Raw genomic sequence first — 115,343 nt, forward strand, 5'->3', positions numbered from 1 at the left:
CGGTCATTGAGTATCCTCCTGCACCAACAGGACTTCGATCCGGCGGTTGGTGGCACGGCCTTCACGGGTGGAATTGTCGGCAATCGGGTCACTGTCGGCGCGGCCCTCAGCGCTGAGGCGATCGGGGTCGTTCAATTCGGGCGACATCTTATTCATCACCGATTTTGCGCGCGCCAGCGACAAGGCGAGGTTGGATGGAAAGCGCGCTGACCGGATTGGTACATTGTCCGAATGCCCGGTCACGATCACCGTGCCCGGCTCGGCGTTGAGCGCCACGGCAACCCGGCGCACCGGCTCTTGGAATTTGTCTTGCAGACTGTCCGAGCCTGACCCGAACATGCCCGACCCCTTGATGCGGATGACCAGCGTATTGCCTTTCTCAAAAACCTCGACCAGCCCCTCGTCAATCTCGGGCTGAAGGAATTCGACGACCTTCGCGATCTGAGGTTGCTGTTGCGGAGGTGGCGGCGGTGGCGGAGGCGCGCGGCGCTGCAATTCGGTCACGGGGCCCGCGTCAATCACCGACATCTGGCCCACAAGATTTTCCGTCTTGTTCGACAAAACGTAAGACAGGCCACTGAATTCAATCACCAGCAAAAGCGCCGTAACGCCAAGCGCGATCCAGACCGGTTTCCACATGCTGAGCGCACGGTAAGGCTTGTCCACGCCTTCCCAATGCGGGGCCAGATCATGCTCAACGGGACCACGTTGCGCCCGGATGACCCGCGCCAGACCCTGCCGGATTTGCAAATGCTTGTCCGGTCCGCCTTGTTCGACCCGCAAGCGGCCTTCAAAGCCCAGCGACAGGCACATGTAGACGAATTCCAGCAGCTCGATATTGTTCGCAGGCTCCTGTTCCAGCCGCGCCAGAAGGTCGTAGAACCGATCCCCGCCCACCGTCTCGCGGTGGAATGTCCCGACCAGAGATTGCGTGGCCCAACTGGACTGGCCGCCCCACGGCGTGTTCAGCACCACATCATCCAGCGTCGCACATAGCGCATAGCGAGCCACCTTGACCGACTGCGCCGGAATGCCCGCTTGTAGAGCTGCATTTTCAAAGCTGCGCACCTCGGCCACCACGCTTTGGCGCAGCTTGTCCGGGTCCATGTGCTGGGCGCGGTTGCGAATGCGGCTGATCAGCGAAAACAAAGGCGCGGCGCAGGCGTTCAGCCGGTTCATTCCGGTTGCGGCCACCTGTTCCCCACCGCCTTGTGGTGGGCGCGACTGTGGGGCCTGCGCCGGAGGCACGCCATATCCGTCCGCTCCCGCACCGGGCTGCGGCTGAGGCGCTTCCATCGGCTCGGGGTAGCCCGCCGGTTGCTGAGGCGCGGCGGGTTGTTGCGGCATGGTCCCGGCCTGACGTCGTCCACCCGGATTGGGGCGGATGACCGTCTTGTCTGTATCGTCCGGTTCGGCAAAAGGATCGTTGTCGGACATGATCTACCTGCTTCCTCACAGCGCCCGCATGGTCCAGTGGTCCACGCAGGCAGCCCCATCAATTTGTTTCGTACCAACCAGCTGCCCGGACGGCTACTGATTGCGGATCGCCCACAATTCCATCTGCAAGCCGGGATATTGCCCCGACACATGCACCGCGATCCCGCCAGAAGTGGTCATCTTGCTCCAATACGGGCTGGCGGCGTCCAGTTCGAAATAGACCACGCCCGAATGGTACGGAATCTGGCGCGGCGCAACCGGCAGCGGGCGCAGGGTGATGCCCGGCAGGGCCGAGTTCACCAATTGGCGGATTTCCTCAACCGGGCCGGTTTTGGCCTGACCCGCAAAGTGCCTCCGAACGTCTTCGGCGGGGATATCGGCATTAACCGCCAGCACAAATCCGGCCGAGCCGATCAACTTGCGATCAGCAATCACACCGACGCTAATGCCGTATTTGCGCGGCTCCAGCGGGATCGAGATCGCCGTTTGCTCCAGCACCGAGCTGAGATACTGCCGCAGCACCCGGATCACCGGAGCGAAACTTTCGGTCAGGTTGTCGTGCTGGTAGGCGGGGAATTGCACGGCCTCTTTCTCGGCACTCATGAAAGTGGCCAACTCGCCAGCCAGTGCAGCGCAAACGCGGTAGGCGTGTTCGGGGTGCACGTTTTCGATATTGGCGAAATGGCGCACCAGCGGCAGGTTGCGGTTGATCACCATCAACAGCAGGAAATCCGAAATCTCGGCAGCACCCTTGGCGGGTCCGCCCTCAGACAGCCGCCCGGCCAATGCCTGCATCCGGTGCGACAGCATCCCCTCAAGCTCGTTCATGAACCCCGCCAATGCCGGGGCTGCGCGCACATCCAGAACCGAAGGGACAAAGCCGCGATCCAGAACAATCTCTTTGTCGGGGCGCACTTCGATGATGCGGGCAATCGGAATGGCCAGCTTGTCGGCCAGATCGTCCACCGCCAGCGCAAATTGCAGGCGCAGCTTGCCAACGCCCAGCGTCACCGGCTTTTTCTGCTGGCTCATCACGTCGGTGATTTCCTGTTCGGCGGGACGCAGGCGGCTGACGGATTGTTCCGCGCCGCTCAGATCTACCTCAGACGCGCCTTGTCGCCGCTGCGGCACGGTCAGGTAAACAACGCAATCCTTGATCGTTTCGGGCACTTCCAAAGCGGGCGGATGGTCTTCGGCTTGCGGTACGCGAAACACCTGCCCGTCCGGCGTCAGCCCCGAGCAGGATTTCAGCGCTATCTGCCCGACCTTGAGCACCTCGTCATCCAGCTCAAGCGCACTCAGCCCCCAGGCATAGGGTGTCACCCGGCGCGCAAGCCCGGCCACCAGCGCCTCGGTATACCGGTCGGCCTGCTGGAAATGGTGGGGCTGCAAAAACAACCCTTCGGTCCAAAGCACCTTGCTGTCCCAGGACAATGGCTGCCCTCCCTTTTTATTGCGCCCGATGGGGCGTTACTTCAGCTTTTCCAGCTGTTCCTTATACGCACGCGCGAATTCCCGGCTGAAGAGATCGTGAAAATCATTCTCGGCCTGATCCGAAATTTCCGCATACATCTTTTCATACACTTCCCAATATTGGGCCTTCTTACCCTTGAAAAGTGACCCAAGTTTTCCGGAACCTTCGATTTTCCCGGCCAGCACCTCGGGGTCGAGCCGCGACAACACGCCTTTGAGCGCGGCCTCCATCCCTGTGACCATGGCGACCTCATGGGCCTTGATGTCGTTCAACGCCTCGGCGGTCGCCTCCTCGGAGGCGAGGTAGCCTTTGACCCGCGGTTTCACCAACGCCTCGATCGCCTGTTCGGCGCTGATCGAGAATTTCAGTGGGTTGTTTCCGCCTGCGCTGATCATCGTCTGATCAATGCGGAATTCAGACTTGATCGAGGTACGCGTCATCAGAATTTCGCGCAGCCCTGTGATCATTGCCCGTAACACGCGCCCCATCCGACCCATCGTGGCGGGCAGATCAGCGTCATCGATGCGCAGATCGTCCACCTCAAGCGCCTCAAGCAGCGCGCGGGCGGCGGATTGATCGCCACTTGCCGCAGCAGGCGCAGGGGTTTCGACCACAGTGGGCTCATTCGCAGGTTCTGGCGCAGGTGCCACAGGTTCCGGCGGCGGAGGCGGGGCAGCCTGCCCGCCCGGTGTTGGCTTGGCAGGCGGCGCAGCCGGTTCCGGCGGTGGCGCAGCAAACGGGTCCGAAGAAGACGGCTCTTGCGGCGACAGGAAATCGTCATCCCAATCGTCGGGGATCAGGTTCGCGCCGCCGCCACTGGTGGGTGCAGAAAACGCATCCGTGGCCGAGGGGTTGTGCATCGGGTCGCTCGCCCCCATGCCCTGATGCGCATCGGCAGGTTTGGCAAAGAACGGGTCGTCATCGCCGAGCGGTGGCAGCAGCTCGTCCATGGGATCAGGCGTTGCGATCTGGCCCGGTCCTTTAGGGGCTTCGCCACCCAGCAGGTCGTCCAGAAAATCCCCTCCCGGCGAGGACGTGTCCAGCAAATCCAGCGGGTCCGGCGCGTTTTGCGACTGTCCGGGCGAGACGTTGCCCTGCTGCATCGGCTGCGGGATCATCTCTTCGAACGAGGGTAAATCGGCGCCGATCTCGACCACCATCTCGTAACCGCCCGCCGTCAGAACGTCGCCATTGTTCAGCGGTGTCGGCGTCCGGCCCAATGCAATCTTGGAATAGTTCAGAAAGGTCCCGTTGGTCGACAGGTCCACGATCACCACGTTGCCATTGTGATCCTCGATCACGAAATGGTTCTTGCTGAGCGTTCGCTCGGGGTCGGGCAAAACAAGATCATTGGCCGGACCGCGCCCTACGGTTAGCGACCCCCCCTGCATCGACACAGGACGCCCGTCGCCCGGCACGATGCCGGTGGATTGGAATTTGAGCGTGACCGTCATACTTCTGTCTTCATCCTCCGACCAACACGGTAAATTCACCTTTGACGATGGGCCCACCACAGGCGCATGTGTCCATCACCCGCGCTGCTGGCATCTTGCCAATCAGCACCGTGGCTGAGCCTTTGATGATCGGATGCGGAAAGGCGGGTGTGGCCATGTCGAATATTCGCGCGGCAGGCATTTTGCCGACCAACACTGTCGGGCAACATGGCGGCAGGATCGGCATCGGCGCGGGCACCGGTGCGGGCGGCGCAGGCGGTGGGGCAAGAAAGGTGCAGGTGTGGAGATCCGCAACGCGGGCCTGAGGAAATCCCATATCTACTCCTTCGTCTCCAGCTTGCCGTTCCCGCCACGGGCGATATCAAGACCACGGTCGATCAGCAATTGCACGTAGGCGTCGAAGTCGCCCTCATGATACCCCATCGCGGTAACATTCATCGCAAAGGCCAGCGCCTCGGCCGCGCCAAGCGGAGCGGGCATCCCGGCAAGATCACCTGTACCCAGTGTCCCATCGGCATAAAGCGCGCACATGGCGCAATTTATCGTCTCATCATCCGGTTCGGCCAAGTCTATCGTCTGTTCGGCCTTTTCGCGGTTTTCCGGCGTCGGGCGAAACACCCAAGCCTCGGACGCCGCCAGAGACGGCGTGTTGTGATCCGGCGCCTCGCCTATATAGTCGCGCGCCGCCAGACAGGACCACCAAACCCGTTCACGCGGCGGCAGAGCCACGCCCAGCAGTCGTAACATGTCAATCGGCGCGCCTTTTTCTTCAAGCTCGGCCAGAACAACCTCCAGAGGCGCACTGGCCGGTGCATCCAGCTTGGTGCCCAGCCGCGCATTGGCATCCGCCAGCATCCGGGCGGCAGGCATCTGGGGTGTCTTGGTCAAATTGGCAAATCGTTCGCTCATCCGTTCGCCCCTTAGTTAATCATCGTCACGCCACCCTTAAGGGTCAGCATAGCATCGCCGCTGACCGTCGTCAGTGGGCTTTTTGCGTCAAGCTTGGCGTTCGCCTGAACGTTGATCATCGTGCTTTTGACAGTGATGCTGGTCGGGTCCAACTTGATCGAAGAGGTCCCGACCTTAAGCTCGATCGACTGCATTGCGGTTATAGTGATTTTCCCCATCTTTGCGTCGACCTGAATGTTCCCCATTTTCACGGTCGTTGTCTTGTTGCCTTGTTTGATCGTCTCGGTGTTGTTGCCTGTGACAGTTCGGGTGGATTTCCCTTCAACCGTTTCCGTCTGGTTGGTCTTGATGAAAACGTCCTGATTACCCTTTTCGATCGTGAACGTGTGATCACCTTCCTTGATCGTCTCATCCACGTCTTTCTTAACCACCTGGCTTAGGCAGCCGTCGCCGCCATTGCCGCCCTTGTCCAGCTTGTCATAACCGATGGTGATGGTGGATTTATTCTTTACCAGCTTTTCGTGATCCTTCTGCGCCTGAAGACGCACCAGTTCCGCATCCTTCTTGTCCTCGAACATCAGCTCGTTGAACGTGTCGGGCTTGCCCTGTTCAGACGACCGGGTCTTGATCCCGGACTGCGTCTGGTTTGCCGGCAGATCATAGGGCGGCATGGTTTCGGCGTTGTACAACATACCAGTGCAGATGGGTCTGTCGGGGTTGCCCTCTTCGAACTGGATGACGACCTCCTGCCCAATACGCGGGATGTGGATCATGCCCCAGTTCTTACCGGACCACGGGGTGACAACACGTACCCAGCACGAGGTTTTTTCGTCCTTTTTACCTTCACGATCCCAGTGGAACTGCACTTTGATCCGGCCATATTTATCGGTGTGGATTTCCTTGCCAGACGGGCCTGTGACGATGGCCGTGTGAAGCCCTGCAATCTCGGGCCACGGCGTAGTGCGGGCGTTACGGTATTGAACCTTTTTGGGCTGAACGTCGAATTCAACCATATACATTTCGCTATTGTCTTCGGGGAATTCCAACGCGCCTGTATCCAGGTCTTTGGAGTTCTTTACAAAGCCGTAGCCTTCGGTCGTCTGTAGATAAAAGGTAGCCGCCGTGACCAGATATTCCTGGTTCTGATCTTTGTCGGGATGTTCCTTCAGGGTGAAGGTCTTGCCCACCTCCATCGCCCGGACCGAGGCACGGCCCCGGCGGCGGTCATATTCGGTTTCTTCAGCCTCCATCCGAACCTGCGCGCGGGGCTTGCCCTTGTTGGCGTCAATATAATGACCGGGCGTGTCATACAGCTCGTACTTGTTGTGCTTGTGATCGGGCGAAAGAATGGTTTTCGACACCGAGGCCATTTTGGCACTGGGTGTCTCAAAATTGAAATCGCCTAAAGCAACGACACCGGGAACGATTTGCTGCGCGCTGGCCCATTCGGTCACGCTGTCGGGCAGGCGCTGTTCATAATCGTCGCCCGCCCGATAAAACAGGTCCGACTTTCCGGTCAGCGGCGTGTGCCCCGACAGCCCGTCACACAGGACCAACGTTTCATATTTGTTGTCCGCCTTCGCATAGTCGAAGAAGTAATATATGCCCTCTTCCTGCATCAGGCGTGACACAAAGTCGAAATCGGTTTCCCGGTACTGTACGCAATATTCCCTCTGTTCATAGGTTCCGCTCAGCTTCTTCTGGAAATCCGAGAACCCGTGCGCTTTGAAAACGTCCTCGATGATCTTGTCGACCGTCATGTTCTGGAAGATGCGGCTGTTGGTGGTCTGTTGCAGCATCCAGAACCACGGGCGCAGCTCGGCCAGCAGATGTACGAACCCGTCCCGCAGCGCCAGCCGTTCAACGCGCACAATCGTACCCGTGAACTTGCGTTCTTTCCCCTCGCCCGAGGCCATGTGAATCGTCAGAATTTTACCCAGCAGCTCTTCCAGCTTGATGGTCTTGTCGGGCGACAGCATCTCGACCTGGATCTCAGTCAGCTCACCCATCTTCTCGCTGATGATCGCGCGACGAATGACAAGCTCGTCTTCCTTATATTTGTAACTGCCCGTGATCCGAAGCGGCCATTCCTTGCTTTGCAGACTGTCAGACATTTCCTAATCCTTCCAAATCGCGTTGGATACGCCGTTACAGATCAGCCAATAGTGCGGCCAGTTCCGGGTCCATTTCGTCATCATCCTCGTCTTCATCCGTTTCATCATCGAATGAAGCAAGGAAATCATCCAAATCGTCCGAGTCATCGGAACCTGCGTCCTCATCCAGGTCCAGATCATCCAGATCAAAATCGTCCTCGTCGGGCGTTTCTGCGGCCTCAGTCTCGTCGGCCGCAGGTTCGTCAGGGATATCGGGCGACGGTGCTGGGGCCGGAACGCCAGACCACGGCCCCAGAATCTCGTGCCCTGCGACCGAGTTGAAGGACCCCAGACGGATCTCATCCCGTCCCTTGACGGACAGCACCGGCATATAGCCCCGCTGAACCGAATGTTCGTGCTTTTCCATTGTCAGGTTGCGTTCGGTACAGGGCAGCGCCACCTGGTCACCGTATCGGTCGTTGACGAAATGATAGGGCACCCCACCAAGGCTCATGACGGACCCCAGATTCATCGCCTTGCCATTTTGCTTAAAGGACCGCGCCAACAGGATTGTCACCAACACCGCCGGATTGGCCCATAGCATCCCGCGCAGACCTTCGGTTTCGGTGAATTCCTCAAAGTCGAACTCATATATTGGCTCGGATTTGGCCCCATAGGGCCGTCTTAGCATAAAGCGGGGTGAGGCAAGCCCGACATGCCCGGCCTCGGGCATGGCGCGGAACGTTTCCCAGGCTTTGACCACCAGCGGATGGCGATCCTCTTTCTGGATGTCCAGATAGGCGGGGGTGATCGCGCTGATGAAAGGTGCATCCACATGGGCGGCGACCCGGCCAATACGTCCCAGCAACTCGGCATGGGGCGGGGTTTCCTCGAACGTATAAAGCCCGATCAGGGCGGAATAGCCGCCGCGCCCGTTTTCCTCGTCCAAGGGTTCCTCGGTCAAAAGACGGACCAAACCGGTCTGGGCCAGGTCCTCTTCCGACGCCAGATCAGCCGCAATCTCCTCGGCGGATACATCATAAAGGATCACGTCCAGCGTATCGTCATCCTCAACGCTGCGCGCGATCAGGTCCAGACTGCGCCACTGCGCCTCGACCGACTGGAATTCGGGATGGTGCAGAACCATGCGCATCGCCGTACTCAGCGCCTCATCCACCGCTGTTTTCATCGCGGCAACGTCCGGGCTGGGCAGTTTGCGAATATGCGGCCCGACCACCCGTTTCAGTAGATCATCCACCGGAGAAGGCTGCGCCAGCTCTCCGCTCGCATCTCCGATCAGCTTCTGAAAATCGCTGAGTTTCAGGTCGGCCCGCACGGTATTGCCACCGGACGTTTTGCGCGGCGGCACCACGGCCTGCCCGAATTCCTCGCCCCAGGCGGTCAATTGTTTCGCCGCGTGATCAGCGGTGGCCCCGGCGCCAAGCTGACCTTTCAGGCCCGACAGCCCTTCAAACAGCGCGACCTTTTCATACAGCTCGTCGGGGTGCAGATCGTCCAGTTCGGTCAGCTTGACCTCGATCCCCGCGCCGTCCTTGCCGATCGGCAGAACCAGCGTGGTGGCAAAGCCTGAGATCACATCTTCGACCGTATCGGCGTCCAGCAGGATAGGCGCACGCGCAGCCAGCGCATCGCCAGTTTCCATCTGCCCCCGTGCCGCACGGCCCGAGAAATCACCGAAGATGGCAATGCGGAACCGGCTGCGTTTCAACTGCTCACGTTCGGGCCGGTCGGCGCTCATGCGGCCAAAGGCCAGCACCGGTTCGCCATCCGTCTTGACCTCTTGGGAAACGGATGCGTCATCCAAATCGGCATCGCCCTGTTCTTCGGCGTCGGATACGTCTTCCAAATCCCCCAACAGGTCGTCCAGATCTAGATCATCCAGGTCAACTTCGCTGCTTTCCTCGGTTTCAGTCTCGTCTTCTGCCAACAAGCTGTCCAAATCGAGGTCATCCAAGTCGGGCTCTTTCGCATCGCCGTCGCTTTCCGTGTCCTCATCCGCCAAATCGCCCAGAAGATCATCCAGGTCTTTGTCGTCCGAGCTGTCCGGCTCAGTAGCGGTTTCAGCCAAATCGTTCAGCAGCGCGTCAAGATCATCGTCATCCTCGGCGTCCTCATCCGGGGCAGCGTCGGCAAGATCGCCGAGAACGTCATCTAAACTGTCTGCGTCCTCATCCTCGTCAATGTCAGGAAGGGACGCCAAGACGTCATCGGTGTCATCACTTGCGTCAACCTGCTCAGAGGGAGTCTCGGCAAGATCGGCCAAAAGGTCATCAAGATCAGAGTCCGCATCGTCAAACTCAGCCACATCGGGCAATGACGCCAGAGCCTCTGCCGCAGAGCTTTCGTCGGACGTGTCCTCGTCAGGAGCCATGTCGGCCAGATCGCCCAGCAAATCATCTAGGCTAGTGTCTTCCGGATCGTCATCTGGAACTGCATCGGCCAACTCCGACAGAATATCGTCACTGTCATCGGCATCAGCGACTTCGACCTCAGGCAACGACGCCAAAGCCTCTGCCGCAGAGCTTTCGTCAGACGCATCCTCATCAGGAGCCATGTCGGCCAGATCGCCCAGCAAATCATCTAGGCTGGTGTCTTCCGGATCGTCATCTGGAACTGCATCGGCCAACTCCGACAGAATATCGTCACTGTCATCGGCATCCGCGACTTCGACCTCAGGCAACGACGATAATGCGTCCTCGAGAGCATCACGTTCTGTAACTTCTTCCGGTGCGCGATCCGCCAGATCAGACAAAACACCTGTGGTATCATCCTCGGCGTCTTCATGTGTCACCTCAGGAACCGAAGACAAGGCGTCTTCGACTGACCGGTCCTGTTGCGCGTCGTCAGGAGCGGATTCCGCCAAATCTGAAAGCATATCCGCAAACTCATCCTGCGGATCGTCAGTTCCGACAGCGTCGGGCAAAGAAGCTAGGGCGTCATCCAAAGACCTGTCTTCCGGTGCGCCTTTGGGCGCAGCTGCGGAAAGATTTGACAAGACATCTGACGTGTCATCTGTGGACTCTTCAATTTCAGCGTCGGGCAGAGAGGCCAAAGCATCGGCGACCTTGCGATCATCAGGAGCTTCCTCTGGCGCCATTTCGCGCAGGGTATCGAGTGTTGTCTGTGTATCTTGCTGATCAACCTGACTGCTGGCCAACGTTGCCAACAACGCAGGATCTGCCAAGATCTTCTCGATCAGCGCCTCTGCACCTGCCTTGCCATCCATATACGCCATAAGAGTAGCCAACTGCGTTCGTGCATCCAGCAGCTTCTGCAATGGTTCGATCTTGGCGGCGATCTGGGCCGGGTTGAAATCGTCCATTTTCTCGAATGTCAGATCAACCGAAAGACTGCCTTCGCCGGTCAGCGTGTTCGGCACCGCGAATTCTACGCGCGGGGCCATCGCCTTCATGCGGTCATCGAAATTGTCGACGTCAATCTCAAGAAACTTGCGGTCGGAAATCGACGGGGTCTCGGCCTTGGATTTGCCGGACAGGTCGCTGAGCACGCCCATCACAAACGGAAGTTGGACCTTTTTTTCGGCCCCGTACAATTCCACGTCATATTCGATCTGAACGCGCGGCGCCCGGTTACGCGCAATGAACTTCTGCGAGTTGTCAGCCATTGCCTTGTCCTTTCAATTCCGCGACCTCGCGGCGTAGGGCTTTGACCTCGACCATAAGCTCCATCACGTGTTCGTCCACGATATCCGTTTCACTGCGAACAAGGTCCCGAAGGTGCGAAAACTCTTCCACTGACTCGTCTTCAACCGCCGACTGCATCGTGTTGACCAGAAGACCAATGAACAAGTTCAATACCGAAAAAGCCGTTATGACGATGAAGGGGACAAAGAATATCCAGGCCGTCGGATGTACGTCCATCACCGGACGTACGATGCCCATCGACCAGCTTTCCAGCGTCATGACCTGGAACAGCGTGTAAAGCGACCGGCCCAGCGTACCGAACCAATCGGGGAAATCTGGGCCGTACATCAGCGTGGCCATGACGGCAAAGACATAGAACACGATCGAGATCATGATGATCACCGCGCCCATCCCCGGCAGCGCGTCCAGCAACGCCTGCACCACCGACCGCATCTGCGGAATGACTGACAGCAATCGCATCGCGCGAATAACACGCAACCCCCGAAGCGCCGACAACCCATCACGGTTGGGCAGCAGGCCAAGTGTTACAACCACAAGATCGAAAATATTCCAGGCGTTATTAAAGAAGCTCAGACGGTACGCGTAGAATTTGAGCAGCAATTCCGCCACGAAAATTCCCAGCACAACAGTGTCGATAACCCGAAGGACATGGCCAATATTGTCTTGAACCGAAGGTGAGGTGGACAGCCCCAACGTGATTGCGTTGAAAATAATCACACCCAGAATAGTATTGGTTACCGCCTTGCGTTCGACGAACGCGCGCACGGTTTCGCGGAGCGTTTCGCTCTTCTCGATACCGTTTTCCACCCTTGCCTCCTGTCGTCTTGCTGGTGCCGAGCGCTCGTGTGATGCGCTCGGCCTTTTTAGATGTCGATCATCCTACAGCATCAATGATATTGTCGATCATGCCCTTCACCGTCTTGATGTTCGTGAACATGGCTTTGGCTTCTGTGGCTATGGTCTTCTTGTCCAAGGCCTTGATCTTGTCGATGATCGCCGTGTCATCCACTTTCAAACCATTGCCTTCCATCAGCGCATTCATTTCATTCAGGAAGTTCTCGCGATCTTCCAATTTTTTGGACAACTCGCTCGCGGATCGTTTGACGGTCATACATTCGGCGCCCAGCTTGATCCCCTCTTTGAGGGTTTTCGAGCTTCTGGCCGATTTCATCAGCTTGTCAGCCGCAGCGCCCAGATCATCCACCTTATGGCGCGTCTTGGTGGTGTGTTCACGGTACTTCTCGCGCGCCGTCTTGGCAGCCTCGGCTTTGCCCTTGACCGCCTTGGCCGCAAAATCAAGCATGTTCTTAGCGATGGTTTTGGGGTCTTTCCCTTTGGTGACCTCTTCGCCCATCGCAACGGCCTTGGCGGTGAATTTCTTGATCGCCTCCAACGGCTTTTTCACCGAGATCCCCGAGGTATCCGTGATCCCCTGACGCTGTGCAGCCTGCATGATGACGCTTTCGCGCAGTTTCATGTAGTTCTGGATCGCTTTGTACAGATCCTTACGCAGCTTCTCTTCGCCTTTAAGCTGTTGCTGAAGCTCTTTGCCCAACGAATAGACCTGTTTCGCAATGGTCTTGTAAGCCATGGCATCCGCGCCCGACGACGCGACCAGACGTGCGACCGCACCGCTGATCTTGACGACGCCCATACTGACTTTGACGGTCGTCTTGATGCGCGCCTCTTTCAGCAGCTTGTCTTTGTTGGCTTCGTCCTTCAGCTTTTTTTCGATGGCGACCTTGGCGGCCCCTTCGGCTGACGCCATGGCGTTCTTGATTGACTGGTTGACACCCTGGATCAACTTTTCAGCTTCGGCCTGGGACTTTTTCCCAGGGGTCTTCATCAATTCCCCGACCTTCTTGTCGAGCTTGATGGCCTCTTGCGTGATTGTCTTTTCGTAGTCGTCCAGCACCGCGCGGCCGGCATCCTCAAGGCGTTTCAACGCCGTCGAAGGCACAGGCGCCGGTTTCTTGAGCTTGCCCGATTTCGAGATTTCAAACTCGACATCAACCCGGTATTTCGGGATTTCGATGTATTCCAGCTTTGGCTTCGATCGGATCAGATCGACGACGTAAAACTTATGTTTGGTGACTGTTGTCTTTGCCATCTAGGGGGTCCTCCACTGGCGAAATTCTATTGGTTGTGATCCGTCAAAAGCGCGGTCTCGCTCAGTCAAATCCATAAGTGAAGTCGCCGTCTGTGACATTGATCACGACCTTGCTAACTTCTTGGCCTTCCATCATTCTTTTCAGGAACTCAGCCGAGATATCAGGCAGCATCGTGTTGGTCACAATCGCGTCGATCATACGCCCGCCGCTGTCCAGCTCCTGACAGCGGTTGACGATCTCTTCGACCACCGCATCCGTGTACTCGAACGGCACACCGTGCGCCTCTTGCACGCGTTTCTTAATGCGGCCCAGTTGCAGCTTGGTGATCTCGCCCAGCATATCGGGGCTGAGCGGGTAATAGGGGATCGTCACCAGACGCCCCAGCAGCGCGGGCGGGAACACTTTGAGCAGCGGATCGCGCAGCGCCTTGGCCATGCCTTCGGGTTCGGGCATCAGGTCGGGATCGGCGCACATATCCATGATCATTTCGGTGCCAACGTTCGAGGTCAGCAGGATCAGCGTGTTCTTGAAGTCGATCACGCGGCCTTCGCCATCCTCCATCACGCCCTTATCGAAGACCTGAAAGAAGATCTCGTGCACATCTGGATGGGCCTTTTCGACCTCGTCCAACAGCACAACGGAATAGGGCTTGCGCCGCACCGCTTCAGTCAGAACGCCACCCTCGCCATAGCCGACATAGCCAGGAGGCGCGCCTTTCAGGCTGCTGACCGTATGGGCCTCTTGATACTCGGACATGTTGATGGTGATGACGTTCTGTTCACCGCCGTAAAGCACCTCGGCCAGTGCCAGCGCGGTTTCGGTTTTACCGACGCCCGAGGTACCTGCGAGCATAAAGACACCGATGGGCTTGTTGGGGTTGTCGAGCCCCGCGCGGCTGGTCTGCACCCGCTTAGCGATCATCTTCATCGCGTGGTCCTGACCGATGACACGCTGGGCCAGACGGGTTTCAAGGTTCAGGATCGTTTCAATCTCATCCTTGACCATGCGACCCACGGGGATGCCGGTCCAATCGCCAACAACACTCGCCACTGCCTGGTGATCAACGATGGGCAGGATCAGGGGGCTGTCGCCCTGCAGGTCTTCCAACTCGGTGTTCTTAGACTTGAGTTCCGCCAGCAGCGCATCGCGGTCGATGGGTTGTGCATCCGGCGCTTCTTCGGTCGCGGCTTCGCCCTCGGCGGTGCCGGTGCCTTCGACCTCCTGCCCGCCTGCACGCAGCTTGGCCCGCAGGTCGAGGATTTCCTCGACCACTTTCTTCTCAGCCTCCCAACGCCCGTTGAGTTCGGCCAGTCGCGTCTCTTCCGCCTCTTTCGCGGCATTCACCGCCTCACGCCGGTCGGCCACGTCATATCCAGCGGTTTCATCCCGTTCGATGATCTCCAACTCGGTGGTCAGGGCCTCAATCCGCCGTTGGCTGTCATCCACCTCGGCCGGCACCGCGTGCTGAGACACCGCGACCCGCGCGCAAGCCGTGTCCAGTAGGCTGACCGACTTGTCAGGCAATTGCCGCGCGGGGATATAGCGGGCGGACAGAGTGACCGCCGCTTCGATCCCCTCATCCAAAACCTGCACGCGGTGGTGTTTTTCCAGCATTGAGGCAATGCCGCGCATCATCAGAACCGCCTTGGGGATATCGGGCTCTTCGACGTGCACAACTTGGAATCGCCGGGTCAGAGCCGGGTCTTTTTCGATGTATTTTTTGTACTCGGCCCATGTGGTCGCACCGATGGTGCGCAACGTGCCCCGTGCAAGCGCCGGTTTCAGCAGGTTGGCCGCGTCACCGGTTCCGGCAGCGCCACCTGCGCCCACAAGAGTGTGGGTTTCATCGACAAACATCACGATCGGCGTCGGGCTGGCCTGAACCTCGTCAATCACCTGACGCAGTCGGTTTTCAAACTCGCCTTTCATGGAGGCCCCGGCCTGCAACAGGCCCACATCCAGCACCAGCAGGCGCACATCTTTCAAAGCAGGCGGCACGTCGCCACGCGCAATCCGCAGAGCGAACCCTTCGACCACGGCGGTCTTGCCCACCCCGGCCTCACCCGTCAGGATCGGGTTGTTCTGACGACGGCGCATCAGCACATCGACGATCTGACGAATTTCTTCGTCACGCCCTACGATGGGATCAATCTCACCGTTGCGGGCCTGTTCGGTCAGGTCGGTGCAGAACTGCTCCAGCGCTTCACCCTTGCCCATGGCACCGGGGGCCATCGCGCCGCTGGCCTCGCCGGGCTCGGCCCCGCCACCCACATTCGAGCCATCCTGCGCGCCCAGCGTGTCTTCGGGCGAGCCATCGGTGGCCTCACCAAAGCTGTCCGCCAGATCATCAGCGCCGATTTTCGCCAGTTCCGGCGACATGCTGGCCAGAATGTTGCGCAACGCAGGCGTCTTCAGCATCCCAAGGATAAGATAGCCGGTGCGCACCTTGCTGTCGGAATACAGAAGCGAGCCCCAGACCCAGCCGCGCTCCATCGCGTCCATCAGATGGTCGGACAGGTCCGAGATCGAGGACGCCCCACGCGGCAGCATGTCCAGTGAACGGGTCAGTTCGGACGCGATCTTGCCGGGGTCCAGATCGTAATGCTGGATGATGCGGTGAATATCGCTGTCCTGACCGTTCAGGATCTGGTGCAGCCAGTGCTGGATTTCGACATAAGGGTTACCCCGCATCTTGCAGAACACAGTGGCCCCTTCGATCGCTTGATACCCCAGCTTGTTCAGCTTGCCGAACAGCGACACGCGGCTGATTTCCGTCATCTTCATTACCTCTCGTTGTGGACCGGTTCAGCGGCCTCAAATTCTTGGTTCATGTATCCGGGGTAGAGGATCAGATCGTCGACATCCGGACACATTTCATCCGGGTCGTCGCGGGTTCTGATCCAGCTTGTGTGGCCCAGCTGCGTCGTACCGCCTAGCGAGGCACGTGGGACTTCGTCACCGGCCAACACCAGATTGACCTCCCAATCCAGTGTATCACCGACATAGGTGCGAAGAATGGACTCGAGCCGTTTTTGCGACAAACCTCCGGGCAGAAGGCGCTTGTAATCCTCGAAAGAGACCGGCCCCAGTCGGATGCGAAACTTGGCAGAGCGCGACCAGACCCGGTTGCCAATACTTGTGGACTGCCCCAAACGCGCGGGTCCACCCAACTGCCATGTATCGTCGGGTTCAAGTTCAAGCCAGCTGCCGACGAATTGCTGCACATGAGCCTCGACGCCGAAGTAATCAGACAGAATCGCAATAAGCCCTTCGACGGTCTTGGTTCCTGATCCCAGATGTCCGGCGAAAAACCGGCGCAACATGTCAGGCATTTCGTCCCGGTCATCGAACCCGTCTCCCTTGAACCCGGCCAAAGCGGCAACGCGTTGTTCGAAGGGATCATCCCCACGGTCAAAACTGGGGGCTGGTTCAGCTGCCGACCATGCCCGATAAAGCAAACTCATCATTCGATGCGTCAGCATGTCGGCAAAGGCGACAAAGGTCGGATCTCGGTGGTTGCGCAACCGGTCGCGAGCGAATTCCGTCAGATGCAGCGGTAAAGGCCCTTGCGGGCCGAAATAGCCAAAAAACAGATTGCTCAGCTTACCGGGTGCGCCGTCCGTTGCCGGTTCGAACCGGGTCAGCGTGGTGGGCGGAAAGGCCAGCGACACGTCCTGACCCAGTCGTACCTTGTCTTCGTGCGGACGGCGGGATTCACCCAGACGCGGCGCGTCGGCGTAATGCGCCTCGATCACGCGAAGCGCCTGAAAGACGTGATGCCTTTCAGGATGTGCCGCCAGAGCGGCAAGCAGGTTCAAATGACCCTGCCCAGGCCCGCCGCTGGTCGCCATCTGGCAATCTCTCCTCGTCTTTCGGTCTTAAGAACAGTTTCCGTAAAGCTGTTGATGGTTGTGTACTTTCGAAAAAACCGTTCCAGCACTGCACCCAGAACATAAACACTGGTGCCCTCATAAAAGCTCTCGTCAAAGCCCAATGTGATCTCAAGGCCGCGAACGGCGGTGCTAAGAACTTCGTCGCTCATGCGCCGTACAATCGGACGGCTGCTAACGGACACAACACCTTCTAGTTGCTTTTCCGTCACGCGGTTGCCCAGAGGGGCGTAAATTCCCAACAATTCGCGCAGCGCCCCAGCGCCGCCTTCCTTGCCATCGCCGGCGATGGACAGGTAGTTCAGGCTCAGATGGCTGATCAGTTTCCAGGCCGCATCGCCTTGTGCCAGCGTTGCATGAGGGCGTGTGGGCGTCACCGGAGTGCGCACGGATTTGACTGGGCCCCCTTCGGGCAAGTGGAAAACATCTGCGCCTCCTGCTGCCAGAAGCATGGGAAGATCGCGGTTCGAACACAAAGCCTCGACCGCCAACTGGTCCAGCGTTCCCGGATAAGGTGCCTCGGCCCGGTCGACCAGAGACAGATACACCTCGGATCCAAGATACGAGGTGCGCACGCCGCGCAGACGCTCTTTTTCATTGCGCTGACGCATACGGCGTTTGATCGTGTAGTAGGCCGAATGATTATCGCCCGCAGCCGTCAGATCAGTTTCGCTGTAGAAGGCACGAAACGGGATGTCCCCTTCCTCGTCAGACTGAATTCCAATTACCCGGTCTATCGCGAAAATCTCAAAGTCCAGCCCTGCTGTTCGGTTAGGAACGACGTGATGTTCGATATCCATTTGGGTAATGTGCACCCGGTCGCATCTGCGACGGAACAAGTTGACGGCAGGAACAGCATTCAACGCGAACGCCGCAGGTGCGACCGCCGGAGCAACATCACGCATCCCGTCGCGCAACAGAATGTAGATGTCGACATCGGTACCCGTTGATTGCCGCAACGCTGGCTGCAACCCTGTCAGCTCTACGAACAGAAACCGTTCAGGCATTGAAAAATATTCTTGAAGCAACCGGTAGCCATCAAAGGATTGGCGCGGCGTCGGCAAAAGGGCCTCTTCCCGTTCAAACCCTTTGGGAACCGCATCCGCTCCGGTCAAGCGGACGGTCCAGTCAGCACGTCGATCCGTCGACCGTCCAGTCAAACCGACACATTGTGTCGCCAGAAGTTCGTGCAGCGCCCAAGCTTTGCCGCTTTGAGTGTCCAGATGCAGTACAAGCCTGTCCAAGGCCAGCTCTGACATGGGCTCGCCATCGGTCCGATTGAGACGAAGCCTTATACCAGCCCGTGCGTCAGTTTCTTTTGCAACCCCTGCCGCGACCAGTTCACCTCGACCGTCGATATACTCGGCCTCGGTAATCTCTATGGGCCACAGCGTCATATCAGCCGATGTCGTGAAATCACATGCCGTTTGCTCACCCTCAGCCAGATGCGAGCGCAGCGTGGTTCCACGCGGAATGTCATACCCTTCCTTAAGCGCAGCATTGCCAATGTCGGGCTCGAATTGGGCTATCATCATCGAAGGCGTAGGGGCCAGATAATGGGGATAGACAATTTCAAGAAGGTTCGAGGTAAAGGCCGGGAACTGCATGTCCAGTTCCAACTGAACCCGAGCCGCCAGAAAGGCACTGCCTTCCAGCAACCGTTCGACATAGGGGTCGACGACCTCAATCCCCTCCATGCCCAGACGCGACGCAATCTTGGGGTAAGCGGCCGCAAACTCGGCCCCCATTTCGCGCAGAAAGGCCAGTTCGGTTTCGTAGTGCTTAAGCAACCGGGTGTCCATTACGTCAACTCCGCTCGATTGCGACTTCGCCGGTCGTTATATCTACACGGCTGCGCAAATAGAGTTCCAAGGGCATCGGTTGCGCCCACATGACGGCACGGATGTCATATTCAACATGCATTTCACCCGAGCCCTTTTCAGAACGCAAATCCACTGCGACCGAACCCTTAACGATCCGTGGCTCAAAAACCTCGATGGAATCGGAAATCGAACGCTGAATACGTTGCGCTTGCCGCAATGTGGAAAAGGCACCCGACGTCTCGCGAATGCCATAGTTGAGGACAGATTTCGCCGCATGCGGGTAAACGTCTTCATCGATCAGATCGGACTGATCAGTGGTGTTAAGAAGCAAAGACAAATCGCGCTGGATGATTTCCCTAAGCCTTCCGACGTCGATCACACGCGCGTCGCGACCCTCTTTTTGCTGGTCCGGCGCGTCGTCCGTCAGCCGATCAAGAAGCGAAGGCTGCAGGCGTTCGGCAAGGGTCTTCTCAGCCATCTCCTGCCGTTTCCCCGGCCTCGGTGGCCACGTTCAGTACCAGTTCGCGCACATCCAACAAGGCGACATCGGATTGATCTGTTGTCAGCAGACGCTGGCCCACGCCCACAAATGTATCAGAGCCCGCATCCATCCAACTTGTCGCCCGCGCCAAACGTGCTGCATCATCACCCTGCTGGGTTGTACCGGGATACCGTGTCGGGATCAGCGCAGCGACTTCTCCGCCGCTGGCGACAGTCAATGTGCACGCCGTCCAGACGGCATCGCGCAGATCACTGGGGGCTTCGATCTCTAACCGGGCAATCTGAGAAAACGGGAGCCAGAAATAACGACCGTTTACAATAACTTCCAGAACCGGACCCAGACGCATATCTGCATCAGCGATCCATTCAAATGCCTCACCGTTGACAGTTCCCGAGGTTGCCGGGGCTGCATCAAAGGCTTTCGCCCGCATTTCGGCAGCTTGCTCGAAATTACCTCCGGCCGTCAGTTTCTGCGCTTCGATCAGGTGGGCCAGCCACTCTTCGGGCTCGCCGAAAACCATAGGTGTCTTTTCGGCTGCAAAAACCTTTTCGCGGTACACTTCGCAGATGATCGCCTCGCGGTAGGTCTTGGCCATCATCGTGGCCGCCTCATCCATTTCGGCGCTCAGTTTCAACTGCGTGATTGCGCGTTTCCAGTCGCCCATAACGCACAAAAGCTGAAATAGGAAAATCCGCAGTTTGGCATCTGCGGGATTGGCGCGGATTTTGTCTTGCAGCGCAGTGAGCGTGGCAGTCAGATCGCCTGTTCTTAGATGGTCTTCCGGCGTCATGCGGGCCTCGCGTCGTCAGGATCATAATTAAAGAGGGCTTGGGCGACATGCGCCGCCAAAGCCCGGATCGTGGTGAAAATCAGCTGACGTCGCCGGTTTCCAGGTTCCACTTGAACTCGTTGCAATCGCTGAGCTTGCCGGTTTTGAAATCGGCGATACGGTATTTGATCGAGATACCGCGATACGCAACGGTCCAGTTTTCCGACGGAATCGATTCCTCGCCACCCGACACCGAATAGCTGTCGACGATCGCATCACGCAGGGTGAAGATCAGATAAGGCTCCATGCCTTTCTTTTCGTCGTCGCCCGACCGGCACAGGTGGATTGTCATCTCACCATTGGCTTTGCCCGATGCAACATAGGTCATCAGTTTTGCCGATGCTTTGCTGAGTTCGGTTGTCAACGAAACCTTGCCGAAATTCGCGTTCGCGTATCCACGCTGAGTGGTCCCCATGTCACCCATATCCAGGGTGCGCGCAACTTCCCAGCTGACTTCTTTACAAGCGATCCATTCAGAGTGCTGCTTTTCCCGGGCTTCACCAGGGAAGTCCATTTTGATGAATACGTTTTCCATTTTACCTTCCTTTAAGGACTAGAGATGACTCTGAGATATTCGAGGTTTGATTCGGCGGCAGTGAACCACTTCACTCGCCGCCGAAGTTTTTGATTTAACCTGCTTTTTCTGATGGCAACTTTGATACCAGTCGCAGAGATACGGACAGCCCCTCAAGCTGGTAATGCGGCCGCAGGAAGAACTTGGAGGTGTAATATCCAGGGTTCCCTTCCACGTCTTCAACCACAACCTCGGCCGAGGCCAGTGGCTTGCGCGCCTTCTCGGCTTCGGCGGAAATGTCGGCGTTGAAGTCAACATACTGGTTGATCCAGTCCTGCAACCAGCTTTCCATGTCCTGACGGCTTTTGAACGAACCGACTTTGTCGCGCACCATGCATTTCAGGTAATGCGCAAAGCGGCAGGTGGCGAACAGATAAGGCAGACGCGCGGCCAGATTGGCATTCGCGCTGGCATCCGGATCATCGTATTCCGCGGGCTTGTGCAGCGATTGCGCGCCGATAAACGTCGCCGAGTCGCTGTTCTTGCGATGGATCAGCGGCATCATGCCGTTCTTGGCCAGTTCAGCCTCGCGCCGGTCCGAGATCGCAATCTCGGTCGGGCATTTCATGTCTACGCCGCCATCGTCGGTCGGGAAAGTATGCGCGGGCAGGCCTTCGACCGTACCACCGCTTTCCACACCGCGAATACGCGAGCACCAGCCATATTCCTTGAACGAGCGATTGATGTTAACCGCCATGCCATAGGCCGCGTTCACCCAGCTATAGCTGTCGCTGTTGGCACCGCTTGTGTCTTCCTCAAACGCAAATGCCTCGACCGGTTCGGTTTTAGAACCGTAAGGCAAACGCCCCAGGAAACGCGGCATCGCCAGACCCACATATTTGGAATCCTCGCTTTCCCGCAAGGAGCGCCATGCGGCGTATTCCGGGGTCTGGAAAATCTTGGTCAGATCGCGCGGGTTGGCCAGTTCCGACCAGCTGTCCATCTGGAACAGGCTGGGCTTGGCACCGGTGATCAGAGGCGCGTGGGCCGCGGCAGCGATCTTGGACATCTCGCCCAGCAGCTCAATATCCTGCGGGCTGTGGTCGAAATGGTAATCCGCCACCAGCGAGCCATAGGGTTCACCACCAAACTGACCGAATTCTTCTTCATAGAGTTTCTTGAAAATCGGCGACTGATCCCATGCCGTTCCTTTGAACTTGCGCAGGGTCTTGTGCATGTCTTTCTTCGAGATGTTCATCACGCGGATTTTCAGCATCTCGTCGGTTTCGGTGTTGTTCACCAGATAATGCAGGCCGCGCCACGCGCTTTCCATCTGTTGGAATTCTTCGTGGTGCAAGATCAGGTTGACCTGTTCGGTCAGCTTCTTGTCGATCTCGGCAATGATCCCTTCGATCGAGCGCAAAGCGTCATCCGAGATCAGGCCGGTATTGGCCAACGCCTGTTCGGCCAGCGTTTTCACGGCGCTTTCCACGGCCGTTTTCGCCTGGTCCGATTTCGGACGGAATTCCTTGGTCAGCAGCGCTTCGAACTCGGAGGATCCAAACGCTGTTGCGCCCTCAGTGGCTTCTACATTGGCTTCTTGATCGGCCATCTTTTATTCCTCCTCGGCAGCGTCGCCGCCCGGTTTGGGCTGGGCTGCAAGTGTTTTCAGCAGGCTGGGGTCCTGCATGATTTTCGAAATCAAATCCTCGGCCCCGGTCTTGCCGTCCATGTACGTCATCAGGTTGGACAGCTGCGTCCGCGCATCCAGCAGCTCTTTCAAGGGAGCAACCTTGGCGGCGATAGCAGCAGGGCTGAAATCGTCCATGCTTTCGAAAGTGATATCCACCGCCAAATTACCTTCACCGGTCAGCGTGTTCGGCACGGTAAACGCTGCACGCGGCGCCATCGACTTCATCCGGTCATCGAAATTGTCGACGTCGATCTCCAGGAATTTCCGGTCGGCAACCGCAGGCTGTTCCACCTCGGACTTACCGGCCAAATCGCTCATGACGCCCATAACGAAGGGCAGCTGCACCTTTTTCTCGGCTCCGTAAAGCTCCACATCATATTCGATCTGAACCCTCGGAGCCCTGTTCCGGGCTATGAATTTTTGTGAACTGTCAGCCATCTGTTGCTCCTCGATTCATCCGTCAGTTTTTTGTTTCGGTCCCCGCCCCGGCGCTGCCGGGCGCGGATTAAAATCCATCGTCATCATCATCTTTCAGGCCGCCAATCTGGCGTACTTCGTCCAGACCTTCTTTGGCCATGTCCTCGATGATCGTAAGAAAGTCAGCATTGACCAAGCGCTTGGCCCGCTCCAGCAAAATGGGAAGCGGGCTGGATGGCTCGCACCGCGCATAGTAGTCCATAATGCGATCCAGCATCCGGGTCACATCGTCGGGCGAATTGATCGCACCACCGCCCGCAGGTGCCGGCGCTGCCGCACCACCAGTCGGGGCCGCGGAAGGCGCTGAAACGCTTGCCTCTGCCATATCATCGGCAGAAACCTCACCAACATCGGCATATTGGGCCAGTGCTTGCTTGATGCTCTTGAGCGCCACAATTAAAGGATCCAGATCGGGGCCTTCGCCCGGCGTCTTGTCCGAGAACACAGCGTCAATCGCGCTGACATCCTCTAGCGCTGACGAAACCGCATCGGCATTTGCAGACAGCACCTCATCATCGGTGTCTTTGAAAGCTGCAGCAACGCTGTTGGCGTCCGGGATGTCGTCCAGATCGGCGGGCATATTGATCCGGCCATCCACAACGTCCAAGTGACGCAGAGTCATGCGCCCAAACATACGGCTGTCCGTCAGACCTGTGCGGCGCAGCGCTTTTACCATGCGATCCGACGAAGCCAGACCACGCACCGCGTTGATCCGCATTGTCGCATCGCCATCATCTTCGTCCAGCTCGGGGTGACATGTCTCCCAGAAATCTTCGAGCAGGGATTTGACATAATTCAGAGAGGTCGCAAATGCAGGCAGGCCCTTGGTGTGCAATACGGCCTCGGCCAGATAAACTGCGGCACGCAGGTCATGGCTTTGCTCCATGATCGCCAGCGCTTTGGACTCGACATCGCCCCAGTCCTGTTCTTCGGCAGCGACAACCTCGTCACCCATTTGCCGTTCTTCGCCGGGCTGCGCGGCTATTTCCAGATCGGTAAACGCCGGATCATATTCCAGGTTTTCGCCGCTCGGCTGGTCTCCGTTTCTGGGCTCCAGATAAGACGATAAATTCATACTCTCCCCAATAACGTGGCGGTTGAGAACCGCTTGTTCGTTTGTTGGCACCGCTTAACGTGATGTTCCCGACTAACAATATGAACTATTTCACAGAGTGACAAAACTTGCACACATTTCACGTTTTAAGCCCAGTCATTGTGTTGAATCAGCCGCACACCCGGCACAAAGTCAAACCTAAAAAGTACGTTTTTTTTACGACATTGCTTGGCCGCTACGGCGGGCAACCGTGATTTTTCTTTTGGCTGGCGGATTTAGATGCAGTTGCAATGTATTTTTTTCTTCTTGCCTGCGGCTCAATGCTGCAATGATTGCTTAAAGTCGGACGAAGCGGTGTTTCGGAACTACGGCGCAAGGCCGCCAATCGGGAATGGGGAGAAGAATGAGAACAAGACTTATTGCAGCCATCGCGCTTTCATGTGCAGCTTTAATGGCGCAGGCGGACGAAAGCAGGCTTTCAATCGAGCTTAACAAATTCGAACCCGGCGAAGCAGGAGGCTGCCGCGCATTTTTTCTTTTTCGCAATCAGACAGACAACAGTTTCGAAGAATTTGAAATGTCGCTTGCGATCCTTGACAAAGATGGGGTGATCGACCGGCTTCTGTCGATTGACGCCGCCCCTTTGCCCGTTCAGCGGACCATTCTGAAACTGTTCGAAATCCCCGAAATTGAGTGCTCGGATATTTCTGAAATTCTGCTGCACGACCTGCCTGCATGCAAACCACAGAATTCCGACCCTGTCGATTGCTTCCCGCTTTTGGCGCTGGACAGCAAGACCGCTGCCAATCTGGCGCAATAAGTCATGCCGGGCTTGGAAAACTTGGGCACCGGAGGCCCAATCATCGTCATTCTGGGGCTGCTATCCCTGCTGTCTCTGACCGTAATCGTCGTCAAAGTGATCAAACTGGCCCCTGTCAATTCGGGCGGACCAGTAAGGGACTCCGCTTTTGTTCAATGGTCCAAGGGCGAACGGCAAGCAGCGCAGCAGGCTGTCGCTGCGGGCAAATCCCCGGCGGACCGGGTGTGTGCCTACGCGATGCAGGGGCTTATCGACGGCTTCAAAGGCCCCGCCTTAATGGCCGAGCTGACACGGCGCGGCAATTTGGAATTTGCCACAATGAACAGCTGGATTCGCGTTCTGGAATTGATTGCAATGATCTCACCCCTGCTGGGATTGCTGGGTACAGTGACCGGCATGATACAGTCTTTTCAAGAGCTTGAGCTGGCACAGGGTGCTGCAAATGCCTCGGTTCTGGCAGGTGGTATCTGGCAAGCACTTTTGACGACTGCAGCCGGGTTGGTGGTCGCCATTCCAGCCGCGATTGGGGCTTCATTACTGTCAGGTCGGGCCGAAGCCGGCGCGCAATCCATCGAGAACGCGGTGGGACAACTCATGGTACTGGAGGAGCGCGGCGCGCATTAGGAAGATGTCGATGGACAGCGATCTCAGCCTGAACAGACGCAAGCCAACCCGGCCATTGATCTCGCTGGTACCGATGATCGACGTCATGTTGATCTTGCTGGTGTTTTTCATGGTTACGTCGACGTATTTGAACCTCGACATGATCCCGGGGCTGGCGCAACGCGACAGCCCCGCACAAGGGACGACCGGAGAGGGCACAGCTGAAACGTTACTGATCCGCATAGGCACGGACGGAGCCCCGTTTCATCAGGGCCAAGCGGTATCGCATGATGATTTGTCCGACCTATTGACCCGACGCCTCAGCCGAGACCCCGGTCTTCAGGTCATCGTGCTGCCCACCGGAGGGGCCAGGCTACAATCCCTTGTCTCGGTCATGGATACAGTCACCCAGGCCGGGACCGTGAACATGCGCGTGGTTCGACTGGAGGCTAGTCCGTGAAAATCACCCGCCCTGCCCCACGCCACCACCCCGAAACGATCATTGCCCTGATCGACGTTGTGTTCTTTTTGCTGGTCTTCTTCATGCTGATCGGTCGTATGGATGCCACGGCACCCTTTGACGTGGCTCCGCCCGTCGCGGTGACCGGCGCGGACATGCCCGCAGGCGGCATCACAATCTCGGTGGCAGCAGATGGCACAATCGCATTGGACGGTGAGACCGTAGCGCCGGAGGACATCGAGCGTCGCGTTCAGTCGTTGCTGGTGGCCCAACCAGACATTCTGATCCGCATCAATGCGCATCGCGAAGCAACTTTACGATCAATCCTGCCTCGTATTGCCCAGTTTGAGGCTATGGGCGCCCGCGATGTGGTGTTGGTCGTAACCCCTCCGGGACCGGCGCAATGATCCGGGGGGCCGTCTTATGGGGTAGCGGGCTGATCGTTTCCCTCGCCCTGCATGTCGGAGGCGCCATCGCCCTGATCTGGAGCGTCGAACCCGAACCGGTTGTTGAACAGCCGGTTCCCGAAACACAAATGCAGCTTTCGGCTCACCAGGTAAAACAAAGCGAGGCCATTGAATCCCAACCAGACTCAGAAACCGCTCAAACCGAGGACGCCTCGGGCGCGCAGCTGGGCCAAAGCACGATCCGACAGTCAACAGCGACTGCCGCTCAGCTTCCTCAGCAGCTGGTTGCAGTGACTATTCCGGACACCGATACTTTGTCGGCGTCTGAGGCAAAGCTAGAACCCGCGCAGTCCGTTGCCGCCACATCTCAGCCACTGCAAGCGACAGCATTACCCGCATCGCAGTTGATCTCTGCTGCGGTACAGGCCAATCCGGTCTCATTGAAGCAACCGCTGGCGCAAACCGTGCCTCCTGCGCAACCCACTGCGGACGTCTCGCAATCCGTGCAACTCCAACCCGTCGTCCTGACACAAACGGTTCCCGACATCCCGCAGACTGCCGCATCCGAGGTGTTTTCCACCTCTGGCGACGGACCGATAGACCCGGTCTCATTGGCCGCGATCCAGAGCTTTATGCAGCCTGAAGATGCCGGAAAATCGGCCGAAAATCTGCGCGACGGGATCGATGGGCTTTTGGCTCAAGTCCCCTGCGCACGGCTGCAGGTTCAGTTTCAGCCAGACACAAACACTTTGCAGCTTATTGGACATATCCCCGAGGATGGATTGCGTAACCCGGTTCTGGCCGCCCTTCGGACGCAGATGGGTACCAACATTCAGGTTGAGGACAAGTTGCGCATCCTGCCCCGCCCGCAATGCGGCGCACTCAGCGGAATAGCCGATATTGGCTTGCCGCAATCAACGGACCAGATCACCAATCCACTATTGATCGGGGAAGACGTTCATGCCCGCGCGTTTCGGTATGTGAACGGTCAACAACTGGTTCTTGACCTGACCGGAGCAGACTACGACGCATACGTCTATGTCGACTACTTTGATGCCCAAGGGCAAGTCATCCATTTGCGACCGAATGCATCGACCCCAATGCAGCCGACACTCGCAAAGTCCGCATTGCGCGTGGGCGCGGCCGCGCCGGGTGATCCCGGCCTTTTCATCACGATAGGTCCACCTTACGGACAGGAAATCGCCGTCGCCTTTGCTGCGTCAGATCCGCTATACCAAGAGGATCGCCCACTAATCGAACCGGCAGATGCTTACCTTAAGTTCCTCAAATCTCGCGTCGCCGAAGCTCGGGCCGTTAACCCCGACTTCAAAGGAGAGTGGGTCTATTTCTTTATCACCACAGCCGAGCGTTAGAGACGCATCAAATCCGTGATCTAAGCAGAAGGAGCTGCTGCCTTTACCCCGATGCTAATCCTGAACGCTGGAACTTTGGATCTACGCAGACTGTGCCGCTCTGATTTTGGCAACTGTTTGCTGAATATCCAAAATTTTGTTTTCCAATTCCGGGGCATTCAGAGAACCCTCGCTGGTCAAGGTATCTTCTACAGCGCGCAGCCAACAATCAAAATAAGCCGTTTCCACGGCCCGTGCCGTACCGGCGCTGTTGCGCCTTTCCATTTCCGTGATCAGGGCCGCAAGGCGGGATTGAAACGTCGCCCAAGGGAAATGCCCTTGTTGGACCATGGCCACGACAAGAGCAAATATCCGAGTCTGCCATGGAGCAAGGAACAAAGGGCCGTTTTCATCCAGCCCGGGGATCGAGCGACGGACGTTTTGCAAGGCCACGTCATGGGCGTCATACATCGTCAAGATAACTCTCCCAAAGATCAAGACAGACACAACCATTGGCGTCTGCAGCACTGCCCCACAAATCCTTGGACGAAAATTCGACCGTATAGCAGTGCTGAGGGTCAGGGCCTTGCCCGCTTGCCATCGAGTCGGCGAACTGAAACACCCCCATATCGGCGATGACCTTCCCGACGTGGTTGCGCACATAACGAGGCACCCGCGTGTGACCAACGGGACTGTTGGCCAGAACGCGCACCGACTGACCGACAGCAAAGCGTGGCGTGGCAGCGGTTGGGGGGAATGTCATCTCGGCCCCTGCCTTGGTGGCCGCCAATATGTCGGCCGGACCTACCGCCGGATGATCACCCTGCGGGATGTCGAACCGTTTCAGACCCGATGCGACTTCCTGCGGGTCAACCAGACCCGCAGCTTGTACCAGCGCAGTCGCGGCCACGGTCCATTTTTCAAAGTAATCCAGCCGCAGGTAATCTGCGGGGGCAATACGTTCGATTGCCGCGCGGTGTTCATCGGCGCAGAAAGGCACAGACCAAGCCAAAGCCTCGGTCAGGGCAAAAGCGCGCTTTTGCCAATCGTGTTCAAAGGCCCGATCCTGATCGCGGGGAACCGGGCCAAACCCGTGCATCCCGCCCATATCATGAATGCCATCCATACCCTGCCCCTAGACCAAAGCCGTGCCGATCATGCCGTTGCGGGTGACACGATCAGCCAGTTCTGCCGTGGAAAGCCCCTCGGTCCCGTCGGGGCGGCGTGGCAGAACCAGATAGCGGATCTCGGCCGTGCTGTCCCACACCTTGATCTGCACCTCATCGGGCAGGCTGACACCAAATTCCGCCAGAACCGCGCGGGGTTCGCGCACCACACGCGACCGGTAGGCGGGGCTTTTGTACCATGTGGGCGGCAGGCCCAAGACCGGCCACGGATAGCATGAGCACAAGGTGCAAACGATGACGTTGTGAACCGCATCCGTGTTTTCGACCACGCGGATATGTTCGCCCTGGAACCCGCTGAACCCCATCGCATTGATCGCCGCAGTGCCATCGCGCAACAGCCAGTCTTTGTATTCTGGGTCCGTCCACGCCCGCGCCACAACAGCCGCGCCATTGCGCGGGCCTGTTTCGCGTTCGTAATACTCGACGATACTGTCTAACGTTTCGGGTTTAACCAAGCCTTTGGCCACCATCAACTCTTCCAACGCGCGCACGCGCAGGGCGGGGCCTTCTTCCAGCGGGTCGTGGTCGTGCGGCATGGGGCGGTTACTCCATCGCGCCCAGAATGCGCGCAAGGTTTGAAAAACGCGCGATCAGGGCGAAGATTACAATGTTGATCACCATGAAGATCACCGCAATCGACGCAATAACCGGCGTGTAGCCGTAGCGCAGGGCGTTGAAAATCTTGATCGGCAAGGTCTCGACCGAAAAGCCCACGGTCATCAGCGCGATGATGTATTCATTCAGGCTGAGGACAAAACAGAAAGCAAACCCCGCAAAGGCAAAGGGGGCCGCAATCGGCAGGATCACCGTGCGAAACACCACCGCGTTTGATGCGCCCATGGTCTGGCTGGCCTCGATCAGCGCGTGATCGACGCTTTCCAACCCAAGCGAGATTGTAACCAAAGGCAGCGCCAGCAGGAAAACCGCATGAGCAATGATGACGTTGATCATCAGCCCGTTCAGACCGATCCCGGTGAAGAACAACAGGAAAGCCAGCGCCATGATGACGGGCGGCAGGATAAACGGTGCCACCCCAAGCGCCAGCAGCGCCTTGGCATAGCGCAGCCCATAGCGCCACGCGAAATAGGCCACCGGCATCGCGATCAGAACCGACAGGCTAGCCGAGGCAAAGGCGACGAAGACCGAGTTTTTCAGCGCCGTGAACCAGTCATTCGCGACAAATACCTCAGCATACCAGCGGAAAGAAAAGCCGCGCGGCGGGAAGGCCAGAAACTTTTTGGCATTGAACGAAACGGCTGCAATCACAAGGATCGGTCCGATCAGATACAGCGCAAACAGCGCCAGATAGATGCTGCGCAGCGCCCTCATGTCTTTTTCCCCGAGAATTTCGTGACCAGCCAGATTACCGTGGCGCTGAGGGTCAGCAACACCACCGCCAGCGCCGAGGCAAAGGGCATATTGAAATTGAATATCGCCTGATCCGTAATCAGTACTGACAGCGTCCAATGTTCGGGCTTGCCCAGAACCTGCGGCACAATGATGGCCCCCAGCGTCAGCACAAACACCGTCACCCCGCCCGAGATGATCGCAGGCCGCGTAACGGGAATGATCACCGTGAAAAACGTCCGCAAGGGCGAGGCCCCCAGCGTGCGCGATGCCTCGATCAGGCTTCTGTCCAACCGGCTGAGGGCCGGAAACAGCAGCAGAACCGAAAACGGTACGGTCAGATAGACCAGGGCGGCGACCACAGCACCTGCCGAAGGGGTCATGGCAAAGCTTTTCTCGATCACCCCGATCCAGACGAGGACATTGGCCACGCCTGCGGTGCGGGACAGCAGAATTTGCCAGCTGAAGGCGATCAGCACTTCGGACAGGGACAGCTGCGCCAGAATGTAGATCAACCAGAAGGTCTGCGAGCGCGGCGGGAACGTGGTCAGGAAATAGGTGAAGGGATACGCGATCAACAGGCTCAGCACCGCGATCAGCGCGCAAAGCCCTGCCGAGAACAGTGCCCGTTCGATGTAGAACCACGTCAGGAACCGTTCGAAATGCTGCAGGTCAAAGCTGGTGGCATAACCTCCGTCATCGGTAGGCGTGGACACACTGGTCAGCAGGATCAGGACGAAGGGGATCACAAAAAACGCCCCGATCATCACCGAGGACGGGATCAGCCCGATATAGCGGGAAAGCGCGCTTGTCTGCATTTCGCCCTCCTATACCGCCAACACGCTGCAGGCCGTAGCAGGCATTTCTACATGGACCTGATCACCCACCTTGACATTGGGCCAGTCCTTGGGCGTCAGGACCGAGATCACCTCGTGCCCGGCGCAATCCACCAAAATCTCGATCGTGGCGCCGATATCGCGCACGAATGTCACGGTGCCGGTGACTGAGTTGGCCACATCCACGTCCGAGGGATGATGCACGAACACCTCTTCCGGGCGGGTCATCAGCAGAACGTCATCACCCTTGGTGAAGGTTCCAGTGTTGCCGCCCACCGTCAGATCAACCCCGTTCACATGTACACGGTCAGGCCCTGACATCTTTGCAGGCAGCAGGTTGCTGGTGCCGATGAACCCGGCCACGAATTTGTCGACCGGGGTCTTGTAGATCTCCATCGGGGTGCCGGTCTGCAGCACTTGCGCCTTGCCCATGACCACGATCTGATCGGCCATCGTCATCGCCTCGGTCTGGTCATGGGTGACGACGACGGTGGTGATACCAAGCTCTTGCTGCAGCTTACGCAGCTCAATCTGCATGACCTCGCGCAGATTGGCATCCAGCGCCGACATCGGCTCATCCAGCAGAAACACCTGCGGGTTCAGCGCCAAGGCCCGCGCGATGGCCACGCGCTGACGTTGACCGCCCGACAGTTGCGAGACCTTGCGGTCCTCAAGCCCCGGAAGGTGCACCATGTCCAGCAATTGCCGCGCGCGATCCTCGCATTCCGACCGGGAATGTCCCCGAATGCGCATCGCATAGCTGATGTTTTCGCCCACATTCAGATGCGGAAACAGCGCAAAAGACTGAAATACCATGCCGATATTGCGCTGATGCACGGGGACGCCTGTTAGGTCCTGATCCTCGAACCGGATCGTGCCTTGCGAGGGTTCGTCCAGCCCGGCGATCATCCGCAGCAGAGTGGTCTTGCCACAACCAGACGGACCCAGAAAACAGATCATCTCACCTGTATTGAACTGAAGGTTCACATCTTTGACGGCCGTCACAGTGCCGAATTTCTTGGTGACGTTTTCGATGCTTAAACCGGGCATTGGGGTCTTTTCTTTCAACAAGGGAAGCGGCCCGCCCCACCTGCGCGGGACGGGCCAGTGTCGTGAGTGGTGTTAACCTGCGATCATCTGGTTCCAGGTGTCGGAAATCCAGTTGGCATGCTCTTTGTAGACATCATACCGCGGAACGATCGGAGCCTCGGGGCTGCTCACCGCGGCGAGTTCTTCGGCGGTCAGATCGGTCAGGCTCGGATCGATAACAGGAGCGGTACCGACATTGCGCGACAACAACGCCTGCGTTTCGGGCGCCGCGATGAAGTCGATAAATGCGTGGATCTCATCCAACGGTTTGGCGTGTTCAGGCACGATCCAATAGCCCGAGTCCACGATCCCACCCTCTTTCGGGAAAGTCGAGACAACCGGGAAGCCTTCGGCAGCGGCCAGACCGGCCACGTCGTGATAGTACTGGCCCATCGGAATCTCACCGTCCTGCAGCGCTTGCTGGAACGCGCCTTCGTCCTTGTACCAAAGCCGCACATTGGGCACCACTTCGGACAGCTTGTCGAACACTTGTTGGATGCCATCTTTGGTATCAAGAATGTCCGTTCCACCAAAGAAGGTCGTCGCCGTCACCTCAAGCATGTACGAGTTCGAGGCCAGACCCAAAAGACCGATCTGATCCTTGTATGTCTCATCCCACAGCGCGGCCCAGCTGTCAGGCGCCTGCGGGATTTCGTCCGAATTGGTACACAGCGTGATATACCAAGACACCGCGCCAACACCGTACAGGTTACCGTCGTCATATCTGTCCTGGAATGTGTCGGTCATGTTGGCAAGGTTCGGGATTTTGGTGTCGTCCAACGCCTTGAACACTTTCTGATCCGCCCCTTGGCTGCGCGGAATACCCGCCATCAGCGACACATCCGCCGGGGCAGTCTTGGCGCGCGCAGCGTTCTTGATCTGCACCAGCCATGTCTCGCCGGTAGGAACGGCGACCGAGTTCACTTCGATCCCGGTGGCCTTGGTGAATTCGGGGAAGATGAACTGCTTGAAGCTGTCTTCAAAGAACCCACCATAGGTTCCAACCTTGAGCGGCTGCGCCGCCTGAACGATGGCTGGCGCGGCCAGTGTGGCAGCCCCAGTTGCGGCAGCGGTACCTAGAAATCGGCGACGAGAAAAAGTGGTTGGCATTGTGATCTCCTGTTGGTTTTGTTCAGTTGGCCCGGTTTTTGGGCAGGACGCAAAGCATTTCATAGGCCAGATTAGCACCGATCAGCGCAGTACAGCCGCTAACATCATATTGCGGCGAGACCTCGACCAGATCTGCGCCGACAAGGTTCAGCCCTGCACAACCGCGCACGATTTCGAGCGCCTGAATATTGGTCAGCCCGCCCATTTCGACCGTCCCGGTTCCGGGCGCGTAGGCCGGGTCCAGACTGTCGATATCAAAGGTCAGGTAGGTCGGCACATCCCCGATCCGCGCGCGGATATCCTGCATCAGGGGGGTCAGGGATTTGTGCCAGCACTCCTCGGCCTGAATGACAGTAAAGCCCTGATTGCGGCCCCAGTCAAAATCGTCGGGCGCGTAACCCGTCCCCCGCAGGCCGATCTGGAACACCTTGTCATTCTGCAACAGCCCATCTTCGACCGCACGGCGGAACGGAGTGCCATGGGCGATCTTTTCGCCAAACATCTCGTCATTCGTGTCCGAATGCGCGTCCACATGGATCAAGGCCACCGGACCGTGTTTGCGGGCGATCGCGCGCAGCACCGGATAGGTCAGCGTGTGATCACCGCCAAGTGTAATCGGAACCACATCGTGGCTGAGAATCTCATCATAGGCGTCGGTGATGATGTCCATGGTTTTCTTCAGATCAAACGTGTTGATCGCCACATCACCAATATCGGCCACCTGCATCTTGGCAAAAGGTGCCGCGCCCGTGGCCATGTTGAAGGGCCGCAACATGCAGCTTTCGGCCCGGATCGCACGTGGCCCGTGACGCGTGCCCGTCCGGTTCGAGGTGCCGATATCCATCGGAATGCCCACGAAACAAGCGTCCAGCCCGGCGGCGGTTTCCTGCGCGGGCAGGCGCATCATTGTCGTACCGCCTCCGAAACGGGGCATGTCATTGCCACCCAAAGGCTGGTTGTAACGCGGCGCGGCTGTGTCTGGCATTATTGTTCCTGCGGCTGAGGTCATACGAAAGTCCCCCAGACCCTAATTGGCTCGGTTGGGCCAAAAAATAGCGATGCGCAAACCCTTACATTGTCATTTAACAATGTATTCCCCCTCATACATTTGTTGAAGGGTCTGGATGAACAGTCCATTTACCTTAGGTACCGCTCCGGACCGTGTGACGATCTGCATGGGGCAAGAATAATCACGGCTGTTGTTGGGCAAGCGCCGCAACCGCCCCTGCTTTTCCCAACCCGAGGCCAGGTGCAGCGGCAACAACCCGATATATGCCCCACTGAGGATCAGGATCAGCTGCGCTTCGATTTCTTGTGCAAAAAGGTCTCGGTCCGAGGAATGCTGGGTCTTTTGCCTTTGCTGGTTCCAATACCCACGGTGGACCCAAGCGTGCTGGGCAATGGCATCATCACCAAGGGCGTGCTCCGGAACCCCAAACAACGGATGAGTGTCCGAACAATAAAGCGCGTGATGTTCGCGATACAGGTCTGTTAGATCTAAGCCATTACTTACATTGTCAAAACTACCAAACCCGATATGGTAGGTACCGTCCAGTACACCTTGCTGAATATCTTGCGGTTCGGAAATCACAAGGTCGATACGCACGGCCGGGGCAGCCTCGGTGAACTGTTTGATCGCCTGCGGCAGCTTGAATGCCTCATCGGTTGTGGTGGCGTCCACAACGGCCAGTTTTAGACGCCCAACCAGATTGCCCTTTAACTCGGCCAGATGGGTCGAATGCTGATCCAGCGAGTCCATCAGTGCCAGACCGATCTGATGCACCATCCGCCCTTTTTCAGTCAGCAGAAACCCGCGCCGCCCGCGCTGGCACAGACGCACGCCCAGACGTTCTTCAAGCGCGGTTATGTGGTTCGAGATCGTGGGCTGGCTGAGGCCCAGCTCAACCTGCGCCGCCGAGAAACCACGGTTGCGCACAACACTGTCGAAAACAGTCAAAAGGTGTATGTCTGAACCCGTGATTTTCATCCTTGCATTGAGCCAGAGAAATGTATCGTTTTGCAACGCACTATTTGCAAAATCGGGCGCGCTGAATACGGTCACGACCGCGGGCGCTGAAAATTTGATCAAACTGCGCCGGAACATAGGAACGTGTGCCATGAAGATCGCCGCATATCAGATGCAAGCCGGAGGCAGCACCGAGGATCGGTTAGCCCAAATCGAACAAGCACTGCACGATTCGGATGCCGATCTGCTGGTTGCGCCCGAACTGGCCATCACCGGATACGGGCGCGGTGCAGTTCTGCGCGATCTGGCGCAACCAAAAGATGGGCCATGGGTTCAACAGTTGACGCAGGCAGTGCGCGACAGCGGCGTCAGCCTGGTTGCCGGTTTCCCCGAGGCCGATGGCGACGCCCGCTATATCAGCGCCTTGATCATCAACCGTGATGACCCTGATAATCCGCTGATCTATCGCAAGAACTGTCTGTATGGCCCCTATGAAAAAGGTATCTTCCAGACGCCCGAGCGGTCCTTGGTGATGACCACCATGGCCGGTCTGACCCTTGGTTTTCTGATTTGCTACGATATCGAATTTCCCGAAAACGTGCGTCGGTTGGCGCATGCCGGGGCGCAGGTGATCATTGTGCCGACAGCGATGGCCGAAGGCCCCGCCGGAGCGTTCATCACGCAACAGGTTGTGCCGGTGCGCGCCTTTGAAAATCAGGTCTTTGTCGTCTACGCCAATCACGCGGGCTCTGACGAAAGCTATGCCTATCAGGGTATGTCCTCGATCGTGGCCCCGGACGGTCAGCAGTTGGGTTTTGCGGGGCAAGTCGGGCAGGTGATCTCGGCTTCGATTGATCCAGATGCCTATGCCCAATCGCGCGACGAGAACCCCTATTTGTCGGACGCCGTGACACTGAACCTTGCCCACCCTTAGTCGAAAGCCGCGCGCATGACCTCTTCGCTTGCAATCGTGAATGCCGATCTGCGCACGATGGAGCCCGGTGGCCCTCGACAGCAGGCGATATTCGTGTCGGGGGATCGGATCGCAGCGGTTGGATCAACGGAAGAGATCAAGACATTAATTACCGTCGACACTCGGGTCCTCGACGCCGAGGGCGCAACGGTTCTGCCGGGCTTTGTCGAAAGCCATATGCATCTGTTTTTCGGCGCCTATTCCCTAAAGGTATTACGGCTTGAGGCGATCACCGGCACTGCAGCCCTGACCCGCGCCATTCGGGAGTTTGCCGCACAAAACCCAGATGACAGCCTGCTTGTGGCACAGGGTCTGGCCTATGCGAGTTTTGACGGTGGCCAAAACCCAGACCGGCATAGTCTTGACGCGATATGCCCCGATCGCCCGCTGTTGCTGCAAAGCGCGGATTTTCACAACGGCTGGGCAAATACCGCAGCGCTACAGACTGCAGATGTGTTGTGGGGGCGCGATCTGGGACCGGGTTCGCATATTGAATTGGACGCGGACGGGATCGCCACTGGCACGCTGATTGAGCCTCCGGCCGTTGCCACGATACAGGCGCTTGGCCGCCATGGTGGGCGCGAGGTTCTGGGGCTGGAGGGGGTCGAACCGGCCCAAGAAGTGACGCAAGCTCAGCGCGAGGCCGACAAGGCATTGATGCGCGAAGGGCTGCAATATTGCAGCCAGCACGGCATCACAACGATCATCAATATGGACGGCAACCTGTACCAGGCCAGTCTTCTGCAAGAGATCGAGGCCGAAGGTGATCTGTGTTGCCGGCTTGAGCTGCCCTATCACTTCACGCCCGGCGAACCCGTCGAAAACATCGAAATAGCCGAGCAGATGCGGCGTAAGCTGGACAGCCCAGTGCTGTGGTGCAACCGGGTCAAGTTTTTCATGGACGGCACGCTGGACGTGCACACCGGATACCGGCTGCGGGATTACCCCGACACACCCGGCCACAAAAGTGCGCCGCTGCATGACCCGGCCCGATTTGCCGATCTGGCGGTGGAACTGGACAAGCGCGGGTTCCAGATCGCGGTTCATGCCATTGGGGATGGGGCCGTGCGCGTGGTGTTGGACGGTTATGAGGCCGCCCGCTCTGCCAACGGCCCACAGGGCAATCGGCACCGGGTGGAACATATCGAATTGCTCGACCCTGCAGACCGGCCCCGCTTTGCCGCGCTTGACGTGGTCGCCTCGTTCATGCCGCCGCATCCGCCGGGATGCGGGGATTTCCCGCTGGAGCCTCTGGCCTCGATCATCGGCAGGGACCAATGGCCTGACGCCTATGCGTGGCGGACGCTCAAAGAGGCGGGTGCGCGGGTCTGTTTCTCAAGCGATTGGCCGATTGCCGCCCTGCCACCTCTGACCGGCATTGACATCGCCCTGACCCGGCAGGCCTGGGACACCGATCAAAAAGACGAGCGCCTGAGTTTTGAAGATACCCTAGCCGCCTATACCAGCGAAGGGGCATATGCCTGCCGCCGCGATGATCAGTTCGGGCGTCTGGCCCCCGGAATGCTAGCTGATATCGTAGTTCTGGACCGGGTGCTGACGGATGACAACGCACGCGAAACCACCGTTGAGGCTACGATCTGCAACGGGGTCGTGACCTACATGGCGAAAAACTGAATGATTTACGCCGTCGACGCGTTCTTTCCATCCAACCACGCACGAATGATTTCGCGGTGGCGGTCTCGGCCATAGCTGGGGAAGTGACCCCCATGCACGGTTTCCACCGGCAAATCATACAAGCGCACCATAGAGCGGTAGTAGTCCTGCGCATTGCTGTGATAGGTGTCTTCGATCAACTCGCCATCATAGACAATATCGCCCGAGAACAAGATGCCCGTTGCGGCCTCCCACAAGGCAATTCCGCCCGGCGAATGACCCGGCGTGTGGATCACCTCGAAATGCCTGTCCCCAAGATCGACGATATCGCCATCGTCCAGCAGTCGCGTCGCCTGCGCACCGCTGACCGCATATGTCTCGGATCGGTAGGGCAAGGGCGGCAGGCAGTCGAAAATCTCGTCCGTCACGTAGGGGTCCGCCAGCGTCGCCACGCGCGTCGGATTGGCCAGAATATCAGCCTCGGCCCTGTGGACAGCGCGATCCTCGAACTCATGATGACAGCCGATATGGTCGAAATGGGTGTGGCTTGCGACCGCCGTCAACGCACGTTCCGTCACCAGAGGCACCCATGTCCGTAACGACACAACGCCCATTCCGCTGTCGACCAGCATATCTCGGTCGCGCCCACGCACATGCCACATGTTGCAGCGATAAAAAGGCGTGATGAAAGGCTCATCGATCAAGGTGACGTCTTCACCTTTGCGGGTGGTGCGGTACCAATCCTGCGGTTGCGCGCGTTGCATCAGGGGGTCTCCGGTTCGAACAGGCGAAAATTCTCGACATCTGCGGATAACGATACCACATCGCCCTGCGCCCAGTGGCGGTCGGGGGCCAGATAGGCCGTCAGGCTCAAATCCGGGGCACAGGCCGGTGAAAGATGCGCCCGGCAATAGGTTCCGAAAAAGGCCGCCGCAGTCACCGTGGCCCGCCCCATCGGGAATGATCCTTGATCGTCGGCGCGGATATCCTCGGGGCGCAGGCAGATTGCGGCTTTGGCCGAGGCCGGAGCGTTCAGGGCTGGCAATAGTCCAAACGGCGTTTCAACACCCGCCCCGGATTTCACACCTGAAATGTGGTTATTTTCGCCCATGAAATCCGCCGTGAACAGGGTTGCCGGATGGCGGTAGACTCGGTCCGGGGTACCGTGATCCTCGATCCGGCCCCGGCTCATGACCACGATCCGGTCGGCAATCGCCATGGCTTCCTCCTGATCATGGGTAACATGGACAAAAGTTGTGCCGATCTGTTGCTGAATGCTTTTCAACTCGTCCTGCATGGATCGCCGCAGCTTGAGGTCCAGCGCGCCCAGCGGTTCGTCCAGCAGCAGAACGTCCGGATTGACCGCCAGAGCCCGCGCGAGGGCGACGCGCTGTCGCTGCCCACCGGACAAGGCATGAGGACGTTTGAGCGCCGCATCCTTCAGGCCAACCAGATCCAGCATCTGTTCGGCGCGTGCGTGGCGGTCTTTCCGAGCCACACCGCTCATACGCAGGCCAAAGCCAACATTGTCGCGCAAGGACATGTGCGGAAACAGGGCATAATCCTGAAACACCGTGGTCGTGGGACGTTTGACCGGCGCTACACGGGTCATATCCTGACCGCCGATCAGCACGCGGCCTTGGGTAGGCTCAAGAAACCCCCCTAGGATCGACAAAAGAGTGGTCTTACCGCAGCCGGACGGGCCCAGCAGAGTCACGTATTCACCGGCCTCGATCTGCAGGTCGATCCCGGACAGCGCCTGAAACTGACCAAACCAGTGATTGAGACCCGAAAACGTGACAGACGCGGTCATTGGCGGCCTTTCCGAAAGATGGTGAGTTCCAGCAGCAGCACAACGGCCACTGATATGAGGAAGACAAAGCTGCCGATTGCGTTCAGTTGCGGCGACAGGCCCGACCTGAGCAACGACCAGATTTCAACCGGCAAGGTGACGTCAAAGCGGGTCAACAGGAAGGAGATGATAAACTCATCCCAACTGAGCGTGACCGACAAGAAAAAGGCCGCCGCAATCGAGGGCAGCAACATCGGTATTGTCACCAACGCGATCACCTTGGGCTCGGACGCGCCCAGATCGCGGGCGGCGCGTTCGGCGTTTTGCTGTTGCGCTCCCATCGAGGCATAGATGATGGCGAAAGCCAGCGGCAAGTTGATGACCACATGCCCAATCGCTGCGGTCCAAAGCGAAACGCCAAAGCCCGAGCGCGTCAGAACGATCAGCAGACCCAGCCCAACGATCAGGTAGCTGACTGTGAGGGGAGCAATCAGCAGCCCTCGGATCAGGGCCGACCCCGGCAGAACGTGCCGCGCAAGCCCGTATGCCGCCAGAAACCCAAGCGCCACGGCGACCGCAGACGACCCGAATGCGACAAGGATCGAATTGCGCAGCGCTGCCATCAAATCCTCGTCCCCAAGAATGGTCTGGTACCATTGCAGGGACGGCCCGTTGAACGGTGGCACTGGCAGCGATCCTTCCTGAAACGAGAACAGGACCAGCACGCCCACCGGAAGGTAGATAAAGACAAAAGCAGCGATCAGGTAGGCCCAGGGCAGAAAGCGCATCATAGCCGGTCAAGCCTTAACCAGCGGGCGGACAGCAAATAGGCCAGCGCGACGATGCTCATCAAGACAATGGCCAGCGCCGAAGCCAGCGGGAAATCCGCACGCCGTCCCAGTTGCACCATGATGACTTGTGGCACGGTCAGTTCGGTGTTGCCGCCCAGAATCTGCGGCGTGACGTAGTCGCCGATACATAGGACAAAAGTCAGGAACGCCCCCGTGACGATACCTGGCAAGGTCAGCGGCAGGATCACGTGCCGGAAGGTTTGAAACGCGTTGGCGCCAAGGTCCATTGCCGCCCTACGATAGTTCGGGGACAACTGGATCAGGTTGGCATAGATCGTCAGGGTCAAAAGCATGACAAAGAAATGGACAAAGCCCGTCACCGTCGCAAAGCGCGTATTGGCCAGTGTGATCGGCTCGGCGATGGCTCCGATCCACATCAGCGTCTCATTCACCACGCCCTCACGCGCCAGAACCAGCAACCATGCATAGGAGCGCACCACATAGGAGGTCCAGAACGGCAGGATCGCCAGTAGCAGGGCCAGACGCTGCCAGCGTGGTGAAACACGAAAGGCAATGATCCAGGCCAGCGGATAAGCCAGCACGACCGAGATCACCGTCACCGTCAGCGTGATTTCCAGCGAAACCAGGATCGCCCGCCACAGATATTTCTTTTCAAGCAGCTTGGCGTAGTTGGCCAGTGACAGGTCCCAAACAAGCGTTCGCCCTTCAAGCGAAGCAAGGCTCATCGCGCCCATCACAACGAAAGGCACGATGAAAAAGGCGATGGTCCACAGCAGGGCCGGGGTTACAAAGCCCCAGCCTCGGACCTGGTCCTTGGACATGTTCACTGCTGCAGAGTTTCCAGCCACAGATCCTGCATTTCGATGTCCAGATCTGCATCCGGTGCAGGGTAAAGCTGTGTCAACGCCAGATAGCCAGGCTGTTGATCCCAGCGCAGGATGTCTTTCTGTGCGTCGGTCAGAACGTCTCCGGCCTTGGCATTTGCGGGCATTCCCCAAAAGCACGAAGATGTCGCCAGACGGGCCTGCCCTTCGGGGCTGGTGATGTACTTGATGAACTCAACCGCCAGATCAGGGTTACTGGCCCCCTCGACCACGCCGATGGATTGCGCCCAGCGAACCGCGCCCTCCTTGGGGATGGTCCATGTCAGTTCCGGCTGTTCCGAGGCGAGCACGGCCGTCAGCCACTCACCCCCACCGACAACGATATCCACCTCGCCGGTCGCCAAAGCGGTTTGCGCGGCAACCACCCCCGCGACCGAGGCAGCTCGGCTTCGCATGGTTGAAAGGACTCCGTCGATCTTTGCCAAATCTCCCGCGCCAATTGCGTCCGTTGCAATACCTTCGGCAATGGCGGCCAGCCCCATCACGGGCAGGTAGTAGTCATAGATCGAAATCCGCCCGTCGTATTTCTCGGACCAGACAGTGCTCAGGCTTTCCATATCCGCGGGATCGACCTTGGCCGAGTTGTACGAGATCGTGTTGTAGCCAAATTTCTCGGTCACGGCATAGGTCACGCCGTCAACTGTGTTGTTTTCGGCCATGACAACTTCGGGGAAGTAATCCGCAGTCGAGACCGCGCCCTCGGGCAGCGGGGCCAAAACACCAGCCTCAACAGCGCGAAACACATCGATCCCGTCGACCACAAGCACATCCCAATCACCGGGTCTGGATTGCTCCAGCAGCGCAAGTGCCGCGCCCGTTCCTTCGTATTCCCGCAAATTGACCTTGACGTTGTGCTTCGCCTCAAACGGAGCGATCAGTTCGGGATCGGTATGGTCGCACCACACCAGAGCATTCAGTTCGCCTTCGGCCCAGGCCGTACCAGCCATCAGGGCCAGCGCCGACGCACCAAGGATTTTACGTCCAATTTGCATTCGTTTCATCTCCTGTTGATTTCGGTTTGCCCTGTTTTTTTCCGGGTCTGTCACAAAAAACTTGAACAGCCTCACCTTTGTAGTCAACTCTAAACTTAGATTTATGCCAAACGAGGTCGTTTTTCCAAATGGCAGGATTAAGAGAGCGGCAAAAGGCGGCGCGCGAGCGGCGCATCCTGGAAGCTGCGTCTGCGAAATTCCGGTCACACGGGTATCGATCCGTGAAAATCGAAGATCTGGCTGAGATGGCCGAGGTCTCGGTCGGCACTGTTTACAACTACTATGAAACCAAAGGGGACATCCTGATCGCCACGGTCGCAATGGAGGTCGAAGAGGTCATCACAGCGGGCGCGCCGATCCTGGCAAACCCGCCTTTACGCGTCGAGGACGCGATCCTGGGTCTGATTTACCAGTATTACGACCACTCCCTTGAATATCTCTCGAAAGAGATGTGGCGTACGGCGATCGCGCATTCAATCGAGCACCCCAATACGCCAAGCGGTCGGCGCTACGCTGAGCAGGATCGCCGCCTCGCGGCACAAGTGACCGAGTTGATCGCCGCCTTGCAAGACCGAGGCCAAGTGCGCCAAAGCCTTGTTGCGTCGGACCTGGGTGCACTGATCTTCAATGCCCTGAATCAGGCTTTCGTCGAGTTCGTCAAGAATGACGATATGACACTCGCGCAACTCAGAGATCAGATCGCGGCGCAAATCCTGCCAATCGCTCATTTGATTGCGGTAAATTCAGATTAGACGGGCAATGCAATCGAGGCTCGCTTTTGATGAATATCGGCCCTAGTCATGTGCAAACCCAGAATATCCTGAAAACTCTTGTTGCCGCGCTCCAAACGTAGCAACATCACAGGCAAGTATTGCAATAGTATTGAGGGACATCACATGGCCGGCAAATTTGAGATTTACAAAGACAAGGCTGGAGAGTTCAGGTTTCGGCTGAAAGCCGGAAACGGTGAGATCATTCTGGCCAGCGAAGGCTATGTCCAGAAATCAAGCGCCGAGAACGGTATTTCATCCGTCAAAACAAACGCACCGAGCGACGAAAGATTCGAACGCAAGGAAACCAAATCCGGTGGCCATATGTTCAATCTGAAAGCCAGCAATGGTCAGGTAATCGGTACAAGCGAAAGCTACACAACCACCTCTGCACGCGACAACGGTATCGAGTCCGTTAAGCGAAATGCACCTGACGCACGGGTTGAGGATTTAACGTAAATCCTTTTCCGATCCGCAGACGTCGACCGGGCTGGTTATTACCCCAACCAGCTGGCGAAACATAGCTGACGAGAGCTTTCGGGAACGCCCGAGCAGGATACAAATGAGGGCTTCATCAAAATCCCGACCAACTCGTACAAATGACGAAGGCCGCAGCTACCTGCGGCCTTTCTTTTTGTTCTTCCAGAACGGCGGCACATCACCAGCCATGATACAGCCGTAGGGGTCGATATAGTCCTCGATCTCGGCCAGATCATAGGATTTGATCTGCGCCACAACGCTGTCCGCGCTTTTATAGCTGGACGGCAGTTCCGAGGCATCCACACCGCCGGCATGGAAGCGAATATCCAGACCTTCGGTTTCCGCCTTCAACATCTCATCCGGCGTAACGGACCCCATCCGGCGCTTATGTTCGGAACGCGAGAAATTCCGCCCCGCCCCATGTGGGCTGAAGCCCAGACCGTGACCCGCATCCTTGCCGCGCACGACCAGCACCGGCTCGGACATGTTCAGCGGGATCAGGGTCAGCCCGGTCGCGTCAGCGGCATAGTCACCCCACGCTGGGGTAGCGCCCTTGCCGTGATAGAACAGATCGCCCCGTTTGAAGACGAAATTGTGCTCGTTCCAGTACCGGTCCCCGACATCGCCCACCCGCGCGGCCTCAACCGTTGCCTGATGGATCGCGTTGTGGTTGGCCTTGGTCCATTTGCGGATCAGTTGCAGGGCATCCCAATAGTCGCGCCCTTCCTGCGTGTCAGCCGGAATCCAGGCGTTTTGCTTGGGCGTACCCGGCGACAGCTCCTTGCGGAAGCGATGCGCGACGGCCATGCCGTTCTTATACAGAACCGCCCCCGGCCCACGCGAGCCGTGATGTGTCACAATCGCCGTCCGCCCGGTTTTACGCGAGCGGCCCACAAACAGGAAATGGTTCCCGTCACCTTGCGTTCCCATATGCTCCTGCGCCATGCGCAGCGATTTCGGGTTGTCCAGAAACGGATTTTCCCGGAACGCATCCAGCAGTTTCAGCGAGGTTGTAAAGCGCTTACCCTGCGGCCGACCACCCGGTCCGAAATGCGTCACCGACTGCGCCGCATCCAGCACGGCCTTTGGGTCAGCATTGCCCAGATCGGTGATCATAACCGAGCAGCAAATGTCGGCCGAATGCATCCCCGGATGGATCGCATTGCGCGCCGCCGCGACGCCGCCAACCGGGATCGTGCCGATCGGACCGGCCGGACAGGCATCGGGCATGATCGCCCCGGCCTCAATCGTCGGGGTCCGCATCAGCGCGGTCATCGTTTCGCGAACTTTATCGACGTTGTCTTCCTCATCCGGGTCACTGGCGTCGATATTCTCGTGAAACGGCACCTCACCCGGCGCGCGCAGATCCATAGTTGGCGGAATCGGAGGGATCTCACCCTCCAGCTCCTGCCGGATGCGCACCAGCCCGAACCCTTCGGCCCGCATCTCATTCGCGCGCGCCAGCAGGGACGGGAATTGCTTGCCCGGGCGGTGCCCCCAGTCTTTCAGATGTTCACCCGTTACGGGGTCAAATGTATTGTCCATCATCCTATTCACTCAAATTCAGGCCCCGGCGACAAGGGTGGAAGAAACAGTTCGGGAGGCCCGCCCCGCATCTGAATGGGCAGATGCGTTTGCCATCTGGGCGCCGGCACGGAGGGGAGTTGAACCCGCTCGACCTGTCCCTGAGGTGCCATGTAGTTCCTTCGGCATTCGCCGGGGGTGTCCTTTCATTTTGGGTCTCGACGACAAGAGTTTGGTGAAACGCCCTGCTCTACCCGACTGAGCTACCGTCCGTCCCCGTGGGGCTCGGACGAGCGGGATTCGAACCCGCGACCTGGAGATTCACAATCTGTAGTTCCACCGGCATTCGCCGAGACGTGTCCTTTCGTTCGGGTCAGGCAGACAAGGGGTGGCGAGACAGCGCCCGCAACGGGCGCGGATCGGTAAAAGCGATGTAGTCCCACCGGCATTCTGCCTGATGTTGTTCTGATGGCCGGGGCGGCGCACCGCCCGAGCCTTGTTTATACGTCGATCTTTTCGATCTCAGCGACCCAATGATCCGGGCCGGATTGACCGCGGGCAAAAGCCGCGATCTGGTCAAAGACCGCATCCGAGAACCCGCCGACATTCAACACATCGGCACGCGTCTGCGCCTGCGTGGTCCCGTATGGGGCGATGTCGATGCAGACCAGCTTGGCCTTCGGGTTGCGACGCTTGATCACCTCCCATTCCTTCAACATCGCTGTGCCCTGCCCACCGTTCCGGGCATCCACCCAGGATTGGTTATCGGACACGAACACCACCAGATCCGGCGCGCGACCGCGCTTGTTCAACCAGGCCAGCGGCGCGGAACAGTTCGTCCCGCCTCCAGCCAGTTTGGCCAGACGCTCGGCATTGGTCAGGATCGTGTCGCGCAGCTCCAGACGCACATCACGCACGTCGAAATCGAACGGCAACACCTGACACCCGCGGTTCACCCGTTGGAAGGACGCCGCCACCAGCGCCGCCACATCCACATGCCGCACGACCGAGGTTGCCCCCGGACGATACCCAGTCACGGACCACGTCATCGAACCCGACACGTCCGGGCATACAACCACCTGCCTCGCAACCTGCGGCACGTTCTGCGCGGCGATCTCCATCGCGTCGTGCAGCGCATCCACGATCGGGCGCGGCATATCCGGCACCACGTTTTGCGCGGCCACCATCAACTGGTACGGAAAGGCCCGTGCCTTGGCGATGGCTTTTGGGTCGCGCAGCAAATCCGCCACGTGATCCACGTTGCGGGTCACGTCGAAAACGCCGTGACGCTGGAACGTGTTCAGGTTCTGCCGCACCATCTGCCACGAGCCCTTGCGCGCAATCCGCGCCCATTGGACCTGAGTGAGTTCCAGTTGCGTCAGCATCTGGAACGGCACGTCGGGCACCGGACCCTTGCCAGCTTCCCGAAACGCGATCCAATCCCTTAGGGCCTGCGGCAGCCGTGCCAGATTGCACGGCCGCCCGACGATCCAGGCAAACAGCGCCTCCCGCTCGGCCGAGACCGGTTTCGGGTGCACCATCTTGATCACGTCAGCCAAAGACGGGTCGTTCCCGATATTGGCATTCAGCAGCGCCCGATCAGACGCGGTGTTCAACCAGGTCTGCACCATCGCTTTCGGTGCCGACCCCAGAGATTTACGCCCCGTTTGACCCGACCGGATAACTTGCACGAAGGTGCGCAGCATCTTGCCGTTATCGACCACACGAGCGAAAGCCGCCCGGAAAAGAACCGGGTCACGCCGGGCCAGAACAGCCAGCAAGACAGCGGGCATGTCCTTCATATATCCCGACTGGCGGGCATAGATTGCAGCCTGCGCCAGGTACTTTGGCTCGACGGTTTCAGCCACATCCAGAACGTATTCCAGTTCTTCTTGCGGCGACTGATAGAACATGCCCCCGAAGGTCCCGGTCACGGCGACCTGTGCCAGAGCATGGGCATCAGAATACGTATAAGCCGGCGCGCCATGGGCGTTCTTCGCAGTTGCTTTCGGCAGCAACCGGCACTTCAACGATGCAAACACGGATTTGTTCGCCATTTCCTTATCCTCGTAGGTTTGTGAGGATGTTTTGGCACGGAACAGCTCGGGATAAGAAAATAAACTGAAAACGTCGTATCTTATTGTTTTAAATTAATATTTCTGACTATTGATGAAATTTACAACCAGAGATACGATAGAACTGGATCGTTGGATATAAATTTAGATAGACCATGAAAAACGTTGTCATTGGATTCCTAGGAACGCAGCTGGACATGGGAAAGAAGCGGCGCTGGAAACCGACGCCTAGCTTGACTATCCATGACAACTTCAACGTCGATCGGCTTGAGTTGCTGCACGACCACAAGTTCAATCGCCTCGCCCATCAGGTCAAACGCGAGATCGAAGAGTTGTCACCCCAAACCGAGGTTCTGTTGCATCGTATGGACCTGGCCGATCCTTGGGATTTTCAGGAGGTCTACGGCAAGCTTTTCGACTTTGCCCGCGCCTATGGGTTCGACGAAGACCGCGAGCAGTATCACGTCCATCTGACCACCGGCACCCACGTGGCACAAATCTGTTGGTTTTTGCTTACTGAAAGTCGCCATATCCCCGCGCGACTGATCCAGACCGGGCCACCCGGACCGGATGACGCCATCCCTAAGTTCGACATCATTGACCTTGACCTCAGCAGGTACAACGCCCTGCAGCAGCGCTTCGACCAATTGTCCCGCGAATACAGCGACCAATTGAAGGGCGGAATTGAAACGCGCAATCCGCGATATAACGCGCTGATTGACCGGATAGAGCTGATCGCCAGCAACTCGAACGAACCCATCCTGTTGCTAGGAGAAACCGGCACTGGAAAGACAGAACTGGCCCAGCGGATTTACAACCTCAAATTGGATCGGCGGCGGGTCAAGGGCCGGATGGTTCACGTAAATTGCGCCACGTTGAATGGCCCCGATGCCATGGCAACACTGTTTGGGCAGCGGCGCAGTTTTACGGGTCAGGCAGGCACAGAACGAAGCGGGCTATTGCGTGAAGCGGATGGGGGTGTTCTGTTTCTGGATGAGATTGACGAACTTGGATGGAACGAACAATCCATCCTGTTGCATGCGATTGAAACGGGACGGTTCTATCCCTTGGGCTCGGACCACGAGGTGTCCACCCGGTTTCAGGTCATAGCAGGTGCAAGTCGAGATCTGCGAGTTTTATCCGCCGAAGGCGCTTTTCGCCCTGACCTGCTCGCCCGTCTGAATATGTGGAGCTTCACGTTGCCTGCGTTGCGCGACCGCCGCGAAGATGTCGAGGCCAATCTTGCTTTTGAACTGGGGCGGGCTGAACGGTCACTGGGTACTCAGGTCGGCTTCAATGTCGACGCACGCGACGCTTTCGTCCGGTTCGCCACCAACCCCGCGACTCCGTGGCCGGGAAACTTCCGCGATTTTAGCAGTTCCGTGAAACGGTTGTGCACCCTAGCGCCCAGAGGGCGCATAACGCGTTCCATGGTGACCGAGGAAATCCGGACCCTGCAATCTGACTGGCGCGCCTCGGCGCAGGATGCCGAGTTTGCATTGGTCCGAGATCTTCTGGGACCGGCGGTCGACGATATCGATCCGTTCGATCTGGCCCAACTGGCCAAGGTAATTCAAACATGCCGAAACTCGCCTAGCCTCAGCGCGGCAGGCCGCACACTATTTGCCGTATCCCGTCAAAAGAGGACAACCCAAAACGACGCAGATCGTTTACGCAAATACCTGCAAAAGTTCGGTTTGGAATGGGACGCATTATCGGCGTGAAAGACAGACGTGCCGGTGCCTCTTTTGTTCGTGAATGTCCTGCGTGCAAACACTGCCGAATTATAGCCCAATAGACTCCAAGCCTGCCGTGGCGCATTTAACATCGTCAGGTCCGGCCGCCCCCGACACACCGATTGCACCTATCAACTCGCCATCTTCGCGGATCGGCAAGCCACCGTCCCAAGCACATAGACCCGGACGGTTGACCATACCAAGGTTCAATTCGGCGCTGGACAACATACGCTTGGCGAATTCGGTTGTGGGTTTGCCCAACACAGCTGTTCGGGCCTTATCCATTGCGAACGTCATAACGGCTGCGGGGGTTTTGTCCATGCGGCCCGCCGCGATCATATCCCCGTTCAGGTCGACCACGATCGCAGCGACATTCCACCCGTTTTCATCAGCAAACGCCAAGGCCGTTTGGACAGCCTTATTTGCCGCCATCTGGGAAATTACGCGCCTAGGGATCGAAACAACCATATCGCCTCCACCTACAGGTCAAAAATCAGGTCATTGGTGCCCGATTGCACCATTTGATCGTGTTGATTGAACACATTGAACTGAAACGTGACGATGCCGCGGCTTTGCGATGACGTCAGGCGTTTCGCGGTCACAGTCAGCTCGGCTCTGATTTCATCTCCGGCAAAGACAGGCTGCTCAAAACGCCAGTTCCACCCAAGCGACGCCAGACCTGCCGGCTTCGTATCCGATTGAAACTTGAGCCCATCGACAACCGACAGCACCAACAGCCCATGAGCAACGCGGGCCTTGTACCCCAACCCGCGCGCCACGTCGTCGTCGATGTGCAAGGCGTATTTGTCTCCGGTCAGGTCAGCAAAGGACGATATCAAGTCCGTCGTAATCGTCGCAGAACCAGTTTTCATCACGTCGCCGACCTTTAGGTCGTTATACCCGTATTGCCCCGCTGAAAGCCCTATGGTCATTGCGGAACGGGCGCGTCCTCGCGCAACAACCCTTTGGCTTTCAGATCCGCCCAGAAAGCAGCCGGAATATCGTGGCTGAACCAGTTGAGGTTCTGGTCCAGTTGTTCGACCGTGCGGGTGCCTGCCATAAAGGTGGGAACTGCCGGGTGCGCTACAACAAATTGCAATGCAGCGGCGGGCAATGGCACGTCGTAGTCTGCACAGACCTCCTCGATCTTGCGAACTTTTTCCATAATCTCGGCCGGGGCTGGAGCGTAGTTATATTTGGCCCCGTCTTTGGCGCCCGTTGCCAGAATGCCCGAGTTGAAACCTCCGCCTACAACCACGGCCGCGCCACGTTGTTCACACAAAGGCAGGAACTTATCCAATGCATCCTGTTCCAGCAACGTATAGCGCCCGGCCAACAGGAAACAGTCAAAGTCTCGCTGCTCGAGTGCGGCGTGGCAGACCTCCCATTCATTCACCCCAACGCCAATGGCTTTGACGACACCCTGATCGCGCAAAGATTCCAGTGCTTTCCAAGCCCCATCCATCGCCTGTCTGAACACTTCAGGCTGTTCGTCGCCGCGGGTAAAAACGTCGATATCGTGGATGAAGCAAATATCCATCCGCTCCAGCGCCATGCGCTGCAGGCTGTCCTCGAAGGATCGCATGACACCGTCATAAGTATAATCGAAATGCATCGTGAATGGGGCCGCATTGGTCCACGGTTCAAAATTGATATCACTGCGTTTGGCCGGTTTCAGAACGCGGCCAACTTTGGATGACAACACATAATCGTCCCGGTTTTTCCAACGCAGGCTTTGGCCTGTTCGCAATTCCGAAAGCCCGTGGCCATACATCGGCGCGGTGTCGAAATACCGAACGCCTTTGTCCCACGAATGCTGGATCATCGCATCCGAAGTCACTTCGTCGATCTCACGAAAGATGTTCCCGATGGGCGCGGTACCAAAGCCAAATGCGGTAACCTCCAGATCGACGCGGCCAAATTTGTTTTTTGTGTTCGGATTCATGCAAGCCTCCCTGGGGCAAGCCTACGCCCGCCCAACTGCACTTCAATTAAGTAACTATTTGGTTATTTATCGCAATCGACTGGCGCGATCAACCCACTTGACGCAGCAGGGGTGCAACGCATATTAGTAACTGATTAGTTACATTATGGGACGCAACTATGTTTCTCACGGAAACCCACATTCAGGTCCGCGACATGACCCGCCAGTTCGCCGACAGTGTGATCCGACCACTGGCCGAAGAGCTGGATCGGGATTCCCGCTTTCCAGCCGAAATCTATGACCAAATGGCCGAGTTGGGTCTGTTTGGAATCTGCGTTCCAGAAGAATTGGGCGGACCCGGCTTTGACACAATCACCTACGCACTGGTAATGGAAGAGCTTTCGCGCGGCTACGCGTCCATTGCGGATCAGTGTGGATTGCTGGAGCTCGTCACCACCTTGCTGGTGCGCCATGGCACCGCGGACCAACAAGGTAAGTGGTTGGCTGACCTGCTGGCTGCCAAGTTGCGCCCCGCTTACTGTATCACGGAACCCGAGGCTGGCACGGATGTGTCCGGCATCCGAACAACCGCCGTGCGCGATGGGGACAGCTGGGTTCTGAATGGCGGTAAAATCTGGATTCACAACGCGCCCGTGGCTGATCTGGGCTTTGTCCTTGCACGAACCGATCCCGAAGCCGGTCATCGCGGCATGTCGATCTTTGTCGTCGACCTTCACGCAGCAGGTGTGACGCGCGGACCGAAAGAGATCAAGATGGGCCAGCGCGCCAGTCAGGTTGGCCCCCTGTCCTTTGACGATGTCCGACTACCCGCCGACGCATTGCTGGGCACTGAGGGACGCGGGTTCCACATGATGATGAGCGTGCTGGACAAGGGTCGGGTCGGCATAGCTGCGTTGGCCGTTGGGATTGGTCAGGCCGGCTTGGAGGCCGCCACTGATTACGCCCAACAACGCAAGCAATTCGGCAAGCAAATTGCGGATTTCCAGGGCGTTCAATGGCTGTTGGCCGATATTGCCAAAGATGTCGAAGCCGCCCGGCTGCTGGTACATTCCGCCGCTTACAAGATCGACGCCGGGCTGGATGCGACCAAGGCGTGCTCGATGGCCAAGTGTTTTGCTGGGGATATGGCCGTGCAACGATCGTCGGACGCAGTGCAGGTGTTTGGTGGATCAGGTTATATCCGGGGGTTCGAAGTCGAGCGCCTTTACCGGGACGCCAAGATCACGCAGATTTACGAAGGCACAAATCAAATTCAGCGTATGATCATCGCACGAGAGCTATTGGCGAAAGGGGCCGCAGCATGACACCTCAGGCCGCACTTGTGACCGGGTCGTCCCGTGGGATCGGTTTGGCCGCTGCGGTTGCACTGGCGCAGGAGGGGTTCTCGATTGCCGTGAACGGCCCCGTGGCGGATGACGAACTTGCAGCTGCCGCAGAAACCATTCGCGCTTTGGGTGTACCGGTCGTCACGACACCTTTCGACGTGTCCGATATCGCCGTGCACGATAGCAAGCTGGCAGAAATCGAGACAGAAATCGGCCCGCTTACGACCCTTGTGAACAATGCAGGCGTTGGCGTTATGCAGCGCGGTGATCTTCTTGAAGTGACCGAAGAAAGCTATGATCGCTGCATGGCTGTGAATACCAAAGCGATGTTCTTTCTGTCGCAAGCCTTCGCCAAGCGGCTGCTAAGCCGCAAGCGCGACGCCAACGCGTTCCACAGCATCGTTAATGTCACCTCATCCAACGCCGTGGCGGTGGCGGCGCCGCGTGCGGAATACTGCGCCTCGAAAGCAGCCGCTGCGATGATCTCGAAAACCTTTGCAGTGCGGTTGGGCCAAGAGAATATCGCCGTCTATGACGTGCAGCCCGGGCTGATCTCGACCGACATGACCGCACCGGTGATCGAGATGTATGATCAGCGCGCCAAAGATGGCCTGACCCTGTTTCCTCGCGTCGGCCAGCCCGAAGATATGGGGCGCATCATTGCCTCGTTGGCCAGCGGCAAGCTTCCCTACACAACCGGACAGGCGATCTCGGCGGATGCCGGTATGCTGGTCCCTCGGTTCTAAGGTGTTTCGATGAAAATTCAGCTTCCCGATACAACCGGCGCTTTGCAGGACTATCACCTGACAGGCACACCGGTTGCACCCTCGAAACTGACGCCGAATTCCGCACGGGTGCTGTATTCTGCGGCGCATGTGGTCGCAGACCCGTTCGGCGACCACGACCCCACGGGTCCAGCCCATGTGGACTGGGAAAAGACCTTGGAGTTCAGACGCTATCTTGCAGATATGGGGATGGGCATTGCCGAAGCGATGGATACCGCGCAACGCGGCATGGGTCTGGACTGGACAGGCGCATTGGAACTGATCCGGCGCACCAAAGAGGAACTGCCGGATGCCCTGGTCGGGAATGGGTGTGGCACCGACCACCTTGATCCTGCAGATGCCAAGACGTTGGACGACGTGCGCCGCGCCTACCTGCAGCAGGTCGAAGCCATCCAAAAGATTGGCGGTCGCATTATCCTGATGGCCTCGCGTGCGCTGGCCAGGGTGGCCCGGGGTCCAGAGGATTACATCTCGGTCTACAGTGATGTTCTGGCCGCCTGTGACGAACCGGTCATCCTGCACTGGTTGGGAGAGATGTTTGATCCACAACTGGCCGGATATTGGGGGTCCGACGCGTTTGAAGATGCGATGAACACCGCTTTGACCGTTATCAGCGCAAATGCGGACAGGGTGGATGGGATCAAAATCTCGCTGCTGAACGCTGAAAAAGAGGTCATCATGCGTCGCCGCCTGCCCGCTGGCGTTCGGATGTATACCGGCGACGATTTTAATTACCCCGAACTGATCGAAGGTGATGATCAGGGGTATTCTCATGCGTTGCTAGGAATCTTCGACCCACTTGCCCCAGCGGCCGCCCATGCGGTCAGCAAACTGAGCGAAGGTGACACTGCAACCTTTCGCGCGACGCTGGACCCCACTGTGCCGCTCGCGCGCCATATCTTTCGGGCACCCACACAATACTATAAAACGGGCGTAGTATTCCTGGCCTGGCTGAACGGGTTTCAGGATCACTTCATCATGCTGAATGGGGCGCAGGCAACGCGGTCTTTGCCGTATTTTACTGACTGCTTTAAAATGGCTGACGAATGCGGTTTGCTGCGCGATCCCGATCTGGCAGTCGAACGGATGCGCCACATGCTGAAACTCTACGGGGTCTGATCCGGATGCGCGATTTCTCGCAGGATCATTCTGCACTCGCGCTGAATACCGCAACACTCGGCCATAATCTGGACGGGTTTGGTGCGGGATGGTCACCCGAGCAGATCATCGACGCCTGTGCCGCGCGTGGGTATGGAGGTATCACCTTCTGGCGGCGAGAACTGGGCGGACGTGAGGCCGAGATCGGCGACAAGGTCCGCGCAGCCGGGCTGCACGTGGTTGGCCTATGCCGAACGCCATTCCTGACCGGACCATTGGCCCTGCCGTCGGACCAGCAGATCATGGATGACTTTTACCTCTCTATCGATCAGGCTGCAGGGCTTGGCACGGATGTCCTAACCATCGTCACGGGCGGACCAGAGCCCGGCACCAAGGGCGTTCTGGACAGCCAGAAAATCTTGGCGGACCGCGTCGCACGAGCCGCAGCTTATGCGGCCGACCGCTGCGTAAACCTGGCGCTTGAGCCGCTGAACCCCGCCACCGCGGGCAACCGCACTTGCCTGATGACAGCAGCCGATGCTTTGAATGTCTGCGATACGATAGGCGCGCCGAATGTGGGCATTGCCGTCGACGTTTATCATGTCTGGTGGGACACCACGCTGGCCGACACATTGGCGCAACGCGCACACGGGCGCATTCTGGGCTATCACCTGTGTGACTGGCTGGCCGATACCACGGATATCCTGCTGGATCGCGGCATGATGGGCGACGGTGTCGCGGATCTTCGGGCCCTGCGCTCCGCAGTAGAACACGCAGGTTACAAGGGGCTGTGCGAAGTCGAGATCTTCTCGGCCGGCAACTGGTGGAAACGCGACCCAAACGAGGTATTGGACGTGATCGTGGACCGGTTCCGCACCTGTTGCTGACCTAGGTTCAGCAGCGTCTTCTACACCTCGATATCACACACGAATACACCGTCCGGGCCATTGACGGTTTTGGCCACGATCCGGCCTCCGACCTCCTGATGCGCAGGGTCGACCAGATAAACATCGCGCACGGACTCGTCGCGGAAGTCAAACCAGAACATGTCATTGAAGCCCCGCACCAGATCGGTCTCGACCGACACATTGCTTCGGCTTTGGAAATCCAGAATGCCCTCGATATGACCAGAAAGACCCGCCAAATCCCGATAGAGCGTGGCCTTTTCTTCGTCGGACACGTCGTCCTTAAAGCGCAGGTGAACAAGGTGACGTATCATATTTACGCCCTCATGATTTGATGCTTACCAGAAGTCAGGTTTTTTGCGATCCTTGAACGCGGCCAAACCGGTTTTCAACTCGGGTTGGACGGCGGCGATCCGACCTGCCAGCGCTTCGAAAACACGCTCACGTTCCTCGCCCTCAGCGGCGTTGATCAGCATTTTGACAAGCTCTGTCGCCACCGGCCCACGATGGCGCATCCGGTTGGCCAGCTCATCCGCAGCGGCAAGGCCCTGCCCTTTTTCGACGACCTGATCCACAATCCCCGCGGTCAACGCGTCATGGGCCGAGAACTGCTCGCCGAACAGCGCCATGCGCCGGACAAGCTGGGCACCGAACCGCCGAACCGCCCGCTGAGTGCCGGACCAGCCGGGAATGATCCCCAGCGCCGGTTCAGGCTGTCCGATCCGAATGTGATCCTCGGCAATGCGGTAATCGGCGCACGCCGCAAGTTCCAGTCCACCGCCCAAAACATGCCCGTTCAGCACCGCAATCACAGGCTGTCGCAGCCGCGTCAGGGCATCCAGCGCCTGATGCCCATCGCGGAGCCAATGGCGGCCGAAGGTGTCCGCCGACTGGCTGGACCACGCGTCGATATCGCCCCCTGCGCAAAACGCCTTTCCTGCACCGGTCAGGATCACAACATGCGCGTCCTGGGTGTGTTCGATCTGACGGCACAGCGCCATGAGCGCATCCATCATCGCCTCATCCACGGCGTTCAGGCGCTCGGGGCGGTTCAGGGTCAACCGCGCGATGCCGTCCTGAATATCCAGAAGAAAATGCTCCATTAGCCCGCCGCGAGTTGCAGCCTCATCAGGGCCGGGTCAAACAGGGCCTCGTCCATCCGGACAAGGTCATCTGAAACGAGCAAGGGTGTCGCCGCCTGATCCAGAATATCGCGTTGCAGGTCCAGCCCGGGCGCGATCTCGGTCACCATAAGTCCCTTTTCGGTCAGTTTGATCACGCAGCGCTCGGTCACGTATGTCACGTCCTGCTCCTGCATCTGTGCCCGCTTACCTGAAAATGAGATTTGATCGACCTCATCCACAAACTTGGCCACTTTCCCCTCTTTCAGAATTTTCAGCTGACCATCCTCAATGGCTATCTTGGCTCCTGCGTTGAAGTTGCCGGAAAAAACGATCTTGCGCGCCCGCGCTGTGATATCCACGAACCCTCCCGCTCCGGCGGTCCGGTGCGGAATGGCTGACAGACGCGAGACGTTGACCGAGCCGTATTTGTCCACCTCGAGGAAAGACAGCAGCGAGGCATCAAACCCGCCCGCCTGGAAATAACAGAACTGATGTGGCGACGGCACGAAGGCCTCGGCATTGGCGGAACAGCCAAATTTGAAATCCAACAATGGAACCCCGCCAACCGCGCCTTGCTCGATCATCCATGTGACCGAGCCATGCAAACCCTCTTCGACCAGAATACGCGGAACGTTGGCCGAGATGCCGAACCCGATATTTACGGCCCAACCATCCTTCAACTCTGTCGCCACACGGCGCGCTATGACTTTCCCGACATTGAAATCGGCCGTTCGAAAGCTTTCGATCGGGCGGGTCAATTCGCCCGAAATTGCCGGGTCGTATTCCGTAGCCGTGGTCTGTAACTGGTCGGGCGCTTCGACAATCGCGTCGATCAAAATACCGGGTACATGCACGTCATGTGGTCGGATACTTCCTGCCGCCGCGATGCGTTTGGCCTGAGCAATCACCACGCCACCGTTGTTGCGCGCCGCCAGGGCCATCTCCATCGCGCCCAGATAGGCCCCCTCGTGTTCGAAACTCAGGTTGCCTTTTTCGTCGGCTGTGGTTGCCCGAATAATCGCCACATTCGGCGCCATTGATTTGAAATACAGCCAATCTTCGCCTTCGAACTCCATCCGTTTCACGATAGGCTCGGCACGGGCAGCGGCGTTCATTGCGCAGCCTTCGATCTCGGGGTCGACAAAGGTTTCCATGCCAACCTTGGTCAGGACACCCGGTCGTTTCGCGGCAGCCTCGCGCAGCATATCAAAGATAATACCCGACGGAACGTTATACGCGCGCACCTGTTCGCCGGTGATCATCTGCCAGACAAGCGGCGGTTCCGCGTTGCTCGGCCCCGATGGGTAAGAGCCGCCAATGATCCGACCTAGCAGACCCGGTTTGGCGATATGATCTACCCCCTTCGTGCCAAAAAAGTCACCTGCAGCTATGGGATGAATGGTCGTCAGATCTGTTGGCGCACCCTCTTCATCAAAGCGCTCGCCAAGGCCTTTCAGAACTGCATCCGGACAACACAAACCACTTGAAGAATTCACCGCGACCGTCGCACCATCGGGTACAAGATTTGCCGCTTCGCGTGCCGTCATCTGCTTGCTCATGCGATCCTCACGAAAGTAACTAATTGGTTATAAGTTATGCCTTCAGGTGCACCGAAAAGCAACAAAAATAACCAAAACAAGGGAATTGACCGAACCTCAAGTAACTAATAGGTTACTTATTGAGTTTGTTCTTTGGGAGGATCACCGTGAACATCTATTTTCAAAAGACTTATCAGCGTACCTTCGGCACATTCCCCCTGACCGGAGCAGAACTTCGCGATTCGATGGCGATTGCAGCCGAGATCGGGTATCGGTCCTTCGACACTGCTCAAATGTATGAAAATGAGAAGGAAACCGGTGACGCGCTGGCCGAAATTGGCCTGAAACGAGATGAAATGTGCGTCACGACCAAAGTGCATCCGGACAATTTCAGTGACGACGCGTTCCTGCCATCCGTGGAAGAAAGCCTGAAGAAGCTTCGCCTTGATTACGTGGACGTCCTGCTGTTGCACTGGCCACCTATAGGCGGAGATATCGCGCCATCTTTGAAACTGCTTGAACAGGCTCATGCAAAGGGTCTGGCAAAGAACATCGGCGTCTCAAACTATACCGCGCAGATGATGCGCGACGCAGTCAAGATCATCGAGACACCGATCGTGTCCAACCAGGTCGAGTTTCACCCGCTGCTGAACCAAGATGTGCTTCTGGCAGCCGCCTCTGAAACGGGCATCCCTTTGTCGTCCTATTGCTCGGTGGCGCGCGGAGAGGTGTTCAAGCACCCGATTTTTGCCGAGATCGGTCAAAGCTACGGAAAAACCGCCGGACAGGTCGTGTTGCGTTGGATTTTGCAAAAAGGTGTTCCGATCAACACCATGTCTACAAAACGCGCCAACATTCAGGCCAATTTTAACGTGATGGATTTCATCTTGTCCAACGTCGATATGGACCGGATCGACGCCATGACCCAGGCAGGTTATCGGATCGTCACCGAAGACTTGGTGCCTTGGGCCCCCGATTGGGACTAAAGAAAAAAGCGGCGCCCATTCAAGGCGCCGCCAGTTCGGGGAGGTAAATCGATTTCAGTGATTGCCCCGGATCATGTCCGCCGCTTTTTCGGCCATCATGATCGTCGGCGCGTTCGTGTTAGACCCAATCAGGCTGGGCATGGCGGAACTGTCGCAGATCCGCAGCCCATCAATCCCGCGCACCCGCATTTGCGGGTCAACGACCGCCATCTCATCCACGCCCATTTTACAGGTACATGTCGGGTGATAAGATGTCCGACCATATTGGCGGGCATAGGCTTCGTATTCGGCCTGTGTTTTCACGTTGTCACCGGGGAAGTGAATTTTGCGGATGTAGTTTTGCAGACTTTTCTGCCGGAAAATCTCGACACTGTGTTTCACCCCTTCGACCGAGATTTTCAGATCATCCGGGTGACCTAGGAAATTGGGATCGACCAGCGGCATATCCTCGACCTTGTTCGAACGCAGACGTACGGTGCCGCGGGCCTTGGGACGGACAGTGTACGAGTTCAGCGTGATGCCCGAGCTGCCCTTGGGCACGCTGGGCACCCCGGCCTCGGCACCGGCACCTGCAAGGAAATGAAATTGCAAATCCGGCACGGGGGCCGTGTCGTCGCCATACCAGAACGCCCCGCCCTCAACCACGTTCGAGGTCACTGGCCCCGATCCGAACAGGTAATACTGTATTCCCGCCCAAGCCGCCCAATGAGGCTTGTTGTACTTGTCCAGACTATAGTGCCCGTTCAGTTCGGCCACGATATCGATGCCGAAATGGTCGTTCAGGTTCTCACCTACACCGGGCAAGTCGTGCTTCACCTCGATCCCGTGCTCGCGCAGATGCGCGGCGGGGCCGACGCCTGACAGCATCATCAGCTTGGGTGTTCCAATAGCGCCCGAAGTGACCAGCACTTCCTGATCCGCCGATGCGGTTTCGACCTGTCCGCCCTGATCAAATTCCACTCCGGTCGCCCGGCCATTTTCGATGACAATCCGATGCACCTGACACTCAGTTTTGACCGTCAGGTTCCCGCGCGACATCGCCGGTTTCAGATATCCCACAGCAGCCGAGCAGCGTTTCGCATTCCAGGTGGTCGTCTGGTAAACGCCTGCACCTTCCTGAACCGCGCCGTTGAAGTCGGGGTTATAAGGGATGCCCGCCTCTTGGCACGAGCGTACAAAGGCGCGGGTCATTTCTTGCGGGTCTGGGATGTTGGACACACCCAAAAGCCCTTCGGTCCCGTGCCAGTCTCCGGACAGGATCGCATTGCGTTCGGAGCGAATGAAGTACTTCTGGATATCCTTGAAGGCCCAGCCCTCGCATCCTTCCTCATTGGCCCAACGGTCATAATCGACCGGGTTGCCGCGCGTGAACACCTCGGCATTGATCGAGCTTCCACCACCGATCACCCGGCCCTGAGCATAGGGGATCTCACGGTTATTGGCGTTGACTTGCGGGACGGTGTTAAAACCCCACGTATGCGGCCCGTCCGTCATCTTGGCAAAGCCCACAGGCATATGGATCAACGGATGATTGTCCTTTCCGCCTGCCTCAAGCAGCAGCACCCTGACGGCGCCATCTTCAGTCAGGCGATTGGCCAAAACACAGCCCGCTGATCCGCCTCCAACGATGATATAGTCAAATCCGTTTGCCATTACTCTATCCAATGCGACCGTTTGCCGATCTCGACATGGATCGACTTGATCTGCGTATATTCCTCAACGCCGTGCATCCCGGCCTCGCGGCCCCAACCGGACGCCTTGAACCCGCCAATCGGCAGTTCAGGCCCCCCAGCTAAAGTTGTGTTGACCCAGAACCGTCCGGCCTGAACGCGGCGAGAGATGGTCAGCGCCTTGTCGATATTCTTGGTCCAAACACTTGCCGCCAGACCGTATTCAGTATCGTTGGCAATCGAGATCGCTTCGTCAATCGTATCAAACGGGATCACAACCAGAACCGGGCCGAAAATCTCTTCGCGCGCTATGGCCATGTCGTTGGTCACATCAGTGAATACCACTGGGTCGATATATTGCCCGCCCGAGATTTCGGGCGTGGTGCCGCCGGTCAGCAGGGTCGCGCCCTCTCCCTGACCCTTGGCGATGTAGGACAGAATGGTGCGGTTCTGCGCGTCTGTCGTGATCGCGCCCGCCTGCGTGCGTTCGTCCAACGGATCGCCCACGCGGACCTTGCGCAGCTTGTCAGCGACCATGCCTGCAAACTTGTCTGCAACCGAGCGTTCGACCAAAAGGCGCGCACCGGAAACGCAACATTGGCCGGTGTTGAACGCGATGCCGAAGGCCACACCATCGGCTGCATCTTCAAGATCGGCATCGGCAAAGACGATCTGAGGGTTCTTGCCCCCAAGTTCCAAGCCCAGCTTTTTGAAATTGCTCTGCCCCGACGCTGCAACGACCGATCGACCAACAGCGGTCGAGCCGGTAAAGGACAGCATATCCACATCCATATGTTCCGCCAGCTTCTGGCCGATCACGCTGCCTGATCCGGTGACCACATTGAAAACACCATCCGGCAAGCCCGCCTCGGACAGGATTTCGGCCAACAGCAGGGTCGTTGCGCTTGTCACTTCAGAGGGTTTTGCGACAATAGTGCAACCAGAGGCCAGAATATACGGCACCCGCTCGCACAGGATCAGGAAAGGGAAGTTCCAAGGCGTGATCAGGCCGACAACGCCAACCGGCTCACGGGTGACAATGCCCAACGCGCCATCGCCGCTGTTGTTGAAACTGTCCCCACGCAAAGCTCGCGCCAGACCGGCAGCGAATTCGAACATACCGACGCAACCACCAATCTCGCCCCGCGCCTGCGCGATGGGCTTTCCGTTCTCCAACGTTTCCCAATAGGCGATCTCATCGGTGCGCTGGCGGATCAGATCGGCAGCTTTCAATAAAACAGCCGCGCGGTCAGACCCGGACAACCCGCACCAGCGGCGATCATCGAACGCCGTGCGCGCCGATGCGACGATCTCGTTCAGATCATCCTCGCTGCAGCGCGGGATGCGCGTGACCGGCACGCCATGACCCGGCGAGGACCGCTCGAACACGTCACGATCACCGGCGGGAACCCATTTGCCATCCATGAAGAACCCAAATTCACGGGGCTCGGAAGGCGGTGTAAGTATCTGTGCGTTTTGGTCCATTGTCGGGGCTCCGAAAAATAGGTCAGGCTGAGGCGTCCAGGCCATCGCGGAAGTCGTTCCACCCACCATCCACCGAGGACGGCGCGTCATGCCATTGGTGCAGAATTACACCGGTCGCGGGGTCTTTATCCGGAATCGGCAGCATCATGATCCGTTTGGCGGCCGCCTGGAACATTTCCGGAGTCAAAAAGGCCTCTTGAATATTGTCCCAGTCGCGGCCCCCGGCGTAACCGCCACACATCATGATGTCGTCGGATCGTCCGACCATCTCATGACTGACACCTGCGGGCATTACGATAACATCGCCAGCCTCGATCCGGACCCGAGTCCAACCTTCGACAGAGAGGTTAAACTCCATCCAGCCCTGCGCACATCCCAGACATTCATGAGATGTCGAATGGAAATGCGGGTACTCGTAAACGCCCGGGTATTCCCAGTTGTTGCCCCAACCATTTGCGCGGAACCGGGCCTTGACGCCATCCACGCCGCCACCCGGGATCGCTCCTCGATGGATCAGCAGGGGAAAACGGCTGTTTGGGATCATGCCTTCTGGTTTGGATGTATAGACTTCGACGGTCATGCTGAGCTCCTCCCTCTCTGGCGTTTACGTCACCGTTATTTGGGTTTTCAGATCAGCCGGACGATCCTGGAAACTATCGAAAGCTTCCTGAATGCGATCCAGCGGATAAGTCGCTTGGGTAAACCGTTCAGTTTTTATCCGACCGTGGGTCAACAGTGTCAGTGCGTCGTGCATATCCTGCCCCATCCCAGCGACAGAACCTTTGATCGAATTCTCTTGCAAGATGGTTTGCAGGATATCGACAGGCAGGATCTCTCCTGCACCAGTCAGTCCAAAGGCCGCGATATGACCCCCTTTTCGAGCCAGTTTGGTAGCCTGTTGATAAAGAGCAGGCAGGCCAACGCTTTCGATCACCACATCAGCACCGCGCCCATCCGTATGATCTCTGACCACCTGCTCCAGTTGGTCTGGATTGGTGACACCAACATCCGCCCCGACCTCGAGCGCCATGTTCACACGCGCCTTGGACAAATCCGCAACGATGATCGGCGCCGCCCCGATCGTGCGCAAGAGTTGTACGTGTAGGTTACCGATGGGGCCCGCGCCCAGCACCACGACCGACTGGCCGAATGTGATGTTGGCTTTACGCGCACAGCGCACAACACAGGCCAAAGGTTCGGTCAACGCCAACACTTCGGCAGCTGTGTCCTGCGGAGCTGGAATAACAAGGCGAGCGGGGACGCAGATGTATTCGGCAAATGCGCCATCCATGGTGATACCCATCTGCTGCATCTCGGGGCAGTTCAGGATTTCATTCCGGCGGCACCAATAGCAGGTGCCGCAACCGATATTCATATCGACCACAACCGGCGCACCAACCGTCAGGCCGGTTACGCCTTCGCCCAACTCGGCAATTGTGCCCGTAAATTCATGACCGGGTATCAGGGGCAGGCTGTCGGCCGCGTAGTGGCCGTTAAAGATATGCATGTCGGTCCCGCAAATCCCGACCCGTATGATGCGAACCAGAACTTCACCCCGGCCTGGGTTGGGGCGTGCGACGTCAGTGACCTCGAACCGACCGGGTTCGGTCAGCACCGCCGCTCGCATGGTCGGGGTCATTTCACAACCCTCAGCTTGGTTCGGTCGATGGTCAGTGCGATGGCCACAATCAGAATAAGGCCAAACACCATCTGCTGTTGCGTCGCGTCGACCTCAAAATAAAGCATCGAAGACCGGATCACAGCCACGATCAGGGTGCCAATCAGGGTATTGATCACTCCGCCCACACCACCGGTCAGCGGTGTCCCACCCACCAAAACCGCGACGATCGCAGGCAGCAGGAACCCGTTTGCCAGAGTGGGAGAGCCTCCGGACAATTTCACTGCAAACAGCAAGCCCGCAATCGCCGCCAGTCCACCGGACAGAGCGAACGCCATGATCTTGATGCGATTGACATTCAGGCCCGAGGCCACGGCGGCAGGTTCCCCCGCCCCCACAGCCTTGAGCGCACGGCCAAAGGTGGTGCGTGATTGCAGGAACCATGCACCCAGAACCAACGCGGCGGCAATGAACAATTCGCTGGGGATGCCCGCCAGCGATCCGGTCATCCACCCAAAGGTCGAATCCCGAAGCGAAGCGTCCATGAACAGCGCGCGCTGCCCTGACATGTATTGTGCGGCGGAAAAGGCGATGCCGCCAACCGCAAGGGTCGAGATAAAGGACGGCACAAACAAGCGCGTCGTGACAAAGCCCGAAACCCCGCCCAGAACAACACCGGCTAGAATGCAGATCAACGCGGCACCAATGCCAAAGGTTGGCAGGGCAATCGTGGCCACGACTGTGGTCATGTTGGCAACCGACTGCGCAGACAAATCTATCCCGCCGATATAGATCGCGAACGTCATGCCAAGCGCCATAATGAACAGCGGCACGATATCCGCCGCCATCGAAATTAAGTTGGAAGGGCGCAAAAAGTTGGAATCTGCAGCCCCGACGACCAGAACCAGAACCAACAGAGTGATCCAGGGCAAATGCGGTTTGATACGTTCAAAACTCATGTATTCGCCCTCAGATCATGTGATGGACAAGGTCATACAGCGACGGTTTGTCCCCTGGGCTGCAATCGAAACGTTTCTGGGCGATACCGTCCTTCAGGACGATAATCGTGTGGCTGAGGCCGATGGCCTCTTCCAAAGTGTCAGCGACCAGAATGATGCCGACGCCGTCATCCGACATCTCGCGTACCATGTCATAGACATCTTCTTTGGCGCCGATATCCAGACCGCGCGTTGGGTGATCCAGCAGGATAATATCGGACCCGGCCGAGCGCCATTTGGCCAGCACAACCTTTTGCTGATTGCCGCCCGACAACCCGCCACAATCCTTGTAGACATCTGGTGTCTTGATCGCCAAACGATCGATCCATTGGCGAGCCAGCGTTTTTTCCTCACCAATCCGCAACACGCCCGAATTGGCATAGTTTCCCATCTGGCTGAGCGTCATGTTTTCGTAAACGCTCATGCCTGCGACGATCCCTTCAACCTTGCGTTCGCGAGGGATGTAACCAACGCCGTTTGCGACCCCGACTTGCGCGTTGAATTTGCTGACGGGCGCGCCCTTGATGCTTACGGCACCGGCAGATGGAGTTTCGAGCCCAAAGATCGTGCGCAAGATCGCCTCGCGTCCCGAGCCTTCGGTACCGACCAGACACAATACCTCGCCGGGGCGCAGATCGAATGAAATGTCCGAGTACTTTCCCGTTGCAGTCACGTTCTGGAAGGCAACCAGCGGCTGTGCCTCAACCTGATAAGGTTTTTGCTTCTGCTCGCGGTAATATTCCTTGTCGACATCGCGCCCGACCATCTTGTGTTGGATCGCATCAACATTCGCATCGTCATGGGCGACGACGTCTACAACCTCGCCGTCTTTCATCACATAGATACGGTCGGACAGGTCCAGAACCTCGTCCATTCGGTGGCTGACAAAGATGAACGACGCCCGTTTTGTCAGCTCACGCACCAGCGAGAACAACAACTCGACCTCTTCCTTTGCCAAAACTGAGGTTGGTTCGTCCAGCAAAATGACCAGATCGCCGTCGATCCGTTCTTCAAGGGTGAGCACCTTGGCCAGTTCCACCAACTGGCGCTGCGCAAAGGATAGTTTCGACGTTGTCATCGCCGGATCGATGTCCAGTTTGACCTTGGCCAGTTGCTTGCGCGCGGCCTCGGCCATGGTTTTCCAGTTGATGACGCCGTAGCTGACGAATTGCTGCTCGAACCCCAGAAAGATGTTCTCCATCACGGTCAGGTTGGTGATTAGCGATTGTTCCTGAAACACCATACCGATACCGTGATCCATCGCCTGACGCGGGTTCTGGAACCGAACTTTCGTGCCGTCGATGGTGATGTCGCCGCCGTCGGGCTGGTATGCCCCATAGATGACCTTCATCAGGGTGGATTTGCCCGCACCGTTTTCGCCAACGAGGCCCACGATCTCGCCGCGCCCGATTTTGAAGTCCACAGATTTCAGAGCGTGGACGCCGGGGAATTTCTTGTCGACATTGATCAGTTCGTACATCTGCCCGCCCCTATTTCACGAAGGTTACGGATTTGCGGTCGGTCGACAGAACCACCGCGGCGATGACCAATATGCCCAGAACACCGTCTTGCACGTAGCCGGGCAACCCGATCACAACCATGCCGTTGTTTATGACATTCACGATCAACACACCGATCAGCGTATTCCAGACACCGCCGATCCCGCCCCACAGAGCAGTACCACCCACCACAACCGAGGTGATCGACACGAACATGAAATTCGACCCCGTCGCCGTTTCCGCAATCCCGATCCGGCCAACAGCCAACAGTGCACCCACAGCATAGAACACTCCGGCCAGGGCAAACCCCATGATCCGCACGCGGTTGATGTTTAGGCCCGAAGCATGAGCAAGTTCCTCGCCCCCGCCAACAGCATAGAAGTTACGGCCCAGTGTCGTACGGGACTGGATGAACCAAGCGATCAGTAAAAACAGAAGTGCGACATAACACATGATGGGAAATCCGAACCAACGCTCAGTCAGCAGCGAACGGAACAGGTCGTCCTCCACTCGGATGCGGTCGCCCCCTGTCAGCAGCAGCGCGAAACCAGTGCCGACGAAACCCATTGCCAGAGACGCCATAAACGACGGTATCTTCAGCAAGACATGCACAAGCCCGTTCACCAACCCGATTGCCCCGCCGACAAGCAAGGCCAGAGGGATGGCAAACCACGCCCAGGACGCCAACGTACCACCCAAAGCAATGAAAGCAAAAGCAAACACCACGGCACAAACCGAAACCGTGCCTTCCATCGATAAGTCGATCGATCCCATGATGATGATGAAGGTCACGCCAATAGCAACCATCAGCGCCGGAGCCGAAGAAATTCCGATCCGCGCAAAGTTGCGCAGTGAAAAAAAGCGCGGCTCCATCGCCGTAAAGAACAGGACCAAAACCAAAAGGACGATCAGGGGCGCCCATTTGATCAGAACATCCCGTGTCAGCACATTGCTCACGTGCTTCCTCCCACTGAGTGAACTGGTGGTGGTCGATCAAGTCGGACCCGAATGTACGAGCCGGCTCTGAGACCGGCTCGCAATCACATTATTTATATTGAATTTGACCGTTCGACGTGGACCAGAAATCTTTCCAGTCATAGGTCGGGACACTGTCCAGATACTCGGCCTTGAACGCTTGAGCGTCTTCTGGGCGGACCATGATGGTCGGGCCATAGAATTCGCGGTGTTCGTTTGGTTCGTCAGAGGGCTTGAAGTGGCCCGTGGCCGCGTAATACGCCAATGCCGCCGTGATACCGCCACCCCAGTGCGGGTTGGTGAAGACGGTGGCCAGGATCTTGCCCTCGCCCACCAGCTCAACCGCCTGCGGGTTACCGTCGTAGGATACGATGGGCATATCTTCGATGCCTTCCGCGCGCAGGGCCTCGAGCACGCCGTAAGCAATGGTGTCATTGGCGCAGTGAACACCCTTGATGTCATCCCCATACCGGGTGAGGAAGGCGCTCATGACCTGATTGGCTTTTTGCGTATCCCAGTCGGCGGGCTCTGCCGCCAGCAACTCGGCATTCGGGTAGTCTTTCAACGCGTTCTTCAGACCGGCCAGCCGCTCGATCGCTGGGTTGTTCGAGGCGATACCGCCCAGATGAACAACGCCACCGGAACCGCCCATGGCATCCAATAGAATGCGCGCGGTTTGCTCGGCCGGGCCTTCGTCGGACCAGCTCATGTGGCTGACATAGTTGTCGCCGAAATCCCAGGGGTGCAGGTCGTCGGTCTTGTTCCACAGGGTCGAAACATAGGCCCCTGCTTCGACACAGGATTCCACAACCGGTCGCGCATTCGGAGCATCGTTGGTGTCGATGGCCAACGCGAGTTCGCCATTTGTCTTGGACAAAAGTGCTTTTACATCCGCCAGCGATTTCTCAGATGAGCCTTCGTTGATCAGGTGCGTCAGGAAATCCTTGGGTTTACCCAGACTTTCGACAAAAGCTTCGCCGCCGGACACGATCTCATTCCAATAGGGGTTCGTGCGATTGCGATAAGACCAAGCAACAGTTGGGTCCGTGATGGCAGCACGCGCCATTCCACCCAACATGCTAGAGATTGCTGCACCGCCAACACCATATGCTGATGCCAGCAACAGGTTACGACGGGTTATCGTCTCCTGCGCGATATAGTTTTTGATGAACGACATATTTTCCTCCCATTACGATCTGCACCTTGGGTCCGCGATTGATGACCCGGTTCGGACGCGCGGCATTGATCGCGGCTATGCACGTCTTTAATGCACTAACTAGTTACTTCTTTACGAAATGATGTGTCAAGCGTTAAGAATGATGGAAAACAGGGGGCAAACGCTCATTCAAAACAGATGTGGCTACACCTCTGCGGCTCATCAGAGTAATAGAAAGGTTCATCAGAAGGGTTTAGCCGTGGCCGAAATACCGAAAACAAAAAAGAAAAGAGACGCCGAGGCGACCAAGTCCAGAATCCTGATGGCCGCCAAAAGTGAGTTTGCCAAACGGGGTCTGGGTGGCGCACGCGTTGATGAAATCGCCGAATTGGCCGAAGCCAACAAACGCATGCTGTACCACTACTTTGGCAGTAAGGAAGACCTGTTTCGAACCGTATTGGAGGAAGCCTATCTGGATATCCGGAAGGCCGAGCGGGAATTGAACCTCGAAGATTTGTCCCCGACTGATGCACTGGAAACCCTGGTGCGGTTCACTTGGCAGTATTATCTTGATAATCCTGAATTTATTACACTGGTTAACAGCGAAAACCTGCATGGCGCGCGACACATAAAATCGCTTGGTAACCTGCCAGAGACCATGCGCGGTCTGGTTGGAATGGTAGACGAAATCCTGGTAAAGGGACAGGCTACAGGTGAATTCAGAAGCGGCATCGACGCTGCTCAGTTGAATATCACGATCGCCGCGATTGGCTATTATTACCTGACAAACCGGCATACGGGATCGTTTCTGTTCGGGCGCGATCTTATGGAAGAAAAGGCGCTGGACGAACGTTTGGCCTTCAACATTGAAACTGTTTTGAGGTTGGTCCGAGCTGACTCGCAGGGGGATTGAGAACCTCATTTGACTAGTCGCTTTCCGCCTTAAATCTTTTGCAGTGCGGCCTTGAAGAAGCAGGTTCTTGCCACTCACTTTGAAAAGTGACCAACCTGCCGTGACTGCGAAAACCCACCTGTTGTGCAAACAGGCTCCTAGGTTCGCAAGCGGTCGGACTGCACATTTTCCGCTCTATACATCCTCAACTTCTGTCGGTATGAGCAGCGCTTCGATTATGATCCGTGTGTTGGACGCTCTGAGGGTGACAGCATCACCCAGGAAAGCTGAACCATGAAACAAACGCTCGAAACTGCGCTGAAGCGCAAGGGATACGACACTCTGACCCCCGTCCAACAGGCCGTCACCGCGCCCGAACTGCAGATGCGGGATATGTTGGTGTCGGCACAAACCGGATCGGGTAAAACCATCGGGTTCGGTTTAGCGATTGCCCCAACCATTCTGGGCGATGCACAGGCGTTTGACACAGCGGATACGCCCTTGGCATTGGTCATCGCACCGACCCGAGAACTTGCAATGCAGGTTAAGCGAGAGCTGGGGTGGCTTTACGCGGATGCCGGTGCATACATCACGTCCTGCGTTGGCGGCATGGATATGCGGGATGAACGCCGGGCCCTGTCCCGAGGCGCACATATCGTGGTGGCAACACCGGGGCGCTTGCGGGACCACATCATGCGCGGCTCGATAGATCTAACGAGCGTCCGCGCCGTAGTTCTGGATGAAGCTGACGAGATGCTGGACCTCGGGTTCCGCGAAGATCTGGAGTTCATTCTCGAGCAAACCCCAACCGACCGTCAGACCCTTTTGTTCTCTGCGACCGTGCCACGCGCCATCGTCAGCCTGGCAACACGGTACCAACAAGACGCTCAGCGTGTCAGCACCGTCAGCGAGCGTACACAACACGCCGATATCGAATACAAAGCCATGAGCGTCGCCCCACGCGACGGCGAAAACGCCATCATTAACGTACTGCGGTATCACGAAGCCCCCAACGCAATCGTCTTTTGCAACACGCGTGCCATGGTCAGCCGTCTGACCGCCAGATTGTCGAACCGCGGATTCCCCGTAGTCGCGCTGTCAGGCGAGTTGACACAGAGTGAACGATCCAATGCCCTGCAAGCCATGCGCGACGGACGCGCCCGTGTTTGTGTCGCCACAGATGTTGCCGCGCGCGGTATTGATCTGCCGAACCTGGATCTGGTGATCCATGCTGAACTGCCAAACAGTCATGAAACCCTATTGCACCGTTCTGGCCGGACCGGGCGCGCGGGGCGCAAAGGCGTCAGCGCACTGATCGTTCCCCCGGCTTCATTTAAAAAGGCCCAGCGTCTGCTCAAATTCGCCAAGCTGACGGCTGAATGGGGCGCCGCACCCTCTGCCGAAGAGGTGAACGCACAAGACCTGCAGAGAATGTTCAACTCAGATGACTGGCAATTGGACATCTCCGACTCTGAACGTAACTCCGTGGATGAATTACTGTCGAAGTTCTCACCAGAACAACTTGCCGCGGCTTATGTCCGTCAATATGCGCGACAACATTCTGCGCCCGAGGAACTAAACGAAGTCAAAGAAGCTGGACCCAAACCAAGCGCTCCGTTCGGCCCGAGCGTCTGGTTTGCATTGTCCGAGGGACGCAACGAAAACGCGTCTCCAAGATACCTGCTGCCGATGATCTGCAAAGCGGGCAACATTACCAAATCGGACGTCGGAGCGATCCGCATCGCTGAGACCGAGACATATATCGAGATCCGCGAAAGCAGCGTTGCGGGTTTTCTGGAGGCCATCGGTCCCGAGATGACGATTGAGGGTACAAAGGCAATCGTTCAACTGGACGCCGCCCCCGATTTCCACGCAACGGGCAAACCCGGCCTAAAGCGCGGCGAAAAAAGCAAGAAGGGATTTGCCAAAACCGGTAAAAAGCCCCCGCGCAGTGTCGAACCTAAACCGGCCAAGGCGTGGAAAAAGCCCGAGCGAAAGTCCTCTGACACGCCGAAAACCGACGCTAAACCCAAGCGCGACTCTGGCAAGGCTGGCGATCAGGCGGCCAAACCTCCGCGTCGCCCAAAAGGCCCGCCGCCACCAAAGGGCAAACCGAGCAGCAAGAAAAATCGCGCGCGCGCTGCGGCGGCAAAAGGCGGCAATGCTATGCCAAGGCGAGCCAAGTAAAGTTCGAGCCGGCGATCAACGGCCGGCTCAAAACTTGTCCAAACGCTCCTTACGAGCCGTACAAAAGGTTCGGCAACCACAGAACCAGCGAAGGTACGAAAGTCAGCAACAGCAAGACCGCCAACAACGGCACCAGAAACGGTAACGTGGCGCGTACGCATTGTTCGAATGGCACCTTCGAGACGCGCGACAGCACGAACAACACCATGCCCACCGGCGGAGTCAGCAGACCCAGCATCAGGTTCAGGATTACGATGATGCCCAGATGCACTGGATCAATCCCGAACTGCGCCGCTACCGGCATCAGCACCGGCACGAGGATGGAAATCGCCGCGATGGTCTCCATGAACAGGCCCACGACCAGCACAACCGCCATGATCAACAGCAGCACAACGGCCTTGCTTTCGGTAAAGGACAACACGAATTCTGCGAAATGCGCGGCGACCTGATTGGCGGTCAGGATCCATGCGAACACCGAGGCCGCGCCGACGATCATCATGATCGCAGCCGTCGTCTCGATGGTTTCCAGCGAGATCACCGCCAGCTTGCGCGGAGTCAGGGTGCGATAGACGATGGTGCCCAGAAACAGCGCATAGGCGGCAGCCCCGATAGCGGCCTCTGTCGGAGTGAACGCCCCCGAAACGATCCCGCCCACGATGATGACCGGGGTCATCAGCGGCAGGAACGCGGCCCGAAACCGGGTGGCGATGACCGAGGGGCTAAAGCTGACATCACGCGGGTAGTTGCGCGAGCGTGACATCCACCAGATCATCGTCGATAGCGCCGCTGCCATCAACAACCCCGGAACAATCCCGGCCACAAACAGCTTGCCAATCGACACCGACGCCATGACACCAAAGATCACCAGCGGCAACGAGGGCGGGATGATCGGCCCGATGGTCGACGAAGCGGCAGTGACTCCGACGCTGAAATCATCATCATAGCCTGCCTCACGCATGGCCTTGATCTCGATCGCACCAAGCCCACCCGCGTCGGCCACGGCAGCGCCGGACATGCCCGCAAATATGATGCTGGCGCCCACATTCACGTGGCCCAGACCGCCATGCATCCAGCCGACGATAGCGCGCGCAAACCCGAAGATCCGCGCGGTGATCCCGGCCGAGTTCATCAATGCGCCCGCGAGTATAAAGAAAGGAATGGCAAGCAGCGGGAAGCTGTCCATGCCATTGACCATGTTGTGCATCAACAGAACCGGCGGCAGGCCGGAATACAGGATGTAGGCAAACGAGGACAGCGCGAGCGAGAAAGCGATCGGCACCCGCAGCAGCATCAGGCCGAACAGCGAAACGAAAAGAATAGTCAGACCCATTTGTCTTCACCTTTTGCAATCTGCTTCAAACGCGAGACAATCTGCCATGCGACGACGCACAGGTTTGCCCCTGCCAAGGCCATGACGCATGCGTGCAGGTAGTATTTCGGGAAAGGCAACGAGACCATTTGCTGGAACGATGTCCTCTGGATCAGCTCCCACGCGGACCACATGATCACAGCAAAAAGAACGAAGGTTGCCGCCAGCGCAAAGATATGGACCCAACGCAGGCGGAACCCATAGTATTTGTCGACAAATTCCAAAACGATGTGGCTGCCGACAACCTGACACCGGATCGCCCCGGCAAAGCCCAGAAGGATCAGCAGATACCGCGCGGCCTCTTCCGTCCAAGCGACTGAATCGTTCAGCACATAACGCGTGAAAAACTGCAAGAAGACTACACCAAACAGCAACCCGAACAGGGCCAGTAGACCGTAGTCTCCGATTGTGATGCGGAAATTCTGGAAATGAGCGTCGTCTTCGGCGGCCAGCGCGTCAAAGTCGATCTCGGGCGGGGTTTCGGTCTGGGTCATTCGGGGCCACCTTGTGCGGTCAGAATGCGCCCGGCGCGAGGCCGGGCACAGTCTTGATTAGTCCTGGATTGCCTGAAGACGTTCAAACGTCTCAGCATCCCAAGGCACGTCATTGCCGGTCAACAGCGGCGCGACGGCGGCCATGAAAGGTGCGCGATCCACCTCGTTCACGGTTACACCCTGTTCACGGAACCAATCAGCCAGTTCAGCCTCGGACTGAACAATTTCATCCGATGTGCTCGAGGCCGCTTCGGCCAATGCGTCAAGCAGCGCCTGCCCGTCATCGCCCATCTTGCCCAGCGTCACAGGTGACACCACAACCGCAAGCGAATTGGTGATATGTCCGGTCAGGTTGATGTTCGACTGCACCTCGTAGAACTTTTTGAACTGGATGGTGGGCAGCGGGTTTTCCTGTGCGTCTACAACACCTTGCTGCAAGGCCAGATAAACTTCGGCAAAGGCCATGGGTGTCGGGTTTGCGCCGGTGGCCTTGGGGAACATCTGATAGGCAGGCGCGTTCGGAGTACGGATTTTCAGCCCGTCCATATCTGCGGGTGCCAGGATCGGCTTGTTCGAGGTCACATGGCGCGCGCCGTAATAGGTCATTGCCGCAACGGTATTGCCCGAGATGTTTTTGTATTCTGCCGCCATTTCATTGAACAGATCCGAGTTCACATAGGCTTTCCAGTGATCATAGGACCGCATGGTGAACGGATAGTCCGAGATGCTGATCGGGCCATAGGACTGACCCAGAAACGCCACGCCGGTATAGATCGCGTCAACCGTACCCAGCGACAACGCCTCGTTCAGCGCGGCCTCTTTGCCCAGTTGCGAAGCCGGAAAGACCTCCATCTTGTAGCGTCCGTCGGTCTTTTCTTCCAACAGCTCGGCCGCACGTACAGCCGCTGCGTGATAAGGCGTCGAAGCCTCATAGACATGGCCAAACCGCAGGGTTTCTTGTGCCAGGCCAGCCGATGCGCCAAGCACAGCGATACAGGCGGCCCCAAAGGCCGTTTTTCCAAAGTTAAACATTTAGGGTAGTTCCTCCAGGTTGATTTAAGATGCCCGCCGGTTTCTTCAGCCCGGTCAGGCGGTTGGTTCATTCCGCCGCCAGTTCCTCTGAAAAGCGGAAGTCTTCGATGGTTTCGGGTTTTATTTCGATCGAAAACCCTGGCTTTTCCGGTGCCATATAGGCCCCGTTCCTCACCACACAGGGATCGACGAAATGCTCGTGCAGGTGATCGACATATTCGATCCGCTTGCTGTCTTTCTCGCCCGAGATCGCGATGTAGTCGATCATGGACATATGCTGGACATACTCACACAGACCCACGCCCCCAGCATGGGGCCAGACGGGCAAGTTGTATTTCGCGGCCATCAACATGACGGCCAACACCTCGTTCAGCCCGCCCATCCGGCAGCTGTCGATCTGAACGATGTCAATCGCGCCTTCCTTGATGAACTGCTTGAAGATGATGCGGTTCTGGCACATCTCGCCCGTCGCAACCTTGACCGGAGCAACGCCTTCGCGGATCGACTTGTGTCCGAACACATCGTCAGGGCTGGTGGGCTCTTCGATGAAGAAAGGGCGTGCAAAGGACAGGGCTTTGACCCAGTCGATGGCCTGATCCACTTCCCATACCTGATTGGCGTCGATCATGATGTTCATGTCTTCGCCCAGAACCTCGCGCGCGATGGTCAGGCGACGGATATCGTCCTGAAGGTCACGGCCCACCTTGAATTTCGTGTGAGTAAAACCAGCATCCTTGGCCTCCTGACACAGGCGGCGCAGCTTGTCGTCGGGATAGCCCAGCCAACCGGCCGAAGTCGTGTAGCAAGGATAGCCTTCAGCTTTCAGCTTGGCGATGCGGTCGGCCTTGCCCGGTGCGGCGGCGCGCAGCATGGCCAGCGCCTCGTCCGGGGTAATCGCATCTGTCAGATAGCGAAAATCGATCAGGCACACGATCTCTTCGGGGGACATGTCGCCCACCAATTGCCAGACGGGTTTGCCCGCCTCTTTGGCCCACAGATCCCACGCGGCATTCACCACCGCGCCCGTAGCCAGATGGATCGCACCCTTGTCCGGTCCGATCCAGCGCAGCTGACTGTCTCCGGTGATATGACGCCAGAAGCGGCCCATATCCTTCGTGATCCAATCCAGCTCCAACCCCTTGACCAACGCGCCAAGCGCTTTGATCGCGGCCACGCAGATCTCATTGCCGCGCCCGATGGTGAAGGTCAGGCCGTGGCCTTCGTGTACGCCATCCGTTTCCAACACCACATAGGCGGCGGAATAGTCAGGATCGGGGTTCATCGCATCCGATCCGTCCAGACTGTCCGAGGTCGGAAAGCGCAGGTCTTCGGTTCGGATGCCGGTGATGCGGGTCATGCGCTGGCCTTTACATCCTGCCGCTGCACGCCCAGTCCCTCGATGCCCAGCTCCATCTTGTCGCCGGGTTTCAGATAGGTCTGCGGGTTTTGCCCCATGCCCACGCCCGGCGGCGTCCCGGTCGAGATCACATCCCCCGGCTGCAGCGACATGAATTGCGACAGGTGCGAGATCACCGTCGCCACACCGAAATGCATCGTCTTGGTCGAGCCGTCCTGATAGCGGTGCCCGTTGACCTCAAGATACATCGGCAGGTTTTGCGGGTCCGTGACCTCGTCGCGGGTCACCAGCCAGGGGCCGATAGGGCCAAATGTGTCGGCCGACTTGCCCTTGACCCATTGCCCCGAGCGGTGCAGCTGAAAGTCACGCTCGGACAGGTCATTGACCACGCAATAGCCCGCCACATGATCCAGCGCGTCTTCTTCCGAGACGTATTTGGCCTCTTTTCCGATCACCACGCCCAGCTCGACCTCCCAGTCGGTCTTGACCGAGTTGCGGGGGATTTCGACCGTGTCATTGGGGCCGATAATGGCGGATGTGGCCTTGAAGAAAATCACCGGCTCGGCGGGCAGGTCCATGCCCGATTCCGCTGCGTGATCAGCATAGTTGAGGCCAATGCAAATGAACTTGCCAACCTGGCCCACACAGGCGCCGATGCGCGGGTCGCCCTCGACCAGCGGCAGGGTTGCAGGGTCGATCGCGCGCAGACGTGCGAGGCTGTCATCACTCAGCGCGGCGCCTGCGATATCACCGACTTCGCCCGACAAATCACGGATCGCGCCGTTTCCGTCCAAAAGCCCCGGCTTTTCCTGACCCGTGGGTCCGTAGCGCAGCAGTTTCATCTAAGTCTCTCCTTGCTCACACAGTCCAGCCGCCGTCGATGGCGAAAGTCTGCCCTGTAGTAAATCCACTTTCATCGCTTGCCAGATAGGTCGCCAGCGCTGCAATCTCGTCTGCATGGCCAATCCGGCCCATCGGTTGCCGCGCGATGAAATCCTTCAACGCCTGATCGTAATCACCCATCGCGCGCAGGCGATCGTGCAAGCTGGGGCTGTCTACGGTGCCGGGGCAAATCGCGTTGCAACGAATACCGTCTGTAATGAAGTCCGCCGCGATTGATTTGGTCAGCCCGATCACTGCGGCCTTGGACGCACAGTAGGAAAACCTGTTTGGCACCCCTTTGATCGAAGACGCCACCGACGACATGTTGACGATTGAACCACCGCCCTTGGCAACCATTCCGGGGATAACCAGCTTGGCCAGCCGGAACATCGCCTTGACGTTCAGATCAAAACTGAAATCCCATTGCGCGTCGTCGCATTCCAGAATGTTTCCGGAGCCCACAAATCCAGCACAGTTGAACAGAATATCTACTTCACCCGCAGATGCGATTGCTTCGGCCACCGCGTCAGCATCCGTAACATCCAGATTGACCACCGAGACGCGTTCGATAGCCTCAAGTTCGGCCAGCGTATCCTCGTTGATGTCGCAAGCAATAACTTCAGCGCCTTCGGCCACGTATTGTTCAACACTTGCGCGGCCGATCCCCTGCCCTGCCGCAGTAACAACCGCTTTTTTTCCGGCCAGGCGGCCTTTTCTTGGCTTCATTTTCCTCGGTCCCAAAATTCTAGTCATGCAACAAGTCACATTCCCCAGAACGCGCAATTGCTTTGCCAGCTCTCAGCCATCCGGCTTCTAACCTCATTGGGTCAGCAATATTTCACATTCTCAGGCTTGGCAGGCGCCGTGCCTCCTAAAACTCCGGCGCGCTTGATTCCTCCACGTCTGTTCATATTTAAATCATGTATTCACTAATAAATCAACATTGACATTTTGCAGTCGGCAAAACGATGCTTTATGCATTCGCCCTAGGAGGAAGACGTGGTGGAACAAACCGAAAAGTATCGTGCGCCAGCACTCGAAAAAGGCATTGATATTATTGAACTTTTGTCACTCCACGGGGATGGGCTGACACAAGGTGATATCGCCCGCGCTCTGGATCGGTCGCAAAGCGAAATCTACCGAATGCTGTCCACCCTGGTCCGGCGCGGCTACGTAATTCGTTCCAAAGACGACGACCTGTATTCGTTGAGCCTAAAGATGTTTGCGCTGTCGCAACGCCACCCACCGGTCGAGCGGTTGTTGGAAGTTGCCACACCCAAAATGCGCGTGACGACACGACGCGCCTGGCAGTCCTGCCACCTGAGTATGGAAAGCAATGGTGACATCGTTGTGGTGGCCTCGGTTGCGGCACCAGGTGACTGGGTGTTCTCGTTGCGCGTGGGTACCGTCATGGGGTTGGGAAACACCGGGACAGGTCGGGTCATGGCCGCCTTTCGCACAGATCAACAGATTGAGGCTCTTCTGGACATCCACCGGCTGGCGCGAGGCGAACCACAAATTGACCGGGGCGAATTCATGGAACATGTCGCCCGCATCAGAGAAGTTGGCTACGAAAGGATGCCATCTGCAACTGCAGTCGGTGTTACCAATCTAGCCTATCCTGTCTTCGATCATGAGGGCTCAGCAATTTGCGCTATTAACTGCCCGTATGTCGAACGCATCGATCAGTTGGACGTACCTTCGATAGACGAGGTGCATCAGCTATTCCTCGACCTGTCTAAAGAGCTTTCGGCCTATTACTCGGGCCGTTGAAGAGTAACGCTTTCCGCCACAATCCCCTGCTGTCGTCCTTGCGCCGCCAAGCCACAGCGACAGACTTGAACGTCGCGTCCACCGCACCGAAAAATGATAAGCGTACAGGCCAGATAGGCTTTTATTCTGTTGTTTGGAAGCAACGTAAATCTTGTCAGCGTATGGGTGCGACGAAAGCTTTAGTCCTGATGCTTAGGGATTTTCGTGAACTAACGAGAGCTGATTAAATCAGCAATTAAGTTGAATTTTGAGGTGATCTTTTGTCAAATCGTTACGTGGGGGAAGCCATGGCGATTGACAAGAAGAAAACAAAAGAACTCAAGGGGCATTTTGCGGCTGCTCGAAAGCGGGAACTGAATTTTGCGATCTGTCTGGGCAAGACGACTGAAAACCTGGTCTTCCTGGTCGATCGCATTTTGGCACCCGACGCTTTGACCAAACGCGCAAAAAGCGAAGGTGAAACACAAAAACTTTCCTCTGGCACAATGTGGTGCGACGGAAACACGCTCAACCTCCATTGCCAAAGTGACGTAGTCGCGCAACTGGCCAAGAAAACGAAAGAGTTCCTTAAACTTGCCGAGGCTCCGATGCGGGTCGAAGTCTTCGGTCCGGAAGACAAACCTGAAAAACCAGTGTTCAATACCGAGCCTGCTGCAGATGACGCCGACGATGATACTGCGTCGGACCCTGACGCCATTGAATGGAAGTCGTTAAAGGACAATCTGACCCCTGACGTAGCCGCGTTTCTGAAAGCCGGCAAAGGAGACGTGTCCAAAATTCGCACGGCCTGGGGTTATGCCCTGAGGATAGGCGATGAGGAAAATGACTATCCAGGGGCAATCAAGGTCGCAAAAAGGCTCAGGACGGCGCTGCAGACCCCAGTTACCTCGGATGATGGACAAGACGCAAAACCTGTCGATCTCAACAAGAAGCGCTGGCAAATCGGATCCGAAAAATTCGCACCTGTTTTCAAGTCCGCTGTAAATGCGGGTCTTCTCGATCCCGACAAGGCCAACCCTATCTGGGACAAGGCCGAAGCCGCGGCTAAGACAGGCAAATATTCCGATGCGCTCAAGATCCTAAAAATCCTTTCCGATAAGATCACTGCGGCCAAAAAGGCAGGCATAAATACTGCCAAGCCGGAAACAACGAATGGGACCGATCCAACATCCGAATTGCAGCGGGTTGCCAAATTATTGAAGTCGGCACTGGACGAAGGCACACAAGGGCTTGAGAAAGCACTGCACACATTCGCGGCCTCCAAGGCCATGGTCGCGGGTGGCGATACAGCGGCGGCTCTTATCCAGCTTGAACAGGTCGAAAACGCCATCGCACAGGCAAAACGACCGGATGAACCTTCCGCAGGTCTAGCGTCTGAAACAGAAGGTAAAAAGGTCGCGGCCCGCATTCGCAACATCTGGGACGAAGCCCACCGGGACGTATCTGGCCAGATCGATAAATTGAGGCAAGAATTGTCTGCCTTTGACGACCCAAATTGCCAGACCCTGTCGGAAAGCGGTCTGACCGGTTTTTCTGAAAATCTGTTCGTTCAATTGAACGCCGCCTTCATCGAACTGGACCGCGCGAACGAAACGCGCCTGCCAGATGCGTTGGATACAGCAGAAAAAGCCTTTGACGACATGGCCGGCTTTTTGTCGAGCAATCCGGCAATCAAGTTGATCGACACGAATGATCTTGGGGTCTCCATGTCTTTGGGCGCGGTTCTGCGTGATGCGGTTACTAAGATGAAACAAGTCCTGAGGGCAGGTTGATTTTCAAAACGGGGGGCCCGCATGCGCGGCGAAAAAGACGAAGATTGGCATGAGGCCAGAGCAAAGGATTTCGCAGCCAAACTGATGGCGGCATTGCGGCTGAAAGCCGTTGTAGTTCCAAACGCCGCCAATGTTGAGGAGCAAATCGCCGAGGCCTCGGAGGCGCTCTATTCCCTTGCGGATGACGGAACCGATTTCGAAAAATTCAAACGCGGGAATTTCACTTTCACAGACAAAGAGATTGACGCATTCGACTTGACGACGAATGAGGTCAAACTGTTGAAAGCCTGGCGCCACCCAATAGATTTTCGCGCACGTCAACAAGATGAAAAACTGCTCAAGAAGAAAATCAAGGCGCTCAATACTTCTATTGATCTTAAACTGAAAACCATCAGCGCTGATCTTGCGGAAGAAGACGATCGGTTCACAAGACGAGGCCAGCGGGTACTGAAACGTTCGGCGAAACTGGCAAAAAAATTGTCAGAAGCGGGTCGGTATAGCGATGCACAGGCCGTGTTGAATGGGCTTCTGTATCTTGAGACCTTGGAAAAGCTGGCATTGTCTAACGAAAAACCCGCAGCTGCTCCAAACGGAGAGCTTCAGGGCAATTCAGATGTGAAAGTCAATGTCGCCCAAGCCGTTGACGAGCGAAAATCAACCGAGGAATTGGCTGAAGAGGCGAAGGAAGATCAGCTTGAACACACAGCGCGCGAAGCGCTGGCGACACTGAACTACCTCAAGGACATGCACGCTGCCGCAGGACAGCTGAGCCGCAGGTATGCAAACGACAAGGCGCAAACCAAAACCAAGGCTTATAAAGCCCTGGTCGATTTTCAGAGCGCAACGAAGCGCTACAATCTGAAATGGAAAGACTCTGATGATGTCTTGAGCCACTTCGGCAACGATCCGTCGAAACTTAAAGCCTGGCAAGATAAGGCGGCCAAGCATATTCATACCGGAGAAATCATCCTGAAAGCCGTGTTCCGAAAAAGCGCAGAATCGCATGAAAGCGCTATCGGAAATTACCTCAGCGTGAAAGATCACGAGGTTCAGCAAAAAGAGGCCGACGCAACCGGACACGGCAAGATCAAAACAGCGCGCGGGGTCTCGGGCTTGCCTCAGGAGATTATGAAACCGTTAGCCGCCAAGCTTGAGGTGTTACAGATGCTGGCTGCTTCAGAGGAATTGGGGCAGGCAGACTTCCTTCTACTTCGAGATTTTGAAAACCAAATCTCCGAGGATCTCGATATTCTGAAGGAGCATTCTGATAACTACAAGGCTTACGAGAAATGCGCAAAACGCTACGAAGCCCTTCTCGAACATCGGGTGATTAAGTATTCAGACTTTGCAAAAGAATATTTCCAGGATGAGCTGGACCTGCAAAACCGTAACATCAAGGACCCAGAAAAGCTGGCTGAAGCCTTGAAACGATTGCAAAAACACGAAGATTTGCTGAAGGCTCGTATCAAATCTCTCGAATCCTATCGAACAGACTACAAAGACTTCAAAGATAAGTTCGACAAAGCCAAGAAGGATAAGACCAAGGCGTTCATCGCTCAGTTCAAGAAGACCCTCAAAGTGTTTTGCGATAAGCTTTCGACAAAGAACGGCGAAAACACCATCCGCGGCTTAAAGATTGACTCCGAGACGCAAAAATCCCTGGAACAGGCCGCCGACCGCGAAGAATATGCAGGTTTGTACGACAGGTTGTTCGACGGAATTTGGGGAGAAGTCGACATCGGCAAAAACAGCTCTGTTAAGAAAGCTGACCGCAAGTTGGATAAACTGACCGAACGTATGGACCGGAAGATAAACAGTCTGGCTCGAACCGAAAAAGCACTTTCCGGGCTGCCATCTGGGCAGCTGAGTGTGGATGAGCTGACTGGCAAATTGAAACGTCAAGACGCCAGCGCCCTGGCTAGAACTATCTTGGACGTAAACAACTCAGGCGACCTCAACGACAGGCTCAACAAGTCAGAAGCAAACTTTAAAGAAGCGCAAGAGACCCTGAAAAACTTCGTCAGCAAGGAAAAGAAAAAGCTGAAAGGGGCTGCACGCGACAGTTTCGAAAGCAATGAGGTTCTACTCAAGGCGTTGAAAACACGCGCCAAAACCGCCGCCACCCCTGAAGATTTCGATGAATTAACGATTGAGGCTGAACGTCTGCTATCAGAAGCACGTGATTTCGCTGAAGCAAATGTGCCTTTGAAGATGTCAAAAGATCAAACCTCGAATGAAAAGTTCGCTTTGATTTTGCAACGTCTCCGTGACAGCCTTTCTCCTTTTTACGACGGGCTTGAAGCTTTTCACAAAGAACATGTTCCGGCGGTCGCGAAGAAAGCCCGGAAGGTCAAAGATGAAGACCCGACCGCCAACGCCTTTGTCAGTCTTTACGACGCGAATAAAAAGAATATTGGCACCGTGGCCGAGCAGATCGAAGAACGGATGGACCTCGATGACAGATGTGGCGACCTGATAAAACGGTCCAAGGGTCTGGGCATGCCTGAACTGATCGCCCTGCGCGAAGAAGCCTTTACCGTGATCCGAAGAAATCGACGGTTTCTGGAAGAAACAATGATCGGCGGTCTGATCAAGACAAACCCCTTCGACAACGGCCGCCCTGTGCGCCGCCTGCTGCATTTTCTGGAAAAGACCGAAGCCGACTTACTCGCCGAAGTTAAACAGACCTAAGCCAGGAGAGCGAAATGTCATTTGAAGCAGAACGTGTCTGGATGACGAAGGTCTTCGGCGACGGCGGCCAGTTAACTCAGAATCTTCAAGACGAAATCGACAATCTCATCGCGCGTGAAAAGGCCATTGAGGCGCTCAATTCCAGTGAGGATTTCGGAGAAACAAAACAGGCGCTGCGCGACGGTCTGCGTGAATTGGGTCTTGTTGTCGAAAGAAAGAACCACGGCCTTGACGCTGCAATGGCGCTTTCCAACCCAGCGTTGGGGATGGCTTGGAACGCGGCAGACGTAAAATTCCCGAAGACCATTAAAGTATTGGCGCAAGTGGACGGAGACAAAGTCCCGGTCGAAATCCAGGACAGCGAATGGGACAGTTTTGCGGATCGCGCGGGCGAGTTTGTAGGCCTCAAGAAAGGTGAGGAGACATTCGAATTCAAGTCCGAAGCGGCGGCCACCGCGATCCGCGAAATCTTTGACATGTTGCGACCGCTGGTTGAAAAGTCGAACGAATTGGCGGCGATGGTCGACAAAAAAGGTGAACGCCTGTTCAGCGACCGAGATATCGAAAAAGAACTGTGGACACCATTGGTTCGCGAAGGGGTTATTCCATCAAACCTTGTCCCTGACAGTTTCTCGGAAAGCATGCAGGTGTTCAAAAATGGGGCCGCCGTCTACACTGAATTGATGGCCCGCGAAGAAGGCAACGAGATGAAGGTGGCAGGGGTCGACAAGGCGCTCCGCCGTGGCAAGCTGCTGTTAACGGCGGCTAACCTTGGAGCCGGTCAGGCGCTTCACTACGCCAATATCTCGATCACCGAAGCCAGTCGCGAGGATTTGGCGAAGTTCATCAACTTTAAAGAAGAAAACATTGCTTTAGATGAGGCCGTGGATATCGGCGATATTCCGGACGGTTACGACGAGCTGGTGATAGAAGGTAAAACCATCGCCGAAATCAGGGAGATGGAGAAAGAGGACAGGCCCGAGATCACCGAGGTCGACCTAACCAGGGCCAAATACCTCCAGGACAATCCAAACGAGGAAATTTCCTATCAGGAATGGTTGGATCAGGAAGAAACGTCCCTGTCCGAGCAAATCGAAGCGCAAACCGACCCCAAAAAACTTGAACTGCTCCGTAATGAACAGGACGGGGTTCGATACGAGAAGAACCGGCTCAAGTTCGGCGGGCTGACGATCAACGACGAAAAAACCCTGGATGAGCTGGCCGCCGATGACGAGAAAGTCACACAGTTACAGCTAACGCGCGCCGAATTCGACGCGCAAAAGAAAGATGGAATAAAGGACTACGACAAATGGCTGGACGCGCAGATCAAAAGTGCGGAAGGCGAGGAAAAAGAGAAATATGAAGCCGCGAAACTGACACAGCAATATGGCAAGTTCGTCGCCCAAGACGCCGCGCGCAAATGCGGGGCCGCAGCCGCGTTAGGAGCGGTAGAGGCCGCTCAGGCCTACAGGGCGAAACAGGAAAAACGGCGCGATATAGCTATTCAACTGGCGGGGGCCTTTGCTGACTCTGTCGCGGCAGGCATCACTAGCGCAACCGAAGCAGAAGACCTGACCACGAACGCAGATACCCAGAACCGTCAACACAAAACCAAATTCGGGATATTGGCAGGCAAAGCGGGTTTGAAAGCGGTTTCCAAACTCTCTCAGGTCGCCGAAGGTAGGAAAACCCTGAAAGACCCCCGCGAGCTTGTGGTCGGAGCCATTGCCGATATCTGCGACGCTGCGGGCGAGTCGATGTCAGCATCGGGAACCAAAGGCGAAGACGGTGGCTGGGGCGACACCGGAAATGACAGCCGGGATGAGGCATCCTCCTGGGGCATGCTGGCCAAGGGAATGGGTCTTTCGGTTACAATGATCGACAAGATGGTAGCCGCCGCGCAGAAAGGCGACTGGGACGATTTCGCCAAGCAAGTGGTTCTTTTCACGACCTCTGGCCCGTTTACCGGAACAGCCGGGTTGATCGGTGACGCGGTCCGTGACGACAAGGATGCCGATGACATCGAGGCCGGCTGGGGTGGCCACGGCAGCGACGCAGATTTCGCCGTCACCGCCAGAATTGAAGAAGAACATGCTGAAGGCCAGTCCGAATTCGGGATGAGCAAATACATGGCCACAGTCAACGACCAGCGCGACATTATGGAGGAAACACGAGACCTCTCTAAACAGATGGCTGATGAGAGCTTTCGCAGGGACAAGGTCAAAGTTCAAAAGGCATATCAAAAAATTCGGGACATGGCCAAAAAGCTGAACATCCCCGAGGATCAAAAGGACCTCAAGCTGTTCATGTCGCTGGATCCGGGCAAGCTTGACCCCGAAACGGTCGCAGACGCGATTTTCAAAATGCTGTCTGTTTGCGATCGCGCTACACATAATGATGTCCGCGCTGTCGCCAATATGAACCTGTCAGAAGAAGATGAGGACAAAATACTTAGTCAGATGGAAGCTTTAGGCGATCGCGTCGAAAAGCTTCAGGATGACCCCTACCGGGACAACCCGGAAACCGAAGACGAAATTCGCGGTCTCTACGACGACATCTCGAAAACTCTGCTCAAGGATCCCAGCTTCCGCGCTGCCATCGAAGCCGACATTGAGGAAGAAGACGCTTGGCTTGAAGACCTCAAGAAGCAGGCGGATTTGAAACGGCTGGATAAATTCAACGCTGATCCCGAACTCTACCAGCAAGAATATGAAAAGGCGATGTCCGCAATCGAACAGCTGACGCTCGAGGTGAAAAAGACCGAACGACTTGTCAAAATCGCCGATCAAGCCAGCAAAGGCGCGACAGGTATTATGCTGGCCGCAGTGCCTGCGGCCGGATTAATCGGCAAAATTCGGACCTTGGCGATGGATAGCTATAAACTGCACCGACGACGCAAATCCTTATCCAAGTGGTCCCGCGAAATGAACGCGATCGCCGGAAGCTACAGCCCATATGAACCTGCTGTGGTTGGGGAGCGCGATGCGCTGATCAAAGGCACCATACACGACGCTGCTGAAGTTGCTGCTGATATTGCTGGCGTCGGTGCAGAAGCTGCGCGTCTGGCCGATCAAACTCATGTCGGCGCGGCAGCGATGACCAGCATCGAAAAGATCGGAAAATTCCTGAATAAATTCTGGTTCGAGAAATACTCGCGGGATCGGATAAAAGAGGGATGGGAGTTGTTCCTGCTGGCCCGGGCAGAACCCAAAAACCGGAGGCTGGCTCGTCAGGCGATCAAGGTCAACACGACGCTGGGCAAGTGTGTACTGGCTTATGGAGCTTGTATAGACGGTGACGCACAGGCGCGCCGGGCGTTGCAAAGCTGCGGGCTGACCCCCGAGGTGTTCGAGGATTCCGATGACGTATGTCAGGGTGTCGTCGAATATCTTCGCGCGGCATTGCAGGACAAGGAATTTGAGACCATCGGCTCAAACGCGGATGTCAGCTGGCTACCATGCGATATCGAAATGAATATCGAGTCCTGGTCAATGATCAAAGCCAGCGCGGTCAAATTGAAACCAGGATTAGACCCGAAATATTTCAAGACTGCCGAGATCAACGCGCTTTTGTTGGACTTCGAGATTCCAAAAGATGGCGCATCGAAACAGAAACTGCGCGACGCGGCACAGATTGGAAGTGATCTGTCAAAGGCACTGGACAAATTCCGACCGTTGGATACGCAAAAAAACCTTCACTCGCCGATGATCGTAGTCACACAGGAACTGAAACATAACGTAGATGTGGCGAACGATCGCATCATCGCGCGCGTTGCCAAAATCCCTGACGATTGACAGACAGCGGGGAGATACAGAACGCTGAAACAGACCGTTCGACTGTTTCAGCGTTTGAACTTCTGGGCTTCTAATATGATGACAATCAGGCGTTTGACAAACGCGCGTCCACATATTCCCAATTGACAATGCCATCGACAACAGCAGCAACGTATTCTTTACGGCGGTTGCGGTAGTCAACGTAGTATGCGTGTTCCCAAACATCGACGCCCAATAGAGGGAACATGTCGTGTACCAGCGGATTCTCACCATTCGGTGTCGAAAGGACAACCAGTTTTCCCGACGTGTCGACAGCAAGCCAACCCCAGCCGGACCCGAATTGTTTACTGGATACGTTGATGAACTGCTCGCGGAAGGCTTCGAAACTGCCGAAGTCACCTTCGATCTTCTTCTTCAGAGCTCCGGGTACACCGGTGCCGCCAGGGACCAGCATTTTCCAGAATTCCGAGTGGTTCCAATGCTGACCGGCATTGTTCAAAACAGTCTGGTATTTGCCACGATCCGCTGCTGCAGTCTTGATGATGCTTTCAAGAGATTGACCTTCAAGGCTTGTCCCCGGGATCAGTTTGTTCAGGTTGCGCGCATAACCAGCAGCGTGTTTGCTGTGGTGCAGCTCCATGGTTTCCGCACCAATAACGGGCTCCAGAGCGTAGTAGCTGTAGTCAAGGGACGGCAGCGCGTAGGCTTCACCAGCGCTTACCGATTTTGCCAAGGCAGGCGTTGCTGCGACCAACAAGCCCGAGCCGGCAGACGCAAGAAAACCGCGACGTGAGAGAGTCATTTTTCATTCCTTTCCATTGTCTGTCGATGGACCCGACAGATGTCCCTAAAACACCTACGCGGGGGTTTTATTCGGAAAGGTGGATGTACAAATCGCCGCAGTGCCCGACGGCAAACAGGGTCGTATTAATAAATGTTATTCGTTCGGAACTAGCTAATTGATTATTCCAGCTCGACAATATCTTTGCAGATCTTGGTCAGAAATTCAGTTGTCGTTTGGACATGCGGATAAGGCGCGATGTCACTATGGGTTAATATCCATAAGTCCAATGACTGTGTCAGAAAGCCGGGCAAGGCTTCGATAAGATCCGGGTGACCCGCCGCCATGAATTTAGGCAGCGCGGCAAATCCCAACCCACTACGAACGGCCATCAGTTGGGCATTCACATTGTCTGTTCTGGCAGCAACATTGCACTTACCAGTGATTTTACGAAACTCAGTTTCCTGTACAGTTTGACTTAGCGCGCCCGTGGCCACGATGACGTTGTGACCCAGAAATTCCTCTAGTGACCGGATCGGTTCCAAATCGCACAAATATTCTCGCGATGCGTATATGCCGAATTTTACAACACCCAGTTTCTCGCTGTTGACACGGTACGCTTCGGGCTCACCCAGCCGCACGGCAATATCAGCCTCGCGGTTATGCAAGTTGGTTTTTTTGTTCGACAACAAAAGGTCGATCTTGATGTGCGGGTTCAGCGAATGGAATTCGATAAGTCTAGGGGCCAGCACCGAGGCCCCGAACCCCTCTGGCGCAGTTACGGAAACACGGCTGCCCTTAAAGCCAAGATGACCACGGGCCACCTCACCCATATGGCAAAGCTCAGTTTCGATCCGTTGCGCGATCTGCAGAATATCTTCACCGATGGGAGTTAGCGTAACACCGCTAGACCCACGCTCGAACAGCGGCAAAGAAAGAGCCTTTTCCAGCTCACGCAACTTACGCCCTACTGTGGCAGGGCTTTCCGAAAGCTGTGTCGAGGCTGTAGCGATGCTGCCCGAGCGCGCAATGCACACCAAAAACCGCAGCAGATCCCAATCCTCGACGGGAATTTTCTGGAAAGCATCTGATAGCTGGCCGTTGTCTCTCATAGGGTCATACCTTTGGTCATTCCCTATTTTTTCACATTTCCACAGGAAAAAAACCGTCTTCAACTTTACTTGTGACTTCGTGAGGGAAAAAAATTATTCGTTTTAAAGCAGTGTGTTAATAAATAGTTTAGGACCACAACCCAATTGATGATCCCCCCTTCATTTTTGAACAGTTGAGACGGTTTCTTCCAAGCTCAGGTTACCCGGCGTGAGCGCAACAGCGTTTACTTATTAGCTTGGAGTGCAAAATGAACCCCGAAGAAATAATGAACCCGATTATCGAAGGCGACGATAACGACAATCAACTGATGGGAACACCCGGAGACGATATTATCAACGGTCTGGGTGGTGATGATCAGATTGAAGGTCTCGGTGGCAACGATACTCTGATCGGCGGTCTTGGCAATGACATGCTGGACGGCGGCGAAGGTATCGACACTGCAGCCTTCAATGACATCGACGTCCCAGTCGAAGTTGATCTGCCCGCAGGTGAGGCAACACGCGAGACCGGTTTCTCGGTCACGGTCGATGAAGCACCTTTTGTTAACTTTGCTGATCCCGAAGACAGCCTGGTTGACGAAGCGCTGGCCGGAAACCTGTACTATAACATCCACACCTCCGACTTCCCGGCTGGTGAGATCCGTGGTCAGTTGCTGGTCGACGAAAACAACCTGGATCAGGACGGCAACGGTACGCTGACCCTGACCGCAGTACTGGATGCGGCGCAAGAACCTGGCCCGCTGTCCGACTCTCTGGCAACCGGCACGGCGACTGTCACAGTGACCGTCGTTGACGGCGTTGCGACCTATTCGTCGGAACTGTCGGTAACTGGTCTGGCCGTATCTGACCTGCTGACTCCGATCCCAGGCGTCGTTTCCGCGGTCCACCTGCACAACGCTCCTGCTGGCCAGAACGGTCCGGTTGTGCGTGACACGCTGGTTGATGCCGGCGCCGAGCTGGCAAGCGCAGAAGAAGTTTCGGAAAACCCGTCGGGCGTTCTGTCTGTTGAAGACGTAACCGATGCCGTGACCGAAACCGACACTCTGACCAGCATCGAAAACATCATCGGTTCCGACGATCCTGACAACCTGATCGGTGACGAGAATGACAACGTTCTGACCGGTGGTCTGGGCGACGACATTCTGGATGGTGGCGAAGGTATCGACACCGCAGCCTTCAACGACATCGACGTTCCTGTCAGTGTTGACCTGCTTGAAGGAACAGCAACACGCGAAACCGGCTTCTCGGTCTCGATTGAAGACGCACCTTTCGTGAACTTTGCTGATCCGAACGACAGCCTGGTTGACGAAGCGCTTGCCGAAGAGCTGTACTACAACATCCACACCGAGGACTTCCCCGGTGGTGAGATCCGTGGTCAGTTGCTGGTTGCTCAAAACAACCTGGACGAAGACGGCAACGGTACAGTCGTTCTGACCGCGCGGTTGGACGCAGCACAAGAACCCGGCCCGCTGTCGGATTCCGAAGCAACCGGACTGGCGACCGTGACCGTCACTGTTATTGACGGCGTGGCAACCTACTCGTCCGAACTGTCGGTAACCGGCCTGGCCGTATCCGACCTGCTGACCCCAATCCCAGGCGTGGTTTCCGCGATCCACCTGCACAACGCACCTGCCGGTCAGAATGGCCCGGTTGTGCGTGACTCGCTGGTTGACGCAGGTGGCTTCCTGGCAAGCGCCGACGAAGTGTCGTTTAACCCCTCGGGTGTGACCAACATCGAAGAAGTGACCGAAGCGGTCTCTGAAACCGATACCCTGACCAGCATCGAAAACGTCATCGGTTCGAATGACGGTGACGAAATCATTGGCGACGACAATGATAACGTTCTTGATGGTCTGGACGGTGACGACATCCTGCGGGGTGGTGCCGGAAACGACACTCTGAACGGTGGACTTGGCGATGACCTTCTGGACGGCGGCGCAGGAAACGACATCCTGAACGGCGGCGAAGGTGACGACACCCTGCTGGGTGGCGGCGGAACCGACGTCATCGACGGCGGCGAAGGCTTCGACACCAACGACTTCTCCAACATCAACCTGGGTGCCGAAGATCCGACGATCGCAGGTGTTCGTGTCACGTTGAACGCAGATGGCAGCGGTACGGCCGTGTACAATGGCGGTGGCGGAAACGGTCCGTTGATCGAGGAAACCTTCACCAACATCGAGAACATCACCGGTTCGTCCAACGATGACGAGATTGTTGCGACAGGTGCTGCACCGAACACCATCGACGGTGGTGCGGGTGATGACTTCATCGCCGGTGGCGGTGGTCTGGATGACCTGAGCGGTGGTGAAGGTATCGACACCAACAGCTTCCAGGGTATCGGAGCCGAAGTGATTGCAGATCTGGCAACCGGAAGCGCATCTTACGCGCCGAATGAAAACGTCACGATCTTCGAAAACTTCGACGGCTTTGAAAACCTGGATGGGTCTGCCAATGACGACCAACTGTTTGGTGACAGTGGCGCCAACACCCTGACCGGCAACGACGGCAACGACCTTTTGGTTGGCCGCGGTGGCGACGACATTCTGGAAGGCGGCGAGGGCAATGACGTCCTGCAAGGCGGCGGCGGTAACGACATCACCGATGGTGGTGAAGGTATCGACACCGCAGATTTCCAGGACATCGGGTCTTCGGTCACAGCCAACCTGGCGAACGGTACTGCAACCTACGCAGCACCGAACGGCAATGCGATTGCGGACCAGCTGATCAGCATCGAAAACCTGACAGGCTCTGAAAATGACGACTTCCTGACTGGTGACGATGGTGACAACCTGTTGGCCGGTGCTGCTGGTGACGACGTCATCAATGGTGGTGCGGGCAACGATGTCATCCGTGGTGACGCGGTTGGTGACGGCGAAGCGATCACCGTTACGGTAACCAACACGCTGGGCGAAGGCGGAACCTTCCTGACTCCCGTCTGGTTCGGTTTCCACAATGGCGAAGACTTTGACCTGTTCACCGAAGGTGAAGCGGCCAGCCAGGGTCTGGAACGTCTGGCAGAAGATGGCAGCGTCGAAGGCATTGCGGCTGAATTCAACCAGCAGGTTGGTGACAACGGTGTGGATGCGACCATTCTGGGTGGCCTCGGTGCGCCGGGACCGATTGATCCGGGTGAAACGGCCAGCTTCACGCTGAACGTCAACACGGCTCAGGTTGGGCAGGGCTTCTTTACCTGGGCAACCATGGTTATCCCGTCAAACGACGCCTTCCTGGCCGTGCCGGATGACGCCTTGGCTGATCCGATCTTCGACGAAGAGGGCAACTTCCTGGGGCCGCTTGTCATTGAACGCTTCGGCAACGACGTTCTGGATGCAGGCACCGAGGAAAACACGGAAGAAGACGCCGCCTTCCTCAACCAGACCGCGCGTGATCAGGGTATCGACGAGAACGGTGTCGTGGGTCAGCACCCGGGCTTCAACGGCTCGGAAGGCAACCCCGATGGCGAGCCCGTCAACATCCTGGGTGGCACAACCGCCGCTGGCACGATTGTTGACCCGATCGAAGGTGACTTCACCCGCAACAACGGCCAAGAGCAGCTGCTGCGCATCGTGATCGACATTGCCGAAGGTGGCGATGACGAGCTGTTCGGTGGCGCAGGTGACGACATCATCGACGGTGGTCGTGGCAACGACATCCTGGATGGCGGTGCCGACAACGACACCCTGATCGGTGGGTCCGGTCGCGACACGTTCACGTTCCGTCGCGGAACGGGCTTCGACGTCGTGGCTGACTTCTCGACCAGTGTTGAAGACGGTGACTTCCTGGATGTATCGGACTTCGGTGTCACGCAGCTCGAAGAGCTGAACATCACGGCCGATGGTGAAAACACCATTATCGACCTTGGCAATGGTGATCAGGTCACGCTCGAAGGGGTTGCCCCGAACGAGCTGGTCGCTGAGAACTTTGTCTTCGCCGAAGAAGTGGTTGTTGCACCCACCAACGAAGACGACGATCTGGTTGGCGGCGTCGGTGACGACGAAATCGAAGCCGGTAACGGTGACGATGTTGTCGAAGCCGGTGCAGGCAACGATGTTGTCGACGGTGGCAATGGCGATGATGATCTGGACGGCGAAGCCGGAAACGATCAGCTTATCGGCAGCAACGGTGACGACGATCTGATCGGTGGTCTGGGCGACGACAACCTGGATGGCGGCAACGGCGATGACCTTCTGGAAGGCGGCGAAGGTGCCGACATTCTGGACGGTGGTCGTGGTGACGACATCCTCGACGGTGGTCTGGGCAACGACATGATCGAAGGCGGCCGCGGCAACGACATCATTGATGGCGGTGCAGGCGACGACGAGATCTGCGGCGGTACCGGTGATGACATCATCAACGGCGGCACCGGCAACGACCGTCTGGAAGGAAACCGCGGTGCGGATACCTTCGTCTTCGAAGCCGGACTGGGTGACGATGTCATTGCTGACTTCGAAGCCTTTGCCAACGGCGACACTCTGGACCTGACCTCGGCAGCGTTCGATCTCGATGAATTCGCGGATCTGGCCGCGGTTGCGTCGCAGGACGGTGATGACGTTGTCATCGACCTGGGTGCCGAAGGCAGCATCACGCTGCTTGGCGTCCAGCTGGCCGATCTGAACGAAGACAACGTTCTGGTCTAACCCAAACTCGGCGGCGGCCTAGACGGTCGCCGCCGTTCCATTCCTTTATGTCAGAAAGAGGGCCACCATGTCCCATAGTCCCCTCAAACGTACCGAGCTTGAGCAAGCGTTCCGTGCTGCTCGCCCGGGCCTTTTTGCCACCGGCGCCATCAGTATGGTGATCAACCTGACGATGTTGACCGGTCCTTTGTTTATGATCCTGGTCTACGACCGGGCACTGCCCAGCCAAAGCTACCAGACCCTGTTCGGTCTGAGCGTGTTGATGTTGGGGCTGTATCTTGTGTTCGGCGTGTTGTCTCTGGTCCGGTCGCGTATCCTGATCCGCATCGGCAACCGGCTGGGCAACACTCTGGAGAAACGCGTTTTCCAAGCGCAGATCGAACGATCGGTCAAAGAAGGTGGTGCCAAAGGGCGCGACGCCGTAGGTGACCTTGGAACGTTGCGAGACTTCATGGGCGGTTCGACCCCGGCCGTTATATTCGACGCGCCATGGACACCGATCTACCTTGGTTTTGCCTATCTTCTGCATCCCTGGCTGGGCTATGCCGGTTTGGCTGGCGTCGCGTTCCTGCTGGTTGTTGCCATGGTGAACAACGTTCTGACTCAGCGCGGTGTTGCACGAGCCAATCAATTCCTCACCCGCAGCAACCGCGTGCTGAATGACGTGTCACGTAACCATGAAGTGGCACATGCCATGCGGATGCGCGACGATCTATATGACCACTGGAACGGCCTGAACGGCCAGGCTCAAGTCAAACAAAGCCAGATCAGCGACATGGCGGCAACCCTGTCTTCGATCTCTCGTACTGTTCGTCTGGTCCTGCAGTCCGCAGTTCTGGGTCTGGGTGCGTATCTGGCGATTTCAGGTGATCTGAGTGCCGGTTCGATCATTGCCGCATCCGTTCTGGTCGGTCGCGCATTGGCCCCGGCCGAACAGGCGATCGGGAGCTGGCGTCAATATGTGCTGGCCACTGCCGCGCGCAAGCGACTGAATTCTCTTCTCGAGGATTACCCGCCGTCACAACCTTCGGTTCAGTTGCCTCAACCCCGCGGTGCTCTGGAACTGAAAAACGTTTTTGCTACAACCCCCGACGGTGCGTCTACCGTGTTGCGGAACGTATCGCTTGCGCTGGACCCGGGTGAAGTTCTGGCCGTCATCGGCCCCAGCGGATCAGGTAAGTCCACCCTCGCTCGCGTGATTGTCGGTACTTTGGAACCGAACCGAGGCAGCGTGCGGCTGGACGGCGCGGACATGAGCTATTGGAACGCGCTTCAACTGCGGGACTCGGTCGGTTACATGCCTCAGACTGTAGAACTGTTCGACGGAACGGTACGCGAGAATATCGCCCGCTTTCAGGCAGACGCATCTGACGAAGATGTCGTTGCAGCAGCGCAGGCGGCCAATGCTCACGACCTGATCCTGAAACTGCCCAATGCGTATGACACACCTCTGGGTGAAAGCGGTAGCGCATTGTCCGGGGGCGAGCGTCAGCGGATCGGATTGGCCCGGGTTCTGTATAAAAACCCATCGCTGATCGTGTTGGATGAGCCGAATTCCAATTTGGACGCGGCAGGTTCTGCGGCCTTGGCCATGACAATCGATCGCCTCAAAAGTAAGGGCCGTACCGTTGTCATGATTGCTCATCGTTTGGGCGCGCTGAACCAGGCTGACAAGGTGCTTGTCATGGATAACGGCATGGTTTCGGCCTACGGCCCGCGGGATGAAATCCTTCGGACGTACTCCGAAAACCGCAGCAAGAAATCAACCGAAAGCGCCGAGAATGCGGCACCAAAACGTGAGGGCAAGACCAATGCGTAACGCAAAGACAGCTCCGGCAGACAAGATCGGCAACTGGGTTCTTGTAGGTGTGGCAACCATGAGCCTGATGTTGGGCGGATTGGGCTACTGGTCGATGGCAACCCGGATCGACGGCGCCATTGTAGCCCCGGGCATGGTCGCGCTGGAGACAGATCGCCAAACGGTGCAGCATCTGGAAGGTGGCATCATCTATGAAATTCACGTGTCAGAAGACGACGCAGTCAAGCAAGGTCAGGTTCTTGTCAGCCTCGACACCACGCGTGAACAGGCGGAACTGAATGCGCTCAGCAGCCAGATCGCGTCCCTGACTGTCCGCAAGGCGCGTTTGCAGGCCGAGTTGAACGCGCAGGATTTCATGTCTTCCGCTGCAGAATTCGCCCAAACCGCAGACTATAAGGAGATTTTTGAAAGCGAAGCACAGCTGTTCGAAAGCCGCTCGATGGCCAAGCACGCGAACATAGCCCAGCTGGAAACTCAGAAAGAGGCCCTTTTGGCGCAGGTCGCAGGCTTGCGTAGCCAGATTAAGTCTCAAGAAGCGAACAAAGCGCTGACTCAGGAAGAACTCGAGACTGTTTCGGTTTTGAACGAAAAAGGCCTGGCGAACGTAACCCGTCTGCTTCAGGTCCGCCGGGCGGCACTGGATATCGAGGCCAGCCTGTCCACGAACACGGCTCAGATCGACAGTGTCATGGCACAGGTAGCCGAGGTGGAAAGTGCTTTGGTCAGTAACGCAGCAACCTCACGAGAAGAAGTGTCGACTGAATTGTCCGATGTCTCTCAACGGTTGCGTGAAGCGTTGGAGCGTAAAACAACGGCTGAGGATCGTATTGCCCGCAGCCAGATTCTTGCTCCGCTGGATGGCCGGGTTCTCAACCTTGGTTTTCACACAAAAGGTGGGGTTGTCGCTCCGGGTCAGGCGCTTATGGATATTGTGCCTGTGGCCGAGCAGCCCATCCTGATGGCCAACATTCCCGTCACAGAAATCGACCGTGTCGTGCCCGGTCAAGAAGCCCGCGTACGGCTGACCGCCTTCAACTTCAACCAAACTCCGGAATTAAATGGATCGGTAAAGTGGGTCTCGGCTGATACGCTTTCGGATCCCGCGACCGGCGCTGTCTACTACAGCGCTGAAGTGGAAATTCAGGAAGACGAGTTTTCAAAGATTGAAAACAAGGATCTGGTTCCCGGCATGCCCGTTGAAGTACTGGTTTCAACCGGAGAGCGCCTGGTCATCTCATACCTGTCGCGACCCATTCGTGACGCGATGACCAAGACATTCCGCGACGAATAAAAATCCTGCCCCGCCCGTTTATGGCGGGGCATGTCTACAGGCCAAAACAATGCGTATTTCACTAGAGGCTCTTGAGTCCTTTGCGATCTTGTGTCGGGTTAAATCCTATTCAAAAACCGCAAAAGAATTAGGGCGGTCCCAGCCAGCAATAAGCAATAGAATACGCTCGCTGGAAGCGTTGGTCGGGTTTGACCTGTTCGAAAACGGTGACGCCAGCTTAACCCTGACAGATAACGGCCGCGAATTGTTGGATTGCAGTCAAGAGATCCTCCGAAATGTCCATCGCATTCGCAGTATCTGCGATCCAGCGCGTATTCAGCCGGTTCAAATTTCCTTCGTGTCGACCGTCGAATCTTTCTTGAACCCTTACAAGATATTCAACTCAGGAACAGATGGCAGCCTGTCGTCCTTGTTTATCGAATTGCTGAATTCCGAAGACATCGAAAGCAAAATCAGGAGTTTGAAGAGAAACATCGCGTATACGGTGACTCAGGAGGACAATGCACCGCTTCTCAAGAAGAGCTGGCCGTTTACTATGCGGTGGATTTCAAACAAGGATTTTTCACTGAAAGAAAATATGAAGGGCTTTCAACTGCCGATAGTCGAGCTTTCGGATAACGCAAGATTTTCCAAGGTCTTTTATTCCAAACTCGAATCTTTGGGTATTGAGTATAAGCCAGTGTTTCGGGCAGAAGGGATCAGTACATATTTGAATGCCATTTCGGCCGGTGTCGGGATCGGATGTATTGGTGACTTATTTGTGGTTCATAAAATGAAGTCACGAAACCTGAGCTTTCTGGACGCGCAGATCGGAAATCTTGGGACATTTTACTTAAGCAGATTCAACGATGACGGCCTGTCCGCAGACGCGTTAAGAGCCGTTGGCATTTTCGACAAAGCTGTAAGCAACCAAAAATCTATACAAGATGACTACTATTCGACGGCCTAGATGGCGCAAGTTTCACGGATTCCTGGCGCAATACTGGTTTCACCGAACGGCGAAACCGACGGCAGGCAGAGTTCATTTCGACTAGATCGTTGGCTCTGTTGCTTTCTGGCAGATCGAGCGTAACTCTCGTGCCGCATGTTCGCAAAAGTCAGGTGCGGCAGACTGCGGCGTTCCAATCCCAAAATGTGCGTTCCCGATATAGCTTGTCGTGAACACGGTGCTCTCTTACTTGAACCAAGGTGCTTTATATCAAGACTGGGAAAAGAGCGTTCCTCAGATCGCTCTTTTCATCGCGCCGATTTCTGACTCGAGATACGTTCAGCCTAACGGAGGTAACACATCCGTAGACTAAGTCGTTAAGGCAGACCCCGAGCCAGCTTGCCCAAAAAGTTCATCCCTACTACCAGGAATTATAGGACAGGTATTTGCCGGACATCTCGACCTTGACGCGATCGCCTTTTTCATTCGGCACGCGCGTCACCTGCATGTCGAAATCAATTGCTGACATGATGCCAGTTCCGAATTTTTCTTCGATCAACGCTTTCAGTGTCGGGCCGTAAACGCCGACGATTTCGTAAAAGCGATAGATGCACGGATCAGTTGGCACGCTTTGTTCCCAGACCTTGGTGGGAGGCTCAGTCAAAACGCTGGCGGCCTCTTGCGGCAGGGCCATAAGCGCGACCAAGGCGTCGGCCTTGTCGGCGGGGAAGGCGTTCATGCCCATGCAGGCAGAATGGGTCCAGACCGGCGACATGTCGATCTTTTCAGCGATGCCTTCCCAGGTCAGTCCGGCTTGTTTCTTGGCCGACAGGATCATCATGGTGACATCTTCTTTGGTCATCATAGTTGGGATTTCGATTGTGTCTTTCATTGGGTTTCCTCCTGTTTGGAATGTCTGTTCCTGGCGCTTTCAATCATTGACCGCGCGCAGTTGCGGATTGCTCTGGTCCTCGGTCTTTTCGGCCGTCAGGTCGATGGTCACTGTTTCAGGGCGCTGAGCGTCACCGTCACTGGCCTGACCGGCCAGTTCCTTCGAGCGTTGTCCGAGGAATTGGACCAGATGGTTTCGGATTGCGTAGTAATTGGGGTGGTCAACGATCTCCGTGCGGGTACGAGGCCGGGGAATGGTGATCTCAACTGACTCCGCCACCCGTGCGAAGGGGCCATTGGTCATCAGCAGGATGCGGTCAGCCAGCAGGATTGCCTCATCTATGTCATGAGTGATCATGAACACGGTCTGCTCGGTTTCGCTCCAGACCTTCAGCAATTCGTCCTGAATGGTGCCGCGGGTCAGCGCATCCAGTGCGCCGAATGGCTCATCCAACAACAACAGCTTGGGCTGATTTGCAAAGGCCCGCGCGATCGAAACGCGCTGACGCATCCCACCCGAAAGCTGGCTGGGTTTACGATGAACCACATCGCCTTCAAGTCCGACTTTTGCCAGAAAGGCGCGGGCGTGTTCCTCGACCTTGGCAGCAGGCCAGTCGGGATAGCGCGCCTTCACGCCAAAAGTCACGTTTTTCAACGCCGACAACCATGGCAGCAGAGAGTAGTTCTGGAACACCACGCCGCGATCCAGCGAGGGGCCCGAGACCTCGAAGCCGTCCATCTTGACCACGCCCGAGCTGGGTTCGGCCAGCCCGGCTAAGATGTTCATAATTGTGGATTTGCCGCAGCCGGAATGGCCCAGAATACAGACGAACTCTCCTTTTTCGATGCCAAAGCTGGCGTTTTCGAACACGGTCAGGGTGCCCCCTTGACCGTCGGGGAATTGCTGAGTCAGCAATTCAATACTGAGAAACGGTTGGCTCATTTGAAACGCTCCTTACTCGGCATAGGCCACAGCGCGCTGCAGGTAGGCAAAGGCCGAATCCAGCAGCATGCCAACGACGCCGATCATGAGGATGGAAAAGATCACCGAGGTGAGGTCGAGATTGTTCCACTCGTTCCACACATAGTAGCCAATGCCGGTTCCCCCCACGAGCATCTCGGCCGCGACGATCACCAGCCATGCAATGCCGATGGATATGCGCATCCCGGTGATGATCGTGGGCGCAGCTGCGGGCAGGATGACGGTAAAGGCAGTGCGAAACGGCCCAAGTTCGTGCGTGCGTGCGACATTGACCCAGTCCTGACGGACCCCGGCCACACCAAAGGCGGTGTTGATCAGCATCGGCCAGATCGAGCAGATGAAGATCACGAATATCGCACTTGCCTCACTGTCCTGAATGATGAACAGCGCTAAGGGCATCCAGGCCAGCGGCGAAATAGGTCGCAACACCTGAATGAACGGGTTGAATGCCTTGTAGGCGACCTGACTCATCCCGATCAGGAACCCCAAGGGGATCGCCACGAGTGCAGCCATCAGGTAGCCGGTCAAAACGCGATAGATCGAATACCCGATCTGAATGCCGATCCCTTTGTCGTTGGGACCTGCGTCATAGAACGGGTTCGACAGTTGCTCCCACGCTTTGGCGAGGACCTGACTTGGAGGTGGCACACCCGCCTTGGGGGCACCGCCGCCGGTCAGCCGCTCGTATTCCGTGAGCTCTCCGGCAGCCTTCTGGGCGGGAATGGCGGCCTCCCAAATCAGAAGGCCGACCACCAGCATTACCACCGACAGCAGCGCCGCGCGCTGGTTCAGGGTTAGATTGTCCAACATTTACGAGGCTTTCCCGATTGCAAAGCTTTTGACATAGCCTTCGGGGTCTTTCGGATCGAAGGTCTTGCCCATGATGGTGTGGGATTTGTAGGTCACGTCCGGCGCGTCGTACCCCAGATCGGTCATGATCTTCTTGGCATCGGCAGCCAGATAGACCTGCTCGGCCACGCCCTTATAATCGACGTCGCCCTCAATGTACCCCCAGCGTTTCATCTGGGTCAGGATCCACACACCCATCGAGTGCCAGGGGAACGGGTCAAAGTCGATCCGGTCAGGTACGCGCTGCACTTCACCCAACCCGTCCGCATAGGTGCCCGTCAGAACCTGCTCGATCACCGGAACTGGTTGGTTCAGGTAGTTGGTCGGCGCGATGGCTTCCGAGATGTCCTTGCGGTTATCCGGGTTCGACGCGAATTGCGTGGCGTCGATGATCGACTTGAGCAAGGCGCCGTAGGTGTTAGGCAATTCGGTTGCAAAGCTTTGCGGCGCGGCAAAGGCGCAGCATGGGTGGCCCTCCCAGATGTCCTTGGTCAGAGTGTGGATGAACCCGATCCCTTCCCAAACGGCGCGCTGGTTGAACGGATCGGGCGAGAGATAGCCGTCGAGGTTCCCTGCGCGCAGGTTGGCAACCATCTCTGGCGGCGGCACCACGCGGATTTGGATATCGACATCGGGGTCCAGCCCGAACTCGGCCACATAGTAGCGCAGCAGGAAGTTGTGCATCGAGTATTCGAACGGCACGCCGAAGGTGAACCCTTTCCACTGGGCCGGGTCGCGCTTGTCCAGATGCTCGTTCGACAGCACGATGGCCTGCCCGTTGATGTTTTCAACGGCGGGCATAATGTAAGGCGTCGCGACCGATCCCGCGCCCATGGTCATCGCCAGCGGCATCGGGGTCAGCATGTGACTGGCGTCATATTCGCCTGACAGGGACTTGTCACGCGCCACGGCCCAGCCAGCCGTCTTGATAACCTGCGCGTTCAGACCGTAGCGTTCATAAAAACCCATCGGCTGCGCCATGATGATCGGTGTTGCGCAGGTGATAGGGACAAACCCAATATTCAGGTCGGTCTTTTCGGGAGTTCCCAGATTGTCCAGTATGGCTGCCTTGGCCTGATCCAGCGGAAAGACCGAAGCCAGTGCCGCAGCGGCCGTACCGCCCCCCAACATCCCCATGAAGGACCGACGATTGATGTCACTTTGACCAAAGATCGACCGCACAATTGCACTTTCGACGACACGCTCGGTCATCTGCTCGGCAGACATGAGTTCGGGTTCGGCGTGATCTTTGTCATGCCCGTGACCGGATAGGCATCCATCGCAGCCACAATCCGCGCCATGGCGCAAATCGGTCTTTTCTGAGAACGGGTTTCCGAGGCTCTTGGTCGTCATGATTTTCCCCTGTTTCGCTAGATTTGCGGCCATGGTGGCAGGGGTTCCGATCGCGAAACAGAGGGCGCTCAAAATTTGTGCGTCCTAAAAAATATATGTTTGTCAGTTGGTTATTGTGACTTCCCCCGGAAGAAAATTACGAGATTTCGTTAATTACGAAATCTCGTATTCTCGGACCGCGCTGCGGCATTACTTTGGTAGCATGACGCTCGATTTGCTTTCCTCCGATTCCCTACTGCAAGCCTTGCCCGAAGCAGCTTTGGTTCTGGACACGACGGCTGACCGAATTGTCGACTGGAATCGTCACGCCACCGATTTGCTGGGCGGCACGGTTCCGCTGCCATTTTCCTACTACTTGGGCGATGCGCTGCCTCAGTTTATCGTCTTCATGGAAGAGGTCGACCACCGGACCGAGGGCTGGACACGCGATGTGCCGCTGACAACAGCGCTTAAGGAGCCATTGCGCTGCGAATTGCGCGCCCGAATGATGCCCGGAAAACCGGGTTGGGTGATGATGACGATTTCCAATTTGGACATGCTGGATCGCAGGGCCGAACAAGCGGCCACGGCAGAGACCTTTCGAGGCGGCCTTGTCGAATGGCAGCGCACCCAAGGCTTCTTTGCCGAACTTGAACGTCAGAACCAACTTATCCTGAACGCGGCGGGTGAAGGAATCTATGGCGTCAATGCCGAGGGCAAAACCACATTCGTCAATCGCGCCGCGCAGGAAATGCTGGGATGGACGACCGAAGATCTGCTGGGAAAAGACATCCATTCCATGATTCACCATCACCACCTGAACGGTGAAATCTATCCCGCACGACAGTGTCCGATTTACCGTTCGTTCCGGTTTGAACAGGTGCACCGCATCGAGGACGAGGTGTTCTGGCGCAAGGACGGCAAGCCAATCCGTGTCGAATATGTTTCGACCCCTATTTATGATCAACAAGTTTTGGCGGGGGCTGTGGTCATCTTTCGTGACATTACTGAACGAAAAGAAAACGAACGAAAGCTGCGCGAAGCGTTAGACGAGGTTGCCGCCCTGCGCGACCGGCTGGAACAAGAGAACGCGTATCTGCAAGAAGCCATCACGTCCGAGCGTGCCCATCACGATATCATCGGAATATCTCCGGCGATCCGGCAAATCGTGACTCGCATTGATCTTGTAGCCGGAACAGACGCAACCGTTTTGATCTCGGGCGAAACGGGAACCGGCAAATCTTTAGTCGCGACCGAAATTCACAAGGCCAGCGCACGCGCCCGACGTCCGCTGATCCATTTCAAGTGCAGCTCTGTCGCGCCGGAGCAGGTCGAAGCGGAACTGTTCGGCCAAGTTCGCGGCGCCCCCAACGGGGCCACTCGGGACAAGCCCGGCAAGCTGGAGCTGGCCCATGGCGGGACCCTGTTTTTGGACGATGTCGAGGAACTACCACTTGAAATACAGGGAAAATTCCTGGCAGCGCTGCAAAATGGGAAAGTTCAGCGTCTTGGCGACACCCGGGAAAAGCCCATCGACATCCGGGTTATCGCCGCGACGGCATTGACCGAAGCACAGGCGCGTCGGGCGGACCGCATCCGCGAAGACCTATTTCTGTTTCTCAGTGTTTTTCCAATCACCTGCCCGCCACTGCGCGACCGCCCCGAGGATATCGCTCCACTATCGCTGCACTTGTTGAAAATTGCCTGCCGAAGACTGAACCGCCCGGTCCCTAAACTGACCGAACACGGTGTGCAAAAACTGTTAGGCTATAACTGGCCAGGAAATGTAAGGGAGCTCCACAACGTGATGGAGCGCGCCGCCATCGTATCGCAGGATGCAAAAATGGTGATCGAACTTGCCGGGCAAACCTTCGAAACCGCGTCGAACCCCACTGTACGTACCGAAGCGCAGATGCAGGACCTGATCCGCGCAAATCTAGTTTCTGCACTACGCGAAACTCGTGGTCAGGTTTCCGGAGCAAACGGAGCAGCCGCACTTTTGGGAATGAAGCCAACTACTCTGACTTCGCGCTTAAAAACCATGAGCATTACAGACAACGAATGGGAGTAACTAACTAGAGTCAGGACGGCGTTGCCAACTTTTTCGCGCGTGTTTGAGAGGGGTGGGGCCGGTTCCTGCCAGACGTTCGTTTCGGCAACATAACCTCCCAGGGGCCGAAAGCATCGGTTCTTGCGGGACGGAATGAGACGACGGAGAATTGATAGCGGCGAGGTCGAAAAACGGTGTTGAACTGGTCGTGGGTGGCAAGAAACCTTTGCGCCTGTCTTGGCGACTTAAAGCGCCCCCTGAGCTTTTAACGCTTTCGAATGGGTCTGTGTGATCCTTCGACCCGGTTGTTCAACCCCTTGTATGCTCGGCGAGCCGCGCCCGGTGCAAGATCACGGATCGGCTTGAAATAGCTTCGCAACTTGTCCCCAATCTGAGCTACCGGTACGCCCGGGAAGCAAGATCAACGGCCAAAGCGGGTGTCGGAGAGTGGATCGCGTTCTACAACCGAAAGTGTCCGCATTCCGCCCTTGGCGGTAAGTCGCCAGCCGTAGTTTATAGCGGCGGGAAAGTCTGGGCACCGGACAATGACAAAACTTATAGCGGCAAACTGCTGAACGGCGATGTGTTGACCATGTCCGGCTGTGTACCGGGCTGCGCCATCTGCCGCGGCAGCGATTTTACCCACATCAAGTAAGACATCAGGGCGGACATGTGCACCTGCCCGCCCTGATATGGACCTCTTGTCACCGGTTGACGTCAACCTGACAAGAGGTGGGGAGCCTCAGGTCTGACGTTCCACATGCCCGCGTTCGATCACAAAGACATCGTCGACCACGCTTTCTGAATGGGTGAAATCGGATTCGGCGATCAGCACGGTCAGGTTCTCGCGGCTGAGGTTTCCGATCACTTCCATCAGGCGTTTGGCCAATGCGGGGGCAACGCCTTCGAAAGGTTCGTCCAGTAACAAAAGGTTGGACCCCGACACCAGCGCCCGGCCCAAAGCGACCAGCTTTTGCTGACCGCCACTGAGCGTCATGGCCTTGCGGTCGGCAAACCGGGCGATCTCGGGCATCAGGTCGTAGACATAATCCAGCCGCGCGTGATCGGTGCTTTTGGTGGCCCAGAGCGGCACCAGAATATTCTCTTCAACGGTGAAATGCGGCACCAAACGCCGGTCTTCGGGCAGATACCCGATCCCCAAAGGCGCCCTCAGATGCGCCTTTTCCGTGTGCAGGTCGCGGTGGTTGAACTGAATACTGCCGCCCTGCGCGTCCAGAATCCCCATGATCGCGCGCATCAGCGTGGTCTTGCCCGCCCCGTTGCGCCCGATCAGCCCGCAGGTCTTGCCGGTCTGAATCTCAAGATTGACCGAACGCAGAATGGGAACGCGGTTGATCGACAGGTCCAGGTTTTCAATGCTCAGCATACCGGGGCCTCCGATCCGCCCGCTGCTGCGGGGTGTTTGCGGTGCAGCTCTGATCCGATCACGAATTCCTGTACCTTCTGGTCGTTCAACACATCGCGGGTGGGGCCGTCCGACAGGATCGTGCCCTCGTAAAAGGCGACGCAGCGTGGTGAAAAAGCCTCGACGATCTCCATGTCATGTTCGATGAACAGCACGGCCGTATTCGCCGATTTCAACGCCTGAATGAGGTTGGCCATGAACGCGACCTTTTCTTCGTTGCTGACCCCGCTGGTGGGTTCATCCAAAAACAGCAGCTTTGGGTTGGACACGGTGGCCATGGCGATATCCACCAGCTTGCGCACACCCTGCGGAAGGACCGTGATTTCATCAGCGGCGTATGCGTCGACACCAAACTTTTTCAGCAACGTGTGGGCTGCTTCCTCCAGTTGCGGAGACAGCGCCGGGCGCAGCAAGGCCGGGCGCGCATTGCCTGCGATGGTCAACGCGATCTGGACGTTTTCGATCACCGTCAACTCGGGAAAAAGCTGCGGGATCTGGAATGACCGGCACAGCCCCATGCGCGTGATCTTGCGGGTCGAAAGCCCGGTTATGTCGCGCCCGTCGAACAGGATCTGCCCGGATGAGGGTTTGAGATACCCGGTGGCCATATTGACAAACGTGGTCTTGCCCGCCCCGTTCGATCCGATCACGCCCAGAACCTCGCCGGCATGGATCGAAATGTTGATATCCCGCGCGGCACAGACCGGGCCAAAGTGTTTTTCAAGCTTTTTGGTTTCAAGAATGGCGGTCATGTCATTCACCCGCGTGTTCTGTGCCCGCAGACCGGGCGGATTTGGACTTGCGTCGGGCCACCAGCGACCAAAGGCCGTGTGGCAGGAAAATGATGATCAGCAACATCACAGAGCCAAGGATCATCTGCCACGTGTTCGGCGACAGCTCGACCGCATAGATGCGCAGAATTTCCAGCAGGAATGTGCCGATCATCGGTGCAGCCACACTGCCGGTGCCCGACAGGATGGCGGCAAAGACGAACTGTCCCGACGTGGTCCAGTTGGTCATTTCCGGATCGACATGCCCCAGTGCCAGCGCCCACAGCACCCCGCCCAGCGAGGACACGACCGCAGCCACCATATAGGTCACATGCACCACCTGATGCGCCGAGGCCCCCAGATATTCCACCCGCAGCTCGTTTTCGCGGATCGCCTCATTCACATAGCCAATCGGGCTTTTGAGGACGCGGTTCAGGATCACAGCGCATCCGGTGGCGATCACGCAGGTCAGCGCGAACAGAACGACGAACGCCTGATTTTCATCCGGGTGCCAGCCCAGATAGCTGGGCGATGGCAGGTTGAACCCATCGGTACTGCCCAGGGATTCTGTCCGCGACAACAGCCCGAACATGATCATCGACACCGCAAGGCTGAGCATCGCAAAAAAGATCTCGCGATAGCGGCGCAGCAAAAAGCCCAGCACAAAAGACAATGCCAGCGCCGCCAGCACCCCAAGCGCCAACAGCACGAACAGGTCGGTGATGCCCAGAAACTTGGCGGCCAGACCGGCCGTATAGCCGCCCACGCAGAAATAAAGCCCCTGCCCGAACGACACCAGACCCGCGCGCATCTGCACCATCACGCCCAGAGCCACCAGACCGGTCCCCAGCGAGACCTGAACATAATTCACCACCCATTTCGGCAGCACAAAGGCCAGCGCGATCAGGATCGGAAGGGCCACAAGCAGCCCGATTTCGGTTGGATCACGACGCATGATTAAATCTTTCTGCTTTCAGCCAGCGCAAACAGCCCATAAGGCTTGACCGCAAGGACACCGGCCATGGCCAGGTAGATCGAGAACAGCTCGGCCGGCGGATAGAGATGGACCGAGGCGGCACGGGCGAACCCGACAATCAGCGCGCCGATCATTGCCCCTTCGATCGACCCCATGCCACCGATCACGATCACGGCAAAGGACAGGATGACAATCTCGGCCCCGATCCCCGGCGAGACCGAGATTTCGGGCGCGGTAATCGCCCCGCCAAGCGCGCCCAGCGTCGCGCCCACGATGAAGGTCACGGTGAAAAACCGGGTCACGTTGATCCCCAGCGCACCGCTGATTTCACGATCTTCGATGACAACCAGCAACAGCCGCCCGACACGGGTTTTGCCCAGCACAACGAACAGGGCCGCGCCCACAAGGAAAGCGGTGCCGATGGTGATGAATTTGTAGACAGTGTACGGAATGCCAAAGATGTCGATGGTGCCAAAATGATAGGCAGGTTGCCACGCCACATAGGATTCCGTGCCCCAAATCAGCTTGGTCGCGTCCTCCAGGATCAGGAACACCGCATAGGTCACCAGAACCATCAGAACCTCTTCGCGCCCATACATGAACCGCAACACACCGCGCTCGACCAGCAACCCGCTGAGCGTTCCGGCAATCAGGGCCGCCACAGGGATCAGCAGGAATGTCCCGATCACGGGCGCGCCCGTCGACATGTAGACCCCGATGATCCAGGCCGCGCTATAAGCCCCGATGGCGTAGAACGCACCATGGGCGATGTTGAGGATGCGCATCACGCCGAAAACCAGCGTCAGGCCAACCGATGAAAGGAACAGCCAGGACGCAAATCCCAGCCCGTCAACACTTATCGCGACGAGTGTCTGCACCATTACCTCCAGAAGTGAATTGCGTGGGGGAGGGTTGCGGATCAGGCAAAGCGCACCCTGCCTGATCCAAACGGGTTTCGCATGATCTGCTTAGTTGCAGACAGCGCCTTCCAGGCCGCTTTCGACCCATTCGATCGACCCCACACCTTTGGGCGGGTTTACACAGCTGGCCGGATACAGGCGGATATTTTCGACCGTGCCCGCACCTGTGTCCTTGTTGAATTTATAGGTGCCGTAGGAAATCCCCAGAACCGCCTGGTGGCCGTTGCTCAGCCCCATTTCGACCGGGCCGGCGGGGCTGTCATAGGTCAGACCCTTCAGCGCCTGACGGATCGCCTCGGGGTCGGCACTGCCCGCTTTGTCAGCTGCCGCCTTGACGGCGAGAATGGCCTGCACTTGCTGATAGACAGCGCTGTTGGGGTGCACGCCATGCGCCTCTTGATAGGCCGCCTTCAGCCAGTCGTTCAGTGCATTGTCCGGGGCCAGAACGCCATACGGCCCGCGCGCGCCGATGATCGCGCCATCCGGGATCTTGTCGCCCAGCGTGTCGATGATCGTGTCCCCGACGGTCAGAACCGGAACCTGTTCGCGGAACAGCCCGCGACCCGTGCCCTGCAGGACAAACGCCTCAAGATCGCCACCCCAGAAACTGGTATGTACAAGCTGCGCCTTGGAGGACAGCAGCGATGTGATCTCAGAGCCGTATTGGCCGGCAAAGACCTTGGGGAACTGTTCGTTCACGATCTCTAGATCGGCGTTCAGATTGGTCACCGACTGCGAAAAGTCACGCCAGGAATCCTGCCCCCAGGCATAGTTTTGGTTAATGCCTGACAGGGTGGTCGCGCCGGGCATGATCTCGGCCACGTAACGTGCTGCACCGACACTGTCGCTGGTGGCGTGGCTGATGGTGCGGAAGCTGTATTCGGGCGCGGTCACGACCTCTTCGTAGACTTGCGGCGTGCCGCAGGTGGAAAAGACCGTCAGCGCCTTTTCTTCCTCGGCCAGCGGGGCCATCGCCTTGCAGTTGCCCGACGAGACATAGCCAACGATGGCCGAAACACCGTCTTTGTTGACCAGTTTCTTGTAGTCGGCTGACTTCTGTTTGCTGTTCTCATCCACGTAGATCGCTTCGATCTGCTGACCGCCAATGCCCGGCGTGTCATAAGGCGCAGGCAAACTGCCCGCGTTGATCGCTTCGATCAGCAGTTCGGATGCTTTTTGCTGTGGAATACCGACCGATCCGGCGGCGGGGCCGGACAGGAACGTGATGATCCCCATCTTGAACGTGTCTTCGGCCAGAACTGGCCCGGCCGTCGCCACTACGCCGCCCAGGGCCAGCCCGAACAGGCCGCCAAAGGACGTGGTATTCTTGTTCCGATTAGTCATGTTTCCTCCCTTTCGTATTGCGTTGTGACCGCGTCCTGCCCCCTTCTCAGGGCACAAGGATCGACCGGCCCACGGTTTTTCCGTCGCGCAGCTCCATAAGTGCGTCATTGGCTTCGGACAGAGGCCGCTCGGTCACGGGCACGGGCGTCAGAGCCCCCGATTGCGCGATGGCGACCACATCTTTGAGATCCTGCAAATTGCCCACCCAGCTGCCCTGAATATGCAGCGGACGCATGGGGAAATAGGGCAGCGGCACGGACAGCCTGCCGCCATACAGCCCGCAGATCACCACATGGGCGGCGCGGGCCACAACCGACAGAGCGAAATTCACGCTGGCTTCGGCCCCGACCAGATCAAGCACCGCCAGCGCGCCTCCACCGGTCAGTTCGGTGATCTGCGCCACCGCGTCCTTGGCAGAGGAGTTGACGACAGCCAGGGCCCCGGCCTCTTTGGCGACGGCCAATTTGGCATCATCCAGATCAACCATGATGGCGCCCTTGAACCCCATGGCCGAGACCAGCGACAGAGCCATGAACCCCAACCCTCCGGCCCCGATGATCACCAGCGGTTCTTCGTTCAAAATGTCCCCGAATTTGCGGATCGCGCCATAGGTGGTGACGCCCGAGCACGCCAGAACAGCAGCCTGAGACGGATCTAGATCGCCGATATCGACACAGAATTTGGGATGCGCCACGATGACATATTCGGCATAGCCGCCGGGTTGCTGAATGCCTTTGAAACTGGCCGTCAGGCACAGGTTTTCGTCACCCCGCGCGCAGGTCGGACAATTGTCGCAACCGGTCCAAGGATGCACCACGCAGACGCGCCCGACATGGTCCTCTCCGGCGTCGGGGCCTGCAGCCACAATCTGCCCGGTGATTTCATGGCCCGGCGTGATCGGCGGATGAATGCCCCGATCCGCCATCTGCAGGGTCTCGCCCTCGCCCAGATGATAGCAGCCTTCCCAGACATGCAGATCGGTGTGACACACACCCGACCGGGTGATCTTGACCAGCACCTGCGTCCCGGTCAGGTCCGGCAATTCGGTTTCGACAGGCACAAGCGGCCTGTTATGTTCCAAAACGCTGTAGCTGCGCATGCGCTCTCCTCCCAAGCCGGAGGGCTGGCCGAGACCAGCCCCGACAGGTCGTCAGGTCCAGCCGGACACGACCTTGACCTCCAGAAAATCCTCCATCCCGAAGGTGCCGCCCTCGCGGCCATTGCCGGATTGCTTCATGCCCCCAAACGGAGCCCCCGCCCCACGGCGCACGCCGTTGGCCTCGACCATGCCCGAACGCAGCTGACGCGACATGCGTTTGAGTTTTTCGGCATCTGTGGTCTGGATGTAATTGGCCAGGCCGAACTCGGTATCATTGGCCATGCTGACGGCCTCCGCCTCGTCCGAGAATTTCATCATCGCCAGAACCGGGCCAAAGATTTCCTCACGCGCGATGCGCATGTCGGGCGTGACATCGGCAAAGACGGTCGGGCGCACATAGAACCCGCGATTGACGCCATCCGGTCGACCCGGACCGCCCGCAACAAGGCGCGCACCCTCGTCGATGCCAGACTGGATCAAATCCTGAATCTTGTCGAATTGCGCCCGGTTGACCACCGGTCCGATATGCGCGCCGTGTTCGCTGGCTGGGCCCGTGGGGATGCTGTTGCACACTTCGGCCGCCGTTTGCACGGCCGCATCATAGGCGCTGTCTTCGACGATCATCCGGCTGGGCGCGATACAGGACTGGCCGGAATTCACCATCATATAGCGCACTCCGCGTTCAACCGCGGCGTCATCCGCATCGGCAAAGACCAGATTGGCGCCTTTGCCGCCCAGCTCAAGATGCACCCGCTTGAGGTTCTCGACCGCATTGATCGACACGGCCTTTCCCGCGCGGCCCGATCCCGTCAGGCTGATCGCATCGATATCGGGATGTTTGGCCAGCGCAGTGCCCACGCCCGGCCCGTCACCGTTGATCAGGTTGAACACGCCCGGCGGGAAGCCTGCTTCGTGGATCATATCGGCCAGCAGCATGGCGCTGATCGGGCTTTCCTCAGACGGCTTCAGGATCATCGTGTTACCGGTCACGATGGCCGCCCCCACCTTGAGCGAGATCTGGTTCATCGGCCAGTTCCACGGCGTGATCAGTGCGCAAACCCCGACGGGTTCGCGGATGATCCAGCTGTCGGGCGCGTGATCGCCCAGAGGCTCTTCGAACACGAAGTCCCGCGCGACCTTGGCAAAGGTACTCAGGTGCAGGGTACCCATGGCCACATGCATATTGGTGGCAAAATCAATCGGTGCGCCCATTTCAAGGCTGATGGCCTGCGCCATCTCGTCCTTGCGACCGTTGTAGATGTCGATCAGTTTTTCCAGAAGGGCGACGCGATCCTCGATCGGGGTAGCCATCCAGCCCGGAAACGCCGCCCGCGCCGCTGATACCGCCCGGTCAACATCGGCCTGATTGCCCAAAGAAATCAGGCTGCACGGCTCTTCGGTCGTTGGGTTGATAACGTGGTGATCCTGCGGTGCGTCAGGCGCGACCCATGCGCCATCGATATAGAATTCGCGTCTTTCAATCATGTGATTTGTCCTCCCAGAGAAACAGGCAGAGCCCGCCGGAAAACCGGTACTTTCCGAGAAGTTAATCGCATTCTTATTTATTAGTAATTGCCGTTTATGGCATAGTATTCATGCATTTATGAATGACTAAATTACGTATCCCGATCCGAATCCGGCAGGTTCCAACCATGTGCGTGGACCGACATCCAATGGACGCGGCATATTTATCATTCAAAATTGAATGTTTGGGTGGCTGAGCTGTTTAGATAGGCTTTTGTTGTATGCACCTGTCCGGGCAACTTGCGGCTGTCCGGGTTTCAGGTGGTAAATGGCACCTGCCCCAAGACCGAGTACAAGAATGGACGCTGACTATATCATCATCGGGGCGGGTTCCGCCGGATGTGTGCTGGCCAACCGGCTGAGCGCGGACCCGAAAACACAGGTTATCCTGCTTGAGGCGGGCGGCAGGGACATCAGCCCCTTTATTCACGCCCCTGCCGGTTTTCTGAAACTGATCCGCAACCCGAAATATAACTGGTGCTATTCCGCTGAACCCGATCCGGGCGCGAACGGGCGCGAGATTTACTGGCCGCGCGGCAAAACGCTGGGCGGGTCTTCGGCGATCAACGGGTTGCTTTATGTGCGCGGTCATCCCTCTGATTTCGACCGCTGGCGGCAAATGGGGAACGAAGGCTGGGGCTGGGACGATGTGCTGCCCCTGTTCAAACGGTCCGAAGACTATGATCGCGGTGCCTCGGATCTGCGCGGCGGCGGTGGAGAGCTTGCAGTCACCGACGCCAAAATGCGCCACCCGCTCAGTGAAAAATGGATCGAGGCCGCCCAATCCGCCGGGTTCCGCCGCACGCCCGACTATAACGGGGCCGATCAGGAAGGGTTCGCCTTTTTCCAGACCACGATTGACGACGGCAAGCGCGCCAGCACGGCCAACGCTTTCCTCAAACCGGTGAAATCACGCCCGAACCTGCGCGTCATTACCCATGCACATGTGCAAAACCTTGTTCTTGAGGGAAAGCTCTGCTCTGGGGTCGTATACAAGACCCGCGCGGGCAAACGCGTCACGCTGAAGGCCGCGCGCGAGGTCATATTGTCGGCGGGCACCATCGGGTCGCCGCAGATCCTTATGTTGTCCGGCATCGGAGCGCAGGACCATCTGCGGGAAAACGATGTCGAGGTCCGGCATGACCTGTCGGGTGTCGGTCAGGGGATGCAGGATCACTTGAACTCGAAACTGGTGTTTGAAAGCACCGATCCCACCTATAACCGCGACGGGCGTTCGATGATCCGGCAGGGGCTGATTGCCGCGCGCTATTATCTGGGCGGGCGCGGGGGGCCATTGTCGATGCCCGCGGCGGATGCAACGGGCTTTGTGAAAACCCGGCCTGATTTGCACGCGCCGGATGTGCAATTCCATTTCCAGCCGTTTTCCTATGATCTGCAGGGCCAGATTCACCCGTTTTCGGGCTTTACCATCACCGCCTGCCAACTGCGGCCGGAAAGCCGGGGCCAGATTCGCCTGAACGGGCCCGATCCGGACACGGCCCCGAAAATTCACCCCAACTACCTGTCCAGCGAGACCGATTGCCGGACCATGGTCGAAGGGGTGCGCCTCGCCCGCCGCATCGCGGCCCAAAACCCGCTGGCCGAGCGTATCGCCGCCGAGTACCAGCCCGGCGAGGGCGTGGCCTCGCAGGATTATGATGCGGTGCTGGATTGGGTGCGCAACCACGCGACAACGATCTATCACCCTTCGGGCACCTGCAAGATGGGTCCGGGGCCGGACGCAGTGGTGAATGCGCAACTAAAAGTGCATGGGATTCAGAGACTGCGGGTCGTGGATTGTTCGATCATGCCGGAACTGGTCTCGGGCAACACCAACGCAGCCACGATCATGATCGCCGAAAAAGCCAGCCAGATGATCCTTGATGACCGCTGAGGCGTGCGCGCCTCAGCCGTTGGCCGGGTGAGGCGCAGGCTCAGTCCAGCGCATAGGCCGGGTCGGTCAGCAGTTTGTTCTTCTGAATCTTGCCGGTTGCGGCCTGCGGCAAAGCCGCGACAATCCCAATCCGCGAGGGTACTTTGTAGGCCGCCATACGGTCGCGTACCCAGGCGCGCAATTCCTTTTCGGTCACGGGCGCGCGGGCGACGACAAAGGCCAGAACCTCTTCGTTGCGGTCCACTTTGCGCCCGACAACTGCGCTGAGCGTGACGGCGGGATGGGCGGTCAGCACCGCCTCAACCTCGGGTGGGTAGACGTTGAATCCGGAACGGATGATCAGCTCTTTCGACCGTCCCGCGATATGCAGCGCCCCGTCAGCATCCTGCCGCGCCAGATCGCCCGACCGCAGGAACCCATCCGCCGTCATCGCCTGCGCAGTGGCTTTGGGATTGCGGAAATACCCCTTCATCACGTTTGGGCCGCGCAGCTGCAATTCGCCGACACCCTGATCGTCGGGTGCGTGAATGCGGACCTCGACTCCCGGAACAGGCAGACCGATGGAACTGTCGTCGCGCACATAGTCCAGCCGGGTCGCGGCAACGCTGGGCGAGGCTTCGGTCAGCCCATAGCCATTGTGCAGCGGCTGGCCGAACAGGGCTTCGACCTCATGCTTGAGGCTCAGATCCAGCGGCGCGCCTCCGGCATAGATAAAGCGCAGCTTGTTGGGGGCAATCCGGGCCGAATCATGCCCCAGCTCAGCCATCAGGGCGGCGAAAATCTGTGGCACAGCGGGCAGGATGGTCACGCCCGACCGGATCGCATCCAGCACCGGCGCGACCTCGAACCGTGGCATGGCAATCAGGCCCGAGCCCTTGGCCAGTGCCGCCAGAAAGACCGAGGTCAGACCGAAGATATGGGTTCCGGGCACCACCGCCAGCGTCACGTCCTGCGGCGTGATCCGCCGCATATCGCCCGAGACCTGCGACATGAAACACAGGTTGCCATGGGTCAGCATCACGCCCTTGGGTTCACCCACCGTGCCGCTGGTATAAATCAGAACCGCCGTCTGATCCGAACCCGCCTGAACCGGCTCGATCGGCACGTCGCGCGGGGGCGACAACAGGAACGCGCCGCAATCCAGCGTGGCCACCTGAGTGGCCCCCATGCGCCGGGCATGAGCCGCCGAGGCCGGAGAGGCTTCGGGTGTGAACACCGTGCACCGTGCCTCGGACAGGTCGATCAGGCGGTCAACCTCGGCCGCGGTCAGCCGCGCGTTGACCAGAACCGTCCAGGCGTCCAGCCGACTCAGCGCCATAACTGCGACCAGAAAGGTCACGCTGTTTTCAGCCAGCACCAGGACCCGATCACCGCCCCGCACCCCATGCCGGGTCAGGCCCGCAGCGGCGTCCGAGATCATCGCCTGCAACGCGCCATAGGTAAACGCGGTGCCGTCATGATCGACAATCGCAACCGCGTCCGGTGCGCCGTTCAACAGGATGTCATGAATGCGCTTCACGAGGCCTCCCTTTTTTGCCGCGGTGTTCCGCGCAGGTTATTCAGCCTTTGCACGTTCCGCCATGCTAAAACCCAACTCTTGCAGGACCGCGTCGGTATGTTCGCCCAGGGCCGGAGCCTGCGTGATCGGACGCGGCGCATGGTTGGAGAACTTTGCCGCACCACGCGCTTGACGGACAGGGCCAAGACCTTGCTGATCGACCACTTCGACCACCTCGTTGTGCAAGACCTGCGGATCGTCGAACAGCTGATGTCGGCGCAGCACGGGCGCGCAGGGCACATCATGCGCTTCAAGCGAGGCAAGCAGCTCGGCCGTCGCACGGATCGAGACGACCTCTTCGATAAGTTCCAGCCGTTCCTGACGGTTGATCTCGCGCTGGCTGGGGGTGGCAAATCGCGGGTCTTTGATCAGGTCAGGGCGGTCCATCGCCTTGCACAGACCCACCCATTCCTTGTCCGAAATTGCTCCGACCGTGACAAAGCCGTCCGAGGTGGGAAAGATCATGTCATGGGGGGTGTTGGACGCATCCTCCTCCTTGCCGACAACGGCCACGGGCGCCATGCCGTCGACCCAGTTGAAATTCAGCATCGCATCCAGCATCGAGACTTCCACATGCTGCCCCTGCCCCGTCACCGACCGGCTGTAAAGCGCCGCCGAAACGGCCTGTGCGGCATAGACGGCGGTGATCTTGTCCACCACAACCGAGCGGATCATCTTGGGCCGACCGGTCAAAGGATCAGATTGCATGTCGGCCAGCCCCGACAGGGCCTGCACCACCGGATCATAGACCCGCTTTTTGGAGTATGGCCCGCTGCTGCCGACGCCGCTGATCGACAAATAGATCAGGCGGGGATTGCGCCGCAGCGCTTCTTCGGCGCTGAATCCCAGCCGCTCGGCCACGCCGGGGCGGAAGTTCTGAGCGAACACGTCCGCCTCTTCGATCAGCCTCCACAGCACCTCACGCGCGGTGTCGCCCTTGAGGTCCAGCGCAACCGACCGCTTGCCCCGATTGCACGATACAAAGGCCGGGGTGAACCCCGCCACTTTGCCCCGGGCGCGCATGATATCGCCTGTGGGGGGTTCCACCTTGAT

Annotated in this window: 97 protein-coding genes and 2 pseudogenes (2 of these 99 cut by a window edge); 27 read left to right on the forward strand and 72 right to left on the reverse strand. The window is 57.4% G+C overall.

The window, feature by feature from the left end:
- The 20 genes and pseudogenes from tssM to tssA form a co-directional block, all read right to left on the reverse strand.
- Positions 1 to 7 carry the 5' end (the start) of a type VI secretion system membrane subunit TssM gene (gene tssM, locus J7380_RS18150; protein WP_247742628.1) on the reverse strand. It extends 3,566 nt beyond the left edge of the window, so only the first 7 of its 3,573 coding nucleotides appear in the window; its start codon is at positions 5 to 7; its stop codon lies beyond the left edge, outside the window.
- Positions 4 to 1,437 carry a type VI secretion system protein TssL, long form gene (gene tssL / locus J7380_RS18155; protein ID WP_209197512.1) on the reverse strand — a complete coding sequence of 478 codons (1,434 nt, stop codon included), beginning with the start codon at positions 1,435 to 1,437 and terminating at the stop codon, positions 4 to 6. The genes tssM and tssL overlap by 4 nt, the downstream gene beginning before the upstream one ends.
- Before the next feature lie 93 nt (positions 1,438 to 1,530).
- Positions 1,531 to 2,871, reverse strand: coding sequence for a type VI secretion system baseplate subunit TssK (gene tssK, locus J7380_RS18160; protein ID WP_170755852.1), 1,341 nt, complete (start codon positions 2,869 to 2,871; stop codon positions 1,531 to 1,533).
- A gap of 36 nt (positions 2,872 to 2,907) precedes the next feature.
- A complete protein-coding gene (gene tagH, locus J7380_RS18165) occupies positions 2,908 to 4,365 on the reverse strand; it encodes a type VI secretion system-associated FHA domain protein TagH (RefSeq protein ID WP_209197516.1) in 1,458 nt (485 codons plus the stop codon).
- Positions 4,366 to 4,375: 10 nt separating this feature from the next.
- Positions 4,376 to 4,681 carry a PAAR domain-containing protein gene (locus tag J7380_RS18170; RefSeq protein WP_170356385.1) on the reverse strand — a complete coding sequence of 102 codons (306 nt, stop codon included), beginning with the start codon at positions 4,679 to 4,681 and terminating at the stop codon, positions 4,376 to 4,378.
- A gap of 2 nt (positions 4,682 to 4,683) precedes the next feature.
- A complete protein-coding gene (locus tag J7380_RS18175) occupies positions 4,684 to 5,274 on the reverse strand; it encodes a hypothetical protein (RefSeq protein ID WP_209197519.1) in 591 nt (196 codons plus the stop codon).
- A gap of 11 nt (positions 5,275 to 5,285) precedes the next feature.
- Entirely contained in the window at positions 5,286 to 7,388 is a 2,103-nt protein-coding gene (tssI, locus tag J7380_RS18180) for a type VI secretion system tip protein TssI/VgrG (protein ID WP_209197534.1), read from the reverse strand.
- Between the two features lie 34 nt (positions 7,389 to 7,422).
- Positions 7,423 to 10,485, reverse strand: coding sequence for a type VI secretion system contractile sheath large subunit (locus tag J7380_RS20600; protein ID WP_348539126.1), 3,063 nt, complete (start codon positions 10,483 to 10,485; stop codon positions 7,423 to 7,425).
- A gap of 51 nt (positions 10,486 to 10,536) precedes the next feature.
- Positions 10,537 to 11,013 (reverse strand): annotated as a pseudogene (gene tssB / locus J7380_RS20430) (type VI secretion system contractile sheath small subunit); the annotation flags it as partial.
- Positions 11,006 to 11,860, reverse strand: coding sequence for an ion transporter (locus tag J7380_RS18190; protein WP_209197552.1), 855 nt, complete (start codon positions 11,858 to 11,860; stop codon positions 11,006 to 11,008). The gene J7380_RS18190 and the pseudogene tssB (J7380_RS20430), both read right to left, overlap by 8 nt.
- Before the next feature lie 67 nt (positions 11,861 to 11,927).
- Positions 11,928 to 13,163, reverse strand: a complete 1,236-nt coding sequence (locus J7380_RS18195) for a hypothetical protein (RefSeq protein ID WP_209197554.1) — start codon at positions 13,161 to 13,163, stop codon at positions 11,928 to 11,930.
- Between the two features lie 61 nt (positions 13,164 to 13,224).
- Positions 13,225 to 15,942, reverse strand: a complete 2,718-nt coding sequence (gene tssH, locus J7380_RS18200; RefSeq protein ID WP_209197827.1) for a type VI secretion system ATPase TssH — start codon at positions 15,940 to 15,942, stop codon at positions 13,225 to 13,227.
- A 5-nt stretch (positions 15,943 to 15,947) separates the two neighbouring features.
- On the reverse strand, positions 15,948 to 17,015 hold the full coding sequence (gene tssG / locus J7380_RS18205; RefSeq protein WP_209197556.1) for a type VI secretion system baseplate subunit TssG: 1,068 nt from the start codon (positions 17,013 to 17,015) through the stop codon (positions 15,948 to 15,950).
- The gene (gene tssF, locus J7380_RS18210) at positions 16,979 to 18,856 is read right to left on the reverse strand and encodes a type VI secretion system baseplate subunit TssF (RefSeq protein ID WP_209197558.1); all 1,878 of its coding nucleotides are present in this window, start codon (positions 18,854 to 18,856) and stop codon (positions 16,979 to 16,981) included. Before tssF ends, tssG begins: the two co-directional genes overlap by 37 nt.
- A 4-nt stretch (positions 18,857 to 18,860) precedes the next feature.
- Positions 18,861 to 19,355 carry a type VI secretion system baseplate subunit TssE gene (tssE, locus tag J7380_RS18215; protein ID WP_170356377.1) on the reverse strand — a complete coding sequence of 165 codons (495 nt, stop codon included), beginning with the start codon at positions 19,353 to 19,355 and terminating at the stop codon, positions 18,861 to 18,863.
- Entirely contained in the window at positions 19,348 to 20,169 is an 822-nt protein-coding gene (locus J7380_RS18220) for a type VI secretion system accessory protein TagJ (RefSeq protein WP_170356376.1), read from the reverse strand. Before J7380_RS18220 ends, tssE begins: the two co-directional genes overlap by 8 nt.
- Positions 20,170 to 20,248: 79 nt before the next feature.
- On the reverse strand, positions 20,249 to 20,743 hold the full coding sequence (locus tag J7380_RS18225) for a type VI secretion system tube protein Hcp (protein WP_170356375.1): 495 nt from the start codon (positions 20,741 to 20,743) through the stop codon (positions 20,249 to 20,251).
- 94 nt (positions 20,744 to 20,837) lie between these two features.
- Positions 20,838 to 22,334 (reverse strand): type VI secretion system contractile sheath large subunit, encoded by a 1,497-nt coding sequence (gene tssC / locus J7380_RS18230; RefSeq protein ID WP_209197561.1) that lies wholly within the window; start codon positions 22,332 to 22,334, stop codon positions 20,838 to 20,840.
- Positions 22,335 to 22,337: 3 nt separating this feature from the next.
- Complete coding sequence (gene tssB / locus J7380_RS18235; protein ID WP_170356373.1) at positions 22,338 to 22,853, reverse strand: type VI secretion system contractile sheath small subunit; 516 nt, start codon at positions 22,851 to 22,853, stop codon at positions 22,338 to 22,340.
- A 67-nt stretch (positions 22,854 to 22,920) separates the two neighbouring features.
- Complete coding sequence (tssA, locus tag J7380_RS18240) at positions 22,921 to 23,967, reverse strand: type VI secretion system protein TssA (RefSeq protein WP_209197563.1); 1,047 nt, start codon at positions 23,965 to 23,967, stop codon at positions 22,921 to 22,923.
- A 382-nt stretch (positions 23,968 to 24,349) separates the two neighbouring features.
- On the opposite strand from tssA, the gene J7380_RS18245 reads away from it, so the two are divergent.
- From J7380_RS18245 to J7380_RS18265, 5 genes are read left to right on the forward strand one after another with little or no spacing between them, the layout of a single operon-like run.
- Positions 24,350 to 24,766: a hypothetical protein gene (locus tag J7380_RS18245; protein ID WP_209197565.1), complete on the forward strand. Its 417-nt coding sequence runs from the start codon at positions 24,350 to 24,352 to the stop codon at positions 24,764 to 24,766.
- A gap of 3 nt (positions 24,767 to 24,769) precedes the next feature.
- Positions 24,770 to 25,390, forward strand: a complete 621-nt coding sequence (locus J7380_RS18250; RefSeq protein ID WP_209197567.1) for a MotA/TolQ/ExbB proton channel family protein — start codon at positions 24,770 to 24,772, stop codon at positions 25,388 to 25,390.
- Between the two features lie 10 nt (positions 25,391 to 25,400).
- The gene (locus tag J7380_RS18255) at positions 25,401 to 25,829 is read left to right on the forward strand and encodes a biopolymer transporter ExbD (protein WP_209197569.1); all 429 of its coding nucleotides are present in this window, start codon (positions 25,401 to 25,403) and stop codon (positions 25,827 to 25,829) included.
- A complete protein-coding gene (locus J7380_RS18260; protein ID WP_209197571.1) occupies positions 25,826 to 26,236 on the forward strand; it encodes a biopolymer transporter ExbD in 411 nt (136 codons plus the stop codon). The genes J7380_RS18255 and J7380_RS18260 overlap by 4 nt, the downstream gene beginning before the upstream one ends.
- Complete coding sequence (locus J7380_RS18265) at positions 26,233 to 27,609, forward strand: DUF4384 domain-containing protein (RefSeq protein WP_209197579.1); 1,377 nt, start codon at positions 26,233 to 26,235, stop codon at positions 27,607 to 27,609. Before J7380_RS18260 ends, J7380_RS18265 begins: the two co-directional genes overlap by 4 nt.
- Before the next feature lie 81 nt (positions 27,610 to 27,690).
- Here J7380_RS18265 and J7380_RS18270 read toward each other — a convergent pair whose 3' ends face one another.
- From J7380_RS18270 to J7380_RS18310, 9 genes are all read right to left on the reverse strand, one after another.
- Entirely contained in the window at positions 27,691 to 28,041 is a 351-nt protein-coding gene (locus J7380_RS18270) for a nitrile hydratase accessory protein (protein ID WP_209197581.1), read from the reverse strand.
- A 10-nt stretch (positions 28,042 to 28,051) separates the two neighbouring features.
- Positions 28,052 to 28,714 (reverse strand): nitrile hydratase subunit beta, encoded by a 663-nt coding sequence (gene nthB, locus J7380_RS18275; RefSeq protein ID WP_209197583.1) that lies wholly within the window; start codon positions 28,712 to 28,714, stop codon positions 28,052 to 28,054.
- Between the two features lie 9 nt (positions 28,715 to 28,723).
- On the reverse strand, positions 28,724 to 29,311 hold the full coding sequence (gene nthA, locus J7380_RS18280) for a nitrile hydratase subunit alpha (RefSeq protein ID WP_209197591.1): 588 nt from the start codon (positions 29,309 to 29,311) through the stop codon (positions 28,724 to 28,726).
- 7 nt (positions 29,312 to 29,318) lie between these two features.
- Positions 29,319 to 30,104: an ABC transporter permease gene (locus tag J7380_RS18285; protein WP_209197593.1), complete on the reverse strand. Its 786-nt coding sequence runs from the start codon at positions 30,102 to 30,104 to the stop codon at positions 29,319 to 29,321.
- Positions 30,101 to 30,940 carry an ABC transporter permease gene (locus J7380_RS18290; RefSeq protein ID WP_209197595.1) on the reverse strand — a complete coding sequence of 280 codons (840 nt, stop codon included), beginning with the start codon at positions 30,938 to 30,940 and terminating at the stop codon, positions 30,101 to 30,103. Before J7380_RS18290 ends, J7380_RS18285 begins: the two co-directional genes overlap by 4 nt.
- Before the next feature lie 9 nt (positions 30,941 to 30,949).
- A complete protein-coding gene (locus J7380_RS18295; RefSeq protein ID WP_209197597.1) occupies positions 30,950 to 32,008 on the reverse strand; it encodes an ABC transporter ATP-binding protein in 1,059 nt (352 codons plus the stop codon).
- Between the two features lie 72 nt (positions 32,009 to 32,080).
- Positions 32,081 to 33,157, reverse strand: a complete 1,077-nt coding sequence (locus tag J7380_RS18300) for an extracellular solute-binding protein (protein WP_209197599.1) — start codon at positions 33,155 to 33,157, stop codon at positions 32,081 to 32,083.
- A gap of 22 nt (positions 33,158 to 33,179) precedes the next feature.
- Positions 33,180 to 34,142: an agmatinase gene (gene speB, locus J7380_RS18305; RefSeq protein ID WP_209197601.1), complete on the reverse strand. Its 963-nt coding sequence runs from the start codon at positions 34,140 to 34,142 to the stop codon at positions 33,180 to 33,182.
- A 93-nt stretch (positions 34,143 to 34,235) separates the two neighbouring features.
- Positions 34,236 to 35,276 carry a LysR family transcriptional regulator gene (locus tag J7380_RS18310; protein ID WP_209197603.1) on the reverse strand — a complete coding sequence of 347 codons (1,041 nt, stop codon included), beginning with the start codon at positions 35,274 to 35,276 and terminating at the stop codon, positions 34,236 to 34,238.
- Between J7380_RS18310 and J7380_RS18315 the strand changes: the two genes are divergently transcribed.
- Positions 35,275 to 36,057, forward strand: coding sequence for a carbon-nitrogen hydrolase family protein (locus J7380_RS18315; protein ID WP_209197606.1), 783 nt, complete (start codon positions 35,275 to 35,277; stop codon positions 36,055 to 36,057). The genes J7380_RS18310 and J7380_RS18315 overlap by 2 nt on opposite strands.
- Before the next feature lie 15 nt (positions 36,058 to 36,072).
- Positions 36,073 to 37,731, forward strand: coding sequence for an amidohydrolase (locus J7380_RS18320; RefSeq protein WP_209197608.1), 1,659 nt, complete (start codon positions 36,073 to 36,075; stop codon positions 37,729 to 37,731).
- Positions 37,732 to 37,736: 5 nt separating this feature from the next.
- Here the strand turns inward: J7380_RS18320 and J7380_RS18325 are convergent, their stop codons facing one another.
- The 5 genes from J7380_RS18325 to J7380_RS18345 are packed head-to-tail and all read right to left on the reverse strand — an operon-like array spanning position 37,737 to position 42,190.
- Entirely contained in the window at positions 37,737 to 38,474 is a 738-nt protein-coding gene (locus J7380_RS18325) for an MBL fold metallo-hydrolase (protein ID WP_209197610.1), read from the reverse strand.
- Positions 38,474 to 39,523, reverse strand: a complete 1,050-nt coding sequence (locus J7380_RS20605) for an ABC transporter ATP-binding protein (RefSeq protein ID WP_209197612.1) — start codon at positions 39,521 to 39,523, stop codon at positions 38,474 to 38,476. Before J7380_RS20605 ends, J7380_RS18325 begins: the two co-directional genes overlap by 1 nt.
- A complete protein-coding gene (locus J7380_RS18335; protein WP_209197614.1) occupies positions 39,520 to 40,293 on the reverse strand; it encodes an ABC transporter permease in 774 nt (257 codons plus the stop codon). The genes J7380_RS20605 and J7380_RS18335 overlap by 4 nt, the downstream gene beginning before the upstream one ends.
- Entirely contained in the window at positions 40,290 to 41,135 is an 846-nt protein-coding gene (locus J7380_RS18340) for an ABC transporter permease (RefSeq protein WP_170356353.1), read from the reverse strand. Before J7380_RS18340 ends, J7380_RS18335 begins: the two co-directional genes overlap by 4 nt.
- A gap of 2 nt (positions 41,136 to 41,137) precedes the next feature.
- Positions 41,138 to 42,190, reverse strand: coding sequence for an extracellular solute-binding protein (locus tag J7380_RS18345; protein ID WP_209197616.1), 1,053 nt, complete (start codon positions 42,188 to 42,190; stop codon positions 41,138 to 41,140).
- 128 nt (positions 42,191 to 42,318) lie between these two features.
- On the opposite strand from J7380_RS18345, the gene J7380_RS18350 reads away from it, so the two are divergent.
- Together J7380_RS18350 and J7380_RS18355 are read left to right on the forward strand one after the other, a co-directional pair.
- Positions 42,319 to 42,942: a TetR/AcrR family transcriptional regulator gene (locus J7380_RS18350; protein WP_170356351.1), complete on the forward strand. Its 624-nt coding sequence runs from the start codon at positions 42,319 to 42,321 to the stop codon at positions 42,940 to 42,942.
- A 144-nt stretch (positions 42,943 to 43,086) separates the two neighbouring features.
- On the forward strand, positions 43,087 to 43,419 hold the full coding sequence (locus tag J7380_RS18355; protein ID WP_209197625.1) for a YegP family protein: 333 nt from the start codon (positions 43,087 to 43,089) through the stop codon (positions 43,417 to 43,419).
- Between the two features lie 156 nt (positions 43,420 to 43,575).
- Here J7380_RS18355 and J7380_RS18360 read toward each other — a convergent pair whose 3' ends face one another.
- Together J7380_RS18360 and J7380_RS18365 are read right to left on the reverse strand one after the other, a co-directional pair.
- Positions 43,576 to 44,988: an RtcB family protein gene (locus J7380_RS18360; protein ID WP_209197627.1), complete on the reverse strand. Its 1,413-nt coding sequence runs from the start codon at positions 44,986 to 44,988 to the stop codon at positions 43,576 to 43,578.
- A gap of 476 nt (positions 44,989 to 45,464) precedes the next feature.
- The gene (locus tag J7380_RS18365) at positions 45,465 to 47,021 is read right to left on the reverse strand and encodes a VWA domain-containing protein (RefSeq protein WP_209197629.1); all 1,557 of its coding nucleotides are present in this window, start codon (positions 47,019 to 47,021) and stop codon (positions 45,465 to 45,467) included.
- A 173-nt stretch (positions 47,022 to 47,194) separates the two neighbouring features.
- On the opposite strand from J7380_RS18365, the gene rtcR reads away from it, so the two are divergent.
- Positions 47,195 to 48,763: an RNA repair transcriptional activator RtcR gene (rtcR, locus tag J7380_RS18370; protein WP_209197631.1), complete on the forward strand. Its 1,569-nt coding sequence runs from the start codon at positions 47,195 to 47,197 to the stop codon at positions 48,761 to 48,763.
- A 60-nt stretch (positions 48,764 to 48,823) separates the two neighbouring features.
- On the opposite strand, the gene J7380_RS18375 is transcribed toward rtcR, so the two are convergent.
- The 3 genes from J7380_RS18375 to J7380_RS18385 are packed head-to-tail and all read right to left on the reverse strand — an operon-like array spanning position 48,824 to position 50,720.
- Complete coding sequence (locus J7380_RS18375; RefSeq protein ID WP_209197633.1) at positions 48,824 to 49,243, reverse strand: heme-binding protein; 420 nt, start codon at positions 49,241 to 49,243, stop codon at positions 48,824 to 48,826.
- An 11-nt stretch (positions 49,244 to 49,254) separates the two neighbouring features.
- On the reverse strand, positions 49,255 to 49,707 hold the full coding sequence (locus tag J7380_RS18380; RefSeq protein ID WP_247742629.1) for a MaoC family dehydratase: 453 nt from the start codon (positions 49,705 to 49,707) through the stop codon (positions 49,255 to 49,257).
- Complete coding sequence (locus J7380_RS18385; protein WP_209197635.1) at positions 49,704 to 50,720, reverse strand: aldo/keto reductase; 1,017 nt, start codon at positions 50,718 to 50,720, stop codon at positions 49,704 to 49,706. The genes J7380_RS18380 and J7380_RS18385 overlap by 4 nt, the downstream gene beginning before the upstream one ends.
- 158 nt (positions 50,721 to 50,878) lie before the next feature.
- Between J7380_RS18385 and J7380_RS18390 the strand changes: the two genes are divergently transcribed.
- Genes J7380_RS18390 through J7380_RS18405 form a run of 4 tightly spaced genes read left to right on the forward strand, consistent with a single transcriptional unit; the run spans position 50,879 to position 54,815 of the window.
- The gene (locus J7380_RS18390) at positions 50,879 to 52,024 is read left to right on the forward strand and encodes an acyl-CoA dehydrogenase family protein (RefSeq protein WP_209197637.1); all 1,146 of its coding nucleotides are present in this window, start codon (positions 50,879 to 50,881) and stop codon (positions 52,022 to 52,024) included.
- A complete protein-coding gene (locus tag J7380_RS18395) occupies positions 52,021 to 52,791 on the forward strand; it encodes a 3-ketoacyl-ACP reductase (RefSeq protein ID WP_209197639.1) in 771 nt (256 codons plus the stop codon). The genes J7380_RS18390 and J7380_RS18395 overlap by 4 nt, the downstream gene beginning before the upstream one ends.
- Before the next feature lie 9 nt (positions 52,792 to 52,800).
- A complete protein-coding gene (locus tag J7380_RS18400) occupies positions 52,801 to 53,949 on the forward strand; it encodes a dihydrodipicolinate synthase family protein (RefSeq protein ID WP_209197641.1) in 1,149 nt (382 codons plus the stop codon).
- A gap of 5 nt (positions 53,950 to 53,954) precedes the next feature.
- Entirely contained in the window at positions 53,955 to 54,815 is an 861-nt protein-coding gene (locus J7380_RS18405; protein ID WP_209197649.1) for a sugar phosphate isomerase/epimerase family protein, read from the forward strand.
- 20 nt (positions 54,816 to 54,835) lie between these two features.
- Here the strand turns inward: J7380_RS18405 and J7380_RS18410 are convergent, their stop codons facing one another.
- From J7380_RS18410 to J7380_RS18420, 3 genes are read right to left on the reverse strand one after another with little or no spacing between them, the layout of a single operon-like run.
- The gene (locus J7380_RS18410; RefSeq protein ID WP_209197651.1) at positions 54,836 to 55,147 is read right to left on the reverse strand and encodes a Dabb family protein; all 312 of its coding nucleotides are present in this window, start codon (positions 55,145 to 55,147) and stop codon (positions 54,836 to 54,838) included.
- A 24-nt stretch (positions 55,148 to 55,171) separates the two neighbouring features.
- On the reverse strand, positions 55,172 to 55,936 hold the full coding sequence (locus J7380_RS18415; RefSeq protein WP_209197653.1) for an enoyl-CoA hydratase/isomerase family protein: 765 nt from the start codon (positions 55,934 to 55,936) through the stop codon (positions 55,172 to 55,174).
- Complete coding sequence (locus tag J7380_RS18420) at positions 55,936 to 57,516, reverse strand: acyl CoA:acetate/3-ketoacid CoA transferase (protein ID WP_209197655.1); 1,581 nt, start codon at positions 57,514 to 57,516, stop codon at positions 55,936 to 55,938. Before J7380_RS18420 ends, J7380_RS18415 begins: the two co-directional genes overlap by 1 nt.
- Positions 57,517 to 57,662: 146 nt before the next feature.
- Here J7380_RS18420 and J7380_RS18425 point away from each other — a divergent pair, with 146 nt between their 5' ends.
- Positions 57,663 to 58,481, forward strand: a complete 819-nt coding sequence (locus J7380_RS18425; protein WP_209197657.1) for an aldo/keto reductase — start codon at positions 57,663 to 57,665, stop codon at positions 58,479 to 58,481.
- 54 nt (positions 58,482 to 58,535) lie between these two features.
- Here J7380_RS18425 and J7380_RS18430 read toward each other — a convergent pair whose 3' ends face one another.
- From J7380_RS18430 to J7380_RS18465, 8 genes are all read right to left on the reverse strand, one after another.
- Positions 58,536 to 60,134, reverse strand: a complete 1,599-nt coding sequence (locus tag J7380_RS18430) for a GMC family oxidoreductase N-terminal domain-containing protein (protein ID WP_209197659.1) — start codon at positions 60,132 to 60,134, stop codon at positions 58,536 to 58,538.
- Positions 60,134 to 61,636, reverse strand: a complete 1,503-nt coding sequence (locus J7380_RS18435; protein ID WP_209197661.1) for an aldehyde dehydrogenase family protein — start codon at positions 61,634 to 61,636, stop codon at positions 60,134 to 60,136. The genes J7380_RS18430 and J7380_RS18435 overlap by 1 nt, the downstream gene beginning before the upstream one ends.
- Positions 61,637 to 61,658: 22 nt before the next feature.
- The gene (locus J7380_RS18440) at positions 61,659 to 62,216 is read right to left on the reverse strand and encodes a cupin domain-containing protein (protein ID WP_209197664.1); all 558 of its coding nucleotides are present in this window, start codon (positions 62,214 to 62,216) and stop codon (positions 61,659 to 61,661) included.
- Between the two features lie 24 nt (positions 62,217 to 62,240).
- Positions 62,241 to 63,275, reverse strand: a complete 1,035-nt coding sequence (locus J7380_RS18445; RefSeq protein WP_209197666.1) for an alcohol dehydrogenase catalytic domain-containing protein — start codon at positions 63,273 to 63,275, stop codon at positions 62,241 to 62,243.
- Positions 63,272 to 64,213, reverse strand: a complete 942-nt coding sequence (locus J7380_RS18450; RefSeq protein ID WP_170356332.1) for an ABC transporter permease — start codon at positions 64,211 to 64,213, stop codon at positions 63,272 to 63,274. Before J7380_RS18450 ends, J7380_RS18445 begins: the two co-directional genes overlap by 4 nt.
- Positions 64,214 to 64,223: 10 nt before the next feature.
- Positions 64,224 to 65,732, reverse strand: a complete 1,509-nt coding sequence (locus J7380_RS18455) for a sugar ABC transporter ATP-binding protein (protein WP_209197668.1) — start codon at positions 65,730 to 65,732, stop codon at positions 64,224 to 64,226.
- Between the two features lie 10 nt (positions 65,733 to 65,742).
- A complete protein-coding gene (locus J7380_RS18460; protein WP_209197671.1) occupies positions 65,743 to 66,708 on the reverse strand; it encodes an ABC transporter permease in 966 nt (321 codons plus the stop codon).
- 88 nt (positions 66,709 to 66,796) lie between these two features.
- Positions 66,797 to 67,903, reverse strand: a complete 1,107-nt coding sequence (locus J7380_RS18465) for a sugar ABC transporter substrate-binding protein (protein WP_170356329.1) — start codon at positions 67,901 to 67,903, stop codon at positions 66,797 to 66,799.
- Positions 67,904 to 68,042: 139 nt separating this feature from the next.
- Here J7380_RS18465 and J7380_RS18470 point away from each other — a divergent pair, with 139 nt between their 5' ends.
- Together J7380_RS18470 and J7380_RS18475 are read left to right on the forward strand one after the other, a co-directional pair.
- Entirely contained in the window at positions 68,043 to 68,795 is a 753-nt protein-coding gene (locus J7380_RS18470; RefSeq protein WP_247742630.1) for a TetR family transcriptional regulator, read from the forward strand.
- 273 nt (positions 68,796 to 69,068) lie between these two features.
- The gene (locus J7380_RS18475) at positions 69,069 to 70,961 is read left to right on the forward strand and encodes a DEAD/DEAH box helicase (RefSeq protein ID WP_209197673.1); all 1,893 of its coding nucleotides are present in this window, start codon (positions 69,069 to 69,071) and stop codon (positions 70,959 to 70,961) included.
- 49 nt (positions 70,962 to 71,010) lie between these two features.
- Here the strand turns inward: J7380_RS18475 and J7380_RS18480 are convergent, their stop codons facing one another.
- The 6 genes from J7380_RS18480 to J7380_RS18505 form a co-directional block, all read right to left on the reverse strand.
- Positions 71,011 to 72,291, reverse strand: coding sequence for a TRAP transporter large permease (locus tag J7380_RS18480; RefSeq protein ID WP_209197675.1), 1,281 nt, complete (start codon positions 72,289 to 72,291; stop codon positions 71,011 to 71,013).
- A complete protein-coding gene (locus J7380_RS18485) occupies positions 72,282 to 72,824 on the reverse strand; it encodes a TRAP transporter small permease subunit (protein WP_209197677.1) in 543 nt (180 codons plus the stop codon). The genes J7380_RS18480 and J7380_RS18485 overlap by 10 nt, the downstream gene beginning before the upstream one ends.
- A 57-nt stretch (positions 72,825 to 72,881) precedes the next feature.
- The gene (locus tag J7380_RS18490) at positions 72,882 to 73,856 is read right to left on the reverse strand and encodes a sialic acid TRAP transporter substrate-binding protein SiaP (RefSeq protein ID WP_209197680.1); all 975 of its coding nucleotides are present in this window, start codon (positions 73,854 to 73,856) and stop codon (positions 72,882 to 72,884) included.
- A gap of 67 nt (positions 73,857 to 73,923) precedes the next feature.
- Positions 73,924 to 75,213, reverse strand: coding sequence for an L-fuconate dehydratase (locus J7380_RS18495; RefSeq protein ID WP_209197682.1), 1,290 nt, complete (start codon positions 75,211 to 75,213; stop codon positions 73,924 to 73,926).
- A complete protein-coding gene (locus J7380_RS18500) occupies positions 75,210 to 76,055 on the reverse strand; it encodes a fumarylacetoacetate hydrolase family protein (protein ID WP_209197684.1) in 846 nt (281 codons plus the stop codon). Before J7380_RS18500 ends, J7380_RS18495 begins: the two co-directional genes overlap by 4 nt.
- A 16-nt stretch (positions 76,056 to 76,071) precedes the next feature.
- The gene (locus J7380_RS18505; RefSeq protein WP_209197686.1) at positions 76,072 to 76,821 is read right to left on the reverse strand and encodes an SDR family oxidoreductase; all 750 of its coding nucleotides are present in this window, start codon (positions 76,819 to 76,821) and stop codon (positions 76,072 to 76,074) included.
- Between the two features lie 273 nt (positions 76,822 to 77,094).
- On the opposite strand from J7380_RS18505, the gene J7380_RS20610 reads away from it, so the two are divergent.
- From J7380_RS20610 to J7380_RS18525, 4 genes are all read left to right on the forward strand, one after another.
- The gene (locus tag J7380_RS20610; protein ID WP_209197688.1) at positions 77,095 to 77,868 is read left to right on the forward strand and encodes an IclR family transcriptional regulator; all 774 of its coding nucleotides are present in this window, start codon (positions 77,095 to 77,097) and stop codon (positions 77,866 to 77,868) included.
- 287 nt (positions 77,869 to 78,155) lie between these two features.
- On the forward strand, positions 78,156 to 79,640 hold the full coding sequence (locus tag J7380_RS18515) for a hypothetical protein (protein WP_209197690.1): 1,485 nt from the start codon (positions 78,156 to 78,158) through the stop codon (positions 79,638 to 79,640).
- 21 nt (positions 79,641 to 79,661) lie between these two features.
- Positions 79,662 to 82,331 (forward strand): hypothetical protein, encoded by a 2,670-nt coding sequence (locus tag J7380_RS18520; RefSeq protein WP_209197692.1) that lies wholly within the window; start codon positions 79,662 to 79,664, stop codon positions 82,329 to 82,331.
- Positions 82,332 to 82,345: 14 nt separating this feature from the next.
- Positions 82,346 to 86,125, forward strand: a complete 3,780-nt coding sequence (locus J7380_RS18525; RefSeq protein ID WP_209197694.1) for a hypothetical protein — start codon at positions 82,346 to 82,348, stop codon at positions 86,123 to 86,125.
- Between the two features lie 85 nt (positions 86,126 to 86,210).
- On the opposite strand, the gene J7380_RS18530 is transcribed toward J7380_RS18525, so the two are convergent.
- Complete coding sequence (locus J7380_RS18530; RefSeq protein WP_209197696.1) at positions 86,211 to 86,906, reverse strand: superoxide dismutase; 696 nt, start codon at positions 86,904 to 86,906, stop codon at positions 86,211 to 86,213.
- Positions 86,907 to 87,067: 161 nt separating this feature from the next.
- Complete coding sequence (locus J7380_RS18535; RefSeq protein WP_209197698.1) at positions 87,068 to 87,997, reverse strand: LysR family transcriptional regulator; 930 nt, start codon at positions 87,995 to 87,997, stop codon at positions 87,068 to 87,070.
- A 248-nt stretch (positions 87,998 to 88,245) separates the two neighbouring features.
- Here J7380_RS18535 and J7380_RS18540 point away from each other — a divergent pair, with 248 nt between their 5' ends.
- From J7380_RS18540 to J7380_RS18555, 4 genes are all read left to right on the forward strand, one after another.
- Positions 88,246 to 92,637: a CHRD domain-containing protein gene (locus tag J7380_RS18540; protein WP_209197708.1), complete on the forward strand. Its 4,392-nt coding sequence runs from the start codon at positions 88,246 to 88,248 to the stop codon at positions 92,635 to 92,637.
- Positions 92,638 to 92,704: 67 nt separating this feature from the next.
- On the forward strand, positions 92,705 to 94,456 hold the full coding sequence (locus tag J7380_RS18545; RefSeq protein WP_209197709.1) for a type I secretion system permease/ATPase: 1,752 nt from the start codon (positions 92,705 to 92,707) through the stop codon (positions 94,454 to 94,456).
- Positions 94,449 to 95,747, forward strand: a complete 1,299-nt coding sequence (locus J7380_RS18550) for an HlyD family type I secretion periplasmic adaptor subunit (protein ID WP_209197711.1) — start codon at positions 94,449 to 94,451, stop codon at positions 95,745 to 95,747. Before J7380_RS18545 ends, J7380_RS18550 begins: the two co-directional genes overlap by 8 nt.
- Positions 95,748 to 95,796: 49 nt before the next feature.
- The gene (locus J7380_RS18555; RefSeq protein WP_209197720.1) at positions 95,797 to 96,696 is read left to right on the forward strand and encodes a LysR family transcriptional regulator; all 900 of its coding nucleotides are present in this window, start codon (positions 95,797 to 95,799) and stop codon (positions 96,694 to 96,696) included.
- A 400-nt stretch (positions 96,697 to 97,096) separates the two neighbouring features.
- On the opposite strand, the gene cynS is transcribed toward J7380_RS18555, so the two are convergent.
- Genes cynS through J7380_RS18575 form a run of 4 tightly spaced genes read right to left on the reverse strand, consistent with a single transcriptional unit; the run spans position 97,097 to position 100,750 of the window.
- Positions 97,097 to 97,567, reverse strand: coding sequence for a cyanase (gene cynS, locus J7380_RS18560; RefSeq protein WP_234899485.1), 471 nt, complete (start codon positions 97,565 to 97,567; stop codon positions 97,097 to 97,099).
- Between the two features lie 39 nt (positions 97,568 to 97,606).
- Positions 97,607 to 98,509 carry an ABC transporter ATP-binding protein gene (locus tag J7380_RS18565; protein ID WP_209197722.1) on the reverse strand — a complete coding sequence of 301 codons (903 nt, stop codon included), beginning with the start codon at positions 98,507 to 98,509 and terminating at the stop codon, positions 97,607 to 97,609.
- Positions 98,510 to 98,521: 12 nt separating this feature from the next.
- The gene (gene ntrB, locus J7380_RS18570) at positions 98,522 to 99,358 is read right to left on the reverse strand and encodes a nitrate ABC transporter permease (RefSeq protein ID WP_170355267.1); all 837 of its coding nucleotides are present in this window, start codon (positions 99,356 to 99,358) and stop codon (positions 98,522 to 98,524) included.
- Positions 99,359 to 100,750: a CmpA/NrtA family ABC transporter substrate-binding protein gene (locus tag J7380_RS18575; protein WP_209197724.1), complete on the reverse strand. Its 1,392-nt coding sequence runs from the start codon at positions 100,748 to 100,750 to the stop codon at positions 99,359 to 99,361.
- 214 nt (positions 100,751 to 100,964) lie between these two features.
- Between J7380_RS18575 and J7380_RS18580 the strand changes: the two genes are divergently transcribed.
- Positions 100,965 to 102,800, forward strand: coding sequence for a sigma 54-interacting transcriptional regulator (locus J7380_RS18580; RefSeq protein ID WP_247742631.1), 1,836 nt, complete (start codon positions 100,965 to 100,967; stop codon positions 102,798 to 102,800).
- Between the two features lie 10 nt (positions 102,801 to 102,810).
- Here J7380_RS18580 and J7380_RS18585 read toward each other — a convergent pair.
- From J7380_RS18585 to J7380_RS18625, 8 genes and pseudogenes are all read right to left on the reverse strand, one after another.
- Positions 102,811 to 103,170, reverse strand: a pseudogene (locus J7380_RS18585) (DDE-type integrase/transposase/recombinase); the annotation flags it as partial.
- Positions 103,171 to 103,521: 351 nt separating this feature from the next.
- Positions 103,522 to 104,166 carry an ATP-binding cassette domain-containing protein gene (locus tag J7380_RS18595; RefSeq protein WP_209197735.1) on the reverse strand — a complete coding sequence of 215 codons (645 nt, stop codon included), beginning with the start codon at positions 104,164 to 104,166 and terminating at the stop codon, positions 103,522 to 103,524.
- Positions 104,160 to 104,957 carry an ABC transporter ATP-binding protein gene (locus J7380_RS18600; protein WP_209197738.1) on the reverse strand — a complete coding sequence of 266 codons (798 nt, stop codon included), beginning with the start codon at positions 104,955 to 104,957 and terminating at the stop codon, positions 104,160 to 104,162. The genes J7380_RS18595 and J7380_RS18600 overlap by 7 nt, the downstream gene beginning before the upstream one ends.
- A gap of 1 nt (position 104,958) precedes the next feature.
- Positions 104,959 to 105,930 carry a branched-chain amino acid ABC transporter permease gene (locus tag J7380_RS18605; RefSeq protein WP_209197740.1) on the reverse strand — a complete coding sequence of 324 codons (972 nt, stop codon included), beginning with the start codon at positions 105,928 to 105,930 and terminating at the stop codon, positions 104,959 to 104,961.
- Between the two features lie 2 nt (positions 105,931 to 105,932).
- Complete coding sequence (locus J7380_RS18610) at positions 105,933 to 106,829, reverse strand: branched-chain amino acid ABC transporter permease (protein ID WP_209197742.1); 897 nt, start codon at positions 106,827 to 106,829, stop codon at positions 105,933 to 105,935.
- A 90-nt stretch (positions 106,830 to 106,919) separates the two neighbouring features.
- Positions 106,920 to 108,215 carry an ABC transporter substrate-binding protein gene (locus J7380_RS18615; protein WP_209197744.1) on the reverse strand — a complete coding sequence of 432 codons (1,296 nt, stop codon included), beginning with the start codon at positions 108,213 to 108,215 and terminating at the stop codon, positions 106,920 to 106,922.
- Between the two features lie 46 nt (positions 108,216 to 108,261).
- Positions 108,262 to 109,314 (reverse strand): alcohol dehydrogenase, encoded by a 1,053-nt coding sequence (locus J7380_RS18620; protein WP_209197759.1) that lies wholly within the window; start codon positions 109,312 to 109,314, stop codon positions 108,262 to 108,264.
- Between the two features lie 51 nt (positions 109,315 to 109,365).
- On the reverse strand, positions 109,366 to 110,799 hold the full coding sequence (locus J7380_RS18625; protein WP_209197761.1) for an aldehyde dehydrogenase family protein: 1,434 nt from the start codon (positions 110,797 to 110,799) through the stop codon (positions 109,366 to 109,368).
- Positions 110,800 to 111,136: 337 nt separating this feature from the next.
- On the opposite strand from J7380_RS18625, the gene J7380_RS18630 reads away from it, so the two are divergent.
- Positions 111,137 to 112,732, forward strand: coding sequence for a choline dehydrogenase (locus J7380_RS18630; protein WP_209197763.1), 1,596 nt, complete (start codon positions 111,137 to 111,139; stop codon positions 112,730 to 112,732).
- A 40-nt stretch (positions 112,733 to 112,772) separates the two neighbouring features.
- Here the strand turns inward: J7380_RS18630 and J7380_RS18635 are convergent, their stop codons facing one another.
- Positions 112,773 to 114,251: an AMP-binding protein gene (locus J7380_RS18635; RefSeq protein ID WP_209197765.1), complete on the reverse strand. Its 1,479-nt coding sequence runs from the start codon at positions 114,249 to 114,251 to the stop codon at positions 112,773 to 112,775.
- A 36-nt stretch (positions 114,252 to 114,287) separates the two neighbouring features.
- Positions 114,288 to 115,343, reverse strand: partial view of a CoA transferase gene (locus J7380_RS18640; RefSeq protein ID WP_209197767.1) — the 3' portion only. It continues 117 nt past the right edge of the window; 1,056 of the gene's 1,173 nt are visible here — the last part of the coding sequence; its start codon lies beyond the right edge, outside the window; it ends in the stop codon at positions 114,288 to 114,290.

The organism is Ruegeria sp. R8_1 (genome assembly GCF_017743815.1).
GTDB classification, from domain to species: Bacteria; Pseudomonadota; Alphaproteobacteria; order Rhodobacterales; family Rhodobacteraceae; genus Ruegeria; species Ruegeria lacuscaerulensis_A.

Excerpts from the sequence above, each read along its gene's own strand:
- J7380_RS18310 (WP_209197603.1), bottom strand. The coding sequence starts at position 35,276 with ATGGCACACGTTCCTATGTTCCGGCGCAGTTTGATCAAATTTTCAGCG.
- J7380_RS18300 (WP_209197599.1), bottom strand. The coding sequence starts at position 33,157 with ATGCCAACCACTTTTTCTCGTCGCCGATTTCTAGGTACCGCTGCCGCA.
- J7380_RS18285 (WP_209197593.1), bottom strand. The coding sequence starts at position 30,104 with ATGAGGGCGCTGCGCAGCATCTATCTGGCGCTGTTTGCGCTGTATCTG.
- J7380_RS18575 (WP_209197724.1), bottom strand. The coding sequence starts at position 100,750 with ATGACGACCAAGAGCCTCGGAAACCCGTTCTCAGAAAAGACCGATTTG.
- J7380_RS18480 (WP_209197675.1), bottom strand. The coding sequence starts at position 72,291 with ATGGGTCTGACTATTCTTTTCGTTTCGCTGTTCGGCCTGATGCTGCTG.
- tssH (WP_209197827.1), bottom strand. The coding sequence starts at position 15,942 with ATGACGGAAATCAGCCGCGTGTCGCTGTTCGGCAAGCTGAACAAGCTG.
- J7380_RS18535 (WP_209197698.1), bottom strand. The coding sequence starts at position 87,997 with ATGAGAGACAACGGCCAGCTATCAGATGCTTTCCAGAAAATTCCCGTC.
- J7380_RS20605 (WP_209197612.1), bottom strand. The coding sequence starts at position 39,523 with ATGACCGCGTCTGTCACGTTTTCGGGTCTCAATCACTGGTTTGGTCAG.
- tssE (WP_170356377.1), bottom strand. The coding sequence starts at position 19,355 with ATGGCTGAGAAGACCCTTGCCGAACGCCTGCAGCCTTCGCTTCTTGAT.
- J7380_RS18350 (WP_170356351.1), top strand. The coding sequence starts at position 42,319 with ATGGCAGGATTAAGAGAGCGGCAAAAGGCGGCGCGCGAGCGGCGCATC.
- J7380_RS18495 (WP_209197682.1), bottom strand. The coding sequence starts at position 75,213 with ATGACCCGCATCACCGGCATCCGAACCGAAGACCTGCGCTTTCCGACC.
- J7380_RS18450 (WP_170356332.1), bottom strand. The coding sequence starts at position 64,213 with ATGAGTTTTGAACGTATCAAACCGCATTTGCCCTGGATCACTCTGTTG.
- J7380_RS18445 (WP_209197666.1), bottom strand. The coding sequence starts at position 63,275 with ATGACCCCGACCATGCGAGCGGCGGTGCTGACCGAACCCGGTCGGTTC.
- J7380_RS18410 (WP_209197651.1), bottom strand. The coding sequence starts at position 55,147 with ATGATACGTCACCTTGTTCACCTGCGCTTTAAGGACGACGTGTCCGAC.
- J7380_RS18550 (WP_209197711.1), top strand. The coding sequence starts at position 94,449 with ATGCGTAACGCAAAGACAGCTCCGGCAGACAAGATCGGCAACTGGGTT.
- J7380_RS18615 (WP_209197744.1), bottom strand. The coding sequence starts at position 108,215 with ATGACTAATCGGAACAAGAATACCACGTCCTTTGGCGGCCTGTTCGGG.
- J7380_RS18625 (WP_209197761.1), bottom strand. The coding sequence starts at position 110,799 with ATGATTGAAAGACGCGAATTCTATATCGATGGCGCATGGGTCGCGCCT.
- J7380_RS18315 (WP_209197606.1), top strand. The coding sequence starts at position 35,275 with ATGAAGATCGCCGCATATCAGATGCAAGCCGGAGGCAGCACCGAGGAT.
- J7380_RS18340 (WP_170356353.1), bottom strand. The coding sequence starts at position 41,135 with ATGTCCAAGGACCAGGTCCGAGGCTGGGGCTTTGTAACCCCGGCCCTG.
- J7380_RS20600 (WP_348539126.1), bottom strand. The coding sequence starts at position 10,485 with ATGGCGCCAGAGGAAGCTCCTGATGATCGCAAGGTCGCCGATGCTTTG.
- J7380_RS18335 (WP_209197614.1), bottom strand. The coding sequence starts at position 40,293 with ATGATGCGCTTTCTGCCCTGGGCCTACCTGATCGCTGCTTTTGTCTTT.
- J7380_RS18605 (WP_209197740.1), bottom strand. The coding sequence starts at position 105,930 with ATGCGTCGTGATCCAACCGAAATCGGGCTGCTTGTGGCCCTTCCGATC.
- J7380_RS18600 (WP_209197738.1), bottom strand. The coding sequence starts at position 104,957 with ATGACCGCCATTCTTGAAACCAAAAAGCTTGAAAAACACTTTGGCCCG.
- J7380_RS18465 (WP_170356329.1), bottom strand. The coding sequence starts at position 67,903 with ATGTCGTTCATCAAAAACTATATCGCGCAGGAGACGATAACCCGTCGT.
- J7380_RS18435 (WP_209197661.1), bottom strand. The coding sequence starts at position 61,636 with ATGGACCAAAACGCACAGATACTTACACCGCCTTCCGAGCCCCGTGAA.
- J7380_RS18265 (WP_209197579.1), top strand. The coding sequence starts at position 26,233 with ATGATCCGGGGGGCCGTCTTATGGGGTAGCGGGCTGATCGTTTCCCTC.
- J7380_RS18475 (WP_209197673.1), top strand. The coding sequence starts at position 69,069 with ATGAAACAAACGCTCGAAACTGCGCTGAAGCGCAAGGGATACGACACT.
- J7380_RS18520 (WP_209197692.1), top strand. The coding sequence starts at position 79,662 with ATGCGCGGCGAAAAAGACGAAGATTGGCATGAGGCCAGAGCAAAGGAT.
- J7380_RS18500 (WP_209197684.1), bottom strand. The coding sequence starts at position 76,055 with ATGAAACTGCTGCGCTACGGACCCACGGGTCAGGAAAAGCCGGGGCTT.
- tssF (WP_209197558.1), bottom strand. The coding sequence starts at position 18,856 with ATGGACACCCGGTTGCTTAAGCACTACGAAACCGAACTGGCCTTTCTG.
- J7380_RS18295 (WP_209197597.1), bottom strand. The coding sequence starts at position 32,008 with ATGCCCGGTTTAAGCATCGAAAACGTCACCAAGAAATTCGGCACTGTG.
- tssB (WP_170356373.1), bottom strand. The coding sequence starts at position 22,853 with ATGGCTGACAGTTCACAAAAATTCATAGCCCGGAACAGGGCTCCGAGG.
- J7380_RS18170 (WP_170356385.1), bottom strand. The coding sequence starts at position 4,681 with ATGGGATTTCCTCAGGCCCGCGTTGCGGATCTCCACACCTGCACCTTT.
- J7380_RS18385 (WP_209197635.1), bottom strand. The coding sequence starts at position 50,720 with ATGAATCCGAACACAAAAAACAAATTTGGCCGCGTCGATCTGGAGGTT.
- J7380_RS18540 (WP_209197708.1), top strand. The coding sequence starts at position 88,246 with ATGAACCCCGAAGAAATAATGAACCCGATTATCGAAGGCGACGATAAC.
- tssL (WP_209197512.1), bottom strand. The coding sequence starts at position 1,437 with ATGTCCGACAACGATCCTTTTGCCGAACCGGACGATACAGACAAGACG.
- ntrB (WP_170355267.1), bottom strand. The coding sequence starts at position 99,358 with ATGTTGGACAATCTAACCCTGAACCAGCGCGCGGCGCTGCTGTCGGTG.
- J7380_RS18400 (WP_209197641.1), top strand. The coding sequence starts at position 52,801 with ATGAAAATTCAGCTTCCCGATACAACCGGCGCTTTGCAGGACTATCAC.
- J7380_RS18220 (WP_170356376.1), bottom strand. The coding sequence starts at position 20,169 with ATGACGCCGGAAGACCATCTAAGAACAGGCGATCTGACTGCCACGCTC.
- nthA (WP_209197591.1), bottom strand. The coding sequence starts at position 29,311 with ATGCCGCACGACCACGACCCGCTGGAAGAAGGCCCCGCCCTGCGCGTG.
- cynS (WP_234899485.1), bottom strand. The coding sequence starts at position 97,567 with ATGAAAGACACAATCGAAATCCCAACTATGATGACCAAAGAAGATGTC.
- J7380_RS18225 (WP_170356375.1), bottom strand. The coding sequence starts at position 20,743 with ATGGAAAACGTATTCATCAAAATGGACTTCCCTGGTGAAGCCCGGGAA.
- speB (WP_209197601.1), bottom strand. The coding sequence starts at position 34,142 with ATGCCAGACACAGCCGCGCCGCGTTACAACCAGCCTTTGGGTGGCAAT.
- J7380_RS18360 (WP_209197627.1), bottom strand. The coding sequence starts at position 44,988 with ATGATGGACAATACATTTGACCCCGTAACGGGTGAACATCTGAAAGAC.
- J7380_RS18440 (WP_209197664.1), bottom strand. The coding sequence starts at position 62,216 with ATGACCGTCGAAGTCTATACATCCAAACCAGAAGGCATGATCCCAAAC.
- J7380_RS18595 (WP_209197735.1), bottom strand. The coding sequence starts at position 104,166 with ATGCTGAGCATTGAAAACCTGGACCTGTCGATCAACCGCGTTCCCATT.
- J7380_RS18375 (WP_209197633.1), bottom strand. The coding sequence starts at position 49,243 with ATGGTTGTTTCGATCCCTAGGCGCGTAATTTCCCAGATGGCGGCAAAT.
- J7380_RS18390 (WP_209197637.1), top strand. The coding sequence starts at position 50,879 with ATGTTTCTCACGGAAACCCACATTCAGGTCCGCGACATGACCCGCCAG.
- J7380_RS18380 (WP_247742629.1), bottom strand. The coding sequence starts at position 49,707 with ATGACCATAGGGCTTTCAGCGGGGCAATACGGGTATAACGACCTAAAG.
- tssG (WP_209197556.1), bottom strand. The coding sequence starts at position 17,015 with ATGGCGACCAGCGGCGGGCCTGGGCAGGGTCATTTGAACCTGCTTGCC.
- J7380_RS18250 (WP_209197567.1), top strand. The coding sequence starts at position 24,770 with ATGCCGGGCTTGGAAAACTTGGGCACCGGAGGCCCAATCATCGTCATT.
- tssC (WP_209197561.1), bottom strand. The coding sequence starts at position 22,334 with ATGGCCGATCAAGAAGCCAATGTAGAAGCCACTGAGGGCGCAACAGCG.
- J7380_RS18555 (WP_209197720.1), top strand. The coding sequence starts at position 95,797 with ATGCGTATTTCACTAGAGGCTCTTGAGTCCTTTGCGATCTTGTGTCGG.
- tssA (WP_209197563.1), bottom strand. The coding sequence starts at position 23,967 with ATGAATTTATCGTCTTATCTGGAGCCCAGAAACGGAGACCAGCCGAGC.
- J7380_RS18630 (WP_209197763.1), top strand. The coding sequence starts at position 111,137 with ATGGACGCTGACTATATCATCATCGGGGCGGGTTCCGCCGGATGTGTG.
- nthB (WP_209197583.1), bottom strand. The coding sequence starts at position 28,714 with ATGGATGGCATTCATGATATGGGCGGGATGCACGGGTTTGGCCCGGTT.
- J7380_RS18620 (WP_209197759.1), bottom strand. The coding sequence starts at position 109,314 with ATGCGCAGCTACAGCGTTTTGGAACATAACAGGCCGCTTGTGCCTGTC.
- J7380_RS18175 (WP_209197519.1), bottom strand. The coding sequence starts at position 5,274 with ATGAGCGAACGATTTGCCAATTTGACCAAGACACCCCAGATGCCTGCC.
- J7380_RS18405 (WP_209197649.1), top strand. The coding sequence starts at position 53,955 with ATGCGCGATTTCTCGCAGGATCATTCTGCACTCGCGCTGAATACCGCA.
- J7380_RS18455 (WP_209197668.1), bottom strand. The coding sequence starts at position 65,732 with ATGTACGAACTGATCAATGTCGACAAGAAATTCCCCGGCGTCCACGCT.
- J7380_RS18545 (WP_209197709.1), top strand. The coding sequence starts at position 92,705 with ATGTCCCATAGTCCCCTCAAACGTACCGAGCTTGAGCAAGCGTTCCGT.
- J7380_RS18415 (WP_209197653.1), bottom strand. The coding sequence starts at position 55,936 with ATGGAGCATTTTCTTCTGGATATTCAGGACGGCATCGCGCGGTTGACC.
- J7380_RS18195 (WP_209197554.1), bottom strand. The coding sequence starts at position 13,163 with ATGGCAAAGACAACAGTCACCAAACATAAGTTTTACGTCGTCGATCTG.
- J7380_RS18490 (WP_209197680.1), bottom strand. The coding sequence starts at position 73,856 with ATGTTTAACTTTGGAAAAACGGCCTTTGGGGCCGCCTGTATCGCTGTG.
- J7380_RS18355 (WP_209197625.1), top strand. The coding sequence starts at position 43,087 with ATGGCCGGCAAATTTGAGATTTACAAAGACAAGGCTGGAGAGTTCAGG.
- J7380_RS18325 (WP_209197610.1), bottom strand. The coding sequence starts at position 38,474 with ATGCAACGCGCGCAACCGCAGGATTGGTACCGCACCACCCGCAAAGGT.
- J7380_RS18485 (WP_209197677.1), bottom strand. The coding sequence starts at position 72,824 with ATGACCCAGACCGAAACCCCGCCCGAGATCGACTTTGACGCGCTGGCC.
- J7380_RS18365 (WP_209197629.1), bottom strand. The coding sequence starts at position 47,021 with ATGGCGAACAAATCCGTGTTTGCATCGTTGAAGTGCCGGTTGCTGCCG.
- J7380_RS18320 (WP_209197608.1), top strand. The coding sequence starts at position 36,073 with ATGACCTCTTCGCTTGCAATCGTGAATGCCGATCTGCGCACGATGGAG.
- J7380_RS18470 (WP_247742630.1), top strand. The coding sequence starts at position 68,043 with ATGATGGAAAACAGGGGGCAAACGCTCATTCAAAACAGATGTGGCTAC.
- J7380_RS18505 (WP_209197686.1), bottom strand. The coding sequence starts at position 76,821 with ATGAAGCCAAGAAAAGGCCGCCTGGCCGGAAAAAAAGCGGTTGTTACT.
- tssI (WP_209197534.1), bottom strand. The coding sequence starts at position 7,388 with ATGTCTGACAGTCTGCAAAGCAAGGAATGGCCGCTTCGGATCACGGGC.
- J7380_RS18245 (WP_209197565.1), top strand. The coding sequence starts at position 24,350 with ATGAGAACAAGACTTATTGCAGCCATCGCGCTTTCATGTGCAGCTTTA.
- rtcR (WP_209197631.1), top strand. The coding sequence starts at position 47,195 with ATGAAAAACGTTGTCATTGGATTCCTAGGAACGCAGCTGGACATGGGA.
- J7380_RS18255 (WP_209197569.1), top strand. The coding sequence starts at position 25,401 with ATGGACAGCGATCTCAGCCTGAACAGACGCAAGCCAACCCGGCCATTG.
- J7380_RS18420 (WP_209197655.1), bottom strand. The coding sequence starts at position 57,516 with ATGAGCAAGCAGATGACGGCACGCGAAGCGGCAAATCTTGTACCCGAT.
- J7380_RS18395 (WP_209197639.1), top strand. The coding sequence starts at position 52,021 with ATGACACCTCAGGCCGCACTTGTGACCGGGTCGTCCCGTGGGATCGGT.
- J7380_RS18565 (WP_209197722.1), bottom strand. The coding sequence starts at position 98,509 with ATGAGCCAACCGTTTCTCAGTATTGAATTGCTGACTCAGCAATTCCCC.
- J7380_RS18515 (WP_209197690.1), top strand. The coding sequence starts at position 78,156 with ATGGCGATTGACAAGAAGAAAACAAAAGAACTCAAGGGGCATTTTGCG.
- J7380_RS18430 (WP_209197659.1), bottom strand. The coding sequence starts at position 60,134 with ATGGCAAACGGATTTGACTATATCATCGTTGGAGGCGGATCAGCGGGC.
- J7380_RS18290 (WP_209197595.1), bottom strand. The coding sequence starts at position 30,940 with ATGCAGACAAGCGCGCTTTCCCGCTATATCGGGCTGATCCCGTCCTCG.
- J7380_RS18530 (WP_209197696.1), bottom strand. The coding sequence starts at position 86,906 with ATGACTCTCTCACGTCGCGGTTTTCTTGCGTCTGCCGGCTCGGGCTTG.
- J7380_RS18345 (WP_209197616.1), bottom strand. The coding sequence starts at position 42,190 with ATGCAAATTGGACGTAAAATCCTTGGTGCGTCGGCGCTGGCCCTGATG.
- tagH (WP_209197516.1), bottom strand. The coding sequence starts at position 4,365 with ATGACGGTCACGCTCAAATTCCAATCCACCGGCATCGTGCCGGGCGAC.
- J7380_RS18525 (WP_209197694.1), top strand. The coding sequence starts at position 82,346 with ATGTCATTTGAAGCAGAACGTGTCTGGATGACGAAGGTCTTCGGCGAC.